The organism is Apilactobacillus intestinapis, assembly GCF_049166695.1.
GTDB classification, from domain to species: Bacteria; Bacillota; Bacilli; order Lactobacillales; family Lactobacillaceae; genus Apilactobacillus; species Apilactobacillus kunkeei_C.
The window spans coordinates 1-94,240 of the sequence record NZ_JBMHFD010000005.1; the positions used below are offsets into that span (position 1 = coordinate 1).

Here is a 94,240-nt window from a genome sequence, read left to right on the forward strand (position 1 = left end):
GATAGTAGTTGAGGGATCGCCCTCTGCAAGGGTAGGACGTTGCCGCGCGTTATTCCGAATTAGCTCAGTTGGTAGAGCACCTGACTGTTAATCAGGTTGTCGTCAGTTCGAGTCTGACATTCGGAGTATATAAAGAGGTGCTAACATTTGTTAGCACCTTTCTTGTATATTAAAATATACATAGTATTTGCCGGCTTAGCTCAGTTGGTAGAGCATCGGTATCGTAAACCGGCGGTCACAGGTTCAAGTCCTGCAGCCGGCATAAATGAACTAGGACTTAGTCGTCCTAGTTTTTTTATTTTCAGATGATTAAATTTTGGTAAAATTGATAAAATTTTAATCAGAGAGTATAATTACCGTTGCTATGATTTTTAATTGTTTGGAGGAGTATTAATTGGATAAAATTGATAATGATAATCAATCAAAGGGTCTAATTTCATTAACATTAACTGAATCACTAGAACGGTTTAGCTATTATGGTATGCAAGCAATCCTTTTGTACTACATGTACTATTCATTAAGCAGGGGTGGCCTTGGCTTTAAGCCTTCCACAGCTGCATCATTGTTTGCAATCTATGGATCACTAAGTTACTTATCTGCTGCTTGTGGAGGTTACATTAGTGATAGAATTCTTGGAGGAAAGAGAACAGTTTCCCTCGGTGCCATCTTAATTATTTTAGGTCAGTTAATTTTAACGATTCCACTCCATAATACAATTTGGTTATTATTTATATCTCTTGTATTTTTAACTGTGGGGACTGGATTGTTAAAGCCAACAATCACAACGATGGTTGGTAACTTATATGATGAACGATATAACACTAGGGCATATCGTTTTACCATTTTTCTTTCAGGGATTAATATTGGTGCTTTCTTAGCGCCAATCATTATCGGTTATATTGGTGTGCATGTTAATTTCCATCTTGGATTCTTAATCGGTGCCATTGCGATGGCAATTGGACTTGCTATCTTTGAAAAACACACCAAGGACTATAATCAAAATAATAGTATTTACACTTTAAATCCAATTGAACCTTACGAAATTAAAAAGCTACTTGATCGAGTTATGTTATTCGTTGTTTCAATCGCATTAGTATTCCTATTAATGTATGTGTTTGATGCATTGAATCTTGATAATGTTATTACTTTACTTAGCGTGATAACAATCGTTATTCCATTCATTTACTTCTTTGTGATTATTAGTAGTAACCATACTACTCAAAAAGAAAGGAAGGGAATGGTAGTTTACGTACTATTATTCATTTGTGCTGCTTTCTTCTGGGGAGTAGAAGAACAAGGACCAATCGTTTTAGCTATGATGGCCAGTGGTAGTACTGACAATGATTTCTATATATGGAAGTATGTCGTATTAGCATTCTTTATCGTTGCTTCATTGATTATTGGTTACTTCGTTCATAAGAATAGCAATAGTGTCTTATTAAAGGCATTTACAGCTGCAATTCTAGTATTCTTTATTCTATTAGGAATTTTGCATAATGGGGACTTCCACGTTCACATTTCAAGAACATGGTACCAAGCAATTAATCCATTATTTATTTTAATTCTTACTCCATTCTTTGCTAAAGTTTGGCATCATAAGGAAAGTAATGCTGTTAAGACATTCCCGCTAGGGGTAATCTTAGCAAGTATAGGATGTTTGATTTTATTTGTTCCAATTAAGTTTTTGGCTGGTAGTGAAGTTAATCCACTATGGATCATCGCTACTGTTGGAATTATCTGTTTAGGTGAAATGTTCATTTCTCCTGTTGGACTTTCAGTAACATACCGTTTAGCGCCAAAAAACTTTGTCTCACAAATGATGGGGGTATGGTATCTATCTGATGCTACCGGCCAAGCTATTAACTCTCAGGTCGTTAAATATTTCTCTGTAGATAATGTTAACTACTTCTTAGTTTTGGGGAGTATTGGATTAGTATTAGCCATTGTGATGGTTATATTATTACACCAGGTCTTACGAGATTTGAACATGCACTAAAAATTTAAAAAAGTATTGAAAAAGTGTTGACTTAAACCGCGATTTTCGATATTATATTATTTGTTGATTGGTTGAGACATACCAATGACATCGCAGTTTTAACACTTGCGATTAGGTAAAAAAGTCATTGACAAGCATCTATGATTTTGATATTATATTTCTTGTTGATTACATTTTATATCTTTTCGGAGGGGTAGCGAAGTCTGGCTAAACGCGGCGGACTGTAAATCCGCTCCTTCGGGTTCGGTGGTTCGAATCCACTCCCCTCCATTTTTATTGGGCTATAGCCAAGTGGTAAGGCAACGGGTTTTGATCCCGTGATGCGCTGGTTCGAACCCAGCTAGCCCAACTACTTTAAATGACTAACTTTTATAGTTAGTCATTTTTTTTATGTTATAATAAACACATCATTTTTTTAAGTTCTGGAGGTTGCTATGAAAATAGGCTTTATTGGTGTCGGAGCAATGGCAAAGGCAATGATTAAAGGATATATCAATTCTGGTCAAGTTAATGCTAGTGATATATATGTACATGCTCCACATAAGGAAAAATATCAAGAATTCGCAAAGACTACAGGGATTAACTGTAGCGACAGTAATCAAGAAGTAGCAGCAAGCAGTGACTTGGTTATCTTGGCAACAGGACCAAAACAAGTTGTTGATGCTTTAAAGGATGTTAGAGAAAACTTAAATGGTAAGATTCTAGCATCAATCGCATGGCAAATTTCATTAGAACGTCTAGAAGAGTTAACTAGCTATGATTTACCAATCATTCGTTTAATTCCAAACGTTAACGTAGAAGTTAATGAAGGAATGTTAATCTACAAGGCTAACGAAAACCTAGTTGACCAAATGTTAGCAGATACTGTTAAGAACCTAGAACTACTAGGCAAGATGATTGAAGTTCCCGAAGACAAATTTGATGTGTCAGGATCATTAATGGGATGTACTCCAGCATACGCTTATTTATTTGCAGACATCTTTAGTAGAAGTGCAGTTAACCATGGTTTAGACAAACAAACAGCAACTCAATTAGCAGCGCAAGCTATTCTAGGATCAATGAAGATGATTGAAAAATCTGACAAGTCACCAAGTGACTTAATTGATGATGTTTGTTCTCCAGCCGGTGGAACTATCAAGGGATTATTAGCATTGAAGAAGAGCGGTTTTGAAAAGGCCGTAATTGATTGTTTCGATGCAACGCAAGAATAGTAATGAAGGGATAGTGAAATAATGGCTTTGCCAATTTATATCCAAATTCATAATGAAATCAAAAAGAATATCGAAGAGGGTAAGTGGAAACTAGGTAGTCGCATTCCGTCAGAACGACAACTATCAACTGAATTTAACGTTAGTCGAATGACTTTAAGACAAGCAATTCAAACGCTTGTTGATGAAGGTATCCTAGATCAACGTGTGGGTTCAGGTACATACGTTTCCAATGAAAAGGTTCAAGAAAAGATGTCTGGGGTGACTAGCTTCACCGACATCATGTTAGCGCAAGGAAAACTTCCTGCCAGCAAGACCATTTCATATCACACACTAGAGCCTTCACTAAGTGAAATCGAAAAGTTAAACATCTCTCAAAACGACAAGGTATTGAGAATGGAAAGAATTCGTTACGGTGATGGTGTGCCCATTTGTTTTGAAATCGCCACAGTTCCTGAAAAGATTATCGATGGTTTAAGTAAAGATGATGTGACCGATTCATTCTATGCATCATTGAAGGAAAAGAAGAACCTAGTACCGAAAGTATCAAGACAAAACGTTTCAGCAACACTTGCTTCCGAAAGAATTGCTGAATACCTAGATATTAAAAAGGGGGATGCTATCCTGTTATTAAGACAGGTGACATCACTACAAAACGGTCAACCGTTTGAATACGTTCGTACTCAATACGTGGGCGAAAGATTTGAATTTTATTTAGATAGTAAAAAAAGTACATTCGACTAATGTCGATGTACTTTTTTATTTTGCTTCATTTTTCTTTTGTTTCTTTACTAAACGGATGAACTTTGGCAATGCCAACATACGTTTGAAACGGGTAGGTTCCCTGATTAAACGGTATAACCATTCAATGTGGTGGTTGATCCAAAATTGTGGTGCACGTTGAACGTGACCTGATAAAACATCAAAGCTACCACCTAAACCAATCCATAGACCATCGTTTACATGACGATATTTTTCGATGAAGTATTCTTGCTTAGGGAAACCTAGGGCAACAAATACCATATCAGGCTGATTTTGCTTGATTTCAGCGGCAATTTCATCGCTATCAGTAAAATACCCATCATGATATCCGGAAACGGTTAAATCCGGGTATTTTTGCGGAATAATCTTCTTTAAATCAGCGATTACTTCTGGTTTGGCACCCAAAAAGTATGCTGATTTATGATTTTGATTACCCCAGTTTAATAGGTCTAATAGGATGTCGTATCCGGTAATTCTTTCACTCATATCTGAACCTAAGATATTGGCACCCATAACGATACCAATTCCATCGGCAACTAGGTAGTCAGATTTTTTAATTGTATCGGTGTATTTTTGATCGTTTAAAGCATGCACAACGATTTCGGGATTAGCGGTGACGACAAAAGTATTTTCACGTTTATCGATTCTTTGCTTGGTGTTTTCCATGAAATCATTGAATGAACTGTTTAAAAAATCAAAACCTAAAATATTAACAGTTTTATTTTCCATTGCAATACCTTCAAATAAATTATTATGATTATTTCTTTAATTAATGATAAAATAAAAGACAATAAAATGCGACAAGTATTAGGAGGATTTCATAAAAAATGTCAAATGAATTTGATAATTTAACATTACATACTGATGCATATGAAATCAATATGATGCAAACTTACTTTCAAGCTGGTTTGCAAAATCGTCGAGCTGTATTCGAAGTTTACTTTAGAAAGATGCCATTCGAAAATGGTTTTGCCATTTTTGCTGGATTGGAAAAAGTAATTAACTATATTAAAGATATCAACTTTACTGATGATGATATTGAGTTCTTACGTTCTCAAAACGAATATACCGAAGAATTTTTAGAATATCTTCGTAATTTTAAGTTTACTGGATCAATTCGTTCTTTGGTCGAAGGTGAATTGGTATTCAATAACGAACCAATGCTTCAAGTTGAAGGAAACGTTTGCGAATGCCAACTAGTTGAAACAGCAATCTTAAACATCGTTAACTATCAAACATTGATTGCAACTAAGGCTGCTAGAATTAGAATGGCGGCAGGGGATGACCCACTACTTGAATTTGGTAGTCGTCGTGCTCAAGAAACTGCTGCGGCCATCTGGGGAACCAGAGCTGCCTACATTGGTGGATTCAACGCCACATCAAATGTTTTAGCAGGTAAAAACTTTAATATTCCAATTAGTGGAACTCATGCCCACTCATTAGTGGAACTATTCCAAGATGACTACAAAGCATTCAAGGCTTACGCACAAAGTCATCGAGAATGTGTATTCCTAGTTGATACTTTTGATACCTTAAAGAGTGGTGTTCCTAATGCCATCAAGGTTGCCAATGAAATGGGTGACAAGATTCATTTTGCTGGTGTCCGTATCGATTCTGGTGATATGGCATACCTATCAAAACGTGTCCGTGAAATGCTAGATGATGCTGGCTATCCAGATGCTAAGATTTTTGCCTCAAACGACTTGGATGAAAAGACCATCACTAGTTTGAAGATGCAGGATGCTAAGATTGATATTTGGGGAATTGGTACCAAACTAATTACCGCATTCGATCAACCAGCGCTAGGTGCCGTCTACAAGATGGTATCCGTTGAAAATGATAATGGTGAAATGGTCGATACCATTAAGTTATCAAACAACGCTGAAAAGGTATCTACACCAGGTAAGAAGCAAGTATGGAGAATTACTGAACGCAAGGACGGTAAGTCAGAAGGAGATTACATCACATTAGACGATGAAAATCCAAATGATGAAGATAGTCTATACATGTTCCATCCCCAATATACTTACATTAACAAGACATTGACTGATTTTGATGCCAGACCTTTACTAAAGGACATCTACAAAGATGGTGAATTAGTTTATGAACAACCAAAATTGGCCGACATCAAACAATATTCAGAAGATGTATTATCATCACTATGGCCTGAGTACAAACGTGAGTTAAACCCACAAGAATACCCAGTTGATTTATCAACCAAATGTTGGAACAACAAGATGAGCATTATCAAAGATGTTCACGATAAAATCAAAAATAAGCAAGACAAGGGTGAATTGTAATGAGAGAAAAGCAAGCAGAAATCATTGATGCATTAAAGGTAAAACCATCAATTGATCCAAAAGAAGAAATCAGAAACAGTGTTGACTTTTTAAAGACCTACCTAAAGAAAAACACTTTCCTAAAGACTCTAGTTCTAGGAATTTCAGGTGGACAAGATTCTACTTTGACCGGTAAGTTAGCACAAATCGCCATTAAAGAAATGCGCGAAGAAACTAATGACGATGAATACAAGTTTATCGCCGTTAGATTACCTTATGGAACTCAAGCTGATGAATCAGATGCAATGGATTCAATTGCTTTCATCGAAGCTGACAAGACTATCAGAGTAGATATCAAACCAGCTGCAGATGCTGCCGTTGCTTCTGTTGAAGCTGATGGAATGGAAATTTCTGACTTCAACAAGGGAAACATCAAGGCAAGACAAAGAATGATTGCTCAATACGCGATTGCTGGTCAAACTCACGGTGCCGTTTTAGGAACCGACCATGCCGCTGAAGCCGTAACTGGTTTTTACACTAAGTTTGGTGATGGTGCTGCCGACATTACTCCACTATGGCGTTTAGACAAACGCCAAGGTAAGGCAATGCTAGCCGAATTAGATGCACCAAAGCATTTATACGAAAAGACTCCAACTGCTGACCTAGAAGATAACCGTCCGGCTTTACCTGATGAAGTTGCTTTAGGTGTAACTTACGACGATATCGATAACTACCTAGAAGGCAGAGAAGTTTCAAAAGATGCTGCAGAAAAGATTGAAAACTGGTATATTAAAACAGAACATAAACGTCATCTACCAATTACTATTTACGATGACTTTTGGAAGTAAGAAGGGAATTTTTTAATTATGAAGAAAAACAAGATGGCAATCTATGCCCCATTTTTATCTGATTTAATCACTAACACTAACAAGGTTGGTGAAGAAATGAGTCATGATTACGATCCGTTGGAAGAAGCCGTTGCTAACAACGATTACTCATCAATCGATTTAGCAAGCACAAAGGATACTTTCCAAAAGGGTACTGATAAGTACAAAGAATTCTTATCACAACTTGATAACGTACAAGTACCTGCCAAGGAACTAGGTCGTCACTCAATCCTAAAGGAAGCTTATGCTGACTACGTTAAGGGATGCCAAGACATGGTAGACAGTATCAAAGCTGATACCATTGAAGCAGATGCTTTTAATGAAGCTGGTAAGCTACAACAAGATAGCATTGAACGAGTATTTAAGACAGCTCAAAAAATTATGATGTCAATGTAATAAAAACAAAAGATAGTTGGTAAATATTACCAACTATTTTTTTATCTAAAAATGCAATGATATAATTAAAGACAAACTCAAATAAGAAATGAGATGAACGATTTGGATCAATCAATCATTAAAAAAATCAGAAAAGAATTAGGCAGCTATTCTGAAAAACAAATCTCTGCTGTTATTTCTATGCTAGAAGATGGGAATACCGTTCCTTTTATCGCCAGATACCGTAAGGAACGCACAGGTAGTTTGGATGAAGTGCAAATTAGAGAAATTGCCGATGCCAACACTAAAATTACTAACTTAGAAAGCCGTAAAGAAGAAGTTCTTCGTTTAATCGAAGAACAAGGTAAACTAACTGACGAACTAAAATCAGACATTGAAAAAGCCGAATCAATGCAAAGAGTCGAAGACTTGTATCTACCATACAAGAAAAAGAAGAAGACCAAGGCCATGATTGCCAGAGAACAAGGTTTAGAACCATTGGCTAAACTAGTTTTAACAAATGATGATTCCTTTGTGAATAAGGCAAAAGAATATGTGAATGCAGAAAAGGAACTAAACAACGTTGAAGATGTCTTGAACGGTGTTCATGAAATCCTAGCAGAAGATATCGGAAACGACGCCCATCTAAGAGAATGGATTCGAGAAGATACCAAGAAGCATGGTCAAATTGCCAGCAAGGCCAAAAAAGATGCCGATGAAAAAGACGAAAAGCACGTCTATGAAGATTACTATGACTTTTCACAACCAATTAACCAATTGAAGAACCACCGTGTCCTAGCGTTAAATCGTGGTGAAAAGGAAAAAGTATTGACGGTCAGCATTGATGTTAATAACAACGTTATCTACAAGTTCTTACAAGCAGAAACTAACCGTAAACGTAACGGCAAGTCAGCTGAATTTGTAAAGAATGCTTATGAAGATGCATACGCTCGTTTTATGAAACCAGCCATTGATCGTGAAATCAGAAATGAATTAACCGAAGAAGCCGATGAACACGCCATTAACATATTTGGTAGAAACTTGTATAACTTATTGATGCAAGCACCAATCAAGGGCAAGGTAGTGATTGGTTTCGATCCAGCTTACCGTACCGGATGTAAGTTAGCCGCAATTGACGATAATGGGAAGTTCTTGGATAAGTTAGTGATTTATCCACATAAACCAGCAAGTGATGCCAAACGCCAACAAGCTAAAAAGCAACTGGTTGATTTCATTAAGAAGAACCATGCCGAAATGATTGCAATCGGAAATGGAACAGCTAGTCGTGAATCAGAACAATTTGTTTCCGAACTAATTAAAGAAAATAATCTACCGGTATATTACGTAATTGTTAATGAAGCCGGAGCTTCTGTATACTCTGCAAGTCAAAATGCGCGTGATGAATTTCCTGACTTTCACGTTGAAGAACGTTCTGCAGTAAGTATAGGAAGACGTCTTCAAGACCCATTAGCTGAATTGATTAAGATTGATCCTAAGTCAGTAGGGGTTGGTCAATATCAACATGATTTACCGGCTAAACAATTAGACGCCCAATTGGATCGAGTTGTGGAAACAGCTGTTAATAAAGTGGGAGTTAACGTTAATACCGCTAGTCCAGAGTTATTAACCCATATTTCAGGGATGACTAAGACTACCGCCAAAAACGTGGTTAAGTTTAGAAACGAAAACGGTGAATATAAGACTCGTCAATCCCTATCAAAGGTACCTAGATTGGGACAAAAGACTTATGAACAATCCATTGGTTTCTTAAGAATCCTAGACGGTAGTAATCCACTTGATAATACCGACATTCATCCGGAAAGTTACAAGATTGCTAACCAAATTGTGGATGAATTGAACTTAAGTCTGGATTCATTGGGAACAACTGAAATTAACCAAGCGTTATCCACATTCGATGTTGATAAGTTTATTAACGAAAATGGCTATGGAAAACAAACTGTATTAGACATCATCGATGGATTAAAACGACCTGGTAGAGACTTCCGTGATAACATGCCAACTCCAGTCCTAAAGCAAGATGTATTGAAGATTGAGGACTTAAGAGAAGGGATGCAACTACAAGGAACAGTTAGAAACGTAATCGACTTTGGTGCATTCGTTGATGTGGGTGTAAAACAAGATGGACTTGTGCACATCTCACAAATGAGTGATCAATTTATTTCTGACCCAAGTAGCGTTGTTTCCGTTGGGGACATTGTCGACGTATGGGTATTATCTGTTGATATTAAACGAAATCGAATTCAACTAACGATGATTAACCCGGAGAAGTGATAAAATTTAAATGAATGATCAAGAATTACAAACATTGGTGGAAAAGATTTCACAAGAATCATTCGCCAAACCATTTAAGCACCGTGCTTACTTTAATAGTCGTTTAAGAACCACTGGTGGAAGATACCATGTGGCCAGCCATGATATTGATATTAATCCTAAGATGCTAACCGAACATTCAATGGAAATATTGGTAGGGGTGATTAAACATGAGCTTTGCCATTACCATCTGCATTTGGCTGGGTATTCTGGAAAGCATAATACGTTAGCGTTTAAACGATTATTGAAGACGGTGGGGGGATCAAGATTTGCGCCAGCACCTGTGGACAAGCGTCCATTCAAATATGTTTGTACACATTGTGGACAAACTTACCGTCGTAAGCGTAGAATTGACACTCACAAGTATGTATGTGGAAAATGTCGTGGAAAACTAAAATTAGACACTGGAGATGATTAGTTTGGATAAAAAAATAATTATTCGAGTACCTGCTACATCAACAGGAATCGGAGCCGGAATTAATTCAATTGGAATTGCTTTTGGCTTATACTACACAGTTATCGTTGAAGAAGAAATGCAACACTGGCAAGTTAACCATGCATTGGGAGATGACGTGCCAAACGACGAAAACAACATTATCGTTCAAACCATCCTAAAGGTTGATCCAACCATCAAACCTCACCAATTGACTGTTATGTCAGATGTGCCAATTGGAAGAGGACTTGGCTCAAGTACTACAGCAATTGTTGCGGGAATCAAGATTGCTAATGCGTTAGGGGAATTAGACCTTTCATTAGACGATGAAATTAACATCGGTAGTAAGATTGAAGGCCACGCTGACGGTGTCGCATCTGCATTACTAGGTGACATTACCGTTTCTTACTTTAATGGAGAAATGGCTACAACAGTTAAGACCCAAATTCCAGAGGTAATTAACGCGTTAGTATACCTAACCAAGGATGACGGTAGTGACAAGGCTATCTATAAGAACCAAGTTAGCTCTGTAGACGCCGTAAAAGCCAGCAGTGCCACAAATGTACTAGTGGCCTCACTAATGAGCAATGAATGGACTAAAGCCACTGAAATGATGGAAAATGACGCTATTTACACCGATAACATCTATGAAGTAGTGCCAGAACTAGAAACCATCAGAAAACAAGCACATGAACTAGGTATTTACGGTACGTTCTTAAACCAATCACACCGTTGTGTAATTACATTTGGTACCGAATCAGAACTAAATCAATTACGTGACAGATTAAACGTCGGTAAACTAGACGGAGTCATGAGATTGATTAAGGTCGATCATAGTGGTGCCACTGTACGCGGTGAATAAAAAAATTTAAAACACCTATTGCAAAGTAGGGAAAAATCACATATAATAATATTTGTGATTTTTTATTGCGGCCATGGCGGAATTGGCAGACGCGCAAGATTAAGGATCTTGTCGGGATTATTCCCGGTGGAAGTTCGAGTCTTCTTGGCCGCATTAATGAGAAATCATTATCACATATAATAATATGGCGGTAGTGGTGAAGTGGTTAACACATCGGATTGTGGTTCCGACACGCGTGGGTTCGATTCCCACCTACCGCCCTTTTATTGGGCTATAGCCAAGTGGTAAGGCAACGGGTTTTGATCCCGTGATGCGCTGGTTCGAACCCAGCTAGCCCAACTACTTAAAAAGGAGACATCCATTTGGATGTCTCCTTTTTCTTTGTCTTCGTTGATGTAAAAGTAGGGGATATAAAAAAGGTTCTGGTATTAACCAGAACCTTTTATTTTTTTAGTTATCAGTTGAGTAATTGATTTGAGTGGATGAACTACTCATTACGCTGGATCCAACACTGTAGTCACTTGTTTGACTTTGTGTTTGGTTTAATGAAGTAAGTTTGCTTAATCCAAGGCTTTGTCTAATTGAGTTTGAAATGTTTAGAAGAGTTTCTTGGGTTGGTACTTCATAATCAATACCATCAACAACAGCAGTTTCACCTTGAAGAGTTTGTGACTTGATGTGGTGAGTTGCGTTTCCGTATCTTTCACGTAAAGCAACCATATCATCAAACTTCATGTCAGTCTTAAGGTTACCTGAGATTGAACTTAGGATTGATTTGTATCTTGGTAATGAAGAAATGTTCATACCTTTTAGAACAAGTTTTTGTAGCACTTGTCTTTGTCGTACTTGACGACCGTAGTCACCAGCAGGATCTTGGTGTCTCATTCTTGAGTAAGCAAGAGCTTCAGCACCATTTAATGTAACTGTTTGACCCTTAACAACATTCGCAGAATCATAATGGAAAGTTAAAGGAGGAGTAACGGTAACACCACCAACAGCGTTAACCATCTTTTCTAGACCACCCATGTTAATGATTGCATAGAAGTCAATTGGAACGTTTAACAAGTTTTGTACGGTTTGTACGGCACTTGAAGCACCACCAATAGTATATGCAGCATTAATCTTTTCATAAGGTTGTGAATCGCCAGGAACAGTAACCTTAGTATCACGAGGGATACTTGTTAGGTAAATTGTTTCCTTCTTAGGATTGATAGTAGCTAGAATCATAGTATCAGTTCTACCTGTGTCATGACGTCCTAGGGCACCAGTATCGGTACCTAGAAGTAAGATTGAAACAGGTTTGTTCTGAGCAATGACGCTAGATACGTTTCTTTCTTTTGTGGATAAACCTGGTTGATAAGCCTTATCCGCAGCATTCTTCATGTTGACATAAACACCATGAGCAATGATTAATCCAGTAACTACTAGAACTAAAAAGACAATAAGTGAGATCCAAGCACCCTTATGGCTCTTCTTCTTCTTGAAGTGAGGTTGGTTTCCTCTAGTTCTGGAAGCTCTATCGATGTTTTGATTATTGTTTTGCATAAATCAAAAATAGCTCCTTTATTCTGAATTTCCCCATTATACTACCTATAATCAAGATACGTAAATATAAATAATATTATAAACTTATTTTTTTGAAAATAATAATACTTATGAAATATGTAATAAATTGTAATATTTCTGTTACATTTTTAATAAGGCCGGGGGATATGATATAATTCTGATGTTAATATAAAAAACTTCACAACATGAACTTTAAGCTTGTAGTGTATCAAGTTTTTTATAATTTGTAAATTTAAAGGAGCGCGTTTAAAGTTGAAAAAGACTTTTCTGTATGTTTTAATTTCCACGTTTATGTTTAGTTCAATGGAAATTGCACTAAAAAGTGTCCAAGGAGTTTTTAGTCCAATCCAATTGAACTTAATTCGATTCTTTATCGGGGGATTGGTTTTAATCCCGGTTGTCATGAAGAATGGAAAGCAAACATTATTGACGAGTAAATGGAAAAGTTTAGGTGTCTTCTTATTAACTGGATTTTTATGTGTCGTAGTCAGCATGACGCTATTCCAATTAGCCATCATGTACGATGAAGCATCAACAGTAGCTGTGCTATTTAGTTGTAATCCAGTATTTGCATTACTATTCGCTTTCTTTATTCTAAGAGAAAAGATTAGTCGACTAGGGTTTATTTCCTTAATTCTTTCTATTATCGGATTACTTGTCATAGTTAATCCGGCCAACCTTACAAACCCATTGGGAATTTCATTAGCATTGGGTTCAGCACTAACATTTGGTCTTTACAGCATTGTATCCAGATGGGGTTCACAAGTAACTGGTCAAAATGGACTAGCAACTACTTGCTACACATTTTTAGCCGGTTCTGTTGAACTTTTAATTTTAGTATCAATTACCAATATTTCTGCTGTTGCAAACTACATGAATAAGGTAGAATGGTTAAAACCATTTGCAAACACACCAATAATTCATAATATTTCCATGAATTATTTCTGGATTCTATTATTTATTTGTGTCTGCGTCACAGGTGGTGGATTTGCATTCTACTTCCTTGCTATGGAAAGAGCAGGGGTATCAATTGCCTCAATCGTCTTTTTCATCAAACCAGGATTGGCACCAATTTTGGCAATGATTTTGTTAGGTGAAAAGATTACAATTAATACCTGGATTGGAATTGTGATCATTCTAATCGGTTCTGTGATTACATTTATTGGTAGTCAAATGGAACAAAAGAATGCTGCATTAGAAGAATAAAAAGAGATGATAATATGTCGTATTTAGTAATCATGCGTCATGGTCAAAGTGTTGCCAATCAAAAGAATGTTTTTACTGGCTGGAGCGATGTAGCCCTAACAGAAAAGGGGATTCAACAAGCTCACGATGCTGGTAAAAAGATTAATCAATTGGAAATCGATTTTGATCATGCTCATACTTCGTTTTTAAAACGCGCAATTGAAACGTTGCATATTGTGTTAAGTGAAATTAACCAACAATATATTCAAGAGACAAAGTCATGGCGACTAAATGAACGTCATTATGGGGCGTTGCGCGGTCGTAAAAAAGATGACGTTAAGTTACAATATGGACCTGAAAAGTTTGCTGAATTTAGACGCAGCTACACGACGGTCCCACCATTGTTAGATCAACCCGATGAAGAACATAAGTATGAAAAAATCGGTGTGATTGAACCACGTGGTGAAAGTCTAAAGATGGCCTATGAAAGATTGAGGCCATACTGGCAAGACTCGATTGCACCTAAGTTATTGGATGGGCAAAACGAGTTAGTTGTCGCCCATGGTTCAACTCTAAGGGCTTTAATTAAGTATTTAGATAATATTAGTGATGATGACATTGATCGAGTGGAAGTACCAAATGGAAAGCCAATCGTTTATCATTTCGATGATAAGTTGAATGTAATTAGTAAAAAGACAATATAAAAAGAGCTGATAATTTATCAGCTCTTTTTTTGTATGTTATTTTTCGTTAAATGCAAGAGTTCCCATTGGATCCCATGGATCTAATACAACTGGGTCTTGTTCTTGGTTCTTCTTATCTTCTTCAGATAGGTACTTCTTGTTGATAACAACTTGGTAAGTGAAACGTCTGAACCATGATTCACTCATTACGAAGTAACCCTTTGAACCGACTTGGTTACCCCAAGAGTTTTCAACCTTCCACTTAGTAGGTTGACCATCGACGATATCAACACCTGTGATAACCATAGCGTGGTTCATAACACTTTGGTGGTAATCTAATTGTTCATCTTTACTCATTAATAAATCAATGTCGAATAATTCATCCTTTGAGTAAAGGTTGTCGTCCATGATTCCTTTTTTACGATCTGATTCCTTTGAAACATCGCTTCCGAACCAAACACTTTCACCATTCTTTAGTTGGGTGATGGTTAGTTCTTCTAGACGGTCCATTTCAAGGTTTAAATGCTTAACTTGACGACCATCGATAACGTTACCTAACATATCAACGGTGTAAGTCTTTTCGTATGGTTTGTCCAATGTAGGGGAGTTAATGATTGAAACGTAATCTTCTAGGTTTAAGTTTACGTATTTATCAAAGAACTTCTTTGGAGTTAAATTAGTATCGATATGGTATTCGTTCTTTTCATCACGGTATTCAAAGTTGAATTCTGAAACGGGTTCACCGAATGAGTAAACTAGGACACGGTAAATTTCACTTAGCATTTCGTCCTTTACCTTTTCGATATCTGAACTGTTTTGTGAAGCTAGTTCACGTAGTTGAATGGCATCCATTCTTAGTTTTTGGTTTAATACAGCGTTTAATTCTGAAGTATCGTTACTTACGGCAGTTTCAACCATTGCTGATTGAGGAACAACACCGTACTTTTCGATTACCGCACATAACATGTCCCATTGACCACCATCTTGTTGTGGTGAATCTAATAGCCATGAAACACGGCGTGAGGTTAATGGTTCATCGGCGGTCTTGATAATGTTTTCTAAGAACCAGTTACATTTTTCAAACTTATCCCAGAAGGTAGTGTAGATTTGTGATAATTCAAAATCACCAGATAAGTTAAAGTTTTTAGCTAGGTTATGACGCATAGTATTTAGTGCTGCGAAAATCCAGCAACGGCCACTATGTTTTTGGTTGGCAACTTCGCCAGTATCGATTTCAATTGAAAAGTTTGGCTTCATGTTACCTTCCGCTTCGAAGTTGGCAGCTGAAGAGTTGATACCATTATGGCTTACGGCTCTTTGCATTACCTTAGCTTCTTTACGATCTAATAAATCGTTATGATACTTTTGGATATTTTCATTACTAATACTTTTTGACATCATGATTCCTCCTTGCTTTTATAATATTATATCACTCAGGTCAAATGCCTTTAAAACACAAAAAACCGTGATAATAAGATGTTCTTACTATCACGGTTTAGATTAATTATTTTCTTTTAGCGTCGAATGTTTCTGAATGATCTTCATATCCGACAATTACCATGTCAACAACGTCTAGGAATAGCCCATGTTCAACGATTCCAGTCATGTTGTTTAGGATGGTTTCAAGTTCGTGGGGATGTTCAATGTAACCTAAGTTTAAATCGATAATGTAGTTATCAGCGTGAGTTAACACGTGACCACCCTTAGCGTTAGTTCTAAAAGTAGGATGGTAACCCATATCGTCTAAACGTTTGAATAGGTGAGTACTTCCGTATGGAGTAACTTCCAAAGGAAGGGGAAAAGAGCCAAGGTTTTTGGCCATCTTTGTTGCATCGACAATCCAGATGTTTCGATCTGAGTTGATTGCGACAATTTTTTCACGAAGGTGGGCAACACCGCCACCCTTGATACCTTGGAAATTTTCATCGATTTGGTCAGCACCGTCAATTGTTAAGTCAATATGGTCAACGTCATCGATACTTTTAACATCAATTCCCAAGTCACGAGCACGCTTTGCTGAGCGGTTGGAAGTTGGAACACCAATAATACGTAATCCTTCTTTGGCTACTCGTTCTCCCAATGCATCCAACAAGTATTTCACGGTTGAACCTGTACCAAGACCGACAGTCATACCGTCTTTGATATATTTGACAGCTTCTTGGCCGGCAACTTTTTTCATTAATTCTTTATCCATAATCCTTTTCCCCTCTAAAATATTCGGTAAAACGACGTTAAATCGACTTTGAATGCTTATACATTCAGACGAAAGGTTTCGAACAAAGGTATTAAATATACCTCAATAATACTATATTAATTTTCTATGGTTATCGTGAGTTTGTCAAATAAAATATTTGTATTTAATTGTTAACAGTTTTCATATAAAATACGTAGTATAATAATACTAATAAATTAACAGGATGTGTAGATATGAAAAGAGGATTTGAAGTAGTTACAAAGTACAAGGATAAAGGCATCAATCTACCTTATCGTTCTACTAAACAAGCAGCAGGTTATGACATCGAAGCCGGTGTCGATTTTGTATTACCTTCAATTTGGAAATTAGGATTTTTAAAAGTTCTTTGGGCAATTAAGCATGAAAAAGACGTATCTGAAGATGAGATGCAACGTGCAAAGGATATCTTACGTCCATTATTAGTTCCAACCGGAATTAAGGCTTACATGCAACCAGATGAAATGTTAGTAATTGCTAATCGTTCAAGTGGACCATTAAAGAGAGGCATGGTTTTACCAAACGGAATTGGTATTGTTGATGCCGATTATTATGGTAACGAAAGCAACGAAGGTGAGTTGTTTGTTCAAATGACTAACTTCGGACTACTAGACAGAAAGATTAAGAAAGGTGATCGTATCGCTCAAGGTATCTTTGTACCTTTCTTAACAACTGATGATGACTCCAACAAGGGGACTAAACGAATTGGTGGTTTTGGTTCATCAGGCGAATAAAAAACGAATTAAAGAAAGGAAATTAATGTGGCTAAAGTAAAGACCCAATTTGTTTGCGAAGAATGTGGATACATTTCACCAAAGTACCTGGGACATTGTCCTAACTGTGGAAAATGGAACACGTTTGAAGAACAAACCCTTCAAAAAGAAACATCGAGTTTGAAATCGACTCACCGAATGGATTTCAATGGTCAGCAAACAAAACCACAACTAATCAAAGACGTTAAGTTCGAAAAGGAATCACGTTTTGAAACTGAATCCCAAGAGTTTAACCGTGTATTAGGTGGCGGAATTGTTCCGGGCTCATTAATTTTAATTGGTGGGGATCCTGGTATCGGGAAATCCACACTATTACTTCAAATTTCTGGCCAATTAGGTGCTAAGGACCAACGTGTTCTATATGTATCTGGGGAAGAAAGTGCCAGTCAAATTAAGCTAAGAGCGGAACGTTTATCCGTGAATGGCTCCAACATGTATCTATATCCAGAAACTGATATGGGTGCCATCAAGTCTGCCATTGATGAGATTAAACCAGATGCAGTCGTAATTGACTCTGTTCAAACCATTTCTGAACCAGAGGTTGATTCCGCAATTGGGTCCGTATCACAGGTAAGAGCAATTACCGCTGATTTAATGTCCATTGCAAAGACCAATGGAATTACAATCTTTGTGGTTGGCCACGTTACCAAGGGTGGATCAATTGCCGGACCTAAGACTTTGGAACACATGGTTGATACTGTTTTATACTTTGAAGGAGACATGCATCATTCATACCGTATCTTAAGAGCCGTGAAGAACCGTTTTGGTTCAACCGACGAGTTAGGGATTTTTGATATGCAAGAATCCGGATTACGAGAAGTTGCTAATCCATCAGAGGTCTTCTTGGAAGAACGTTTGAAGGACGCTAATGGATCTGCAATCGTTGTTTCGATTGAAGGAACTAGACCAATATTAGTCGAAATTCAGGCACTGGTAACACCTTCCGTATTTGGGAACGCCCAAAGAACAGCTACCGGGATTGACCGTAACCGTGTAGCCGTTTTAATGGCGGTTCTTGAAAAGAGAGCGGGACTAATGCTACAAAACCAAGATGCCTTCTTAAAGGCTGCTGGTGGAGTTAAGTTAAACGAACCAGCAATCGATTTAGCGGTAGCCATTAGTGTGGCATCAAGTTACAAGAACAGGGGAACCGACCCTAGTGAATGTTACATTGGTGAAATTGGTTTAACTGGTGAAATTAGACGAGTTAACCGCATTGAACAACGTGTTTTAGAAGCGCAAAAGTTGGGCTTTAAGCGCGTATTAATACCAAAACATAATATGTCAGGATGGACTGCTCCAGACGGAATTGAAGTCGTTGGTGTATCCACACTGGCTCAAGCGATTAAAATCGCACTTAACTAACACATACTGAGGAAGATAATAATGAAAAAAATTGATCGATTTACGGTTATCCAATTTATATTTGTCATTTTAGGAGCAACGTTAGGGGTAATTTATTTACCCGTTATTTGGCATGCATTGTGGGAAAACCCTTCAATTTTATTAAATAATGCACTAGTTGATTCAGTAATTGGCGCCATTGTTTTCTATATTCTTTCATTGTTTGTTGTTAAACGAATCATGAATGCAATGAGTCAGGTTGAAAAACAATTATCACAAAAGAATCCATTCTATATTTTGATGGGGACTTTAGGGATGATTATTGGATTGATTTTAGCGACTTTAATTTCAATCGTTTTATTTAGAACGCCTTATTTAATCACTAACTTAATCTTGCCAGCTTTATTGATGATTACTTTTGGATACCTGGGTTTTCTATTGGGAACTACTAAGTTAAATGATTGGCGCAAGATTTTTAGGGTTAGCTTGAAAAAGGGCGGAAATGCTTTGACTAACTCTGCAAACCGTAACAGTAGTAAATCAATTAAGATTTTGGATACCAACATTTTGATTGATGGTCGTATCTATGAGGTGGCAAAGACTGGATTTATCGAAGGGACATTACTTGTTCCTAAGTTTGTCTTGTATGAATTGCAATACATTGCAGATTCAGCCGATAGTCAAAAGCGTATTCGTGGTCGTCGTGGTTTAGATATTTTAAATAAACTACAAACTGAAAAGATTATGCCAATTGAAATTACTGATCAAGACTATGACAACATCAAAGAAGTCGATAGCAAGCTAATCAGACTAGCTAAGGATTTCAATGGTTCAATCATTACTAACGATTACAACTTAAACAAGGTTATCCAATTCCAAAAGGTTAACGTTTTAAACATTAACGAATTGGCTAACTCACTAAAACCAAGATTTGTTCCCGGAGAACATCTTGAAGTTATGATTTTGAAAAAGGGAACTGAAAGAAGCCAAGGAGTCGCGTTCTTGGACGACGGAACCATGGTGGTTGTTGAAGATGGTAAGAATCATCTAAACGAACGACTATCTGTTGAGGTTACCAGTTCAATTCAAACAGATGCAGGTAAAATGATTTTCGCTAGAATTGATGATAAATAAAAGGTTATAGATACCTTTAGATTTTTACTGAACACTTTATTTTTATCGCTAATAATTGTAAAATTAGAATGTTATTCTAAGAATTTATAAAAAAGAGGAGAAAATATCATTGGCTAATAAGAAAATTCGTGTTAGATATGCACCAAGTCCAACAGGACATTTACACATTGGTAATGCTAGAACAGCAATTTTTAATTACCTATTTGCTAGACATAATAAAGGTAAGTTTATTATCCGTATCGAAGATACTGATACTAAGCGAAACGTAGCTGATGGTGAGAAAAGTCAGTTAGACAACTTAAAATGGCTTGGCTTAGATTGGGATGAAGGTCCAGACAAACCTGGTAAGTTTGGTCCTTACAGACAATCAGAAAGACGTTCAATCTACGATCCATTGATCCAACAACTATTGGATGAAGACAAGGCTTACTACTCATACAGAACAGAAGAAGAACTAGAAGCTGATCGTGAAGAACAACGCGCAAAGGGCATCATGCCTCATTATGAATATGAATACGCTGGTATGTCAGAAGAAGAAATTCAAAAATCAATGGCTGAATCAGAAGCTAAAGGTTTGAAACCAGTTATTCGTTTCAGAGTACCAAAGAACAAGACTTACGCATGGGACGATGTTGTTAAGGGTCATGTTGAATTTAACTCTGATACTATTGGTGGGGACTTCGTTATCGTAAAGCGTGACGGAATGCCTACTTACAACTTCGCGGTTATTATTGATGACCATGAAATGCAAATTTCACACGTATTCAGAGGTGACGACCACGTTGCTAATACACCAAAACAATTAATGATGTACGAAGCATTTGGTTGGGAAGCTCCTGTATTCGGTCACATGAGTTTAATTACTAGTGCCGACACTGGTAAGAAACTAAGTAAACGTGATGAATCAATCATTCAATTTATCGAACAATACAGAGACCTAGGATACCTACCAGAAGCAATGTTTAACTTCATTACTCTATTAGGTTGGTCTCCAAAGGGTGAAGATGAAATCTTCTCACAACGTGATTTCATCAAGATGTACGACGAAAACCGTCTAAGCAAGTCACCAGCTAACTTCGATAACAAGAAACTAGAATGGATCAACAACCAATACGTTAAGGCTGCTGATGAAGACGTTGTTATGGACTTAGCATTACGTCAATTAATCGCCAAGGGTAACATTCCTGAAAACCCAGATGCTTTAACTATTGAATGGGCTCGTAAGTTAATCAATACTTACAAGCAACAAATGAGCTACATGGCTCAAATCAACTCAATGGCTGACGTATTCTTTAACGAACCAGCTAAGGTTTCTGGTGAAGCTCTTGAAGAAATTCAAAATGAAACTGCACCAGTTGTTCTAAAGGCCTTTGCTGAAAAGATTAAGGATGTTCCAGTTTTCGATAAGATTGAAATCCTAAAGACAATTAAGGAAATTCAAAAGGAAACTAAGATCAAGGGACGTCAACTATGGATGCCAATCAGAATTGCCGTTACTCATGAAAGTCACGGTCCTGAACTACCTGAATCAATCGAATTGATTGGTAGAGAAAAGGCTCTAAAACACATTGATGAAACTTTAAAGCAAATCAATCAATAATAAATAAGGCTCGCTAAAGCATGCTTTGGCGGGCTTTTTTATTTGAATTTATCCTAATATAGTGACTATTATTATGATAGAATGAAGTAAGTATAAAAAATAGGAATAGGGGTGCCATTAATGCTAAGGATCTATAATACATTAACTCAAGAAAAAGACGTATTTAAGCCAATTAAGTCAAGAACAGTTGGTATGTATGTCTGTGGTCCAACAGTATATAACTATATTCATATTGGAAACGCGCGTAGTATCGTTGCATTTGATACTATTCGTCGTTACTTTGAATATTGTGGTTACCAAGTGAATTACATTTCTAATTTTACGGATGTTGATGATAAATTAATTAATGAAGCTAAAGAAGAAAACAGTACAGTAATGGATATTGCTAACAAGTACATTGAAGCTTACAAAGAAGATGTGGCTGCATTGAACGTTGAACCAGCAACTGTTAATCCAAGAGCTACTGATAATATTGATGGAATTATTCAATTCGTAAAAGAATTGGTTGATGATGGTTATGCATATGCTGTTGACGGCGATGTTTACTATCGAGCAAGAAAGTTCAATGATTACGGTCATTTATCACACCAAAGTGTAGATGACTTGGAATCAGGAGCTAGCCAACATGTGTCAGAAGAAGAACTTTCCAAGAAAGAAGATCCAATCGATTTTGTTTTATGGAAAGCTGCTAAGCCAGGTGAAATCTCATGGGATTCACCATGGGGTAAAGGTCGTCCGGGCTGGCACATTGAATGTTCAGTAATGTCTACCAAGTACTTGGGTAACACAATTGATATCCATGGTGGTGGGGAAGACTTGAAGTTCCCTCACCATGAAAACGAACGTGCACAAAGTGAAGCCAAGACTGGTGAAAAGTTTGTTAACTATTGGATGCACAATGGCTTTGTTACCGTCGGTGATGAAAACGAAAAGATGAGTAAGTCACTAGGCAACTTTGTGACTGTTCACGATATTGTTAAAAAGGTTGATCCTCAAGTAGTAAGATTCTTGATGTCAACTACACAATACCGTCGTCCAATTCAATACAACGAAACTAATTTACAGGCCGCTGAAAACAACCTAAACAAGTTAAGAAATGCATACAATAACTTGAAATATCGTTTAAGCGATGCGACAGATATTATTGATATGAAACTAGAACAAGAAATCAGACAAATTCAAGCAGATTTCCAAGATGCGATGGATGATGATTTCAATGCACAAAACGGAATTGATTGTGTATACGAACTAGCTAAACTTGGTAATATGTATGCCCAAAGACCTGAAGTAGGTAAGGATACTGTTAACCTAATCATTGCAAAGCTAGAAAAGATGGCTTCTATTTTTGGTGTTGTCTTCAAGGAAGAAACACTAGATGACGATTCAGTTCAAGCGTTGATTGATGAACGTAACGAAGCTAGAAAGAACAAGGACTTCGCAAGAAGTGATGAAATTAGAGATCAACTACGAGACCAAGGAATTATCCTAGAAGATACTGCTCAAGGTACTCGTTTCAGAAGGGAATAAATGATGGAAAACCAGAACGTGGATTATAAACAGTTAAATGGAATTGCATTAGCATATCTTGGCGATTCAGTTTACGAAGTGTTCGTAAGAAAACACCTTTTAAACTTAGGTATTACTAAACCCAACCGCCTACAAAAGACAGCTAGAAAGTACGTGTCAGCAAAGGCTCAAGCAGCATTAATCGATTTGATGATTGAAGACGACATCCTAACAGACGAAGAGGATGCAGTGTTCAAGAGAGGTCGTAATGCTAAGAGTTACACACATGCTAAGAACACTAGCGTTTTGACTTACCGCCATTCAACTGGTTTTGAAGCCATGATGGGGTATCTTTCATTAAGCAAACAAGATGACCGTTTAGAAGAACTATCTAACTGGTGTATTGAACAAGTCGATGCTGGGAGGCCAAAATATGAAGACTAACGACCAAAGCGAATTTATAATCGGACGCCATCCGGTTGTTTCCGCATTAAGAGGAAAGCAAGAAATCAACAAGGTTTTCCTACAAAACGGAATCAAAAAAGACGAAAAAAGTGTTGAAGAAATCATCAAGCTAGCTAAGCAAAAGCACCTAGTAATCTCAACTGTGCCAAAGCAAAAGTTAGACTTACTTTCAGATAATCAAAATCACCAAGGGGTGGTTTTATCAATCTCACCATACAAGTATGCAACCATTGATGAATTGTTTGAAAACTCAGCAAAACAAGATGTACCACCATTCTTTTTAATTCTTGATAACATTGAAGATCCTCACAACTTGGGTTCAATTATCAGAACAGCCGATGCTGCCGGTGTTACTGGTGTGATTATTCCAAAGCACCGTGCCGTTGGTTTAACATCAACGGTTGCTAAGACATCTGCTGGTGCCATTGAAAGAATTCCAGTTGCTAGAGTGACTAACCTAGTTAACACTGTTAACGATTTAAAACAACAAGGTGTCTGGGTATTTGGTACTGACGTTAAAGGTGCAGATTACCGTCGTTGGGATGCCAAAGGACCAGTTGCCGTAATCATTGGAAATGAAGGTAAGGGAATTTCACCACTTCTAAAGAAGAACGTAGACGAAATGTTAACCATTCCAATGGTCGGTCAATTACAAAGTTTAAATGCCAGTGTGGCTGCTAGTTTATTAATGTATCAAGCTTATAATTCAAGAAATCCACTATAAGAAGGATTAAGCCAATGAAAAAACAACTATTATTAATCGATGGATATAACGTCATCGGAAATTGGCCTGAATTGAATAAGTTAAAGCTGGATAATCGTTTGGCAGATGCCAGGGATGAATTGATTAATATCATTTCCGAATATAAAAAATACCGTGACTTAGATATGAAGATTATCTTCGATGCGATGTATGTTCCTGGTTTATCAAAGAAAGATAAGAAGCATAACTTAGACATTGTTTGGACTAACAAAGATGAAACAGCTGATAGTTATATCGAAGCATATGCTAGACAAAAGCAATCTAGATTTGTTCAGGTCGTCGTAGTAACATCTGATCAAGCTGAACAATGGACTGTTTTTTCAGCAGGGGCCTTGAGAATATCAGCACGAGAATTGCTTCGTGATGTTGAACGTTCAAAACGTGAGATTAAGACGCAAGTTCGTAGTTATACCAATCAGTTAACTGGTCGTCGAACTCCTTGGTCTAATGATCAGTTGTTGAGACTTGAAAAGCTAAGAGATAATTTAACAAATGATTAAAAGATATATATATTTATACCGATTTGTTGAAATATAAATGAACAAATATTCGCTTGTTTATGATTATGTAACTATATAAATTATTTTATGTAATTATAATCAGAGGTGAATAGGTAATGAGCTTTGACCAAAATAATATTGATATAGAATTAATTCTTGATTTTAAAGAAACCGGCAATGAAGAGTCATTGCAAAAGCTGTTTGATAAATACAAGCCGTTGGTTAATAAAGTGTGGCGTAATTATTACTTGCACGATATGGACATCGATGACTGGTATCAAGAATCAATGCTGGTAATGGTAAAAAATATTCGTAATTATGATATAAACCATAAAGCGACGTTTGGGACGTTATACCAAATTAGTTTAAAGAATCATTTATATGACATCTTAAGAAAAAGAAAAGCTAAGAAGCGGATGCCGGTTGATAAAATGGTTTCATATAATGCTAACGAGTTATACTTTCAAAACAGCTTGAAGGATAGAATCTTTTTAACACCAGATCAGTCAATGAATATCAAGATTTGTTACGAAGAGTTGATTGCTAGACTATCACCTCTGGAATCGGAAATCGCCTTTTGCTATTTAGAAGATTTGATTAATGAAAATAATTTTTCAATCGATAAATTAAAGCTGGCTTTAGCAAGGCATCCAGAGAACGCTACTAATATAGTTGATAATTGTATTGCTAGGGTCAAAAACAAGTTAAAGAAGATTGTAAAAAAGGTCTATGACTAGCCATCAGCATAAATTGACTATCAAAAATATAAATGCTATTATGAATTTATTCAAAAGGGGGATGTATACGATGTCACAGAATAAAGTTGCTTTACAATGTGAAGTCTGCGGATCCCGTAATTACACAACCTCGGTTGGTAATAACCATGAAGATCGATTAGAAGTAAAAAAATACTGTAAACATTGTGGCAAGGCTACGATGCATAAAGAAACACGTTAGTGGAGGAAAACTATGAAATTATTTAAGTTCTTTAAAAGTGTTGGTACTGAAATGAAACTAGTTGTTTGGCCTAATGGTCACCAAACTAGAATTGACACTACCATCGTAGTATCAATGTCAATTATCTTTGCAATCTTCTTTGCAATTGTTGACTGGGCAATTCAATCAGGATTACTATACCTATAATTTACTGTTTTAAATTATAGTAAATAGTGATATTATAATAGGTAGTTTGAAACTTCGTGAGTGCGGAGTTTTTTTATTTTGCAAAAAAATCATAGAGGGAGCTAATTTTAATGGAATCAGCAGAAAAGCAATGGTATGTTATTCATACTTACTCAGGATACGAAAACAAAGTTAAGGCTAACCTTGATTCACGTAAAGAATCAATGGGTATGTCAAACTTTATCTTTAGAGTAGTTGTTCCAGAAACAGAAGAACACGAAGTTAAAGATGGTGTAGACAAGGCTAAGATGGAAAAGACTTTCCCTGGTTATGTTCTAGTAGAAATGGTTATGACTGACGAAGCATGGTACATCGTTAGAAATACACCAGGTGTTACTGGATTTATCGGATCACATGGTCAAGGAAGTAAGCCAACTCCATTGCTACCAGATGAAGTAGAACTAGTTCTAAGTCGTCTTGGCGTTTCTCAAGAAAAGCAAGAATTGGATGCTGAAGTGGGAGACACAATTACTATTATTGACGGTGCCTTTGCTGATCTTTCAGGTAAGGTTATCGAAAAAGATGACGAAAAAGGTAAGTTGAAGGTTAATATTGATATGTTCGGTCGTGCAACTACTGCTGAATTAAACTTTAACCAAGTACAACCAATTAGATAGAAAATTTGGGTTGTTAAAAATATTTAAACGTGATATATTATTTGTTGTATGTTTACGCATACTTAAGTGGGAGGAGAAATCTCATCTCCAATTTTTACCACACACGGACTTAAGGAGGTATGTCTCGTGGCTAAAAAAGTAGCTAACGTAGTTAAATTGCAAATTCCTGCGGGTAAAGCAACACCTGCTCCTCCAGTTGGACCTGCATTGGGTCAAGCTGGTATTAACATTATGGGATTCACTAAGGAATTCAACGCTCGTACTGCTGATCAAGCAGGATACTTGATTCCAGTTGTGATTTCTGTATATGAAGATCGTTCATTCGATTTCATTACTAAGACACCACCTGCTTCAATTCTATTGAAGAAGGCTGCTGGTGTTGAACATGGTTCCGGTGAACCAAACACTAACAAGGTTGCTAGTGTAACTAAGGACCAAGTTAAGGAAATCGCCGAAACTAAGATGAAAGATCTAAACGCAGCTGATGTTGAAGCCGCAATGCGTATGATCGAAGGTACTGCACGTAGTATGGGATTCACTGTTGAAGGTTAATTCAACAATTATTTCTATACTGTAGTACCATAACACCTATTATTTAGGTGTTATGTGGGAGGTTTATCCGTTACAACCACAATTGCAAGGAGGAAAACACAGATGGCTCAAAAAAGAGGTAAAAAGTATCAAGATGCTTTAAAACAAGTAGACCGTAACAAGGCTTACTCAGTTGAAGAAGCTGTTGATCTTGTAAAGAAAATTGATTTTGCTAAGTTCGATTCAACTGTTGAAGTTGTATTTAACTTAAATGTTGACACTAAACAAGCTGATCAACAATTACGTGGTGCTGTTGTCTTACCAAACGGTACAGGTAAAGACCAAAAAGTTGTTGTATTTGCTAAGGGTGACAAGGCTAAGGAAGCTGAAGAAGCCGGCGCTGACTTTGTTGGTGAAGCAGACCTAGCTGAAAAAATCCAAAACGGTTGGTTAGACTTTGATGTTGCTATCGCAACACCAGACATGATGGCTCAAGTTGGTCGTCTAGGTCGTGTTCTTGGACCAAAGAACTTAATGCCAAACCCTAAGACTGGTACAGTTACTATGGATGTTAAGAAGGCCGTATCTGATTCTAAATCAGGTAAGGTTACTTACCGTACTGACCGTGACGGAAACGTTGCTGTTATCATCGGTAAGTCATCATTCGATGCTGACAAGCTAGTTGGTAACTTCAAGGCTATTGAAGACTTGATCGTTAAGAACCGTCCAGCTTCAGTTCGTGGTACTTACATCAGTAACCTATCAGTTTCAACAACCTTTGGACCTGGTGTAAAGGTTGATCTAGAATCATTCTAAAGTTAAGTAATTAATTTGGAATTTGAAAATCCCTATTGACCAAAGTTTATATATATAGTAAACTACTATTTGTTATAAAAATTGATATCTACCTAAGACTTGGGTGGTACTTGTACCTTAATATCCCAACGAGGACACTTAAAACGGTTTCTCTATGTCTAGGTGGCATAGGGATTTTTTATTAAATCCCAAAAAATATTGGGAGGTGAAACAATGCCAAAGAAAGAAGTAATCGACGCTAAAGCTAAACGTGTAGAAGCTGTTACAGAACAATTCAACAATGCTACTACTGCTATTGTTGTTAACTACCGTGGTTTAAACGTTGCTGAAGTAACTGACCTACGTAAGCAATTACGTGATGCAGGTGTTTCATTCAGTGTTATCAAGAATAACATTGCTGTACGTGCATCTAAGGAAGCAGGTTACGAAGAATTAGGTGACTTATTCAAGGGTCCTACTGCCGTAGCATTCTCTGATGAAGATCCTATTGCTCCAGCTAAGGTATTAAAGCATTTTGCTGATAACACTGACGCTGTTGAAATCAAGGGTGGTATTCTTGAAAACAAGATTGCTACTCTACAAGAAATTGACGAATTCGCTTCATTACCAAGTCGCGACGAATCAATCTCTATCCTTGCAAGCATGTTACAATCACCTGTTCGCAAGTTTGCTATTGCTGTTAAGGCAGTTGCAGAAAAGGGCGATGGCGACGCAGCCTAAGCTCATAATATAAAATTATAACTATCCAAATTGGAGGAAATTAAAATGGCTTTTGATAAAGATAACATTATTGAACAAATTAAAGAAGCTTCAATCTCTGACCTAAACGACTTAGTTAAGGCAATTGAAGAAGAATTCGACGTTACTGCTGCTGCAGCTGTTGCTCCAGCTGCTGGTGGTGCTGATGGTGCTGCTAAGGACTCATTCACTGTAGAACTAACTTCTGCTGGTAGCCAAAAGGTTAAAGCAATCAAGGTTGTACGTGAAATCACTGGTCTAGGTCTAAAGGACTCAAAGGACTTAGTTGATGGTGCTCCTTCAGTAATTAAAGAAGACGCTAAAGAAGACGAAGCTAACGACATCAAGGCAAAACTTGAAGAAGTTGGTGCAGAAGTTACTCTTAAGTAATTTCCCTTTAAAGGAACGTGTGATTTATCACACGTTCTTTTTTTGTACATATTTTGATATAAAGCCTTGTGCCAACAATTATTAATTGAGATAATAGTAGTAATAAGATTTATGGAGGAAACGTAATTGAAAGCTTTATTTAAGAAATGTGGAGACTGGATCAATCGACATATGACTTTAGTAAAAGTCCTATTCGTGGTATTCGTTTTAGCTGTTGTTGTTCACGTTATCTTTTCTGTTTCAAAGGAAATTAGTGGAAGACAAATGGCTGAAAGTTTTTCAAGACTATCACCAGTGTCGATTGTTATCATGATAATTTTGGGATTTATCGCAGTTTCACCGATGTTAATATATGATTTTACAATCGTTGATTTTCTACCGGGTAAGTTTAAAAAATCATATATTGTAAAGACAGGGTGGATTACCAATACACTTACTAACATTGCTGGTTTCGGTGGTGTGTTAGGTGCAAGTATGCGTTCTAGTTTTTACAGTGAAAACGCAACTAAAAAACAAATATTATATGCAATCTCTAAGATTGTTATTTTCTTATTAGCCGGACTATCCACATACTGTTGGGTAGCCATTATCATGATGTTTAGTTTCGGTTTTGGAACTAATAGTCATGACTGGTGGTGGTGGATTGTACTAGTTCTTGGTGGACTATACTTCCCAATTTTGTTTATCATCACACGCTTAAATGATTCTGATTATTTCAAAGACTTAACCGCTAAACTAGAAATCCAATTAATCGTTGGATCATGTCTTGAATGGTTAGGTTGTGCTGGATTATTCATGGCAATTGGTGCATTCATGCATCAACCAATTAACCTACTAGCCGTATTTCCAGTATTCGTCGTTGCAAACGTAGTAGGGGTCGCTTCATTAGTTCCCGGTGGACTTGGAAGTTTTGAAGGAACCATGCTAGTTGGATTGATGTTCATTGGTGTTAGACCAAGTGACGCAGCGGTTTGGTTAATCCTATACCGTGCGTTCTACTACATTTTCCCAGTATTCTTGGGAATTATCTTCCTAGTAGTAGACGTATTCCAACGTTTCAACAACTTTTTAGACGGTATTCCAAAGCTAATTCTACAAAGATTAGCTCACATGTTTATTACTATTTTTATGTACTTCTCAGGAATCATGATGCTACTACTAGCCGTTATTCCTAACCTAGTATTAGTTAATAGATTCTATATTTCACTAGAACCATATTCGTTCTACTTCTTGGATCAACTAAGTACAGTCATCGTTGCATTCCTATTAATTGGTTTTGCGCGTGGATTTGGTTCAAAGGTGAAGAAGGCATTCTGGCCAACAGCGGTCATTTTAGTAATCGCCTTATGGAACACACTTTGGAAGGAAGACTTCCCAACCAACATGGTAGTTATGTCCGTAATCCTACTTGGCTGCCTATGGCTAAGTTACAAGGTATTATACAGACAAAAGTTCACATACTCATGGGGACATGCGTTAATTGATTTACTAATATTCGTTAGTGCGTTTGTTGTATACCTAATCATTGGTTTACTAACAAACTTCAAGTTTGCAGTATTCCACTGGACTAACTCATACCTATTACCATCACCTCAAGTATGGTTTGCTGGTCTTTTAGGATTGATTTTAGCCTTCCTAATCTTAGTTCTAACATTCCGTTTCTTATCATACTCAAAGGTCGATTGGTTAAAACAACCATTTGATGGCGATAGAGTATCTAACGTTATTAATGAATTTGGTGGAAACGAAGTAAGTCACTTAGCTTATGTTCGCGACAAGAGCATCTACTTCTATCAAGAAGATGGTAAAGACCAACTATTCTTCATGTACAAATGTCGTGCTAACAAGATTATGATCATGGGTGAACCAATCGGTAACATGGATAAACTTGAAAACGCGATTGATAAGTTCATCGAAGATAGTGACAACATTGGTTACTCACTTGTTTTCTATGAAATCGGTGAAGAACTAACAATGTTACTTCACGAAAAAGGATTTAGTTTTACCAAGGCAGGGGAAGAAGGTCACGTGGCCTTAGATACATTCTCAATTGCCGGTAAGAAGCATCGTGGTGAAAGAGCCTTGATGAATAAATTCGACCGTGACGAATACAAATTTGAAATTATTCAACCTCCTTTCTCAACATCATTCATTGATGAATTAAGAGAGGTATCTGATAACTGGTTGAAGGGTAAACCAGAAAAGGGATTCTCATTAGGATACTTTGACAGTTACTACCTAAACCAAGCACCAATTGCTGTAATGAAGGATAAGGACAACAAGGTTGTTGCCTTTGCTAACATCATGCCAACTGGTGACCATGAAATGACATCAATTGATTTGATGAGATCAAGCGAAGATGCACCATCAGGAATAATGGATGGAATCTTCATTAACTTGTTCAACTATGTAAAGGATGAAGGTTACAAGTACTTCAACCTTGGAATGGCTCCATTATCAAACGTTGGTGAATCTAGATATAGTTTCATTGACGAAAAGATTTCTAACTTAATCTACAAGTACGGAACTGCATTCTACAGTTTCCAAGGATTAAGATCTTACAAGGAAAAATACGTTAGTGAATGGACACCTAAGTACATCTCATACCGTCGTGGAAATTCACTAGTATTCACCATGCTTCAATTACTTGTATTGGTAAATGAACATGTTGATGATACACCATGTGAAAAGAAATCAATTTGGAAGAGATTATTCAAAAAATAGGTCTTTTTAGCCAACTTAAATTGAGTAAATAAAAATACCCGATATAGATATTAATAATTCTGTATCGGGTATTTTTTTGCGTCTAACGGAATAAAAAAAGAGGGTGAAGTAATTAAACTTCGTCCTCTTTTTATTTATGATTATTTGTTATCTTTTGGATACCAAATCTTGTAATCGTCATCCTTCATAGCTTCAACTTCACCTAGACGGTAACCGTTACCGACTTGTGAGAAGAAGTCATGGTTAGCTGTTGATGTTGAGATACCATTCATAACGATTGGATCAACGTCTTCAGCGTTATCAGGGAATAGTGGATCTTGACCTAAGTTCATTAGTGCCTTGTTGGCATTGTATCTGATGAACTTCAATACATCGTCAGTCCAACCAACTTGATCATATAGAATGTGAGTGTACTTTTCTTCGTTTTCGTATAAGTCATACAAGAAGTTGTACATCCAATCTTTTAGGTCTTGTTGTTCGTTTCCACCTAATTGGTTGAAACCAAGTTGGAACTTGTACCCAATGTAAGTTCCGTGAACAGATTCATCACGAAGAATTAACTTAATGATTTCAGCAACGTTAGGTAACTTGTTGTGACCTAAGTACCATAGTGGGGTGTAGAAACCAGAGTAGAATAAGAAGGTTTCTAGGAATACACTCGAAATCTTTTTCTTCAATGGGTTTGAATCATCATGATATAAGTCATAAATCTTCTTAGCCTTGTTTTGAAGGAATTCTTCTGAATCACTCCAGTCAAAAATTTCTGAGATTTCATCAGGAGTATTTAAGGTAGAAAAGATTGATGAGTAACTCTTAGCATGGACAGATTCCATGAATTGAATGTTGTTTAAAACAGCAGTTTCGTGTTGAGTGGCAACATCTTTTCTAAGTGCGGCCATACCGTCTTGTGATTGTAGTGTATCAAGTAAAGTTAGACCACCAAAGACATGACCAACTAGCCATTTGTGATCGTCATCTAACGTTCTCCAATCAGCTAAATCGTTAGATAAAGGGATTCTAGTATCTAACCAGAATTGCTCGGTTAGTTTTTCCCATGTCGCTTTATCAATTTGGTCGCTTACAGCATTCCAGTTGATAGCTTTGTAATTATCCATTGTATAAATTCTCCTAACTAATTAGATTGAACAACTTTCACATTCGTTAACACCGACTTCTTGGTTATCATCAGTGTAAGTTCTGACATAGTATAGTGACTTAATGCCTTTAGCGTGAGCGTAGTTACGTAGGATAGTTAAATCACGAGTAGTCATTTTATCAGTTCTACCGTTCTTCCATTCGTATAGACCTTCAGGAATTGTTGAACGCATGAATAGAGTAAGACTCATACTTTGATCAACATGCTTTTGAGCAGCAGCATAAGTATCAATAACTTTTCTCATGTCAATGTCATAAGCTGACTTGTAGTACTTAAGAGTTTCGTTTGATAGGTATGGAGCTGGGTAGTAAATCTTACCAGTCTTTGATTCATATCTTTCTTCGATACGACTAATGATAGGGTGCAAACTAGCAGTTGAATCATTAATGTATGAGATTGAACCGTTTGGTGCAACAGCCATTCTGTTTTGGTGGTATAAACCATCCTTCATAACAGCTTGTTTTAGTTCTTCCCAATCACTTTGGTTTGGAACAAAAATGCCATCGAATAGTTCTTTTACGCGGTCAGATTTTGGACCCCAGTCTTCGGTAGTGTATCTATCAAAGTATGAACCATCAGCATATTTACTCTTATCAAAGTTGTGGAAAGTTTCGTTTCTTTCAGCAGCAATCTTGTTTGATGCAACTAAAGTCCAGTAGTTTAATAGCATAAAGTAAACACCAGTGAATTCGATTGCTTCGTCAGAACCGTATTCGATTTGGTTTTTAGCTAAGAAACTGTGAAGACCCATTCCACCAAGACCAATACTGTGTGATAGGGCGTTACCACGTTGGATTGATGGAACAACGTTGATGTCTGAATGATCAGTAACGAAAGTTAAGGCACGAACCATTGCGTCAACTGACTTACCAAAGTCAGGGCTTGCCATTAAGTTAACGATATTAGTTGAACCTAAGTTACATGATACATCAGTACCAAGTTTTTCATAGTGTTGTTCGTTATCAACAGTAGAAGGTTCTTGTACTTGCATGATTTCTGAACATAGGTTACTCATAACAATCTTACCGTCAATAGGGTTTTCCTTGTTAACAGTATCAATGTTAATGATGTAAGGGTAACCTGATTCTTGTTGTAATTTACTAATTTCAGTTTCTAGTTCACGAGCGTTAATCTTAGTCTTCTTGATTTCATCGTTTGCGACCATGTTGTCGTATTCTTTGGTGATATCAACGTATGAGAATGGAACGCCGTAAATTCTTTCAACATCGTATGGACTGAATAGGTACATTTCATCATCGTTTTGAGCAAGTTCATAGAACTTGTCAGGAACAGTAACAGCAAGTGAAAGAGTTTTAACACGAATCTTTTCATCGGCGTTTTCTTTCTTAGCTGATAGGAATGAGATGATGTCTGGATGGAATACGTTTAGGTAAACGGCCCCGGCACCTTGTCTTTGTCCTAGTTGGTTTGAGTATGAAAAACTGTCTTCTAGAAGTTTCATAACTGGAACAACACCAGAAGCAGCACCTTCGATATGCTTGATTGGATCACCTGCAGCACGTAGGTTAGAAAGGTTAATTCCAACACCACCACCAATACGTGATAGTTGTAAGGCAGAGTTGATAGTTCTACCAATAGTGTTCATATCGTCAGTAGGTTGAATTAAGAAACATGATACAAATTCACCACGACGTTTTCTTCCGGCATTTAGGAAAGAAGGGGTGGCTGGTTGGTATCTTTGGTGAACAATTTCATCTGCTAAGTTCATAGCAAGTTCTTCATCACCATCAGCGAAGTATAGTGCGTTGATAGCAACACGATCGATGAATTGTTCTAGGTAGTAGTTACCATCATCAGTCTTTAGGGCGTATTGAGCATAGAATTTGTATGCGGCCATAAAAGATTTGAACTTAAAGTTTTGACTTTCCAAGTAGTCGTAGATTTTTTCAATAAATGAAAAGTCATATTTGTTGATGAATTCTTCTTCAAGGTAATCGTTATCGATTAGAAAATCGAATTTTTCTTTTAGAGAACCAAACTTTTTAAGGTTAGGTTCAACATTTTCTTTGATGAAGGCTTCAAGCGCTTCTTTATCTTTATTTAATTGAATCTTATCATCCTTAGGGATGTTAATTTCATTATTTAGGTCGTAATAGGTTACGTCCTTCAAATCTTTCAACGACATGCTTAAACCACTCTTTCATAAGTAAAATTAAACTTGAGAAAAAACAAGGCGAGACCATTAGCGGTTTCGCCAAAAACAACATTTTATATTATAATGAATAATACGTAATTTGAAATTAAGCTAGTTGGCTTAATTGATCTGGTCTAAATCCGGAAATTGAGTCAATACCATCTGCTTCCACAACTGGTAGTGACATGAATCCTTTTGATTTTAAGTATGAAACATATTCGGGTTCTTCGTTAATGTTTCTTTCAATAAAATCAATATCGTGTTCGCTTAAAAAGCGCTTAGTCATTTTGCATTGCATGCAATTATTCTTTGAGTATACAGTTACTTGTGCCATGGTATTGCTCCCTTTCTTTTGACGAAATATGTATTACATTTCAATCGAAATATGTAAGATATTTCCCTTTAATTTATATATAAAAGTTTACACCAGAACAGAAAAAAATCAAATAAAAAACACCATATTTAGTGGTCGAAACGTTCCTAATCTACTAGATACAGTGTCTTAGCGAATTTAAAAAATTTTTTACGAGGATCTGATTTGAAATGAACGAATTTTATTATACACCTAATCCACATGTTGTACACGAACTTCATACATGGAATTTTGATTTATTAAACAACACATTGACCTTTACCACTGATAACGGGGTTTTCTCAAAAAGAACTGTTGATTTTGGTTCAAAAACTTTAGTTGAAAGTGTTAATTTTGATAAAATTCCAGACGGAAATGTCCTAGATTTAGGATGTGGATATGGCCCAATGGCAATTGCTTTAGCCAAGCATCATCCTGACAGAACGTTTGAAATGGTAGACGTTAATAACCTAGCATTAGAACTAGCCGTGAAGAATGCTGAACAAAATCACGTTTCAAATGTTAAAATTCATAATTCTGACGTTTATGAAAATGTTACCGATAAGTTTGCCGCAATTATTACCAACCCACCTGTAAGAGCAGGGAAGGATGTTGTTGATGGAATGATTTCTGGTGCAGTTGATCATTTATTATCAAAGGGAACACTAACTGTGGTATTACAAAAGAAACAAGGGGCACCATCTGCTAAGAAGTTAATGCAATCATTATTTGGTAATTGTGAAATTATCAAGAAGAACAAAGGTTACTATATATTGGAAAGTGTATTTAATGGATAAGACAAACGAATACTATATGAAAGAAGCTTTATTCGAAGCGAAAAAAGCATACATGATAAACGAGGTACCGATTGGGGCAATCGTTGTTAAAGATGGTGAGATTATCGGTAGGGGTCATAACCTCCGTGAGTTAAGCAACAATGCTTTGGATCATGCCGAAGTAGTGGCCATTGATGAAGCATGTCGTCTTTTGCATAGTTGGCGATTGGAAGATTGTGATTTATATGTAACGATTGAACCATGTTTAATGTGTGCAGGAGCAATCATCAATTCCAGAATCAAGAATGTCTACTATGGAGCTAACGATATTAAGGCGGGTGCCGCCGAAAGTCTATATCATGTGTTAGAGGATAGTCGATTGAATCATCAGGTTAATGTATCTGGTGGATTACTGGCTGATGATGCTAAGCATTTAATGAAGTCTTTTTTCAAAGCAGCACGCAAAAGAAGCAAAGAAGCTAAGAAAAAAAGAAATAAGCTTGAAAAATAATCCTGAATAAGTTAATATAATTATTGCCGCAAGGCCTTGAAGCAAAGTTGTGTTTACGAACCGTGTCAGATCCGAGAGGAAGCAGCACTAAGTATTCTACGCTTGTGCTTCTTGTTTTTTATACAAATAAACTCCTAGTCAAATGCTGGCTAGGAGATTTTTTTATCTACGATGTAAAAACGATAATGGAATAATTATTGAATAGAATATATAATGTAAGTAACTAGTTTTTTGAAAGGAAGTTTTCCATGAGTTACCAAGCTTTATACCGTGTATGGAGACCGCAACGTTTTGACGATGTGATTGGTCAAGATGTTATTACCACCACATTGAAAAATGCGATTGTCACCAATCAATTGAGTCATGCTTATTTATTTGCAGGTCCTAGGGGAACTGGAAAAACTTCCGCTGCGAAAATTTTGGCAAAGGCAATTAACTGTCCAAACCAAAAAGATGGGGAACCCTGCAACGAATGTGAAATTTGTGAAAGCATTACAAATGGAACACTAAATGATGTTATCGAAATTGATGCGGCCTCAAACAATGGGGTTGAAGAAATTAGGGATGTTAGAGATAAGGCCAAGTATGCGCCAACTCAAGCAACCTACAAGGTATACATTATTGATGAAGTTCATATGTTATCAACAGGGGCTTTCAATGCATTGTTAAAGACATTGGAAGAACCACCTGCACACGTTATCTTCATTCTAGCCACAACCGAACCACAAAAGATTCCGGCTACAATCATTTCACGTGTTCAACGTTTTGATTTTAAACGTATCACCGCAAATGACATCTTAGGCAGAATGGAATTCATTTTAAACGATAAAAAGATTGATTATGATGACAAGGCGCTAAAGGTAATCGCCAAAGCCGCAGAAGGTGGGATGCGTGATGCCCTAAGTATCCTAGATCAAGTATTGTCATTTGGCTTTGATAAGGTTACTTACGAAAATGCATTGCAAGTAACTGGTAGTGTGACTAAGTCACTACTATCAAAATACCTAACCAATGTTGTGAACCACGATGTTAAGGATGCGCTATCAGATGTTAGACAAATGCTAGAATCTGGTAAAGATGCAGCAAGATTTGTCGAAGACTTAATTAAGTACTGCCAAGACATCTTGTTATACCAACAATCACCTGAAATGGTCGAAGAATCCGAACTAGGTGTGATTGATGAAGAGTTCAAACAACTCACATCAATTGTGGATGCGAAGAGAGTTTACCGTATGATTGTTGACTTAAACGACATTCAAAACCAAATGAGATACACAATGCATCCAGACGTTTATCTAGATGTATTGACCGTTAAGCTATCAACCGACAACCAACAAGCTGCTAGCCAAGCACCAGCACAACCACAGCCAGCTGTGCAAACTGCCAGTGCTTCAAATGTTGATAACCAATTGGTTCAACAATTGAAGGATCAAGTAGCTAGTTTACAAAAACAAGTCGAAGAACTAACCAAGAATGGTGTTGCTGCCAATAAAGGTGGGAATGCTGCTAGCGAACCTGCCAGAAGACCTGCTGCTAAGAAACCATCAGGTAGTTCAAGTAATGCTAGGGTTAACCTAACCAAGATTTATCCAGTTTTGGACAACGCCACTCGTCAAGATTTAACCAACATTCAAAACATTTGGGATGAATTATTAAGTGGACTAGACGTAACCAAGCGAGCATTGATGAATGTTTCTAAGCCAGTTGCTGCCAGTCATGACGGTGTGGTTGTTTCATTCGAATATCCATTCCTATTCCAAAAGGCAAGTACTGACGAAGAACTACAAGATGCCTTAGGTAATGGATTGGATCGTATTTTAAGTTACGTTCCAGACTTTGTCTTTATCCCGGCTGAACAATGGCCAGAAATCAGAAAGGGTTACATCGTTGCCCAAAAGAATAGTGGTAAAGATGTTCGAGAAGAATCTGAAAATTCAAGTGTTGAAAATTCAGACCAAAACGATGATAATAATAATGAAAAACAAGACAATGAACCCAAAATAGTTAAACAAGCAACACAACTTTTTGGTGAAGATATAATAGATGTAAAAGATGATTAAGGAGCTGTTATAGTTATGATGAACGGAATGAACATGGGAAAGATGATGAAACAAGTTAAGCAACTACAAAAACAAATGGGTGCTGAACAAGAACAAATCAACAACACTGAATTTGTTGGAAAAGCCCCTGAAGACATGGTAGTTGTTACTTTCTCAGGTGACCGCAAGATGAAGGACATGAAGATTAAACCAGAAGCATTGGATCCAGAAGACCCAGATATGACTTCAGATTTAGTAATCAGTGCCGTAAACGATGCACTTGCACAAATCGAAAAGACTACTCAAGACTCAATGGGTAAGTACACTAAGGGAATGGGAATTCCAGGAATGTAATTTAAATAAAGAAGGTTAATTATGCAATATCCTGAACCAATTGCTAAGTTGATCGACAGTTTTATGCGTCTACCAGGGATTGGGCATAAGACAGCGATTAGACTGGCATATTTCGTAGTTGATATGAACAAAGACGACGTTGCCAAGTTCTCTTCAGCTTTGAAGGAAACCAAGGACAAGTTGATGTATTGTTCAATCTGCGGAAATTTAACTGATGAAGATCCATGTGTTATCTGTCGAGACAAGACGAGAGATCAATCGACTGTTTTGGTTGTCGAACAACCAAGAGACATCATGGTAATGGAAAAAATGAAAGATTATCATGGTTTATATCATGTATTAAATGGTGTCTTATCTCCAATCGAGGGAAAAGGACCAGAAGATTTAAATATTAAAAGCCTAATTAAACGTTTGCAAAGCGACGAAGCAATCAAAGAAATTATCATTGCCACAAACGCTACTCCTGAAGGGGAAGCAACTGCAATGTATCTATCACGTTTAGTTAAGCCAGCCGGAATTAAAGTAACTAGATTAGCGCATGGGTTATCAGTTGGTAGTGATATCGAATATGCTGATGAAATGACGCTTTCTAGAGCCGTTTCTGGTCGAACTGAAATGTAGGAGTGAATACTGATGTTAGGATTTTCAAGATTTTCACACAACGTAGGAAAACAATATGATGAATTTCTATTGGATTCTATCGATCGTGCTAAGTACCAATGGGACCAAGCTACTGAAACCCAAGAAGCCATTTATGAAGTTGACGGGGAAATCGTTGCCCAAACTCGTTTAGCTCGTGAAAAATATTTATTTTTATATCGAGAAGCAAGAGAAAGAAAAGTTTCCAACAATCGTATTCAATCTTCTGTTATTGATTACTAAAGGTGTCTTTATTCTTTGGAATAAGACACTTTTTGTTTGTTGTTCATTTGTTGAAACGCATAAATTAAAGTACAATGAGATAGAAAGATGAAAGTAGGGGTATAGTATATGGCTGGAAAATTTATCACATTTGAAGGCACGGATGGTGCTGGTAAAACAACCATCCTGAACATGGTATTAGATTATTTAAAAGAAGAAATGGGCGACAAGTTAGTTACCAGTAGAGAACCTGGTGGTAACCCAATCGCTGAAAGTATTCGTGAAGTAATTCTAGACCGCAAAAATGTTGATATGGACAAGCGAACCGAAGCGTTATTATATGCAGCGGCTCGTCGCCAAAACATTGAACAAACAGTGAAACCAGCGATTGCTGACAACAAGTTAGTTATCTGTGATCGTTACCTTGATAGCTCAATTGCATATCAAGGTGGAGGTAGAGAAATTGGTGAAGATGCAATCAATGAAATGAACCAATTTGCTACCGAAGGCTTTTTACCAGACCTTACTATCTACTTTAATCTTCCAGTAGAAGAAGGATTAAAGCGTATTGCTAAGAATAGGGCGGAAGATGAAGTCGACAGATTGGATGTTGAAACAATCGATTTCCATAACCGAGTTCATGCAGCCTACCAACGTTTAGCAAAGGCTAATCCTCAACGTATCAAGTCAGTTGATGCTACTCAATCAATTGATGCGGTATACCAAAATGTTTTAGAAATTTTGCAACCATATTTAAATGAATTTAAAAAATAGGGACGTGATTTTGAATGAAACTTTTAATTGTAATTGTGCAAAATAAAGATGCTAACAAACTACAAAACGCATTTGCTAAGAATAATGTTCATCAAACCAAGTTATCAACTACCGGTGGTTTTCTAAAGTCAGGAAACACTACCTTTATGATTGGGATAGAAGATGAACGTGTTAATGATGTTTTAGACATCATTAAAAAGGTTTCAAGTAAGCGTGAACAATACATGACACCTCCAGTTAATTTGGATGGTGGAGTTTCAGACTCATCATATCCAGTTAAGATTGAAGTAGGTGGCGCTACTGTAATGGAAATGCCAATGGATAATTTTTATCGATTCTAATGGGGGAAGAACATGACCGAAAATCAAGTGATTGCAGAGACTGAGAAAAAGCAAAAGCCACTGATGGACAAATTTTTACAAGTGGTGAACAATCACGAATTATCCCATTCTTACCTATTTAACGGTGAAGAAGGGGTCGGAAAGTTATCATTAGCGTTGTTTATAACAATGAGAATGTTTTGTAAAAACGTTTCCGATGATTCAATGCCCTGTGGACATTGTGATGAATGTCGTAGAATCGCAGAACAACAACATCCAGATGTTGTCATCATCAAACCAGATGGATTAAGTATCAAGGTTGATCAAATCAGATACCTAAAATCTGAATTTTCCAAAAGTGGTTTGGAAGGAAACCAGAAGTTCTTTATCGTTTGTGATGCGGAAAAGATGACTACCGGAGCCGCAAACAGCTTATTAAAGTTTATCGAAGAACCGGGTGCTAATATAGTTTCGTTTCTACTAACGACCAATAAGAATTTAATACTACCAACCATTATCTCTAGAACCCAAGTGGTTGATTTAAATCCGTTAAACACAAAAGCGTTTAACGAAGAATTGGCCAACATGGGTGTAATTCCCAGTCAATTTAAAATCATTAAACGACTAACCAACCAAATGTCGACTGTCCAAGCATGGCAGGAAGACGAATGGCTAACCAAGATTATTTCTGCGATTAGTCAATGGTTTAGTATGCTGGTCCAAAGAGATAAAACTTCATTTGTTTTGGTACAAAGTAATATCATGCCGTTAGTTAGTGATAATAGTAAACGCCAAGTAGTGATTGATATGCTGCTATCAATATTTGAAGATGTTTTAGATGCTAAGTATACTGGGAGTAGGGATTATAACTTTCCAAAACAAGCCCAAAACATTGAACAACTAAGCGAAAGTATCAATGAGGCCAAACTAATTCAAATTATGGAAGTAATCTTAAACTGCAACAACCAAATGGCAGTCAATGTTAGTTTCCAAAATATATTAGAGGCTACTACATTAAAAATTATGAAAATACTAAATAGTTAAATGGGGTGAAATTGTTTGGAGAAACGTGAATTATATGATGGAATCAAGGATTTAGAATCACAAACTGAATTAATGTTGAGTCAATTTGCTGAAGTGCGAAAAGCATTAACCGAAGTAATGGAAGAAAATGCCGAACTAAGAATTGAAAACCAACATCTACATGATTTCATCAATGAACAAAAAGAAAATGTGGAAAACGATAACAAGAAGAGCAGACCACGTTCATCTAAATCTCGTGAAAACTTGGAACACTTATTTAATGAAGGGTTCCATGTCTGCATCGAGTTTTATGGATCACATCGTGAAAACGATGAAAGCTGTATTTTCTGTAATGAAATCTTAAATCGTTAATCTGGAGGAGTCCAAGTGCAAGAACAACATAGCTTTACCGCTAACCAAGATAAAGGAATATTATATCTAGTTCCAACACCAATCGGGAACCTAGATGACATGACTTTTCGAGCAATTAAGACACTTAAAGAAGTTGATTTAATTGCCGCTGAAAACCCAAGTCACACTCAACAATTATTGAATCATTTTGAGATTGATACCAAGAAAATCAGTTTTAGAGAAGATAACAAAGACTACCGAATCGATGAATTGGTACAAACTTTAAATGACGGTCAAAATGTTGCTCAAGTTAGTGACGCAGGGATGCCATCAATTAGTGATCCAGGTCAAGAACTAGTGAAAGCATGTGTTGATAATAATATTAATGTTGTCCCACTTCCTGGAGCAAACGCTGGATTAACAGCACTAATTGCTTCCGGACTGGTTCCACAACCATTTTATTTCTTTGGATTTTTAAATCGAAAGAATAGTGACCAGATTAGCGAATTAGAGGAACTTAACCAACATAGTGAAACACTGATTTTCTATGAAGCTCCTCATCGTTTAAACAAAACTCTTAAGAATATGCAAAAGGTATTTGGTGCCGACCGACAGGCGGTATTGTGCAGGGAACTAACCAAGAAGTTCGAAGAATTCGACCGCGGTAGTATTTCTGAACTAATCGAATGGACCGAAGCAAATCAAGTTCGTGGTGAGTTCGTGGTAATTGTTGATGGTAATAAGAACGCCACCCAAGAAAACCAGGAACAAGATGAGTTGGCTGGATTATCTATCCAAGAACAAGTTGACTTGTTTATTGGTAAGGGCATGAAGACCAATGCAGCAATCAAAGAGGTTGCTAAGCTACACAAAGTAAAAAAACAAGAGATTTACAATATCTATCACGAAATCTAGGAGTGAATAATAATGGAAAACCAACCAACTGTTTTTAGTGAAAAACATCGAGTTACCTACTATGAAGCTGACTTTACCCGTCGTATGACCATTGCGATGATGCTAGATGTCATTATCCTAGCATCAGAAGATCATAGTGATAAGCTTGGTGTCGGCGCTGAATTTGTCCGCCAGTTCGGAGTTACCTGGGTTGTTATTCAATACGATGTGCATATTAACCGTATGCCAGTGGTTGATGAAAATATCACCATTAACACTAAGTCAAAGTCATACAACAAGTACTTTGCTTACCGTGAGTTCACTATCGAAAGTGAATCTGGTGAAGTGTTAATGCACATGACCGGTTTATGGGCAGCTATGAACTACAAGGAAAGAAAGATTGCTTCCATTCCAAAGGAAACAGTAGAACCATTTGGTGCTGAAAAGGTGAACCAAGTTCCTAAGATGCCTAAACCACAAAAGGTTCAATACAACGAAGAAACTAAACAAAGCTTCCGCGTAAGATATACAGATATTGATTCAAACCAACACGTAAACAATGCTCATTACATGGATTGGATGGTAAACGTCTTACCTGCCGACTTCCTAACCAACCATACCCCAACTCATTTCCTATTAAGATACGAAAATGAAGTTAAATATGGATCAACCGTAGAAAGTTACTACGACATGGAAGAACAAGAAGACGGTTCAATTCTAACTAAGCATGAAATCATGAGTGGCGACAGTCATTCTGCAATTGCCAATATTACTTGGCGCAAAAATGATTAAATATTTTCGGGTGTGTTCATTTTTATTATGGAGACACCTATTTTTTTGTTATAATTTGTTTTAGAATTATTACGTATATTAATAAAGTTATTAGGGAGACGGAAAAACAGGATGAAAGTATTGTCTTTAGATACATCCAATCGACAACTAACTGTTGCTATTTTGGATGATGATCAAATATTAGCGACAGAAACAACTACTGTTCATCAAAAGCATGCGGAATATTTACTTCCAATTATTGATGAATTAATGACAAAGGTGGACTTAACACCATCGGACTTACAAAGAGTTGTTGTGGCAGACGGTCCAGGATCATACACTGGAATTAGAATTGCGACTGCCACAGCTAAAACTTTGGCATACACACTAGGAATTGAACTAGTTGGTGTATCAAGTTTGCAAACCTTAGCGCTTAATATTAAGCAAGAGGGCAGTCTTGTAATGCCAATTTTTGATGCTAGAAACAATAACGTCTTTTCTGGACTTTATGAAATTAAAAATGGCGTTCCAGAAAGTGTCTTAGAAGACTGTCATACTGACTTTGATAAGTGGTTAGACAGAATTGATAGCAAAGACAAAGCAGTCTATGCTGTTGGTACCGACGCACCACATTTTGAAGATGCATTAAAGAAGAAGTTTGGCGATAAAGTTATTTTTACTGATAGTTTTGATAACTTGCCACAAGCAGCTAGGTTAGGTTTATATGGACAAACCTTATCACCTGTTGAAGACATTCATGCATTTGTACCAAGATATTTACGTTTGACTAAAGCTGAAGCAGATTGGAAACAAAATCATCCCGGGGAAGAAGTTACTTCATATGTTGAAAAAGTTAATTAATTGGTATCAGAAAAAATTTGTGAATACCGAGCACCTAATGAAAAAGGAACACCTAAATATCAAGAATCACATCGTAAAGATTAATGGCGATAAGTTTTACTTGGCCAAGGCAATGGTTACCGATATTCCTGAAATGGTTAATATCGAACGTGACGTCTACGATGGTAAGGCACCATGGACCGACGAAGCGTTTTTACCTGAGCTAAAACCACGTCTAGATCGCTTTTATTTACTATTGCGCCAAGAAGATGAACTAGTTGCTTTTATCGGTAGTTCTTTAAACGATAAACAAGGTGACTGTCATATCTCAAACGTTGCTGTAAAACCAGAATACCAAGAACGTGGATTAGGTTACTTCTTAATCGCTAAGATTATCAAAAAGGCCCGTCAATTGAACTACAAGACGGTTTCTTTGGAAGTTAGAATTAGTAACGTAAAGGCCCAAAGATTATATTCCGACTTAGGTTTCAAACAAGTTGGTGTGAAAAAGGACTATTACGACGGGGATCATGAAGATGCCGTCGATATGGTTTTAGATTTAAGTCTATACGAAACTATTCCAAATAACTTTGGAATTTAATGAAACGAGGTTTTTTTGTGCAACCACATATAATTATGTCTTTTGAATCTAGTTGTGATGAAACTAGTGTGGCCATTATCGAAGATGGCGAAAAAATATTATCAAACGTTGTTGCAACGCAAATCAATAGTCACAAGCGATTCGGTGGAGTCGTTCCAGAAGTCGCAAGTAGACATCATATTGAACAAATCACTATCTGTGTTGAAGATGCAATGAAGCAAGCCGATGTTTCATACGATGACATCGACGCAATCGCTGTGACATATGGTCCCGGTCTAGTGGGGGCGCTATTAATCGGTGTTACTGCTGCAAAGACCATTGCATGGGCACACAATATCCCATTGATTCCGGTTAACCATATTGCCGGACACATCTTGGCCAGTCGATTCGTTACCAAGATTAACTATCCAGCATTGGCATTGGTGGTTTCCGGTGGTCATACTGAATTAGTCCTAATGAAAGAAGAGGGCGACTTCAAAATTATCGGTGAAACTAGGGATGACGCCGCCGGAGAAGCATACGACAAGGTTGGTCGAGTATTGGGAATTAATTACCCAGCTGGTCCTAAGGTTGATGCAATGGCTGCAGAAGGTAAGGATACCTTTAACTTCCCACGTGCGATGGAAAAAGAAGATAACTTTGATTTCTCATTCAGTGGTTTAAAGAGTGCGTTTCTAAACACCACTCACCATGCTGATCAAATTCATGAAGAATTGGATAAGAACGATTTAGCTGCTAGTTTCCAAAGTGCCGTCGTTGATGTTTTAGTTGATAAGACCACTAGAGCATTACAAGAATATCCTGTTTCTCAATTGATTTTAGCCGGTGGGGTTGCCGCTAATAAGGGCCTTCGCAGTGCTTTAGAAGAAGCAATCGATAAGATTGATACAACAGAATTAATCAAGGTACCAAACAAACTTTGTGGTGACAATGCCGCAATGATTGGTGCAGCCGGATACGTCATGGCAAAGAAGAATGTCTTTGCTGGCGTTAACTTGAATGCTGACCCAAGTTTGGAATTCGACCTTTTGGAAGATGAAGAATAAAAAAAGATGAATCCGTTTTGGATTCATCTTTTTTGTTTATTCAAGTTCCATCATTGCGTTTTCCCAATTGGTTTCAATCTCTTCTATCTTAGAGTTAATATCGGTTAGTTTAGCTTGCAAATCATTAAGCTTTTCAATGTCATTTAAGTTTTCTGGTTTAACCATTTCAGCTTCAATTGCTGATTTATCTTTTTGAGCGGAGTCTAGTTGTTCTTCTAGGTCTTCCACCTGACGTTTTAGCTTACGTTGCTTCTTTTGTAACTCTTTGTTAGCAATGAATTCTTTTTGATTTTGTGACTTTGGTTTTGTATCTTCAACATCTTCGGTCTTGGCTTGTTCTTCTTTTTTGTGTTCCTCAATGGCAGCTTGTTCTTCCTTCTTTTCTACATAATAGTTGTAGTTACCAAGGAATAGTTCGCTACCATCAGGGGATAGTTCAACAATTTGAGTGGCTAACTTATTGATGAAGTATCTATCATGGGATACAAACAAAATAGTTCCATCGAAATTGATCAATGCGTTTTCCAACACTTCTCTACTATCGATATCCAAATGGTTGGTAGGTTCATCTAGGATTAAGAAGTTATCGTGATTCATGGATAGCTTAGTTAAAACTAGGCGGGCCTTTTCACCACCAGAAAGGTTACCAACTACTTTTTCAACGTCTTCACCAGAGAACAAGAAACTACCTAGAATTGAACGAATGCGTTGTTCCGGGTAAGTAGGGTAGTCGTCCCAGATTTCGTTTAAGACGGTCTTGTTGGGGTGTAGGTTATCTTGGTGTTGGTCGTAGTAACCAATTTGAACGCCGGTACCACGTTCGATTTCACCAGATTGGAGTGGTAATTGCTTCATGATAGTCTTTAGCAATGTTGACTTACCAATTCCGTTTGGCCCAATCAATGCTACCGCTTGATTACGTTTAACATCAATATTGATGTTTTTAGATAGAATTTTATCATCGTATCCGATTGCGGCATCACGGACGTTTAAAACGACGTTTCCACTTTGTTTTTCAGGAGTGAATGAAAGACGAGCGGATTTATCATCACGGGTTGGTGCCGCAATTTTTTCCATCTTTTCCAATTGAGTTCTTCTTGATTGAGCCCGTTTAGTAGTGGATGCACGAACAATGTTTTTATCAACGAAGTCTTGCATCTCTTTGATTTTCTTTTGTTGCTTTTCGTATTCCTTTAGTTGATGTTGGTAATTAAGTTTCTTTTGCTCAACATAACTGGAGTAGTTCCCGACATAATGAGTCATGTGACCTTGTGATAGGTCGTAGACTTGATCGACAATCTTATCCATGAAGAAACGGTCATGGGAGATAATTAGAAGGGCACCATGATAACTCTTTAGATAATCTTCCAACCAACTAATGGTCTTAACATCAATATGGTTAGTAGGTTCGTCTAGAATCAATAGGTCCTTCTTTTGTAGAAGCAACTTGGCCATTGCTAGTTGGGTTTGTTGACCACCTGATAGCTCACTAATTTTATGGTCGTACATTTCTTCACCGAAGCCAAATCCGTTTAACACGGCCTTAATTTCGGCTTGATAAGAAAAACCGTTCTTGGCGGTAAACTCAGCTTGAAGTTGGTCATAAGTTTGTGAAACCTCAGCCAGCTTTTCTGGATCCGAGTTGATGTTTGGATCAGCCATCTTGTTTTCGTATTCGTGAATTTTATTTTCTAAATCGATTAAATCAGCAAAGACATTGGTCATTTCTTCGATGATGGTGGCATCAGAAGTTAGACCAGTATTTTGGGCTAAGTATCCAATGGTGATACCTTTTTTGGTGGTGACTTCACCTTCATCAATTGGTTCATCGCCCAAAATCATTTTCACTAAGGTTGACTTACCAGCACCGTTTCGACCAACCAAGGCGACCTTGCTGTTTTCTTCGATACTCAAGTTAACGCTTGTGAAAAGATCTTGCCCACCAAATCGTTTTGTCATTTTATTTGCTTGTAAAATAATCATAAAATTCACCTCCTAATTCTCTTGTTTTATCAGTAATAATGACTATTTTAGCATATTTCCCCCGATAAATTAAAATGTTCAATCCTTTTTAGTAGATGATAATATTTTCACAAACTTTGTTTTTATGATAGAATACATAAATGTTATGAAAGATTCGGGAGGGAAGATTTTGGATATTAAAATTCCTAGGGCAACGGCTAAAAGATTGCCTATGTATTATCGATATCTTAGCGGTTTACACGACGCGAAAATAAAGAGAATATCCTCTAGTACTTTTGCTGAAGCAGTTCAAGTTGATTCAGCAACCATTAGAAGAGATTTATCCTATTTTGGAGCTCTTGGAAAACGTGGATATGGATACGAGGTTGATAATTTATTAGACTTCTTCAAGAAGATTCTAAATCAAGATCACTTAACAAATGTTGCATTAGTCGGTTTAGGTAATTTGGGTCAAGCCTTACTACACTTTAATTTTCACAAAGATAGTAACGTAAGAATCTCAGCTGCCTTTGATATTCATGACGACATGATCAACACTGTTCAAAGTGGTGTACCAGTATACGATGTTAAAGACTTACAAGAACAATTAAGAGATCAACAAATTGAAGTAGTTATTTTTACTGTTCCAGCAACCGTAGTTCAAGACCTATGTGATGAAGCCGTAAAGGGTGGAGCAAAGGGTATCATGAACTTTACTTCAAAACGTTTATCAGTTCCCAAAAATGTCAGAGTGCAAAACGTTGATTTAACCAACGAATTACAAACATTAATTTACTTCATTGAACACTATGAAGGTGAATAAGAAAGATGAGCCATTGGCCCATCTTTTTTTGTAGGATTATATCGTGTAGGGTTTAAAATTCTTGCATATGAATCTAAAAAATAATATATTATTTATAGTGATTAGCACTTATAATAAATGACTGCTAACACTGATAAAACAGATAAAAAAACAAAGTGAGGTCAAGCAAAATGTTAAAACCATTGGGTGATCGTGTAATTATTGAAGCACAAGAAGCTAAAGAAGAAACAGTTGGAGGCATTGTGTTAGCAAATAATGCTAAAGAAAAACCACAAACTGGAAAAGTTGTTGCCGTAGGAAACGGTAGAGTTTTAGACAATGGCCAAACTGTTACACCAGAAGTTAAGAAGGGTGACGAAGTTGTTTACGACAAGTACTCAGGTACTTCAGTAGACTACGATGGTCAAAAATATTTAGTACTAAAAGAAAGCGACATTTTAGCTGTCGTTGAATAATAAATAAAACGAAATTATTAATGAGGTGAATAAAAATGGCTAAGGAAGTTAAATTTTCAGAAGACGCAAGACGTTCAATGCTAAGAGGTGTTGATAAACTTGCAAACACTGTTAAGACTACATTAGGACCAAAGGGTAGAAACGTTGTTGTTGAACAATCAACAGGTACACCAAACATTACTAATGATGGTGTTACAATCGCTAAGTCAATCGAACTACCAAATCATTTTGAAAACATGGGTGCTAAGTTAGTATCAGAAGTTGCATCAAAGACTGACGACATTGCCGGTGATGGTACTACTACTGCTACTGTATTAACTCAAGCAATCGTAAACGAAGGAATGAAGAACGTTACTGCCGGTGCCAACCCAGTTGGTGTTCGTCGCGGTATCGAAAAGGCAACCGAAGTAGCCGTTGAAAAGCTACACAAGATGTCAAACGAAATTAAGAGCAAGAATGATATTGCTCAAATCGCTTCCATTTCAGCTGCTAACCCAGAAGTTGGTGAATTAATCGCCGATGCTATGGAAAAGGTTGGAAACGATGGTGTTATCACTGTTGAAGATTCACGTGGTGTTAACACAACTATGGACGTTGTAGAAGGTATGCAATTCGATCGTGGTTACATGTCACAATACATGGTTACCGACAACGACAAGATGCAAGCTGACTTAGACAACCCATACATCTTGGTTACTGACAAGAAGATTAACAACATTCAAGAAATCCTACCAGTTTTACAATCAGTTGTTGAACAAGGTCGTTCACTTCTAATCATTGCTGATGATATTGGTGGTGAAGCACTACCAACATTGGTACTAAACAAGATGCGTGGTACTTTCAACGTTGTTGCTGTTAAGGCTCCTGGTTTTGGTGACCGTCGTAAGGCTCAACTACAAGATATTTCAGTTCTTACAGGCGCTACTTTAATCACTGACGACTTAGGATTAAACCTAAAGGATGTAACCATTGATCAATTAGGTCAAGCTAACAAGGTTAACGTTACTAAGGATGACACTACAATCGTTCAAGGTGCCGGTGACAAGGACCAATTAGCTGCACGTGTTGCAGAAATCAAGAACCAACTAGAAACTACTACATCAGAATTCGACAAAGAAAAGCTACGTGAACGTTTAGCTAAGTTAGCCGGTGGTGTTGCTGTTATCCGTGTTGGTGCAGCTACCGAAACTGAACTAAAAGAACGTAAGTACAGAATTGAAGATGCTTTGAACTCAACTAGAGCCGCTGTTGAAGAAGGCTTCGTTCCTGGTGGTGGAACTGCATTCATCAATATTCTAAAGGATCTAGAAGAAATCCCTGCTGAAGGTGACGAAAAGACTGGTGTAAACATTGTTTTACGTGCTCTAGAAGCTCCAGTTAGACAAATTGCCCACAACGCCGGAATTGATGGTTCAATCGTTGTTGAACATCTAAAGGGCAAGGAAATGGGTATTGGTTTCAATGCCGCTACTGGTGAATACGAAGATATGATTAAGGCCGGAGTTGTTGATCCAACCAAGGTATCAAGATCAGCTCTTCAAAACGCCGCATCTGTTTCAGCATTACTATTAACTACTGAAGCTGTTGTTGCTAACTTACCAGAAGAAAAGAAAGATTCAATGAACCCTTCAATGGGACCAATGATGTAATAAAAAAGGATTCCTTTGGGAATCCTTTTTTTGTTTAACCTTGTTTTTAATCTGTTACATTTGTATAATTTATTAATAGTATTATAAAACGAAAGGATAACGATTATGCTAAAATTCGAAATTATCGTTTCCCTTTTCGCGACAATGTTAATTTCTGCTGTGGTAACGCCGTTTATCAGAAAGTTAGCATTTCGCTGGGGAGCTATCGATAGTCCAAATAAGCGAAGAATGAATAAAATTCCGATGCCGACATTAGGAGGATTGGCAATCTTTGTGTCATACACAATTGCCACGATGTTCCTATTAAGGTCGCAAATGCCAACCCATCAACTTTATGGGATGTTTGCGGGCCAAGTAGTCATCATTATTACAGGGGTAATTGATGACATCATTGTATTAAAACCACGTCAAAAAGTATTTGGAATTAGTTTAGCAGCAATCATTGTCTTTTTCTTCGGAAATATTCAAATGAGTAACATATCATTACCATTCATTGGAACATTTAGTTTAGGATGGTTAAGTTTACCAATTACTCTAATTTGGATTTTAGCAATCACCAACGCCGTTAACTTAATTGACGGTCTTGATGGATTAGCAACGGGGGTCGCAGTTATTGCTTTGACCACCATGGGAATTACTGGGTTCTTCTTCCTAAACGTTGGAAACGTCTACGTTTCAATCATGATTTTTGCACTTGTTGCAGCATGTTTAGGATTTTTACCTTACAACTTCTTCCCAGCTAGAATCTATCTAGGGGACACCGGATCATTGTTCATCGGTTTTATGATTTCAATTTTCTCATTGAACGGATTGAAAAATGCCACGTTCATTACCGTTATTATTCCGGTAATTATCCTGGGTGTGCCAATCACCGATACCATTTACGCAATCTTACGTAGAATGTTAAACAAGCAACCAATCATGCATGCTGACAAACGACACTTACATCACCGTTTGATGCAAATCGGATTGACTCATCGTCAAACCGTATTGGTAATCTATGGAATTGCTTTGATTTTCTCATTCATTTCATTGCTATACCCAATCTCAACAATTTGGGGTTCCATTCTACTAACGACTGCAACGTTAATCGGGTTGGAACTATTCGTTGAATCAATCGGTTTAGCTGGTAAGGATAGACAACCATTACTAAACGCAATTAAAAAAGTCGTTAAAGAAAACACAAGTAAAGATAACCACTAAAAAAAGAATGACCATTTGGTCATTCTTTTTTGTATGGATCATAATCAACTTCAAAGTACTTTTCATCGCCATCGTGCATTTCAACACGACCGTTTAGTAAATCAATCACTTTTTGTTTAAACTCTTCCACCTTAGGATTATCGATGGCAACAATTACGGATACCTTGTCGGTATATTGAGTATCGATAATGTTAATTCCATTTTCCTCTAGGTGGTAATTTAATTGATCAAACAGGTTATAGGCAACGTCGATGGTGATTTCAGTTTGTAAAATCTTTTTGACAATCCCAACATGTTCGATGGCTTTGGTGGTGGCGTTGCTATATGCACGAATTAAACCACCGGCACCTAACTTAATGCCACCGAAGTATCTAGTTACAACGGCAGCAGTGTTGTGCACACCAATGTTTTTTAATGCTTCTAGGATAGGAACACCAGCAGTTCCTGATGGTTCACCGTTATCACTAGCGCGTTGAATGGAATCGTCTTGACCAATTACATAGGCATGACAGTTATGAGTAGCTTTTTTATGTTCTTCTTTGACGCTATTAACGAAAGCAGTTGCTTCTTCTTCGTTTGACACTCTGGCAATTGAACAGATGAATTGTGATTTTTTGATATCAATCTCGTTGACACCATTTTCTTTAATTGTGAGATAATCTTTTTCCATTTAGATGTTTTCACCTCAAAATTTAGCTTTTTTGCGTACTTAATTATGGTGATAATTATGATTAAAGATGTTTCTGAATTATACGGTAGACAAGTCAACGCCACGATGGTGGATTCGAGTCTCCTCAATAACTCAATTGTTCATAAATACGTTCCAATTAAGGTTAACAGTAACAATATCTATTGTAAACGATGTCGCCAAAAAACGCCCGTAAACAGGTGTAATTTGCCAAATAATAACTACTATTGTCCAGTCTGCATTAATTTGGATCGAGTAACGAAAAGTATTCCATTGGTGTATGCCGATGAACCAAATGATTTTGAAATTAAGCAGCCGGTTTTAACGTGGCAGGGCCAATTGACTAACGAGCAAAAGAAGTGTTCTAAGGATATTATCGAAGTCTTCGAAAACAACAAGACCCACTTGTTATGGGCAGTTACCGGAGCGGGGAAGACTGAAATGTTGTTTCAGGGAATCGAAAAAGCATTAACTGAGGGCAAACGCGTTTGTATTGCGTCGCCACGTGTGGATGTTTGTGTCGAACTATATCCGAGAATTAAGGAGGCGTTTGCCAACACATCGATGATTCTTCTACACGGTCGTAATCCACAATCGTATCACTATGCGCAGCTGACGATTTGCACCACCCATCAATTGTTACGGTTCTATCATGCGTTTGATGTCTTGATTATCGATGAGGTCGATTCCTTTCCGTTTGTAAATAACGACGGATTACACTTTGCGGTCGAAAATGCGACGAAACAAAGTAGTGCCAAGTTGTTTTTAACGGCGACACCGACCAATGAAATGACGAAGAAAATCAGGTCCAACAAGCTGTCAGCTAGCTACTTACCGATTCGATTTCATCGTCATTTATTACCGGAAATTAAATTAAAGTACACAAAGAAGTGGCGCGAGAATTTAAAGAAACAAAAGTTGCCAAAGTTACTACTACATAAGATTGACGAAAAGATTAAATCTAACCAACGCTTCTTGTTGTTTGTGCCACGCATTGCCGATTTAAAACCAATTAGTGATATTTTGGCAAAACAGTTTGATACCAGTAAATGGGAGACCGTCTTTTCTAGTGATGATAAACGAATGGAGAAGGTATCCGACATGCGTGAACAACGCAAACTGTTCTTGATTACGACCACCATTTTGGAAAGAGGAGTGACCTTTCCGGGAATTGACGTGATTGTCTTTGGGGCGGAAGACGAGGTCTTTTCGACTTCATCATTGGTCCAAATAGCTGGAAGAGTGGGTAGAAAACTCGATCGACCGACTGGGGAAGTATTGTTTCTAGCTGAAGAAAACACGCTGGCCATTAAGAGTGCGATTAATCAAATCAAGTATATGAATAAGAAGGCGAAAAAATTAAATGGATAGCTGCCTATTGTGCAATAAAGTGATGGTATATGACATGTCACTTTCTTTTTTGTTGAGTTTTAAAAGATTACCGAAACGATACGTTTGTGCGGAGTGCATGAATCAGTTTGCCCGTATCGATGAAACGAGAATATGTAAGGCTTGTGGTCGCCAAATGGATAAGTCCGGAACATGTATCGATTGTCAGAAGTGGCAGAAATTAGGGGATGCTTTCGTGAATGAATCCATCTTTCAGTATAACGATGCGATGAAGAATTTTATGCACCGCTACAAGTTTGTCGGTGACTACCAGTTACGGATGATTTTTCAAAAAGAGATTAGAAAAAAGATTAGAAAAGATTTGCTGGTAGTGCCAATTCCAGTTAGTGCTGAAACTCAGATTAATCGAGGCTTCAATCAGGTCATTGGGCTTCTGGGAGATACTGCATATGTTGACGCTTTAATGGTGAAGGAAAAACGCAAGGTGAGACAGTCTGAACTAAACCGTCAACAGCGTATTCACAATAAACAGGTTTTCACAATTAATCCTAAACATGCGTCTCAAATTATCGATCAAAGAATACTATTGGTCGACGATATTTATACTACCGGAACCACGATTAGACATGCGGCAGAGGTACTGAGAAATAACGGTGCCAAGCAAGTTTTAGGACTAACTTTATGTCGATAAGGGATGTTTTATATATATAAAGGATATTTTTTTAGAAGAATTAGATAATCTGTTTTTAAAAATGATAATTAAATGTTAGAATAAGAAAGATAGAATTTATATAAAGCGAATAAAACATTAAAAACTAATTCACGGAAGGAAAATAAACAAATGGCTAACATTTTAAGAAAATGGGTCGAAAGCGATAAGCGTGAAGTTAAAAGACTTAGCAAGCTAGCTGATAAGGTTGAAGCATATGCCGATGAAATCAGCCAACTAAGTGATGACGAACTAAAAGCTAAAACCCAAGAATTTCAACAACGTTATCAAGATGGGGAAACTCTTGATGACTTACTACCAGAAGCATTTGCAGTTGCCAGAGAAGGTGCTACTCGTGTATTAGGTTTAACTCCTTTCCATGTTCAAATCATGGGTGGAATTGTGCTACATGAAGGTAACATTTCAGAAATGAAGACTGGTGAAGGTAAGACCTTGACTGCTACAATGCCAGTTTACTTAAACGCATTAGCTGGTAAGGGTGTTCACGTTATTACTGTTAACGAATACCTATCACAACGTGATGCTGAACAAATGGGTGAACTATACAACTGGTTAGGCCTATCAGTAGGTGTTAACTTAACTGAAAAGAGCCCAGAAGAAAAACGTGAAGCTTACAATGCTGATATCACATACTCAACTAACAGTGAAATCGGTTTTGATTACTTACGTGATAACATGGTTGTCTACAAAGAAGACATGGTTCAAAGACCATTGAACTTTGCCATTGTCGATGAAGTTGACTCCATCTTAATTGATGAAGCCAGAACTCCATTGATTATTTCAGGACAAGCCAAAGGTTCTTCAGAACTATACATGCAAGCTGACCAATTTGCTAAGACATTAAAGGAAAAAGATGACTTCAAGATTGACTTGGAATCAAAGACTGTTTCTTTAAATGATCAAGGTATTGAAAAGGCTGAAAAGTACTTCAACTTAAAGAACCTATACGACACTGATAACACTGCATTGACTCACCACATTGATGAAGCATTGCGTGCTAACTTCATTATGATTAAGGATAAGGATTACGTTGTTTCAGACGACGAAGTACTTATCGTTGATTCATTTACTGGTCGTATCATGGATGGTCGTCGTTTTTCTGATGGATTACACCAAGCTATCGAAGCTAAAGAAGGAGTAACCATTCAAGAAGAAAGTAAGACAATGGCCAACATTACTTACCAAAACTTATTCAGAATGTACAGCAAGCTTGCCGGTATGACTGGTACTGCTAAGACTGAAGCAGACGAATTTAGAGAAATCTATAACATGGACGTTATCTCCATTCCAACCAACAGACCGGTTGCCAGAGTGGACGAACCTGACTTGTTATACCCAACTCTACAATCAAAATTCGATGCTGTAGTTGATGAAATCAAAGAATTACACGCCAAGGGTCAACCAATTCTAATTGGTACTGTTGCCGTTGAAACTTCAGAATACATTTCAAAACGTTTAGATGATGCTGGTATCAAACACGAAGTGCTAAATGCCAAGAACCATGCTAAAGAAGCTGAAATTGTTGCAAACGCTGGTCAAAAGGGTGCGGTAACTATCGCTACCAACATGGCTGGTCGTGGTACTGATATTAAATTAGGACCCGGTGTTGTTGAATTAGGTGGACTTGCCGTTATTGGTACTGAAAGACACGAATCAAGACGTATTGATAACCAATTACGTGGACGTTCAGGACGTCAAGGTGATCCAGGTCTATCACAATTCTACCTATCACTAGAAGATGACTTAATGCGTCGTTTCGGTTCTGATAAGATTAAGAACTTCTTGGAAAGAATGAAGGTTGATGGTGACTCAGCTGTTATCAAGAGTCGTTTAATCACCAAGCAAGTTGAATCAGCACAAAAACGTGTTGAAGGTAACAACTACGATTCAAGAAAACAAGTTCTACAATACGATGACGTTATGAGACAACAACGTAGCGTTATTTACAACGAAAGATACCAAGTAATCACTGAAGATAAGTCATTAGATTGGGTTATGAAACCAATGGTTAAGAGAACAATCAACCGCATTGTTAACTTACACACTCAAGGTGACAAGAAGGACTGGGACCTAAGTACAATCCTAGACTTTGCCATTAGTGCACTTGTTAGCCCTGATATGATTAGCCTATCTGACTTAGAAGATAAGTCAGCTGATGAAATCAAGGACTTCTTGGTTGAATTATCTGAAAAAGTTTACAAAGAAAAGAAAGAACAACTATACGACCCAGAACAAATGCTAGAATTTGAAAAGGTTGTTGTATTAAGAGTTGTTGATTCTCACTGGACTGATCATATTGATGAAATGGATCAATTGAGACAATCAATTGGTTTAAGAGGTTATGGTCAATTGAACCCATTAGTTGAATACCAACGTGAAGGTTATCAAATGTTTGAAGAAATGGTCTCAGATATTGATTACGATGCCACAAGATTGTTCATGAAAGCTGAAATCAGACAAAACATCGAAAGATAATAATAAAGCGAAGATGAACAGAAGTTCACTTCGCTTTTTTGGTAAGGAGAGTAAGAATGGAACTAGCTGATGCTAAAAATGAAATAAGTCAAATCAAAAAAGCCATCCAGGGCTTTAGGGGGTCTCTTTGACTTAGATTCCCTTCAAGAAAGTATCGAAATTAATGAAGCCAAGATGGCCGAACCTGGATTCTGGGATAATCCAGAAACTGCCCAAAGCTTCATTAATGAAAATAATCGTTTAAAGAAAAAATACGATAATTTTAATGAACTAAATGAAGAGGCTGAAGATCTAGAAGTGAACCTAGAATTAATTGAAGAAGAAAACGATGATTCAATGATGGAAGAATTCGAAGAGTCTTTAGCACAAACTAAGTCACATCTTGAAAAGTACAGATTAGGGATGTTACTAAATGGTAAGTATGATGCCAATAATGCCATTCTGGAAATTCATCCAGGAGCGGGTGGAACCGAATCACATGATTGGGGCATGATGCTATTTAGAATGTATACCAGATGGGCTGATCAAAATGGTTTCAAACTAGAAACATTGAACTACCAAGCAGGAGAAGTGGCCGGAATCGATACTGCCACCATCATGGTTAGTGGTGAAAATGCATATGGATACCTAAAATCAGAAAAGGGTGTTCACCGCTTAGTTAGAATTTCACCATTTGATTCAGCGGGACGTCGTCATACATCATTTGCTTCTGTCGATGTAATGCCAGAACTAGATGATACTGTCGACATCGAGATTAATCCTGCCGACTTACGAGTTGATGTTTATCGTGCCAGTGGTGCCGGTGGACAACATGTTAATAAGACATCTTCAGCAGTTCGTATTACTCATGAACCTACCGGGATTGTTGTGGCCAGTCAAGCTCAACGTTCACAACTACAAAATAGAGAAACTGCCATGAATATGTTGAAGTCCAAACTTTATGAACTAGAAGAAGAAAAGAAGGAACAACAAAAGGCACAACTCGAAGGTGAACAAAAAGAGATTGGTTGGGGTTCACAAATCAGATCTTATGTTTTCCACCCATATTCAATGGTTAAAGACCATCGAACTAATTATGAAACAGCAAAGGCGCAAGACGTTATGGATGGTGACCTAAATCCATTCATTAATGCATACTTGCAATGGAAACTAAGTAAAAGAAATCCAGAATAGGGGAATTTAAATGAATAATTTATGGATGACATTGTTAATATTTATTCAGCCAGTCCTATGGTTGGGAATATTAAGAAATTACATTATCTACCGTAAGCGTATCAAACGTGAAAGAAACGACTTTAACACTTCAATTTCACCAAACGATTTTGAAATGAAACATTTTTGGCTAAGTTTCATCGTTTTAGGAATTATTGGAAGCATCATTTCAATGACACTAGGAATTTATCTATCACTTCCTTGGATCATTATTTATGAAGCTTTGCTACTAATTAACTTGATTATTATCCCGGGTCAATTCTTTACAGTGTTAAATCTAGTAATCGCGACTGCTTTGACATTTGTAACGTATAAATTCGACTTGTTTACGTATATTAATACAGAAGGTATTAACACTTCAGCTACCTCACTATCAAATGCATTATTGCTATTAGTGACAGTATTCTTTGTTTCAGCATTGTACATGAAGAGGTTCTTAGGAAACTATCAATCACCAAAGATTTTTAAAAACCAACGTGGTAACAAGGTTGCCGGTTATTTAAATAAGGAATTTGCGGTCCTACCAATTGCCGTATTAATTCCAGGTGATCAAATTCATGCATTGATTAGCTGGTGGCCAGTATTTTCAATGGGTCAACATGAATTCACAATCTTTATCTTACCGGTATTGATTGGGATTAGATTTACCATTTTCAAATCAATGCCAAAAGAATTTTTCAAAAAGTTATCTAATCGATTGTTATGGTTAACATGTTTGGGTATTATTCTAGTTGTTGCAACTTACCTACTAAATGGTGTCGATAACATTGAATTAATTTCAATGGCTGTGATGACAGTATTATACCTACTTGTTTTAATCAGGACTAAGCGTAAGGATAACAAGAAGGCTAAGTGGTTCGCAGACGCAGTTAACGGTCTAAGAGTAATCGCCGTTAGAAAAGACACTCCGGCTGAAAAGATGGGTGTTGAAATGGGTGATTTAATCGTTGAGGTTAACAACATCAAAGTAAGTACCGAAGACGATTTCTACAAGGCTACTTTGACTTCTCCAACATTTTGTCGATTGAAGGTATTGAACCGTGAAGATCGTATCAAGATTATGGAAAGTGCCATTTATAGTGATTCACCAAATGAACTAGGTGTAGTTGTAATTAAGGAAAAGTAACTTAAGATTGATTTAATAAACATTATTTAAAATGTCATTTAACGAGGAGGCTTTATGATGACTAAAATTTACCGTTCTCAATCAGATCGATTATTAACAGGATTATTAGGTGGAATTGCCGAATACTTCCATATCAACTCACAACTTTTAAGAATTATTTTTGTAGTTCTATCAATTATTCCGGGCCATCTAATTGGCGGACTATTACTTTATGTAATTTGTTTAGTAATTGTTCCGGCTAACCCCAACGTTTATGGTGGTGGACACACTACTAACAAACAAACTCGACGCAATTTAACTGACGTTGATGAATTTAATGATAAATAAGAGGTGACACCATGAGAGTGTTAGGCAGAATATTGATTAACACATTGCTATTCGTTGCAATTGCTGGTTTCTTCCAAGGCAGCTTTTACGTTGCTTCATTTGGAACTGCGATTGTGGCCGCAATTGTTTTAGCGATTCTAAATGCATTGGTAAAACCAGTATTGTTTATCTTATCATTACCAATTAACTTGGTAACGTTAGGATTATTCAGTATTATCCTGAATGGAATTATGTTGGAATTAACATCTTTTGTGGTGGGCAATACTTTCCATTTTGCTTCATTTGGAATGGCAGTGATTGTTGCATTGATTATGTCAATTTGTAACGTCATTTTGTCAGACTACTAAAAATTTTTTAAAAACATCTAATAACATGATAAAATTATCTTATAACGAAGTGGAGGAAAGGCTATGGCATACAGTGTAACGGTCGCAGATCTTGTTGAAAACACTCACCTAGATATTTTCTACGGTGAAGAATACTTAGATCGACCAATTACCACGAGCGATATTTCACGCCCTGGTTTGGAATTAACAGGATACTTTAACTACTACCCATCAAAGAGAATTCAATTACTTGGTATTACTGAAACATCATATGCTAAGGGAATGGATAGTAATGAACTTTTTGATGTAATGAAGAAAATGTGTTTACCAGAAACACCAGCATTTGTTATTTCAACTCAATTAGATCCGCCTGATGAATTAATTCGTGCTGCTAAAAACCAACACATTCCAGTGTTAGGTTCAAAGCTAACAACTTCTCGAGTACTAAGTAACATGACTAACTACTTGGAAGGTAAATTAGCCGAAAGAAAATCAATTCATGGTGTGCTAATTGACGTATATGGTTTAGGGGTACTAATGACAGGGGACTCTGGAATTGGTAAGAGTGAAACTGCCTTAGAACTTGTTAAACGTGGTCATAGATTAATTGCCGATGATCGTGTTGAAGTATACCAACAAGATGAACAAACACTAATTGGTCAAGCACCAATGATTCTAAGACACCTACTAGAAATTAGAGGAATTGGGATTATCGATGTGATGAATCTATTTGGTGCCGGTGCCGTTCGTTCACAGACTAAGGTTGACTTGATTGTTCACCTTGAAAACTGGTCTGATGACACTCCATATGATAGATTGGGTAATGGCGACGAAACCCGTCGTATCTTTGACGTTGACGTGCAAAGAGTAAGCATTCCAGTTAAGACTGGTCGTAACTTAGCTATCATTATTGAAGCGGCAGCCATGAACTACCGTGCTAAGAAGATGGGTTATGATGCTACAAAGGTATTTGATGATAACCTAAACAGTTTAATTAAAGAAAATTCAGGTAACAAAAAATAATCCTCTTTTTAGGAAGTGAAAAAAATGTCAATTGCGTTAAATCAAATTGCGTTTAATCTGGGACCTATCTTAGTTCACTGGTACGGGATTTTTATTGCCACAGCAGTATTAATCGCTGTTTACCTTTCGGTTAAGGAAGGAAGAAAACGCGGGATTCAACCAGATAATATATACGATATGATTCTATGGGCTTTGCCAGTGGCAATCATTTGTGCCCGTATTTATTATGTTGTATTTCAATGGTCATACTACAGCCAACATCTAAACGAGATTGTTAAAATCTGGGATGGGGGAATAGCCATCTATGGTGCCTTGATTGGTGCGTTTGTCGTGGTATTCTTATACTGTAGAAGTAAATTAATTTCAGTTTGGTCAATGCTTGATGTGATTGCACCAACTGTGATTATGGGCCAAGGAATTGGTAGATGGGGAAACTTCATGAACCAAGAAGCTTTTGGTAAGATTACCAGCTTAGCGTTCTTGAAGTCTCTACACTTACCAAATTTCATCATTAACCAAATGTTTATTCAAGGATTTTACCGCCAACCAACTTTCTTGTATGAATCACTATGGGACTTGTTAGGATTTGTTCTATTGATGAATCTTCGCCAAGTCCAAGGATTCTTCAAGCGTGGTGAAGTGGTATTATCTTACGTTATTTGGTACTCATTCGGGCGATTCTTTGTCGAAGGGATGAGAACAGATAGCTTAATGCTATTTGGTGGAATTCGAGTTTCACAATTATTATCGATTATCCTATTCTTGGGAGCAATCGGATTAATGATCTATCGTCGCAAAAATGATTCTGATTTGCCTTACTACCTAGATGGTAGCAAGTTACAATAATTTTAAGGAGCTATATTTATTATGGTAGAAAAAATTGCAGTGTTAGGAGCAGGCTCATGGGGCAGCATGCTTGCTAATATTTTAGTTGAAAATGGTAATGAAGTGCGTTTATGGTCATACAAACAATCACAAGTTGATGAACTAAACAACAAGCACACAAACGAAAAATACATCAAAGATTTTACATATCCAAAAGAACTAGTTGCTTACGCTGATATGAAGGAAGCAATTAGAGGTGTTGATGATATTTTATTTGTTGTTCCAGCACAAGTTACAAGAAGTACTGCAAAACAAGTAAACGAAATCCTAGAAGAACTAGACATGAAGGTAAACATTATTCATGGTAGTAAAGGGATTGAACAAAAGACATACAAACGTATGTCAGAAGTTCTGGCTGATGAAATCGATGAAAGTCATCGTAAGTCAATCTCAGTTATTTCAGGTCCTAGTCAAGCAGAATCAGTTGCTAAACACGATATTACTTTAGTAACTACTGCTTCAGAAAACATCAAAGATGCTGAACATATCCAATCATTATTCATTAATGATTACTTCAGAGTTTATACTAATGACGACATCATCGGTGTTGAAATTGGTGCAGCTCTAAAGAACATCATTGCTATTGGTGCCGGTGCACTTTATGGTCTAGGCTACGCTGACAATGCTAAAGCAGCATTGATGACACGTGGACTTGCCGAAATTTCTCGTTTGGGAACTTCATTCGGTGCTAACCCATTAACATTCACTGGACTATCAGGTTTCGGTGATGTGATTGTTACTGCAACAAGTAGTGACTCACGTAACTGGCGTGCAGGGTATCAACTAGGTAAAGGAGAGACCTTAGATGATATCGTTAAGAACATGGGAATGGTTATTGAAGGTATCGCAACTGCAGAAGCTGCATACGAACTAGCCAACCAACGTGGCATTGATATGCCAATTACTTCAGCAATCTACAAGGTATTACACAAGGAAATTACAATTGATGATGCAATTTCTCAACTAATGCACCGTAAGGGTAGAGCTGAATTAGATTAATATTTAAGAAATAGGAAAATACGATAAAATAGGAGTTTATATTCATGAAGAAAATCAGAAAAGCAATTATCCCAGCAGCAGGTTTAGGAACTAGATTCCTACCAGAAACTAAGGCAATGCCAAAGGAAATGCTACCAGTAGTTGATAAGCCAGCTATTCAATTAATCGTTGAAGAAGCTATCGCATCAGGAATTACTGACATTTTAATTATTATTGGTAAGGGTAAACGTGCTATTGAAGATCATTTCGATTCAAACACTGAACTTGAATTGAACCTTGAATCAAAGGGTAAGGATGAAATGCTAAAAGCTGTTAAAGAAACTAACGGTTTGAACATTTACTTTAAGCGTCAAGAACATCCAAATGGTCTAGGTGATGCTGTTCATACTGCTAAGAGTTTCGTTGGTGAAGATCCATTTGTTATCATGCTAGGTGATGATTTGATGACAGATGAAACTCCATTGACTGAGCAATTAATTGACAGTTATGAAGAAACAGGTTCATCAACACTTGCTGTTATGAAGGTTCCTCATGAAGATACATCAAAATATGGTGTTATCAACCCAGCTAAGGAAGTTAGCGACGGTTTATACGATGTTACTAATTTCGTTGAAAAGCCAAACCCAGAAGATGCTCCAAGTGATCTAGCAATTATTGGTCGTTACCTATTAACTGCTGACATCTTTGACATCTTAGAAAACACTAAACCTGGTAAGGGTAACGAAATTCAATTAACTGATGCCATCGATACTCTAAACAAAAAGGGTAAGGTATACGCCCACGAATTCAAGGGTGACAGATACGACACCGGTAACAAGTTTGGTTGGTTACAAACTAACATCGAATTTGGTCTAAAACACCCAGAAGTTTCTGATGAATTAAAACAATACATCAAGGACTTAGCTAAGAAGTTAGATTAAAATTAGTTTGTGTGCAAATTAATGGACAAATGTTTTATATGATAGTAAAGTATCATATATTAATTCAATGAAAGGGGGAGCTTAATTATGGAAAAGTATGACGTAATTATTATTGGTGCAGGGCCTGGTGGAATGACATCTGCACTATATGCTTCTCGTGCAAATTTATCAGTAATGATGATTGACCGTGGTATCTACGGTGGTCAAATGAACAACACTGCTGAAATCGAAAACTACCCAGGATTCAAGTCAATCCTAGGTCCAGATTTAGCAAAAGAAATGTATGAAAGTTCCACAAACTTCGGTGCCAAGTACGAATATGGAACAGTTGAATCAATCGAAGACAAAGGTGATTCTAAGATTGTTAAGACTGACCAAGGTAGCTACGAAGCAGGTGCCGTTATCATTGGTACTGGTTCACAATACAGAAAGCTAGGCGTTCCTGGCGAAGACGAATATGGTGGAAGAGGTGTCTCATACTGTGCCGTATGTGATGGGGCATTCTTCAAGAACCGTGAAGTTGTCGTTGTCGGTGGTGGAGATTCAGCTATCTCTGAAGCACTATACCTTGCAGGTTTAGCTTCAAAGGTTACCGTTATTCACCGCCGTGATCAATTACGTGCACAAAAGGTTATCCAAGACCGTGCATTTGCTAACGACAAGATTGAATTTGTTTGGGACACTAACGTAACCGAAGTTGTCGGTGACAACATGAAGGTTACTGGTGTTAAGACTATCAACAACAAGACAAACGAAGAAGGCGAAATTGCTGCTTCAGGTGTCTTCATCTATGTTGGTAACAACCCAATGACTGAACCTTTCAGTAACTTAAACATTACTGACGAAAAAGGTTGGATTAAGACAAACGAACGTATGGAAACTTCAGTAAAGGGTATCTTTGCTATTGGTGACGTACGTGAAAAAGAATTAAGACAAGTAACTACAGCTGTTGGTGACGGTGGTATTGCTGGTCAAAACGCATTCGAATACGTATCTTCATTACACTAAAAGGTGTGATTAAAAAGACTGGTCTATTGGCCAGTCTTTTTTGTGCCTACAAGGAGAACATTAGTTTTAGAAAGTTTGTTCGTATGTTAGAATATTATTAAACTACAGTGAATGAGCCTAGAGCTCCGAGTTAAAAACAAAGGAGGACTTTGTTTGGAAATAAAACGTGAAGAGAACAATAAATTTGACTTAGTTTCAAAATACAAACCTACTGGTGACCAACCCGAAGCGATTAGTAAGTTAACTAAGGGTGTTTTGGATGGTCAAAAGAACCAAATCTTATTAGGTGCCACTGGGACTGGTAAGACCTTTACAATTTCTAATGTGATTAAAAACGTTAATAAGCCTACATTGATTTTGTCACATAATAAGACACTTGCTGGACAACTATACAGTGAATTTAAGGAATTCTTCCCTAACAATGCGGTTGAATACTTCGTTAGTTATTATGATTACTACCAACCGGAAGCTTATGTTCCATCAAGTGATACCTACATTGAAAAGGATTCTTCAATCAATGATGAAATTGATAAACTTCGTCATGCGGCCACTAACTCATTGCTTACCAGAAATGATGTCATTATCGTCGCATCCGTTTCATCAATCTTTGGATTAGGTAGTCCTAAGGAATACTACAAACACACCATTCCATTGAGTGTTGGCCAACAAATTGAAAGAGACGAGCTACTTAGAAAGTTAGTCGAAATTCAATTTGATAGAAATGATATCGACTTCCAACGTGGTCGTTTCAGAGTGCACGGGGATGTTGTCGACATTTTCCCAGCTTCTGGGGATCAACATGCATACCGAGTTGAATTCTTCGGTGATGAAATTGATTCAATCAAAGAAATCGATACATTGACCGGTGAATTCATTGGTAAGAAAGACGATATCATCATCTTCCCAGCGACCCACTTCTTGACCGATGATCAAAACATGGATCACGCTTTGAAGGGTATCAAGGAAGAAATGAAGGAACAAGTTGCCGAATTTGAAAAAGAGGGTAAGCTACTAGAAGCCCAACGTTTGAAGCAACGTACCACTTATGATATCGAAATGATGGCCGAAATGGGTTACACCAACGGAATTGAAAATTATTCCAGATACATGGACAACAGAAAACCGGGTGAAGCTCCTTACACATTACTAGATTTCTTCCCCGATGATTACTTATTAGTTGTCGATGAATCCCATCAAACATTGCCACAAGTAGGTGGAATGTACAATGGTGATAAGGCCAGAAAAGAACGTCTAATCGAATATGGATTCAGACTTCCAAGTGCTTTGGACAACCGTCCATTGAAGATGCCTGAATTCAAAGAACGTGTTAACCAAGTAATCTACATGTCAGCCACCCCTGGTCCACGTGAACTAGAAGAAACCGCTGAAAAGAATATCGTTCAACAAATCATTCGTCCAACCGGACTATTGGATCCAACTGTTGAAGTGCGTCCAATCATGGGTCAAATGGATGATTTGGTTGGTGAAATCAATGAAAGAATTGCCAAGAATGAAAGAACGTTTGTAACCACCTTGACCAAGAAGATGTCCGAAGATTTAACCGACTATTTAAAGGACTTAGGAATCAAGGTTGCATACCTACACTCTGACGTTAAGACACTAGAACGTACCAAGATTATTCGTGATCTTCGTTTAGGTAAATACGATGTATTGGTTGGAATTAACCTTCTAAGAGAAGGAATTGATGTTCCTGAAGTATCCTTGGTTGCCATCTTGGATGCTGATAAGGAAGGTTTCCTAAGAAATGAACGTTCATTAATTCAAACCATTGGTCGTGCCGCCAGAAATGAAAATGGTGCGGTTATTATGTACGCCGATAACATGACCGATTCAATGCAAAAGGCGATTGATGAAACCGCTAGAAGAAGAAGTATTCAAAAGAAATACAACGAAGACCATGGTATTACACCACATACCATTAAGAAGCCAATTAGGGACCTTATTAGCTACGACAATAATAAGAACGATGATTCTTCAGAAGATCACTCATTTGTTGAATCTGACTTCCAAAAGCTATCTAAGAAGGATCAAAAGCAAATGATTGAAACATTGACCAAGGAAATGAAGCATGCAGCTGCTAAACTTGATTTCGAAAAAGCAGCAGCTTTGCGTGATACTGTCATGGAATTAAAGGGTCAAATGTAAGGGGGCAAAAACTTGCAAAACGATAAAATTGTCATTAAAGGTGCTAGAGCACATAACTTAAAAGATATCAGTGTTGAAATTCCTAAGAACAAATTGACTGTTATGACCGGTTTATCAGGTTCAGGAAAGAGTTCATTAGCATTCGATACGCTATATGCTGAAGGACAACGTCGATACGTTGAAAGTTTGTCTTCATACGCACGTCAATTCTTGGGTCAAATGGACAAACCAGACGTTGATTCAATCGAAGGATTAAGTCCAGCGATTGCGATTGACCAAAAGACCACTTCCAAGAATCCACGTTCAACAGTTGGAACTGTTACTGAAATTAACGACTACTTTAGATTGCTATGGGCACGTGTTGGAACACCAATCTGTCCAAACGATGGAACCAAGATTACTAGACAATCAATTGATCAAATGATTGATGAAGTCCTTTCTCTTCCAGAAAGAACCAAGCTTCAAATCTTATCACCAGTGGTTAGACAACAAAGAGGTCAACACAAGAAAGTTATCGATAAGATTAAGCGTGAAGGTTTCGTTAGATACCGTGCTGACGGAGAAGTTCACGAAATTGAAGATGACGTTCAACTAGACAAGAACAAGTATCACGACATTGAAATCGTGGTTGATAGAATCATCGTTAAAGATGGTATCAAATCTCGTTTATCAGACTCACTTGAAACCGCATTGAGACTAAGTGACGGTTATGCCGTTGCCGACTTGATGGGTAGGGGTGACAACTTAATTTTTTCCGAACACTACGCATGTCCACTTTGTGGATTTACAGTTAGTGAATTGGAACCACGTCTATTCTCATTTAACTCACCAATTGGCGCTTGTCCAAGCTGTGATGGTTTAGGGATGAAACTAGAAGTAGACGAAAGTTTGGTTGTTCCTGACAAGGATAAAACGTTAAACGAAGGGGCAATCGAACCCTGGAATCCAATTAGTTCCAAGTTCTATCCAAGCTTGCTAGAACAAGCCTGTGAAGCATTTGGTATCGATATGGATACTCCGTTTAAAAAGCTTCCTAAGAAGCAACGTGACCTAATTTTATACGGTTCCAACGGAAAAGAATTCCACTTCCACTTCAACAGTAACTTCGGTGGAATTAGAGACACCGATGCACCTTTTGAAGGGGTTATTAACAACATTGACCGTCGTTACAAGGAAACTAACAGTGATTTCACCAGAGACCAAATGCGTCTATATATGACTGAATTAACATGTCAAACTTGTCACGGTTTCCGTTTAAACAGAGAAGCACTAAGTGTGAAGGTTGACGGATTAAACATCAGTGAAGCAACCGACCTAGACGTTGTTAAAGAACTAAACTTCTTCTCTCAATTGAAGTTCGGTGAAAAGGATAGTGTTGTCGCTAAACCAATCCTAAAGGAAATCATTGATCGACTAACTTTCCTAAAGAACGTGGGATTGGATTACCTAACACTTTCTAGAACTGCCGGAACACTATCTGGTGGTGAATCACAACGTATTCGTTTAGCTACTCAAATCGGTTCAAACCTATCAGGAGTGCTATACGTATTGGATGAACCATCAATTGGGTTACATCAACGCGATAACGACCGTTTGATTTCTTCACTAAAATCGATGCGTGACTTGGGTAATACCCTAGTTGTCGTAGAACACGGTGAAGACACTCAACGTTCTGCCGACTACATTGTTGATATCGGACCAGGTGCCGGAACCAACGGTGGTAAGGTAATGGCCGTTGGAACTCCCGACGAAGTGGCTCAAAACGACAACTCATTGACTGGTCAATACCTATCAGGTAAGAAGTTCATTCCAGTCCCATTGAAACGTCGTAAGGGTAACGGTAAGAAGATTAAGGTTACTGGCGCTTCTGAAAACAACTTGAAGAACGTTACTGCCGAAATTCCATTAGGTGAGTTTAACGTCGTAACTGGTGTTTCTGGTTCAGGTAAATCAACATTGATTAACCGCATTGTTAAACGTGCGATTGCCCAAAAGCTAAACCATAACTCCGAAAAGCCAGGTAAGTACAAGTCAATCTCTGGATATAAGAATATAGATAAGCTAATTAACATCGACCAAAATCCAATCGGAAGAACGCCTCGTAGTAATCCTGCTACCTATACTGGAGTGTTTGACGACATTAGAACATTGTTTGCTGAAACAAACGAAGCTAAACTTCGTGGTTACCAAAAGGGTCGTTTCAGTTTTAATGTTAAGGGTGGTCGTTGTGAAACCTGTCATGGGGATGGAATTCTAAAGATTGAAATGAACTTCCTACCAGATGTTTACGTACCTTGTGAAGTTTGCCATGGTAAACGTTACAACGCCGAAACACTGGAAGTTGAATACAAGGGCAAGAACATTTCTGATGTCTTGGACATGACTGTGGATCAAGCACTTGATTTCTTCTCATCAATTCCAAAAATTACTAGAAAACTAGAAACCATTGATGAAGTAGGACTTGGCTATGTTCAACTTGGCCAATCAGCAACTACCTTGTCTGGTGGGGAAGCGCAAAGAATGAAGTTAGCTTCTGAACTATACAAAAAGTCAGCTGGAAACAACTTATACATCTTAGATGAACCAACCATTGGTTTACACACCGATGACATTAACCGCTTGTTAGTTGTCCTACATGAACTAGTCGAACAAGGCAACACTGTTTTAATTATCGAACATAACCTAGACGTGATTAAGACAGCCGATCACATTATCGACCTAGGACCTGAAGGAGGAGATGGTGGTGGTGAAATCATCGCTACTGGAACTCCTGAAGAAATCGTCAAGGTGAAGGAAAGCTATACTGGTCAATATTTAAAACCAGTCCTAGAACGTGATACCAAACGAACTAAAGAAGCAAGAAAATAAAAAAGCGTGATGACACGCTTTTTTATTTGTGTTTGAAATGACACGCCCGGGTATGTGTGTTATACTTTCTTAGTTGAAAAAATTGAAAGGAGGAAACGATTTGATGAAGGACAATCAGGCGAGAAAAAGCGTTGTCGTCATTGGTGGCGGAACTGGTTTACCAGTTATTTTAAATAATCTAAAGAACGAAAATATTGACATCACTGCGATTGTGAACATCTCAGATGATGGTGGATCGTCAGGTCGTTTGCGCAATGAAATTAATATTGTTCCTCCTGGAGATATCAGAAATGTCTTGGTATCATTATCTAATTTGTCAAAGGACAAGCTAGACTTGTTTCAATACCGTTTTAAAAAGGGCGATCATTTCTTGTCTGAACATTCGTTAGGTAACTTAATCATTGCCGCAATGACAGAAATGAAGGGTGATGTGAACGTCGCCGTTGAAGCACTAAGTCAGATGATGGAAATCACTGGTAAGATTTATCCAGCCACCAACGAAAAACTACAGCTTTGCGCCGAGTTCGATGATGGTTCAACCATGACCGGTGAATACGAAATCACCTATGCGGATAAAAAGATTAACCGTGTTTGGGTAGAATCCAGTGACAATCAAGACGAAATTCCGCATGCCAATCAAAAGGTCATTGATGCCATTTTGGCCGCCGACCAAATTGTTTTAGGTCCTGGCAGTCTGTTTACCAGCATCTTGCCAAACCTAATGATTAAGAACCTAGGAAAGGCCGTTTTAGCGTCTAAAGCACAGGTGGTATACATTTGTAATATCATGACACAAAAGGGTGAAACAGACCATTTTTCAGACGCTCAACACGTTGAAGTTTTAAACCGTCATATGAAGTCCAACTTCATTGACGTCGTAATCGTAAACAAACAACCAGTTAATACTGATCTAATTAATCGAGAAGTGTTTAACGAGATTGAAAATCCGGTTAAACACGATGAAAAAGCAATTCAGGCAATGGGATGTGAATGCATCTACGATGACTTCTTAATGTTAAGTCACCAAGGGGCATTCCATGATGGAAAAAAGGTTGCCGATACATTATTCAAACTGGTTTCAAAAAGATAGGATGATTAAAAATGTCATACGCAAGTGACGTAAAAAAGGAACTAACGACTCTAGAAGTTCATAAGGAAAATGCCAAGGCAGAACTAATGGCATTAATTCGAATGAACGGATCAATTTCGTTAGCCAATCGTAAAATTATTTTAAATATTCAAACCGAAAATCCAGCCATCGCTCGTCGTATCTATAAGTTGATTTTAGAATTCTACGAAGTGGAAAGTAAGCTTGTTGTTAGAAAGAAAATGAAGTTAAACAAGAACAATGTCTACGTCGTAAGAATCGCTAACCAAGCGCAAGCAATCCTAGATGACTTAGGGATTTTTGATAACTACCAAATCGTGGAAAGAGTGCCAATTGAATTACTGAAGGATGATTCCCAAGTGAGATCATATCTAAGAGGGGCCTTTTTAGCTGGGGGTTCTGTGAACAACCCAGAAACTTCCAGATACCATCTAGAAATCTACTCATTGTACGAAGAACACAACGACATGATTTCAGAAATGATGAACAAATACGAATTGAATTCCAGAACTACCGATCGAAGAAGTGGATACATCACATACTTGAAAGAAGCAGAAAAGATTGCTAACTTCTTGCAATTAATTGGTGCAACCAATGCGATGTTGAAATTCGAAGATGTCAGAATCATGCGTGATATGAGAAATTCTGTGAATAGATTAGTAAACTGTGAAAATGCTAATATGAACAAGGTTGCTAATGCTTCAACCAAGCAAATTTCTAATATTCAATTCATTGATGACACCGTCGGATTGGATAAGTTACCTGAAAAACTATACGAAGTTGCCATCACCAGAATGAAGATGCCAGAAGTTAGTTTAAAGGAATTAAGTGAATCATTGCCAAGTGGGGCGATTTCTAAGTCAGGAATCAATCACCGTTTGAGAAAGATTAATGAATTCGCTGATAAAATCAGAGAAGAAGCCGTTTCATAAAAGGACACAAAAAAAGACGTTAACCAAAGTTAACGTCTTTTTTATTATCTAATTATTTTCTTTCAGAACTGTTAGTCATGATGCTATCAATCAATCCGTAGTCGACAGCCTCTTGAGCGCTTAAGTACTTATCACGTTCAGTATCTAGGTTAACCTTTTCAATTGATTGACCTGAGTTTTGAGCTAAGATTTCGTTGATCATCTTTCTAGTCTTTAAGATTGATTCGGCAGCAATAGCAATTTCAGTTTGTTGACCTTGAGCACCACCAGAAGGTTGGTGAATCAATACTTCAGAGTGAGGTAGAGCAAAACGCTTACCCTTAGTACCTGAAGAAGCCAAGACACTGGCCATTGATGCAGCCATACCCATAACGATAGTTTGAACATCAGCCTTGATGAATTGCATAGTGTCGTAGATTGCCATACCGGCTGTTACAACACCACCCGGTGAGTTGATGTATAAGTAGATGTCTTTTTCAGAATCTTGTGCATCTAGGAATAATAATTGAGCAATGATGGTGTTTGCCATGTTGTCTTCAATTGGACCAGATAACATAATAATTCTGTCTTTTAATAATCTTGAGTAAATGTCATATGCGCGTTCACCGTTTGATGATTGTTCAATGACAGTTGGGACTAAATTCATAATTTTATCCTCCCTTGCTTTCAATTCAATTTGAATTATATTAATTTTATATCAATGGTCAATTAAGGTCAAATGATTTTATCTGACTTAATCACCAATGCATCTGGAGGGAATCGAACCCCCATCGAAAGAACCGGAATCTTTAGTGCTATCCATTACACTACAGATGCATTTCAACACGTTAAACTATAAATGAAAAGGGGGTTAAATTCAAGAAACACACTGAGTTAATTGATTTGCAAACTAAAATTAGCACTGATATACTTAGAGTGTAAGGATTTGATACAGAAAATAACTGTTACAAATTAGTACTGGTTATTTTTTTAAAATTACTGAGCATGTATTATAGACTGATCGGTAAAAAAGTAGTAGTATTTAATCCGTACGTAGTACTCAAATTTATTTCTCTAGGAGGAAAACAGTTATGACTGTAAAAATTGGTATTAACGGTTTTGGTCGTATTGGTCGTTTGGCTTTCAAACGTATCCACGAACTAAACTCAGACGAAATTGAAGTTGCTGCTATTAATGATTTAACAACTCCTTCAATGCTTGCATACTTATTAAAATATGATTCAACACATGGTAAATTCCCAGGTGAAGTTACTTCAACTGATAACGGAATCGTTGTTGACGGTAAGGAAGTTCCAGTTTACGCTGAACGCAATGCCGCTGACCTACCATGGGTTAAAAATGATGGTGTTGACTTTGTACTAGAATGTACTGGTTTCTACACTTCAGAAGAAAAATCACAAGCTCACTTAGACGCTGGTGCAAAGCGTGTTCTAATCTCTGCACCTGCAGGTCAAATCAAGACTGTTGTTCCTGGTGTTAACTTGGATACTCTAACTGCTGACGACAAGATCGTTTCAGCTGGTTCATGTACTACAAGTAGTATCGCTCCTACAGCATACTTCTTAAACAAAGACTTTGGTATCAAAGTTGGTACTATGACTACTATCCACGCATTCACTTCAACTCAAGCTATCCTAGATGGCCCTCGTGGTAAGAAGTTCAGAAACAACCGTACTGCTTCAACTAACACTATTCCTCACTCAACTGGTGCTGCTAAGGCCTTAGGTCTTGTTGTTCCAGAACTTGACGGTAAGTTAAACGGTGTGGCTCAACGTGTTGGTATCGTTGACGGTTCATTAACTGAATTAACTGCTATCGTTGACAAGAAGAACGTTACTGCTGACGAAGTTAACGCTAAGATGAAAGAACACACTGAAGGTAACGAAGCATTTGGTTACAATGACGAACCAATCGTTTCAAGTGATATCATTGGTGATACTCACGGATCAGTATTTGATGCTACTCAAACTGATGTTACTACTTTTGGTGATGACCAACTTGTTAAGGTATGGTCATGGTACGATAACGAATGGGGCTTCACTTGCAACATGGTTCGTACTTTACTACACTTCGCTCAACTATAATCTAAATTATAATTTAGCAAGGCATAAGGTGGAGGAGGCAATTGCCTCCTCCATTTTTTATAACAATTACTTTCTGCTTAAAAATTCTTTGAAATAAAGAAATAAATGAAGTATATTGAAATTGTTACATCAATTTTAAATAATTTTTGGGAGGTAATCTAGATTGGCTAAGACAGTTGTTTCTGATTTAGATTTAAAAGGCAAAAAAGTTTTAATGCGTGTCGACTTCAACGTTCCTATTAAAGACGGTGTTGTTGGTGACACAAGTCGTATCGTTGGTGCTATTCCAACAATCAAATACGTAATCGAACATGGTGGAAAGGCAGTTCTATTCTCTCACCTTGGTCGTATCAAGACTGAAGATGACAAGAAAGAACTATCATTACGTCCAGTTGCTGCAAAGCTTTCTGAACTAATTGACAAACCTGTTACTTTCGTTCCCGAAACTGAAGGTCCAAAGCTTGAAGAAGCTATCAACAACATGAATGATGGTGACATCGTTGTTGTTGAAAACACTCGTTTTGAAGATGTTGTAAATGGTGAAAACGTAAAACGTGAATCTGGTAACGATCCTAAGTTAGGTCAATACTGGGCTTCACTAGGTGATTGCTTCGTAAACGATGCATTCGGTACTGCTCACCGTGAACATGCTTCAAACGTTGGTATTGCACGTGCAATGGAAGCAGAAAACAAGCCAGTTGCCGCTGGTTTCCTAATGGAAAAAGAAATTAAGTTTATCGGTGGTGCCGTAAACAATCCTAAACGTCCATTTGTTGCCATCTTAGGTGGTGCAAAGGTTTCAGATAAGATTGGTGTTATCGATAACCTATTAGACAAAGCAGACCACATCATCATTGGTGGTGGTATGACTTACACATTCTACGCTGCTAAAGGCTTCACTATTGGTAACTCATTAGTTGAAAAGGACAAGATTGACACTGCTAAGGAAATCCTAGCAAAGGGTGGCGACAAGATCGTTCTACCTGTTGACTCAGTTGTTGCTCCAGAATTCAACAATGATGCACCTACTCAAGTAGTTGGTGAAAACATTCCTGATGGCCAAATGGCACTAGACATTGGTCCTAAGAGTATCGAACTATTCGAAAACGTTCTAAGAGACGCTAAGACTGTAGTTTGGAATGGACCTATGGGTGTATTTGAAATGAGTAACTTTGCTAAGGGTACTCTAGCTATTGGTAAGTTCTTAGGTGACTTAACTGACGCTACTACTGTTGTTGGTGGTGGTGACTCAACTGCTGCATGTAACGAACTAGGTGTAGCTGACAAGCTATCACACGTTTCAACCGGTGGTGGTGCTTCACTAGAATACATGGAAGGTAAGACTCTTCCAGGTATCGCCGCTATTACTGATAAATAAGAATAATATCTTTTTAAGATTCGATGTATAACATCGGGTCTTTTTTTTGTATAATAAAAGGAGTGAAATTTTTATTAAAACAGATGCGCAATTTGTTAATATCAATTGTTTAGTGATATCATTGATATATAGCGATTTTTAATAATCTGTTTAAAAGAATAGGAGGTAAAAAATGAGAACTCCTTTTATCGTTGGAAATTGGAAAATGAATTTAACATTACATGAAGTTGAAGAATTCTTAGATGCAGTCAAAGGAAACCTACCAGATCCTAAAGACGTTGAATGCGCAATTGCTGCATCATCAATTTACATGGATGTATTAACTAGATTTTGTAAAGAAGAAACAAATCTAAAAGCTGCCGCTCAAAACTGTTTCTATAAAGATTCAGGTGCATATACCGGTGAAGTAAGTCCGATGGCACTTGTCGATATGGGTGTTAATTACGTCATGTTAGGTCATTCAGAACGTCGCAAATACTTTGACGAAACCAATAAGATGATTAACAAAAAGGTTAAGGCCGTTTTAGCTAACAACATGGTGCCAATTATTTGTTGTGACGAAACAATGGCTAAGAGAAAGACATACGATGAAATGAACTGGGTGGTAAATCCAGTCATTGAAGCATTAAAGGGAATTTCAGAAGACGATGCTAAAAACGTTGTCATTGGTTATGAACCAAGTTGGGCAATCGGTACTGGAAAGTCAGCCAGTGGTGCTGAAATTCAAGAAGCATGTTTTCTAATTCGTGAAACATTAAAAGATTTATATGGTGATGACATCGCAAACCAAATCCGAATCGTTTACGGGGGAAGCGTTAACGCCAAAAATGTTTCAGAAATTATGAGTCAAGATGATGTTGATGGAGTCTTACCTGGAAAGAGTAGTTTAAAGGCCAAAGAATTCATCAAAATTGTCAATTACCAAAATAATTAACAGATTGAACAGTTTTTTATTGAAACTTGGTCTGTAAAATAATAAAATGAAGATAGCCTTGATTCCGAGGTAACAACTTTCATTAAGGAGAGAATAAAATGTCAATTATTTCAGATATTTATGCTCGAGAAGTACTAGATTCTCGTGGAAATCCTACAGTTGAAGTAGAACTATATACTGAAGCAGGTGCAATGGGACGCGGTATCGTTCCTTCAGGTGCATCTACTGGTGAACACGAAGCCGTTGAATTACGTGACGGTGATAAAAACCGTTTCATGGGTAAAGGTGTTACTAAGGCTGTTAACAACGTTAATAACATTATCGCTAAGGAAATCGTAGGTTACGATGTAACTGATCAAGTTGCTATTGATGAAGCTATGATTAAATTAGATGGTACTCCTAACAAAGGTAAGTTAGGTGCCAACGCTATTTTAGGTGTTTCATTAGCTGCTGCACGTGCTGCTGCTGACGAACTAGGTGTTCCTTTATACAACTACTTAGGTGGTTTCAATGGACACGTATTACCAACACCAATGATGAACGTTATCAATGGTGGTAAGCATGCCAACAACAAAGTTGACTTCCAAGAATTCATGATCATGCCTGTTGGTGCGGAAACTGTTAAAGAAGCCGTTCGTATGGGTTCAGAAACTTTCCACAACCTAAAAGCTATCTTGAACGAAAAGGGTTACTCAACTGCCGTAGGTGACGAAGGTGGTTTTGCTCCTGACTTGAAGAACAACGAAGAACCATTCGAAATCTTAGTAGAAGCTATCCAACGTGCTGGTTACAAGCCAGGTAAAGACGTTTCAATCGCCTTTGACTGTGCTGCTTCAGAATTCTACGATGCAGAAACTAAGAAGTACAACTTAGTAGGTGATGGTAAGTCATACTCTGCTGATGAATTTGTTACATTACTAGAACAATTAGTTGACAAGTACCCAATTATCTCAATCGAAGATCCATTGGATGAAAACGAATGGGCAGATTGGCAAATGGCTACTGAACGTCTAGGTAAGAAAGTTCAAATCGTTGGTGACGATTTATTCGTAACTAACACTGATTACCTACAAAAGGGTATTAAGATGGGTGTTGCTAACGCAATCCTTATCAAGCTAAACCAAATTGGTACTTTAACAGAAACTGTAAACGCTGTTGAAATGGCTAAAGAAGCTAACTACACAGCTATCATCTCACACCGTTCAGGTGAAACTGAAGATACTACAATTTCTGACTTAGTTGTTGCTCTAAACGCTGGTCAAATTAAGACTGGTTCAATGAGTCGTGGCGAACGTATCGCTAAGTACAACCAACTAATGAGAATTGAAGATCAATTAGCTTCAGTTGCAGAATACAAGGGTATTAACTCATTCTACAACCTAACTGAAGAAGCTCGTAACAACGTTATTAACAAATAATAACTAACTGTTACTAAAAAAAGCATTGAATTATTTCAATGCTTTTTTTGTACATAAAATTATATGGTATGATTGATATACCAATAAAAAGAAGGCGAACATATTGCAAAGTGATAATTTAAGACGATTTAAATCAGTGCTGTACGGTTTATTAATTGGACTGGCAGTCGGAATGGTGGTTAGTCTATTTCGAATATCGATTGAAGGACTATCGGATCAATTTTTAAAACTAGCGAAGCTAGCGCGAACTAATATATTCGTACTGATTACGCTAATCATCTTGAATTTGCTAATCGCATTTTTCGTATATTACTTAGTAAAACGAGATAAAAACATCAAGGGATCTGGGATTCCACAGGTCGAAGGTCAGTTAAACGGTGAACTAGATTATTCATGGTTCTCTGTATTAAGCAAGAAGTTCATTGGTGGGGTGATTGCCATTTCCAGTGGGCTATTTTTAGGCCGTGAAGGGCCTTCCATCCAATTGGGTGCTGCTACTGCTCAAGGACTAGCAGATACCTTTAAACAAACAAAACAAGCACGTAAAACGATTATCTCTGGTGGGGCAGCCGCGGGGTTATCCGCTGCTTTTAACGCTCCAATCGCCAGTACGTTGTTTGTGCTAGAAGAAATCTATCATAACTTTTCAACATCGGTCTGGTTAACTTCACTTTCAGCTGCAATTAGTGCGAACTTTGTTTCAACTGCGGTCTTTGGGAAAGTGCCGGTATTACACATGAGTTATTCACACGTGATTCCGCTACATATCTACCCATACTTAATCGGATTGGGAATCGTAATTGGAATCGGTGGATTAATTTATGAGTATGCGACACTTCACGTAAACGACTGGTACGCTAAGTTAGATTGGGTGCCCAACATTGTCTGGGTATTAATCCCATTTATCTTAGTCATTCCGTTTGAAATGTACTTACCCACAATCGTAGGTGGGGGAAGCACAATGGTATTAATGATTGCCAAGGCTGCACCAACGATTACGGTATTGCTTTGGTTCTTGTTGATTCGTTTCGTAATGTCGATACTATCATATTCAACCGGCTTACCTGGTGGCATCTTCCTACCAATGCTTTCATTAGGAGCATTGATAGGGGCGATTTATGCAGAGGTTTTGATTCAATTAGGCGTATTACCACAAAGTTATTTTGTTAACTTCATCATCATTTCAATGAGTGGATTTTTCGCCTGTGTCGGAAAAGCACCATTTACTGCCATCTTATTGATTACCGAAATGGTTGGATCATTGCAAAACCTAATGTCATTAGCCTTTGTCACATTGGTGGCATACGAAGTTACCGACTTATTAGGTGGTAGTCCAATCTACAATGAAATGTTGCAAAAGATGTTGAGCCCGCAAAAGTTGTCAACAAGTGGACAACTAACCAACCTATATTTCTCAGTTCAATTGGGATCAGATATGGATGGTAAGGCTGTTAAATCAATCAATTGGCCAGATGGTTGTTTGATTAGTTCCATCAAACGAAATGAACAATACATTATCCCCGATGGAGATACAATCCTAAAGGCTGGGGATAACATTGAAATATCCACAAACTACGATAACCGTGGTTATGTATATACACATGTGGAAAAACTAACATTAGATAATTAAAATTTTGATTAATTGGCATGTTAGAAAGTATTATGATAAACTAAACAGTAAAGATAAAGTTAAAGATGAAACCTATGTATTTTAGGTAGGAGGCAACGAATTGTATAATTTCTTAATGAATATAATTTGGATTGACAGTGTATTAATTATCATCGCTGTCTTGATGCAACCAGCAAAGACTAACAACGATGCAATGTCTTCTTTAACCGGTGGTGCTGATGATTTGTTTGCCAACTCTAAGCCACGTGGTTTTGAAGCCTTTATGCAAAAAGTAACAGTTGTATTATTGATTATTTTCTTTGCATCAGCATTAGGATTAGTTTGGTTATCATCACACTAGTTGATAAGACTCCTGTAATTTTTACAGGAGCTTTTTTTATGTGAAACCGAAAAAACCGTTTAGGATAGACGGTATAAAAATGTTAGAATACTAGATATGAGTTATCGAATTTGATTTAAGATCGAAAATTTAAAACTTAAGGAGTAAATCGTGGAAGATAATAGTTTAAAACAAGAAATTCATGCTGTTCTTCAAAAGTTCCCAAATCGCGAATTTTCAGTAGAAGAACTAGCCGATGAATTAGGATACCATGGTGCAAATGCATTTAAACTAATTGTCCAATCATTAGCTGTTCTAGAACGTGAAAAGACAGTTATGGTTACTGAAACAGGCAATTTTAAGTTAAACGTGCAAGGTGAAACAATCGAAGGCACTTTTCATGCAAATCCAAAGGGGTTCGGATTTGTTAACTATGACGAAAACCTAGAAGATGCATTCATCGCACCTGACAACACACTACAAGCAATGAACGGTGATACTGTTCAAATTGAAATTGTAAGACGTGCCGACCAAAACTCTGGTAAGGGTCCAGAAGGTAAGGTTGTAAACATCGTTGAAAGAAACTACGAACAAGTAGTTGGTGAATTCACCCGTACTGACGACGATCATGGCTACGTTGGTCAAGTTAAGTTAAAAGAAAAGAAGCTTATTAACTACAAGTTTTACGTTACAGGTGTTGGTCTAAAACCTACACCAGGTGAAGTAATTACTGCCGAAATTACTGAATACCCAAATGCTGACCACCCAGACTACATGGTTGGTATAGCTAAGGAAGTAATCGGAAGCGTTGATGACCCAGGAATCGACATCCTACAAATCGTCTACGCTCACGATATTCCAGCTCAATTCCCAGAAGACGTATTGCAAGAAGCAGATGCGATTCCAGAAGAAATTAGTGAAGAAGAAAAGCAAGGTCGAGAAGACATTACTGATCAAACACTAGTTACTATTGATGGGGAATCATCAAAGGACTTGGATGACGCCGTTACTGTATGGAAATTACCAAATGGTAACTACCACTTAGGTGTTCACATCGCCGATGTTTCTCATTACGTAAAACCAGGTAGTCTCTTAGACGAAGAAGCATACAAGCGTGGTACTTCTGTTTACCTAACAGATAGAGTTATACCAATGCTTCCAAGAAGATTATCAAACGGAATTTGTTCATTGAACGAAGGTGAACTTCGTCTATGTATGAGTTGTGATATGGAAATCAACCCAGCCGGAAACGTTGTTGACCATCGTATTCACCCAAGTGTGATGAGATCTAAGGCTCGAATGACTTACAAGGCTGTAAATGACATCCTAGAAGCACATGATGAAAACACTATGGAACGTTACAAAGACTTAGTTCCTATGTTTGAAGAAATGGGCGAACTACACAAGATCCTATACAAACAACGTCGCCGTCGTGGTGCCATTGACTTCGATGATAACGAATCAGAAATCATCGTTGATGAAACTGGTCACCCAATCGACATTAAGCTAAGAGTGCGTGGTACCGCTGAAAGAATGATCGAATCATTCATGTTAGCTGCCAACGAAACTGTTGCTGAACATTACTGTAAAGCACACGCACCATTCATCTACCGTGTTCACGAAACACCAGATGGAGAACGTGTGAAGAACTTCTTCGAATTCTTAACTGCATTCGGTGTAGAAGTTAAGGGTGATCCAGATCACTTGAAGCCAAAGGTATTACAAAACGTATTGAAGAAGGTTGCTGGTAAGCCAGAAGAACCTGCCGTATCAGTTATGATGCTTAGAAGTTTGAAGCAAGCTAGATATACTGACCAACCACTTGGTCACTTTGGTCTAGGTGCTGAATTCTACACTCATTTCACTTCTCCAATCAGAAGATATCCAGATACAACTGTTCACCGTTTAATTCACCACTACGAAGATAACGGTATCAATAAGGAATCAAAGGCCAAATACGCCGGATTACTTGAAGAAATTTCAGATCATTCATCAAAGGCAGAACGTCGCTCAATCGATGCAGAACGTGATACTGATGCAATGAAGAAGGCTGAATACATGGCAGACCACATCGGAGAAGAATTCGATGCAACTGTTAGTTCAGTGCTTAAGTTTGGTATGTTTATCGAACTTGAAAATACTGTTGAAGGATTAGTTCACATTAGTCGTATGAAAGATGACTACTATGAATATATTGAAAAGTATCTAGCACTTGTTGGTAGAAATACTCACCGTACCTACAGAATTGGTCAACCAGTTCGTGTTAAGGTGGTTAACGTCGACGTTGACCAAAGTGCTGTCGATTTTGATATTGTTAATCCAGAAGATACACCAATGTCTAAACTAAAACCTGAAAGTCACAGTAATGGTGCTCACGGTCGTGGTGGAAGAAACAACGGTGGTCGTCGTAACAATAACAGAAGAAATGACAACAAGAATGGTAAGTTTGGTAGAAACAACAATAACCGCCATTCAAGAAACAACAACCGTAATGGTCGTAATCATTCCAATTCAAAACATTAATTGGTTGAGAGGTGATTGATAATGGTTAAGAAGAAACCAACTAATAAAGACGATAACTTGGTTGCGCAAAATCGCAAAGCTCGTCATGATTACCGTGTTTTACAAACCTATGAAGCAGGAATTGCATTGACCGGGACTGAAATCAAGTCTGTTCGTGCAAGTCGTGTCAATCTAAAGGATGGGTTCGCCCAAATTAGAGATGGCCAAGCTACATTGATGAATGTTCACATTAGTGAATATGAACAAGGTAATCAGTTCAATCATGATCCACTTAGAAATCGTAAATTGCTTTTACACAAGCAAGAAATCAAGCGACTAGCAAAGGAAACAGACAAAAAGGGAGTTACAATCGTTCCCTTGAAGATGTACCTTAAGAAAGGTTTTGCTAAGGTCTTGATTGGTGTTGCCGAAGGTAAGCATGAATACGATAAACGTGAAACAATGAAGAAACGTGATCAAGAACGTGAAATCTCACGTGTATTAAAACACTACTAAAAAAAGCGTCCCGGAATGGGGCGCTTTTTTGCGATGTGAATTTATTGTATATATGATAAAATTATATATAGAGGTGTTATAAATGAAACCTTTTATTCACAATGACTGGTGGGATGTATTGAAGCCAGAATTTGAAAAAGAGTATTACCAAGATTTACGCAAATTTTTAGTTGAAGAATATGAAAATCATGAAATCCATCCAAACGCTAATCAAATCTATGAAGCATTTGAATGGACACCATTCTCAAAAGTAAAAGTAGTTATTTTAGGCCAAGACCCATACCATGAACCCAATCAAGCACATGGTTTGAGTTTCTCAGTCCTACCAGGAGTGAAGGTGCCACCTTCGCTTCGAAATATTTACAAGGAATTAGAAAGTGATTTAGGCATCAAACCGGTTAATCATGGCTACCTTGAAAAGTGGGCCAAACAAGGTGTTCTATTATTGAACTCAGTATTGACCGTAAGAGATGGAATTGCATTTTCCCACAAATCAAAGGGATGGGAGAAATTAACCGATACTGCAATTGAAAAGTTATCACAACGTCCTGAACCAGTCGTATTTATCCTTTGGGGGAGAGCGGCTAGAGACAAGGTGAAGTTGATTAATACCAAGACCAATATTGTGATTGAATCAGCTCATCCAAGTCCATTGTCAGCACACCGTGGTTTCTTCGGATCCAAACCATTTTCAAAGACTAATATTGCCCTAGAATCATTGGGCGAGAAGCCAATTGATTGGCAACTACCAGAACACGTTACAATCCATTAGGAGGAAGAAATATGAGTTTACTAGATGAATTAAAAGAAAAGATTAGTGGTTTAAACAAGAAAATCGTTTTCCCAGAAGGAGACGACATTAGAATTATCGAAGCAGCTAGTCGTTTAGCTGACGAAAACCTAATCCACCCAGTACTATTAGGTGACCCAGCAGAAATCAAACAAAACGCCGGTGACTTCAACCTATCAAACGTTGAAATTGTCGACATTAACAACTACCCAGAAAAAGACTTCGAAGAAATGCTAGATGCATTAGAAGAACGTCGTAACGGTAAGAACACCCGTGAACAATTAGCTGAATGGCTAAAGGATGCTAACTACTTCGGTACTATGTTAGTTTACATGGACAAGGCTGACGGAATGGTATCAGGTGCAGCTCATGCTACCGGTGATACTGTTAGACCTGCTCTTCAAATCATCAAGACCCAAGAAGGCATGCGTCGTATCTCAGGTTCATTCTTGATGCAAAAAGGTGACACTAGATACATCTTTGCCGACTGTGCTATTAACATCGAACTAGATGCTAAAGGCATGGTTGAAGTAGCTAAGCAAAGTGTTATCACTGCTAAACAATTCAACATCGATCCAAAGGTTGCCTTTCTAAGTTTCTCAACTAAGGGATCAGCTAAGGGTGACATGGTAACCAAGGTGCAAGAAGCAGCTGCAATGGCCAAAGACGAACTAGATGTTCCTTCAGATGGTGAACTACAATTTGATGCCGCACTAGTACCAGAAGTTGCTAACAAGAAAGCACCTGGTTCAGAAGTTGCTGGACAAGCTAACGTTTTCGTATTCCCTGAACTACAATCAGGAAACATTGGTTACAAGATTGCTCAACGTCTAGGTGGCTTTGAAGCATTTGGTCCACTACTACAAGGTTTGGCAAAACCAGTTTCAGATCTTTCACGTGGATGTGTCGCTGAAGATGTTTACAACGTTGCAATCATTAACGCAATCCAATCTCTATAAGCAAAAGGAGGGATGATTCTTGGTTAAAGTTAACGTAGAATCACCTGATGAAACAAAACAATATGGTGAACAATTGGCACCATTATTAAAGGCTAAAGACGTCATCTTGTTGGATGGTGATCTAGGTGCGGGTAAGACAACTTTCACCAAGGGATTAGCTAAGGGCTTGGGTATTAAACGTAATATCAAGAGTCCGACATTTACCATTATCCGTGAGTATCAAGGTGGCAGATTGCCACTTTACCACATGGATATCTATCGTTTAGACGATGGTAGCGGGGATGAACTAGGACTAGAAGAATACTTCAATGGTGACGGTGTTAACGTTATCGAATGGTCCGAATTCATTGCCGATGAACTACCTGCCGATTACTTGAAGATTGTTTTCCGTCGTGATGATGAAAAGGGTGAAGACTTTAGAACCATTTCATTTGAACCAAGCGGCAAACGCTTTGAAGACATCGTTAAGCAAATTTTTCCACAGGTGGAAAAATAGCGATGTGTAATTTAGAGGTGCGTTGTGCACAACCAGACGATGCAGATAAGTTAATCGAATTGATTGCACAATTAAAACAGGAATCAGACCAATACACGATTGATCCAAATATTGGGAATTTATCCGTTGATGATCAAGCTCAACAAATAATGCTGGTTAATCAAACCCGTAGTTTTATCATTGGTTTAGCATTTTTGGGTGATCAACCGGTAGGGATGATTCAGGTCCAAGAACTACAAGATTCCGGAATCGGTGAGCTTGGCATTGCCGTCTTGAATCAATATAGTCACCAAGGAATTGGTGGCCAGTTAATGGATTTTGTAATTGATTGGGCAACCTATGACAGTAACTTATCCACATTGGCACTGGTTGTGAAAAAGACCAACGAACACGCAATTCACTTATACGCAAAAAGTGGATTTACCGTCGTAAAGAAAAGGGTAATTAATGCACTTGGAAGTGTATTATCCACACAAGAAATGCAATATAACCTAAAAAAATAAGCACCCAGTTGGATGCTTATTTTTTTACCTTGATGAATGACTTGATCACGTCATCATCAAAGTGTTCTTGTTGATAAATTAAAATATTAGCGCAAGCTAAGCTATCATCTAACGCATTATGATGATGGTGAAGTCTGATTCCTAAGTTGGCACAAACCGTATTTAGTTTGTGATTCTTAAACTCTGGGAAAAGATATTTACAAGTCTTAACCGTATCTAATGTTTTATAAATTGGAACGGTTAGTCCATAACGCATTAAGGTACGTGCCAATACACTATTATCAAATGAGTTGTTGTGGGCAATTACTAATTGATCCTTGGTAAAAAATTGCTTGATTACCGGCCAGATTTCAGGGAAGGTAGGCGCGTCAGCAACATCGCTTTCGTGAATACCGTGAATATCGACGTTTCGATAATTAAAATCGGTTTCAGGATTAATTAGAGTATAGAATTCATCAACAACCTTGTTATCGCGGACAACGGTTAATGCTAATGAACAGGCACTAGCTCGTTGATTATTGGCAGTTTCAAAATCAATTGCAACGAAGTTCATTAATAACGTCCTTTCGTTTTATTCTTTCAACATTATAACATGGTCTTACTATGTGATATCGTGGTAAAATTAAAAATGTATTAATACGAGTTAACTCGTTGTAAATATTAAAAGTATGTGTTTTCTACGAATAAACTCGTATAAATTATGATAATTAAGGAAAATGATTAAAATGGAAAAAATTAAGCTTTTAAAAAATGAACCATTATCAAAATATACATTCACAGAAACTGGTGGACCTGCTGACCTGGTTGCCTTTCCTAAAAATACAGACGAAGTCAGAGAATTACTATCAATGGCAAAACGTGATGATCTACCAATCACCATTTTAGGAAATGCCAGTAATTTAATCATCAAGGATGGTGGAATTAGGGGATTAGTCATCATCTTAACTGAGATGAATGAAATTACATCTCACGATGATTTAGTAATTGCTCAAGCGGGTGCTAGATACATCGATACTACCATTGTTGCCCAACAACACGGTTTAACCGGAATGGAATTTGCTGCCGGAATTCCGGGTAGTATCGGAGGAGCAGTCTTCATGAATGCTGGTGCATACGGTGGCGAAACCGCCGAAGTGATTGAATCAGTCACTGTTTTAACACCAGAAAATGAAATCAAGACACTATCAAATAGTGAATTAGATTTTGGTTACAGACATAGCGCTGTGCAAGACCAAGACGACATCGTTTTGGAAGCAACATTTAAGTTATCCGCTGGGGATAAAGATGAAATCCAAGCAGAAATGGATCGTTTAAATGCATTACGTGAATCAAAACAACCACTTGATCTACCGTCTTGTGGAAGTGTGTTCAAGAGACCAGAGGGTTACTTTGCTGGTAAGTTAATTCACGATGCCGGTCTTCAAGGATACCAATCAGGGGGTGCCCAAGTATCTAAGAAACATGCTGGGTTCATTGTGAACATTGATAACGCCACTGCTACCGATTACTTAGACGTAATCAAGCATGTGCAAGAAACTGTTTACGCTAAAAACAAAGTACATCTAGAAACGGAAGTAAGAATTATCGGACAAGACAAATAGGGGGATAATCCATGCAGCTTATTGAAATTATTTTATTTTTAACATTACTACTGCTTCTATCAACAATCATTAATCACTATGTTAAGGCCATTCCAGTTAGTTTAATCCAGGTCGTATTCGGATGTGGATTAGCATTGATTGGTAACTTCAGCATTAACCTAAGTACAGACTGGTTTTTACTATTATTCATTGCACCGTTGCTATTTAACGACGGGCGTCGTTTTCCCAAGGATGAACTTTGGGAATTGAGATGGCCCATCTTCGCAAACGCAATCATCTTAGTATTTATCACCATGTTCTTTGGTGGTTTGTTAATTTATAAATTAATTCCATCAATGCCACTTCCAGTAGCATTCTCATTAGCTGCAATTTTATCACCAACTGATCCAATTGCCGTTGAATCAATCGCCAAAAAGGTGCGCTTACCAAAGAACATTTTGCACTTGGTAAACGGAGAAAGTTTAATCAATGATGCCAGTGGTTTGATTGGTTTTAAGTATGCCATTGCCGCAACTGTTTATGGTGCCTTTTCATTAAAAAATGCCGTAGGGGACTTCTTCTACATCAGTATTGTTGGTGCCATCATTGGGGTAGTTACAATGCTAGTTATCTCATTGGTACGTAAATGGTTATACAAGAACGGTTTAACGAACTTAGTATTTAACGTAGTTCTACAAATTGTTTCACCATTCGTGATCTACATGTTATCTGAAGATGTTTTCCATGCTTCAGGGGTAATTGCGGTTGTAACAGCCGGAATTGTGTACCATGTGAATAACACATCCACACAATCATCATCAGCTGAGTTACAACTAATTAGCGAACAAGCTTGGAACATTATCGTTTACCTACTAAACGGAATCGTGTTCTTGATTCTAGGAATTGAACTACCATTTGCGATGGAAGCCGTTATTAACGACATGAAGTTCAACACATTCCAATCCATTGGTTACGCCGTTGTAACCTGGTTGATTATTCTAATCATTCGAATTGTGTGGATTATTCTATACGAAATCTGTCACAACCTAATTACCACTAAGAAGGTTGGACCAATCGATATCAGAACTGCAAACATTGTTGGGTTCTCAGGTGTTCGTGGTGCCATTACTATGGCCGGGATTCTTTCGATTCCATTGATTACCGTACAAAACGAGGCATTCCCTGATCGTGAATTGGTACTATTTATCGCATCAATCGTAATTATACTAAGCTTACTTGCTGCGGTAATTGTGTTGCCATTAATTTCTAAAAACGATCCGGTCGTTTCTTACAATAATGATAACCATTGGAGTGAAGAAAAGGCGCGTATCTACGTTCTAAACTACGTGATTGATGACATCAAACAAATGGACCGTCCTGATAAACACATTTGCAATATTTTAATCGATCAATGTGAATTGATGATTAGACAACTATCTTCAATCAAACCAGATGATTTAGAAAAGAGTATTCGTTCATTGGCTGTTGAATATGAACACCAAGCGGTTAAGAAATTAGTCGCAGACAAGATTGTTACTAGCAAGGAAGCCAATGCGATTAACTATCAAATTAACCATCGTGAATTGAAGAACCTAGTTGCATTTAATGATTTCAACTTAAAACTAGAATTCATGTCAGCCGTTCAAACAACCAAGTTATGGCTATTCAAACAACGTTCTGACAAGGAACAAAAACTAAAGATTCAAAAAGCTTTGATTATGGTCAATGACTATACCGTTCAAAAGCTAAAAGAACATGGTGATTCAAAAGTAATTAATTCCATTGTGGATGAATACACCAACCTTAGTTTAGCTTTAAGAACTCGTTCATTGGATTACGAAAAGTACTACCGTATCGCTAAGGAACGCGAACTAGAAGCTTACCGTAAAGGAATTCAAGAATTATTGATAAACGATAAGATTAGCTTAAAACTTGCTTCTAAATTAAGACAAGAAGTTAACTACGTTGAAAATAACGAATTAAGCACAGACTAAAAAAAGACAGCCAATAAGGCTGTCTTTTTATTATTCTTTTGAATCTTTCACATCTTTTAGGATTAGGTATAAAATCCAGTAGATAAAGCATTGAACAACTGTCATGATGAAGACAAATACTAACATTTTTAATGTCCACATCTCAGTTAATTGTTTGATCACCAAACGAGGTGAGAATAACAAGTAGATGGTGTGGAATCTAAGGAATCTACCAACGTAAATTCCGATTGATGAAACAACGTTTAAAGCAAAGATTAGCAATACTTTTGCCACTTTGGAATGAATTGAGAAGAATGCGAAGCAACGGTTTACGATTTGGAATAATCCGTAGAAACCAAGCATTGAGCATCCTAAAGCACTAATCATTAAGAATGAGTAGTTCATCCACATGTGAGCAGATAATCTTAGTAGTCCGTTTGTTCCATAGGGTTGAAGTAGTGATAAGTGGAATAGATCGGTCAATAGGTAGGGTGCATTTGGATAAAAGATTAACCAAAGTGCAAAGATTGGCCAAAAAATCCATGACTTTTCAACGTACTTATTTGTTAGTTCCAAACTCAGTTCAATGGGGATGTAACCCAAGAAGGTGTTTAATACTAAAAATTCAAACGGTGGCTTTGCGACCACGAATAAAAATATTATCCACAAAATGAAAAATAGGCGTACTTGCCAACGTGCGTTTTTAAACATGATTTGGACCCCTCAAAATATTATTAACCCTATTTTAACCCTTAAATGGCAAATATTGAATGATTATTACTTAAAAATTCTATCAAAAATGATAATGCTAAAAATAAACGAAAATGAGTGATATAATATAAAATATGAATGAAATTATGGAGGAATAGGTATGGGGATAAATTGGAGTAACATCTTAACACTAAGTAACCTTTTAGATATCTTAGTTGTTTGGTTCATTATCTATGAGGTAATTATCTTACTTAAGGGCACAAAAGCTGTCCAATTATTCCGTGGTGTTTTAGTAATTGCCATCGTGAAAATTATCAGTGTAATCTTCGGATTCACAACTGTATCATACTTAACTGACCAAGTTATTAACTGGGGAGTTATCGCGATTATTGTTATTTTCCAACCTGAAATCAGACGTGGCCTAGAACATTTAGGTCGTGGCTCAATTATTAAACACGCACAAAACCAAAACGTTGAAAATGAAAAGATGATTTTGGAACTTGATAAAGCCATCCAATATATGTCCAAGCGTAGAATTGGTGCTTTAATGACTATTCAAATGGATACCGGATTGGAAGACTACATCGAAACTGGAATTAAGCTAGATGCTGATATTACCGGTGAACTTTTGATTAATACATTTATTCCAAACACACCATTACATGATGGTGCAGTTATCATCAGTAATAATCGTGTTGCCGTGGCAGCTGCATACCTACCATTGTCACAAAGTAACCTAATTCCAAAGGAATTGGGAACTAGACACCGTGCAGCCGTTGGTATATCTGAAGTAACTGATGCCTTAACAATTGTTATCTCTGAAGAAACAGGGGAAGTATCAATTACCAAGAACAACGAGTTATTACGTGGAATGAATAAGGACGACTATATGAAGTTCTTACGTGATCAATTGATTACTAAGCAAGATTCAATGAATAAAAACTTATTTACAACCATCTTTAATTGGTTCGACAAGATCAAGCAATCAACAGGGGGGCAAAAGTAATGAAGAAGTTTAATAGCCCATGGTACCTAAGATTATTGGCATTGATTTTTGCCATCTTATTATTTGCTTATGTTAACCAGTCAAAACTTTTTGGTTCAGGCAGTAACTATGGTAGCTCTGAAGACATTACTCAATTGACTTCTAACAAGTCAGCCAACATCTCAGTGCCACTACAATTAAATGTCGATAACAGCAAGTATTTTGTTACCGGATATCCTGAAAAGGTATCAGTTAAGATTGTAGGACCTACAGCGTTAGTTACTACCACAGTCAACACACAAAACTTTAAGGTGTATGCTGATCTTTCCAGACTAGGTGTTGGAACTCATAAGGTTCGTTTGTATCAAGATGGTTTAAACAACGAATTAAGATACTACATCAACCCAAGTTATATCTACGTTAATATTCAACCTAGAAAGACAGTGGAATTCCCAGTCAAAGCCGAATACGAATCAGCTAACATTGCTGATGGTTATTCAGCTGGCAAACCAGTTCTTGGTACTAACAAGGTGAAGGTGACTGGAGCAGCCAACGAAATTGCTAAGATTAAGCAAGTTGTTGCTAAGCTAAGCATTCCACAAAACACCAAGAAATCAATGAGCTCTTCAGCTGTTTTAGAAGCATTAGACTCAAAGGGTAGAATTGTTAACATCATCTTGACGCCATCAACAACATCTGTTAACTTGCCAATTAGTAGTGGAAATAATAAAAACGTTCCACTAAAATTAAAGGTTGAAAATGGCTCAAGTAATCAAAAATACGAACTAACATCAGACACTGATAAGGTGAAGGTTTTTGGAACGAAAAAAGAGCTAGAATCAATTGATAAAGTAGTCGCTTATGTTGATGTTTCTGGAATTACATCAAAGAAAGTGATCAATGTGGAACTAGATAAGAATCTAAATAACGTTACTGGTTTCGATCCTGAAAACATCAAAGTAACAGTTATTCCACAATAGATTTTAAAGAATCGAATGATGAATGGAGATAAAATTATGAAGTATTTTGGAACAGACGGAGTTAGAGGGGTAGCTAACAAAGATTTAAGCCCTGAACTAGCTTTCAAATGTGGACGTGCCGGTGGTTACATTTTAACCAAGCACAGCCAAGCTGAAGGACAACCCCAAGTATTAGTTGCTAGAGATACAAGAATTTCTGGTCAAATGTTAGAAAGTGCTTTAATTGCCGGATTGCTATCAGTCGGAATTGAAGTTCTTCAACTAGGTGTCGTTACAACTCCGGGTGTTGCTTACCTTGTTAGAACTCAAGGAGCAGCTGCCGGTGTTATGATTACCGCTTCACATAACCCAGCTGAATACAACGGTATTAAGTTCTTTGGTTCAGATGGTTACAAGCTATCAGATGAATTAGAAGAAGAAATCGAAGCAATTCTAGAAGCTGACCAAGATGATTTACCACGTCCATCAGCTAAGGGTCTAGGTAGTGTTGATGATTACTCAGAAGGTAGTCAAAAATACATTCGTTTCCTAGAACAAACTGTTCCTGATGACTTATCAGGTATGAAGATTTGCGTTGATTCAGCAAACGGTGCAACAAGTAACCTAGTTTCACGTTTATACGCTGACTTAGGTATCGAATTTGAAACCATGGCAACTATGCCAAATGGAATCAACATTAACGACCAAGTTGGTTCAACTCACCCAGAACAACTACAAAAGATGGTTGTAGAACAAGGTGCTGAAATTGGATTAGCATTTGATGGTGACGGTGACCGTTGTTTAGCTGTTGATGAAAACGGTGAACTAGTTGATGGTGACAAGATTATGTACATTTGTGGTAAGTACATGTCAGATCACGGTCGTCTAAAACAAGATACTGTGGTAACTACTGTTATGAGTAACCTAGGTATGTACAAGGCAATGGAAGCAAATGGTATGCATAACGTTCAAACCAAGGTTGGTGACAGATATGTTGTTGAAGAAATGAACAAATCTGGTTACAACCTAGGTGGAGAACAATCAGGACATATCGTCTTCCTAGATTTCAACACTACCGGTGATGGCCTACTAACCAGTTTACAATTACTACATGTAATGAAGGACACTGGTAAGAAATTATCAGAACTTGCTGGTGAAGTAACTAAGTACCCACAACAACTAATCAACGTTAAGGTTAGCGATAAAGATGGTGCCCAAGCTGATGATCAAGTGAAGGCAGTTATCGCTGAAGTTGAAAAAGAAATGAACGGTGATGGTCGTGTCCTAGTTCGTCCTAGTGGTACTGAACCACTTCTACGTGTGATGGCAGAAGCCCCAACACAAGAATTAGTAGATGGCTACACTAAACGTATTGCAGACGTTGTTCAAGAACGTTTTGGAATTGAATAAAAAATTAAAAGCAATCTAATTAGATTGTGACCTGAACCCCTAAAATTGGAAGATGGTTATGCTATTTTCTGGGAGGAATTGATCCGGTATTCAACCGGTGACATTCCTCCCAGTTTTTGTTTTATACGATAATTGTTGTAATAAGATATATATT

The 94,240-nt window shown here is 37.5% G+C and carries 93 protein-coding genes, 8 tRNA genes, 1 other RNA gene and 1 other annotated feature; of the genes, 88 read left to right on the forward strand and 14 right to left on the reverse strand.

Annotation, left to right across the window (positions count from 1 at the left end; genetic code table 11):
• Window positions 1-53 precede the first annotated feature (53 nt).
• The 7 genes from ACOMA7_RS04335 to ACOMA7_RS04365 all read left to right on the forward strand — a co-directional run bounded on the left by ACOMA7_RS04335 (window position 54) and on the right by ACOMA7_RS04365 (window position 3,948).
• Window positions 54-126, forward strand: a tRNA-Asn gene (locus ACOMA7_RS04335).
• Window positions 127-189: 63 nt separating this feature from the next.
• Window positions 190-262, forward strand: a tRNA-Thr gene (locus ACOMA7_RS04340).
• Window positions 263-394: 132 nt separating this feature from the next.
• Window positions 395-1,996 (forward strand): peptide MFS transporter, encoded by a 1,602-nt coding sequence (locus ACOMA7_RS04345; protein ID WP_421392217.1) that lies wholly within the window; start codon window positions 395-397, stop codon window positions 1,994-1,996.
• Between the two features lie 187 nt (window positions 1,997-2,183).
• A tRNA-Tyr gene (locus ACOMA7_RS04350) sits at window positions 2,184-2,266 on the forward strand.
• 7 nt (window positions 2,267-2,273) lie between these two features.
• Window positions 2,274-2,345 (forward strand) — tRNA-Gln (locus tag ACOMA7_RS04355).
• A gap of 85 nt (window positions 2,346-2,430) precedes the next feature.
• On the forward strand, window positions 2,431-3,207 hold the full coding sequence (gene proC, locus ACOMA7_RS04360; RefSeq protein WP_041152496.1) for a pyrroline-5-carboxylate reductase: 777 nt from the start codon (window positions 2,431-2,433) through the stop codon (window positions 3,205-3,207).
• 21 nt (window positions 3,208-3,228) lie between these two features.
• Window positions 3,229-3,948 (forward strand): GntR family transcriptional regulator, encoded by a 720-nt coding sequence (locus ACOMA7_RS04365; protein WP_034531866.1) that lies wholly within the window; start codon window positions 3,229-3,231, stop codon window positions 3,946-3,948.
• 15 nt (window positions 3,949-3,963) lie between these two features.
• Here ACOMA7_RS04365 and ACOMA7_RS04370 read toward each other — a convergent pair whose 3' ends face one another.
• Window positions 3,964-4,701 (reverse strand): WecB/TagA/CpsF family glycosyltransferase, encoded by a 738-nt coding sequence (locus tag ACOMA7_RS04370; RefSeq protein WP_421392322.1) that lies wholly within the window; start codon window positions 4,699-4,701, stop codon window positions 3,964-3,966.
• Between the two features lie 92 nt (window positions 4,702-4,793).
• Between ACOMA7_RS04370 and ACOMA7_RS04375 the strand changes: the two genes are divergently transcribed.
• The 9 genes from ACOMA7_RS04375 (at window position 4,794) to ACOMA7_RS04415 (ending at window position 11,472) form a co-directional block, all read left to right on the forward strand.
• On the forward strand, window positions 4,794-6,266 hold the full coding sequence (locus ACOMA7_RS04375) for a nicotinate phosphoribosyltransferase (protein WP_421392221.1): 1,473 nt from the start codon (window positions 4,794-4,796) through the stop codon (window positions 6,264-6,266).
• Window positions 6,266-7,093 (forward strand): ammonia-dependent NAD(+) synthetase, encoded by an 828-nt coding sequence (nadE, locus tag ACOMA7_RS04380; RefSeq protein ID WP_421392224.1) that lies wholly within the window; start codon window positions 6,266-6,268, stop codon window positions 7,091-7,093. The genes ACOMA7_RS04375 and nadE overlap by 1 nt, the downstream gene beginning before the upstream one ends.
• 18 nt (window positions 7,094-7,111) lie before the next feature.
• Complete coding sequence (locus ACOMA7_RS04385; RefSeq protein ID WP_041152501.1) at window positions 7,112-7,528, forward strand: hypothetical protein; 417 nt, start codon at window positions 7,112-7,114, stop codon at window positions 7,526-7,528.
• Window positions 7,529-7,630: 102 nt separating this feature from the next.
• Entirely contained in the window at window positions 7,631-9,799 is a 2,169-nt protein-coding gene (locus ACOMA7_RS04390) for a Tex family protein (protein ID WP_421392227.1), read from the forward strand.
• 10 nt (window positions 9,800-9,809) lie between these two features.
• Window positions 9,810-10,256 carry a SprT family protein gene (locus tag ACOMA7_RS04395; RefSeq protein ID WP_053791529.1) on the forward strand — a complete coding sequence of 149 codons (447 nt, stop codon included), beginning with the start codon at window positions 9,810-9,812 and terminating at the stop codon, window positions 10,254-10,256.
• A gap of 1 nt (window position 10,257) precedes the next feature.
• Window positions 10,258-11,133 carry a homoserine kinase gene (locus tag ACOMA7_RS04400; RefSeq protein ID WP_225349247.1) on the forward strand — a complete coding sequence of 292 codons (876 nt, stop codon included), beginning with the start codon at window positions 10,258-10,260 and terminating at the stop codon, window positions 11,131-11,133.
• Between the two features lie 67 nt (window positions 11,134-11,200).
• Window positions 11,201-11,286 (forward strand) — tRNA-Leu (locus tag ACOMA7_RS04405).
• Between the two features lie 34 nt (window positions 11,287-11,320).
• Window positions 11,321-11,393 (forward strand) — tRNA-His (locus ACOMA7_RS04410).
• 7 nt (window positions 11,394-11,400) lie between these two features.
• Window positions 11,401-11,472 (forward strand) — tRNA-Gln (locus ACOMA7_RS04415).
• 111 nt (window positions 11,473-11,583) lie between these two features.
• Here the strand turns inward: ACOMA7_RS04415 and ACOMA7_RS04420 are convergent.
• A complete protein-coding gene (locus ACOMA7_RS04420) occupies window positions 11,584-12,678 on the reverse strand; it encodes an LCP family glycopolymer transferase (RefSeq protein WP_301945640.1) in 1,095 nt (364 codons plus the stop codon).
• 273 nt (window positions 12,679-12,951) lie between these two features.
• Between ACOMA7_RS04420 and ACOMA7_RS04425 the strand changes: the two genes are divergently transcribed.
• Together ACOMA7_RS04425 and ACOMA7_RS04430 are read left to right on the forward strand one after the other, a co-directional pair.
• Window positions 12,952-13,905 carry a DMT family transporter gene (locus ACOMA7_RS04425; protein ID WP_301945639.1) on the forward strand — a complete coding sequence of 318 codons (954 nt, stop codon included), beginning with the start codon at window positions 12,952-12,954 and terminating at the stop codon, window positions 13,903-13,905.
• A 14-nt stretch (window positions 13,906-13,919) separates the two neighbouring features.
• The gene (locus ACOMA7_RS04430; RefSeq protein WP_421392232.1) at window positions 13,920-14,588 is read left to right on the forward strand and encodes a 2,3-bisphosphoglycerate-dependent phosphoglycerate mutase; all 669 of its coding nucleotides are present in this window, start codon (window positions 13,920-13,922) and stop codon (window positions 14,586-14,588) included.
• Window positions 14,589-14,624: 36 nt separating this feature from the next.
• On the opposite strand, the gene ACOMA7_RS04435 is transcribed toward ACOMA7_RS04430, so the two are convergent.
• Both ACOMA7_RS04435 and rpiA read right to left on the reverse strand, forming a co-directional pair.
• Window positions 14,625-15,965: a C1 family peptidase gene (locus ACOMA7_RS04435; protein ID WP_301945637.1), complete on the reverse strand. Its 1,341-nt coding sequence runs from the start codon at window positions 15,963-15,965 to the stop codon at window positions 14,625-14,627.
• 106 nt (window positions 15,966-16,071) lie between these two features.
• Complete coding sequence (rpiA, locus tag ACOMA7_RS04440) at window positions 16,072-16,761, reverse strand: ribose-5-phosphate isomerase RpiA (RefSeq protein ID WP_034531888.1); 690 nt, start codon at window positions 16,759-16,761, stop codon at window positions 16,072-16,074.
• Between the two features lie 233 nt (window positions 16,762-16,994).
• Here rpiA and ACOMA7_RS04445 point away from each other — a divergent pair, with 233 nt between their 5' ends.
• From ACOMA7_RS04445 to mprF, 17 genes are all read left to right on the forward strand, one after another.
• The gene (locus tag ACOMA7_RS04445; RefSeq protein ID WP_053791532.1) at window positions 16,995-17,531 is read left to right on the forward strand and encodes a dCTP deaminase/dUTPase family protein; all 537 of its coding nucleotides are present in this window, start codon (window positions 16,995-16,997) and stop codon (window positions 17,529-17,531) included.
• 27 nt (window positions 17,532-17,558) lie between these two features.
• Window positions 17,559-18,935, forward strand: a complete 1,377-nt coding sequence (gene radA, locus ACOMA7_RS04450) for a DNA repair protein RadA (protein WP_421392236.1) — start codon at window positions 17,559-17,561, stop codon at window positions 18,933-18,935.
• 21 nt (window positions 18,936-18,956) lie between these two features.
• The gene (locus ACOMA7_RS04455; RefSeq protein ID WP_301945635.1) at window positions 18,957-20,048 is read left to right on the forward strand and encodes a PIN/TRAM domain-containing protein; all 1,092 of its coding nucleotides are present in this window, start codon (window positions 18,957-18,959) and stop codon (window positions 20,046-20,048) included.
• 109 nt (window positions 20,049-20,157) lie between these two features.
• A complete protein-coding gene (gene gltX / locus ACOMA7_RS04460) occupies window positions 20,158-21,648 on the forward strand; it encodes a glutamate--tRNA ligase (protein ID WP_054605405.1) in 1,491 nt (496 codons plus the stop codon).
• Between the two features lie 120 nt (window positions 21,649-21,768).
• A complete protein-coding gene (gene cysS / locus ACOMA7_RS04465; RefSeq protein WP_054607949.1) occupies window positions 21,769-23,175 on the forward strand; it encodes a cysteine--tRNA ligase in 1,407 nt (468 codons plus the stop codon).
• Window positions 23,176-23,598 carry a Mini-ribonuclease 3 gene (locus tag ACOMA7_RS04470; protein WP_034534704.1) on the forward strand — a complete coding sequence of 141 codons (423 nt, stop codon included), beginning with the start codon at window positions 23,176-23,178 and terminating at the stop codon, window positions 23,596-23,598.
• Window positions 23,588-24,343: a 23S rRNA (guanosine(2251)-2'-O)-methyltransferase RlmB gene (gene rlmB / locus ACOMA7_RS04475; RefSeq protein ID WP_034531897.1), complete on the forward strand. Its 756-nt coding sequence runs from the start codon at window positions 23,588-23,590 to the stop codon at window positions 24,341-24,343. Before ACOMA7_RS04470 ends, rlmB begins: the two co-directional genes overlap by 11 nt.
• A gap of 14 nt (window positions 24,344-24,357) precedes the next feature.
• Window positions 24,358-24,882 carry an NYN domain-containing protein gene (locus ACOMA7_RS04480; protein WP_053791535.1) on the forward strand — a complete coding sequence of 175 codons (525 nt, stop codon included), beginning with the start codon at window positions 24,358-24,360 and terminating at the stop codon, window positions 24,880-24,882.
• 116 nt (window positions 24,883-24,998) lie between these two features.
• Window positions 24,999-25,619 carry an RNA polymerase sigma factor gene (locus ACOMA7_RS04485; protein WP_301945634.1) on the forward strand — a complete coding sequence of 207 codons (621 nt, stop codon included), beginning with the start codon at window positions 24,999-25,001 and terminating at the stop codon, window positions 25,617-25,619.
• Between the two features lie 70 nt (window positions 25,620-25,689).
• The gene (gene rpmG / locus ACOMA7_RS04490; RefSeq protein WP_034531899.1) at window positions 25,690-25,839 is read left to right on the forward strand and encodes a 50S ribosomal protein L33; all 150 of its coding nucleotides are present in this window, start codon (window positions 25,690-25,692) and stop codon (window positions 25,837-25,839) included.
• A gap of 12 nt (window positions 25,840-25,851) precedes the next feature.
• Window positions 25,852-26,025 carry a preprotein translocase subunit SecE gene (gene secE, locus ACOMA7_RS04495; protein ID WP_034531900.1) on the forward strand — a complete coding sequence of 58 codons (174 nt, stop codon included), beginning with the start codon at window positions 25,852-25,854 and terminating at the stop codon, window positions 26,023-26,025.
• A gap of 110 nt (window positions 26,026-26,135) precedes the next feature.
• Entirely contained in the window at window positions 26,136-26,681 is a 546-nt protein-coding gene (gene nusG / locus ACOMA7_RS04500) for a transcription termination/antitermination protein NusG (RefSeq protein ID WP_034531901.1), read from the forward strand.
• Window positions 26,682-26,807: 126 nt separating this feature from the next.
• Window positions 26,808-27,233 (forward strand): 50S ribosomal protein L11, encoded by a 426-nt coding sequence (gene rplK, locus ACOMA7_RS04505; RefSeq protein WP_034531902.1) that lies wholly within the window; start codon window positions 26,808-26,810, stop codon window positions 27,231-27,233.
• A 102-nt stretch (window positions 27,234-27,335) separates the two neighbouring features.
• Entirely contained in the window at window positions 27,336-28,028 is a 693-nt protein-coding gene (gene rplA / locus ACOMA7_RS04510) for a 50S ribosomal protein L1 (protein WP_034531903.1), read from the forward strand.
• 73 nt (window positions 28,029-28,101) lie between these two features.
• Window positions 28,102-28,217, forward strand: a sequence feature (ribosomal protein L10 leader region).
• A 24-nt stretch (window positions 28,218-28,241) separates the two neighbouring features.
• Window positions 28,242-28,748 carry a 50S ribosomal protein L10 gene (rplJ, locus tag ACOMA7_RS04515; RefSeq protein WP_034531904.1) on the forward strand — a complete coding sequence of 169 codons (507 nt, stop codon included), beginning with the start codon at window positions 28,242-28,244 and terminating at the stop codon, window positions 28,746-28,748.
• Window positions 28,749-28,793: 45 nt separating this feature from the next.
• A complete protein-coding gene (gene rplL, locus ACOMA7_RS04520) occupies window positions 28,794-29,156 on the forward strand; it encodes a 50S ribosomal protein L7/L12 (RefSeq protein ID WP_034534701.1) in 363 nt (120 codons plus the stop codon).
• Window positions 29,157-29,282: 126 nt separating this feature from the next.
• Window positions 29,283-31,880, forward strand: coding sequence for a bifunctional lysylphosphatidylglycerol flippase/synthetase MprF (gene mprF, locus ACOMA7_RS04525; protein WP_421392247.1), 2,598 nt, complete (start codon window positions 29,283-29,285; stop codon window positions 31,878-31,880).
• Between the two features lie 140 nt (window positions 31,881-32,020).
• Here mprF and nrdF read toward each other — a convergent pair whose 3' ends face one another.
• The 3 genes from nrdF to ACOMA7_RS04540 all read right to left on the reverse strand — a co-directional run bounded on the left by nrdF (window position 32,021) and on the right by ACOMA7_RS04540 (window position 35,525).
• A complete protein-coding gene (gene nrdF / locus ACOMA7_RS04530) occupies window positions 32,021-32,995 on the reverse strand; it encodes a class 1b ribonucleoside-diphosphate reductase subunit beta (RefSeq protein WP_041152513.1) in 975 nt (324 codons plus the stop codon).
• A 21-nt stretch (window positions 32,996-33,016) separates the two neighbouring features.
• A complete protein-coding gene (gene nrdE / locus ACOMA7_RS04535) occupies window positions 33,017-35,182 on the reverse strand; it encodes a class 1b ribonucleoside-diphosphate reductase subunit alpha (RefSeq protein WP_054449742.1) in 2,166 nt (721 codons plus the stop codon).
• A 115-nt stretch (window positions 35,183-35,297) separates the two neighbouring features.
• Entirely contained in the window at window positions 35,298-35,525 is a 228-nt protein-coding gene (locus ACOMA7_RS04540; protein ID WP_034531908.1) for a redoxin NrdH, read from the reverse strand.
• 209 nt (window positions 35,526-35,734) lie between these two features.
• Here ACOMA7_RS04540 and ACOMA7_RS04545 point away from each other — a divergent pair, with 209 nt between their 5' ends.
• The 16 genes from ACOMA7_RS04545 (at window position 35,735) to tsaD (ending at window position 46,704) form a co-directional block, all read left to right on the forward strand.
• A complete protein-coding gene (locus tag ACOMA7_RS04545; RefSeq protein ID WP_301945632.1) occupies window positions 35,735-36,340 on the forward strand; it encodes a class I SAM-dependent methyltransferase in 606 nt (201 codons plus the stop codon).
• Entirely contained in the window at window positions 36,333-36,830 is a 498-nt protein-coding gene (gene tadA, locus ACOMA7_RS04550; protein ID WP_054607954.1) for a tRNA adenosine(34) deaminase TadA, read from the forward strand. Before ACOMA7_RS04545 ends, tadA begins: the two co-directional genes overlap by 8 nt.
• A 27-nt stretch (window positions 36,831-36,857) precedes the next feature.
• Window positions 36,858-36,954: signal recognition particle sRNA small type (gene ffs, locus ACOMA7_RS04555), an RNA gene on the forward strand.
• Between the two features lie 124 nt (window positions 36,955-37,078).
• On the forward strand, window positions 37,079-38,890 hold the full coding sequence (dnaX, locus tag ACOMA7_RS04560; RefSeq protein ID WP_301945630.1) for a DNA polymerase III subunit gamma/tau: 1,812 nt from the start codon (window positions 37,079-37,081) through the stop codon (window positions 38,888-38,890).
• 15 nt (window positions 38,891-38,905) lie between these two features.
• Window positions 38,906-39,223 (forward strand): YbaB/EbfC family nucleoid-associated protein, encoded by a 318-nt coding sequence (locus ACOMA7_RS04565; protein ID WP_034531912.1) that lies wholly within the window; start codon window positions 38,906-38,908, stop codon window positions 39,221-39,223.
• A 21-nt stretch (window positions 39,224-39,244) separates the two neighbouring features.
• A complete protein-coding gene (gene recR / locus ACOMA7_RS04570) occupies window positions 39,245-39,844 on the forward strand; it encodes a recombination mediator RecR (RefSeq protein ID WP_034531913.1) in 600 nt (199 codons plus the stop codon).
• A gap of 12 nt (window positions 39,845-39,856) precedes the next feature.
• Window positions 39,857-40,105, forward strand: a complete 249-nt coding sequence (locus ACOMA7_RS04575; RefSeq protein ID WP_034531914.1) for a YaaL family protein — start codon at window positions 39,857-39,859, stop codon at window positions 40,103-40,105.
• Window positions 40,106-40,213: 108 nt separating this feature from the next.
• Window positions 40,214-40,858 carry a dTMP kinase gene (gene tmk, locus ACOMA7_RS04580; RefSeq protein WP_054607957.1) on the forward strand — a complete coding sequence of 215 codons (645 nt, stop codon included), beginning with the start codon at window positions 40,214-40,216 and terminating at the stop codon, window positions 40,856-40,858.
• Window positions 40,859-40,872: 14 nt separating this feature from the next.
• Window positions 40,873-41,199: a cyclic-di-AMP receptor gene (locus ACOMA7_RS04585; protein WP_034531916.1), complete on the forward strand. Its 327-nt coding sequence runs from the start codon at window positions 40,873-40,875 to the stop codon at window positions 41,197-41,199.
• 12 nt (window positions 41,200-41,211) lie between these two features.
• A complete protein-coding gene (holB, locus tag ACOMA7_RS04590) occupies window positions 41,212-42,222 on the forward strand; it encodes a DNA polymerase III subunit delta' (RefSeq protein ID WP_421392257.1) in 1,011 nt (336 codons plus the stop codon).
• A gap of 15 nt (window positions 42,223-42,237) precedes the next feature.
• Window positions 42,238-42,573 carry a DNA replication initiation control protein YabA gene (locus ACOMA7_RS04595; RefSeq protein WP_053791544.1) on the forward strand — a complete coding sequence of 112 codons (336 nt, stop codon included), beginning with the start codon at window positions 42,238-42,240 and terminating at the stop codon, window positions 42,571-42,573.
• Between the two features lie 15 nt (window positions 42,574-42,588).
• Window positions 42,589-43,467 (forward strand): 16S rRNA (cytidine(1402)-2'-O)-methyltransferase, encoded by an 879-nt coding sequence (gene rsmI / locus ACOMA7_RS04600; protein ID WP_054607959.1) that lies wholly within the window; start codon window positions 42,589-42,591, stop codon window positions 43,465-43,467.
• Window positions 43,468-43,479: 12 nt separating this feature from the next.
• A complete protein-coding gene (locus ACOMA7_RS04605) occupies window positions 43,480-44,238 on the forward strand; it encodes an acyl-[acyl-carrier-protein] thioesterase (protein ID WP_053791546.1) in 759 nt (252 codons plus the stop codon).
• Window positions 44,239-44,349: 111 nt separating this feature from the next.
• Window positions 44,350-45,078 carry a tRNA (adenosine(37)-N6)-threonylcarbamoyltransferase complex dimerization subunit type 1 TsaB gene (gene tsaB, locus ACOMA7_RS04610; protein WP_054607960.1) on the forward strand — a complete coding sequence of 243 codons (729 nt, stop codon included), beginning with the start codon at window positions 44,350-44,352 and terminating at the stop codon, window positions 45,076-45,078.
• Window positions 45,059-45,658, forward strand: a complete 600-nt coding sequence (rimI, locus tag ACOMA7_RS04615; RefSeq protein WP_421392262.1) for a ribosomal protein S18-alanine N-acetyltransferase — start codon at window positions 45,059-45,061, stop codon at window positions 45,656-45,658. Before tsaB ends, rimI begins: the two co-directional genes overlap by 20 nt.
• On the forward strand, window positions 45,658-46,704 hold the full coding sequence (gene tsaD / locus ACOMA7_RS04620) for a tRNA (adenosine(37)-N6)-threonylcarbamoyltransferase complex transferase subunit TsaD (protein WP_421392264.1): 1,047 nt from the start codon (window positions 45,658-45,660) through the stop codon (window positions 46,702-46,704). Before rimI ends, tsaD begins: the two co-directional genes overlap by 1 nt.
• Before the next feature lie 36 nt (window positions 46,705-46,740).
• On the opposite strand, the gene ACOMA7_RS04625 is transcribed toward tsaD, so the two are convergent.
• Window positions 46,741-48,687, reverse strand: a complete 1,947-nt coding sequence (locus tag ACOMA7_RS04625; protein WP_301945628.1) for an ABC-F family ATP-binding cassette domain-containing protein — start codon at window positions 48,685-48,687, stop codon at window positions 46,741-46,743.
• 166 nt (window positions 48,688-48,853) lie between these two features.
• On the opposite strand from ACOMA7_RS04625, the gene ACOMA7_RS04630 reads away from it, so the two are divergent.
• The 4 genes from ACOMA7_RS04630 to ACOMA7_RS04645 all read left to right on the forward strand — a co-directional run bounded on the left by ACOMA7_RS04630 (window position 48,854) and on the right by ACOMA7_RS04645 (window position 52,796).
• Complete coding sequence (locus tag ACOMA7_RS04630) at window positions 48,854-49,489, forward strand: redox-sensing transcriptional repressor Rex (RefSeq protein ID WP_034532012.1); 636 nt, start codon at window positions 48,854-48,856, stop codon at window positions 49,487-49,489.
• A gap of 170 nt (window positions 49,490-49,659) precedes the next feature.
• Window positions 49,660-49,944: a co-chaperone GroES gene (groES, locus tag ACOMA7_RS04635; RefSeq protein WP_034531925.1), complete on the forward strand. Its 285-nt coding sequence runs from the start codon at window positions 49,660-49,662 to the stop codon at window positions 49,942-49,944.
• A gap of 35 nt (window positions 49,945-49,979) precedes the next feature.
• Window positions 49,980-51,593: a chaperonin GroEL gene (groL, locus tag ACOMA7_RS04640; RefSeq protein ID WP_053791550.1), complete on the forward strand. Its 1,614-nt coding sequence runs from the start codon at window positions 49,980-49,982 to the stop codon at window positions 51,591-51,593.
• 105 nt (window positions 51,594-51,698) lie between these two features.
• Window positions 51,699-52,796 (forward strand): glycosyltransferase family 4 protein, encoded by a 1,098-nt coding sequence (locus ACOMA7_RS04645; RefSeq protein WP_421392268.1) that lies wholly within the window; start codon window positions 51,699-51,701, stop codon window positions 52,794-52,796.
• Window positions 52,797-52,815: 19 nt separating this feature from the next.
• Here ACOMA7_RS04645 and ACOMA7_RS04650 read toward each other — a convergent pair whose 3' ends face one another.
• Window positions 52,816-53,466, reverse strand: coding sequence for a YigZ family protein (locus ACOMA7_RS04650; protein ID WP_054607967.1), 651 nt, complete (start codon window positions 53,464-53,466; stop codon window positions 52,816-52,818).
• 357 nt (window positions 53,467-53,823) lie between these two features.
• Here ACOMA7_RS04650 and ACOMA7_RS04655 point away from each other — a divergent pair, with 357 nt between their 5' ends.
• The 16 genes from ACOMA7_RS04655 (at window position 53,824) to whiA (ending at window position 72,939) form a co-directional block, all read left to right on the forward strand.
• Window positions 53,824-54,855, forward strand: a complete 1,032-nt coding sequence (locus tag ACOMA7_RS04655; protein WP_421392272.1) for a DEAD/DEAH box helicase family protein — start codon at window positions 53,824-53,826, stop codon at window positions 54,853-54,855.
• A gap of 97 nt (window positions 54,856-54,952) precedes the next feature.
• Complete coding sequence (locus ACOMA7_RS04660; RefSeq protein ID WP_421392274.1) at window positions 54,953-55,525, forward strand: ComF family protein; 573 nt, start codon at window positions 54,953-54,955, stop codon at window positions 55,523-55,525.
• Window positions 55,526-55,675: 150 nt separating this feature from the next.
• The gene (gene secA, locus ACOMA7_RS04665) at window positions 55,676-58,039 is read left to right on the forward strand and encodes a preprotein translocase subunit SecA (RefSeq protein WP_421392277.1); all 2,364 of its coding nucleotides are present in this window, start codon (window positions 55,676-55,678) and stop codon (window positions 58,037-58,039) included.
• A 56-nt stretch (window positions 58,040-58,095) separates the two neighbouring features.
• Window positions 58,096-59,212, forward strand: a protein-coding gene (prfB, locus tag ACOMA7_RS04670; RefSeq protein WP_140968020.1) for a peptide chain release factor 2 whose coding sequence is annotated in 2 segments (ribosomal slippage) — window positions 58,096-58,167 and window positions 58,169-59,212 — 1,116 coding nt in all. Because the reading frame shifts where the segments join, the coding sequence is not laid out codon by codon here.
• A gap of 10 nt (window positions 59,213-59,222) precedes the next feature.
• Entirely contained in the window at window positions 59,223-60,377 is a 1,155-nt protein-coding gene (locus tag ACOMA7_RS04675; RefSeq protein WP_421392282.1) for a PDZ domain-containing protein, read from the forward strand.
• A 57-nt stretch (window positions 60,378-60,434) separates the two neighbouring features.
• Window positions 60,435-60,704: a PspC domain-containing protein gene (locus tag ACOMA7_RS04680; protein ID WP_053792511.1), complete on the forward strand. Its 270-nt coding sequence runs from the start codon at window positions 60,435-60,437 to the stop codon at window positions 60,702-60,704.
• An 11-nt stretch (window positions 60,705-60,715) separates the two neighbouring features.
• The gene (locus ACOMA7_RS04685) at window positions 60,716-61,051 is read left to right on the forward strand and encodes a phage holin family protein (protein WP_053791557.1); all 336 of its coding nucleotides are present in this window, start codon (window positions 60,716-60,718) and stop codon (window positions 61,049-61,051) included.
• Window positions 61,052-61,114: 63 nt separating this feature from the next.
• Complete coding sequence (gene hprK / locus ACOMA7_RS04690) at window positions 61,115-62,053, forward strand: HPr(Ser) kinase/phosphatase (RefSeq protein ID WP_041152536.1); 939 nt, start codon at window positions 61,115-61,117, stop codon at window positions 62,051-62,053.
• Window positions 62,054-62,077: 24 nt separating this feature from the next.
• Window positions 62,078-62,899: a prolipoprotein diacylglyceryl transferase gene (gene lgt / locus ACOMA7_RS04695; RefSeq protein ID WP_421392286.1), complete on the forward strand. Its 822-nt coding sequence runs from the start codon at window positions 62,078-62,080 to the stop codon at window positions 62,897-62,899.
• A 21-nt stretch (window positions 62,900-62,920) separates the two neighbouring features.
• The gene (locus tag ACOMA7_RS04700) at window positions 62,921-63,937 is read left to right on the forward strand and encodes an NAD(P)H-dependent glycerol-3-phosphate dehydrogenase (protein WP_034531940.1); all 1,017 of its coding nucleotides are present in this window, start codon (window positions 62,921-62,923) and stop codon (window positions 63,935-63,937) included.
• A gap of 44 nt (window positions 63,938-63,981) precedes the next feature.
• Window positions 63,982-64,857 carry a UTP--glucose-1-phosphate uridylyltransferase GalU gene (gene galU / locus ACOMA7_RS04705; protein ID WP_421392290.1) on the forward strand — a complete coding sequence of 292 codons (876 nt, stop codon included), beginning with the start codon at window positions 63,982-63,984 and terminating at the stop codon, window positions 64,855-64,857.
• 84 nt (window positions 64,858-64,941) lie between these two features.
• Window positions 64,942-65,865 (forward strand): thioredoxin-disulfide reductase, encoded by a 924-nt coding sequence (trxB, locus tag ACOMA7_RS04710; protein WP_034531944.1) that lies wholly within the window; start codon window positions 64,942-64,944, stop codon window positions 65,863-65,865.
• A gap of 153 nt (window positions 65,866-66,018) precedes the next feature.
• Complete coding sequence (gene uvrB / locus ACOMA7_RS04715) at window positions 66,019-68,031, forward strand: excinuclease ABC subunit UvrB (RefSeq protein WP_421392292.1); 2,013 nt, start codon at window positions 66,019-66,021, stop codon at window positions 68,029-68,031.
• A gap of 12 nt (window positions 68,032-68,043) precedes the next feature.
• Window positions 68,044-70,899, forward strand: a complete 2,856-nt coding sequence (gene uvrA, locus ACOMA7_RS04720; RefSeq protein WP_421392295.1) for an excinuclease ABC subunit UvrA — start codon at window positions 68,044-68,046, stop codon at window positions 70,897-70,899.
• 103 nt (window positions 70,900-71,002) lie between these two features.
• On the forward strand, window positions 71,003-71,989 hold the full coding sequence (locus ACOMA7_RS04725) for a gluconeogenesis factor YvcK family protein (RefSeq protein ID WP_414827358.1): 987 nt from the start codon (window positions 71,003-71,005) through the stop codon (window positions 71,987-71,989).
• Window positions 71,990-72,000: 11 nt separating this feature from the next.
• On the forward strand, window positions 72,001-72,939 hold the full coding sequence (gene whiA, locus ACOMA7_RS04730) for a DNA-binding protein WhiA (protein ID WP_034534634.1): 939 nt from the start codon (window positions 72,001-72,003) through the stop codon (window positions 72,937-72,939).
• Between the two features lie 52 nt (window positions 72,940-72,991).
• Here whiA and clpP read toward each other — a convergent pair whose 3' ends face one another.
• The gene (clpP, locus tag ACOMA7_RS04735) at window positions 72,992-73,585 is read right to left on the reverse strand and encodes an ATP-dependent Clp endopeptidase proteolytic subunit ClpP (RefSeq protein WP_034531950.1); all 594 of its coding nucleotides are present in this window, start codon (window positions 73,583-73,585) and stop codon (window positions 72,992-72,994) included.
• 98 nt (window positions 73,586-73,683) lie between these two features.
• Window positions 73,684-73,755, reverse strand: a tRNA-Arg gene (locus tag ACOMA7_RS04740).
• 254 nt (window positions 73,756-74,009) lie between these two features.
• On the opposite strand from ACOMA7_RS04740, the gene gap reads away from it, so the two are divergent.
• The 12 genes from gap to ACOMA7_RS04800 all read left to right on the forward strand — a co-directional run bounded on the left by gap (window position 74,010) and on the right by ACOMA7_RS04800 (window position 86,468).
• Window positions 74,010-75,023: a type I glyceraldehyde-3-phosphate dehydrogenase gene (gene gap / locus ACOMA7_RS04745; RefSeq protein ID WP_054604631.1), complete on the forward strand. Its 1,014-nt coding sequence runs from the start codon at window positions 74,010-74,012 to the stop codon at window positions 75,021-75,023.
• Window positions 75,024-75,186: 163 nt separating this feature from the next.
• Window positions 75,187-76,401: a phosphoglycerate kinase gene (locus ACOMA7_RS04750; protein ID WP_041152543.1), complete on the forward strand. Its 1,215-nt coding sequence runs from the start codon at window positions 75,187-75,189 to the stop codon at window positions 76,399-76,401.
• Window positions 76,402-76,573: 172 nt separating this feature from the next.
• The gene (gene tpiA / locus ACOMA7_RS04755) at window positions 76,574-77,335 is read left to right on the forward strand and encodes a triose-phosphate isomerase (protein ID WP_421392300.1); all 762 of its coding nucleotides are present in this window, start codon (window positions 76,574-76,576) and stop codon (window positions 77,333-77,335) included.
• Window positions 77,336-77,433: 98 nt separating this feature from the next.
• A complete protein-coding gene (gene eno / locus ACOMA7_RS04760) occupies window positions 77,434-78,753 on the forward strand; it encodes a phosphopyruvate hydratase (RefSeq protein ID WP_034531957.1) in 1,320 nt (439 codons plus the stop codon).
• A gap of 103 nt (window positions 78,754-78,856) precedes the next feature.
• Window positions 78,857-80,383: a ClC family H(+)/Cl(-) exchange transporter gene (locus tag ACOMA7_RS04765; RefSeq protein ID WP_421392303.1), complete on the forward strand. Its 1,527-nt coding sequence runs from the start codon at window positions 78,857-78,859 to the stop codon at window positions 80,381-80,383.
• A 100-nt stretch (window positions 80,384-80,483) separates the two neighbouring features.
• Window positions 80,484-80,723, forward strand: a complete 240-nt coding sequence (gene secG / locus ACOMA7_RS04770) for a preprotein translocase subunit SecG (protein ID WP_034531960.1) — start codon at window positions 80,484-80,486, stop codon at window positions 80,721-80,723.
• A gap of 150 nt (window positions 80,724-80,873) precedes the next feature.
• Window positions 80,874-83,225 (forward strand): ribonuclease R, encoded by a 2,352-nt coding sequence (gene rnr, locus ACOMA7_RS04775; RefSeq protein ID WP_034531962.1) that lies wholly within the window; start codon window positions 80,874-80,876, stop codon window positions 83,223-83,225.
• A gap of 21 nt (window positions 83,226-83,246) precedes the next feature.
• Window positions 83,247-83,720 (forward strand): SsrA-binding protein SmpB, encoded by a 474-nt coding sequence (gene smpB / locus ACOMA7_RS04780; protein WP_041152547.1) that lies wholly within the window; start codon window positions 83,247-83,249, stop codon window positions 83,718-83,720.
• An 82-nt stretch (window positions 83,721-83,802) separates the two neighbouring features.
• On the forward strand, window positions 83,803-84,492 hold the full coding sequence (locus ACOMA7_RS04785; RefSeq protein WP_041152548.1) for a uracil-DNA glycosylase: 690 nt from the start codon (window positions 83,803-83,805) through the stop codon (window positions 84,490-84,492).
• An 11-nt stretch (window positions 84,493-84,503) separates the two neighbouring features.
• Window positions 84,504-85,469, forward strand: a complete 966-nt coding sequence (gene pta, locus ACOMA7_RS04790) for a phosphate acetyltransferase (protein ID WP_053795232.1) — start codon at window positions 84,504-84,506, stop codon at window positions 85,467-85,469.
• 19 nt (window positions 85,470-85,488) lie between these two features.
• The gene (tsaE, locus tag ACOMA7_RS04795; protein ID WP_421392309.1) at window positions 85,489-85,965 is read left to right on the forward strand and encodes a tRNA (adenosine(37)-N6)-threonylcarbamoyltransferase complex ATPase subunit type 1 TsaE; all 477 of its coding nucleotides are present in this window, start codon (window positions 85,489-85,491) and stop codon (window positions 85,963-85,965) included.
• Window positions 85,966-85,967: 2 nt separating this feature from the next.
• The gene (locus ACOMA7_RS04800) at window positions 85,968-86,468 is read left to right on the forward strand and encodes a GNAT family N-acetyltransferase (protein WP_421392311.1); all 501 of its coding nucleotides are present in this window, start codon (window positions 85,968-85,970) and stop codon (window positions 86,466-86,468) included.
• A gap of 16 nt (window positions 86,469-86,484) precedes the next feature.
• Here the strand turns inward: ACOMA7_RS04800 and ACOMA7_RS04805 are convergent, their stop codons facing one another.
• Window positions 86,485-87,021 (reverse strand): 3'-5' exonuclease, encoded by a 537-nt coding sequence (locus ACOMA7_RS04805; protein ID WP_054607982.1) that lies wholly within the window; start codon window positions 87,019-87,021, stop codon window positions 86,485-86,487.
• Between the two features lie 163 nt (window positions 87,022-87,184).
• Between ACOMA7_RS04805 and murB the strand changes: the two genes are divergently transcribed.
• The gene (murB, locus tag ACOMA7_RS04810; RefSeq protein WP_054607983.1) at window positions 87,185-88,069 is read left to right on the forward strand and encodes a UDP-N-acetylmuramate dehydrogenase; all 885 of its coding nucleotides are present in this window, start codon (window positions 87,185-87,187) and stop codon (window positions 88,067-88,069) included.
• An 11-nt stretch (window positions 88,070-88,080) separates the two neighbouring features.
• On the forward strand, window positions 88,081-90,042 hold the full coding sequence (locus ACOMA7_RS04815; protein ID WP_421392315.1) for a cation:proton antiporter: 1,962 nt from the start codon (window positions 88,081-88,083) through the stop codon (window positions 90,040-90,042).
• 30 nt (window positions 90,043-90,072) lie between these two features.
• Here ACOMA7_RS04815 and ACOMA7_RS04820 read toward each other — a convergent pair whose 3' ends face one another.
• Window positions 90,073-90,732, reverse strand: coding sequence for a DUF1361 domain-containing protein (locus tag ACOMA7_RS04820; RefSeq protein ID WP_054607985.1), 660 nt, complete (start codon window positions 90,730-90,732; stop codon window positions 90,073-90,075).
• A 160-nt stretch (window positions 90,733-90,892) separates the two neighbouring features.
• Between ACOMA7_RS04820 and cdaA the strand changes: the two genes are divergently transcribed.
• The 3 genes from cdaA to glmM are packed head-to-tail and all read left to right on the forward strand — an operon-like array spanning window position 90,893 to window position 94,086.
• A complete protein-coding gene (gene cdaA / locus ACOMA7_RS04825) occupies window positions 90,893-91,738 on the forward strand; it encodes a diadenylate cyclase CdaA (RefSeq protein ID WP_053791576.1) in 846 nt (281 codons plus the stop codon).
• Window positions 91,738-92,697 (forward strand): CdaR family protein, encoded by a 960-nt coding sequence (locus ACOMA7_RS04830; RefSeq protein ID WP_421392319.1) that lies wholly within the window; start codon window positions 91,738-91,740, stop codon window positions 92,695-92,697. The genes cdaA and ACOMA7_RS04830 overlap by 1 nt, the downstream gene beginning before the upstream one ends.
• Window positions 92,698-92,733: 36 nt before the next feature.
• A complete protein-coding gene (glmM, locus tag ACOMA7_RS04835) occupies window positions 92,734-94,086 on the forward strand; it encodes a phosphoglucosamine mutase (protein WP_054607987.1) in 1,353 nt (450 codons plus the stop codon).
• A gap of 56 nt (window positions 94,087-94,142) precedes the next feature.
• On the opposite strand, the gene ACOMA7_RS04840 is transcribed toward glmM, so the two are convergent.
• Window positions 94,143-94,235, reverse strand: coding sequence for an IS3 family transposase (locus ACOMA7_RS04840; protein WP_080719905.1), 93 nt, complete (start codon window positions 94,233-94,235; stop codon window positions 94,143-94,145).
• Between the last annotated feature and the right edge of the window lie 5 nt (window positions 94,236-94,240).

Excerpts from the sequence above, each read along its gene's own strand:
- proC (WP_041152496.1), top strand. The coding sequence starts at position 2,431 with ATGAAAATAGGCTTTATTGGTGTCGGAGCAATGGCAAAGGCAATGATT.
- ACOMA7_RS04365 (WP_034531866.1), top strand. The coding sequence starts at position 3,229 with ATGGCTTTGCCAATTTATATCCAAATTCATAATGAAATCAAAAAGAAT.
- ACOMA7_RS04375 (WP_421392221.1), top strand. The coding sequence starts at position 4,794 with ATGTCAAATGAATTTGATAATTTAACATTACATACTGATGCATATGAA.
- nadE (WP_421392224.1), top strand. The coding sequence starts at position 6,266 with ATGAGAGAAAAGCAAGCAGAAATCATTGATGCATTAAAGGTAAAACCA.
- ACOMA7_RS04385 (WP_041152501.1), top strand. The coding sequence starts at position 7,112 with ATGAAGAAAAACAAGATGGCAATCTATGCCCCATTTTTATCTGATTTA.
- ACOMA7_RS04395 (WP_053791529.1), top strand. The coding sequence starts at position 9,810 with ATGAATGATCAAGAATTACAAACATTGGTGGAAAAGATTTCACAAGAA.
- ACOMA7_RS04420 (WP_301945640.1), bottom strand. The coding sequence starts at position 12,678 with ATGCAAAACAATAATCAAAACATCGATAGAGCTTCCAGAACTAGAGGA.
- ACOMA7_RS04430 (WP_421392232.1), top strand. The coding sequence starts at position 13,920 with ATGTCGTATTTAGTAATCATGCGTCATGGTCAAAGTGTTGCCAATCAA.
- ACOMA7_RS04435 (WP_301945637.1), bottom strand. The coding sequence starts at position 15,965 with ATGTCAAAAAGTATTAGTAATGAAAATATCCAAAAGTATCATAACGAT.
- rpiA (WP_034531888.1), bottom strand. The coding sequence starts at position 16,761 with ATGGATAAAGAATTAATGAAAAAAGTTGCCGGCCAAGAAGCTGTCAAA.
- ACOMA7_RS04445 (WP_053791532.1), top strand. The coding sequence starts at position 16,995 with ATGAAAAGAGGATTTGAAGTAGTTACAAAGTACAAGGATAAAGGCATC.
- ACOMA7_RS04455 (WP_301945635.1), top strand. The coding sequence starts at position 18,957 with ATGAAAAAAATTGATCGATTTACGGTTATCCAATTTATATTTGTCATT.
- cysS (WP_054607949.1), top strand. The coding sequence starts at position 21,769 with ATGCTAAGGATCTATAATACATTAACTCAAGAAAAAGACGTATTTAAG.
- ACOMA7_RS04470 (WP_034534704.1), top strand. The coding sequence starts at position 23,176 with ATGATGGAAAACCAGAACGTGGATTATAAACAGTTAAATGGAATTGCA.
- rlmB (WP_034531897.1), top strand. The coding sequence starts at position 23,588 with ATGAAGACTAACGACCAAAGCGAATTTATAATCGGACGCCATCCGGTT.
- ACOMA7_RS04480 (WP_053791535.1), top strand. The coding sequence starts at position 24,358 with ATGAAAAAACAACTATTATTAATCGATGGATATAACGTCATCGGAAAT.
- ACOMA7_RS04485 (WP_301945634.1), top strand. The coding sequence starts at position 24,999 with ATGAGCTTTGACCAAAATAATATTGATATAGAATTAATTCTTGATTTT.
- rpmG (WP_034531899.1), top strand. The coding sequence starts at position 25,690 with ATGTCACAGAATAAAGTTGCTTTACAATGTGAAGTCTGCGGATCCCGT.
- secE (WP_034531900.1), top strand. The coding sequence starts at position 25,852 with ATGAAATTATTTAAGTTCTTTAAAAGTGTTGGTACTGAAATGAAACTA.
- nusG (WP_034531901.1), top strand. The coding sequence starts at position 26,136 with ATGGAATCAGCAGAAAAGCAATGGTATGTTATTCATACTTACTCAGGA.
- rplA (WP_034531903.1), top strand. The coding sequence starts at position 27,336 with ATGGCTCAAAAAAGAGGTAAAAAGTATCAAGATGCTTTAAAACAAGTA.
- rplJ (WP_034531904.1), top strand. The coding sequence starts at position 28,242 with ATGCCAAAGAAAGAAGTAATCGACGCTAAAGCTAAACGTGTAGAAGCT.
- rplL (WP_034534701.1), top strand. The coding sequence starts at position 28,794 with ATGGCTTTTGATAAAGATAACATTATTGAACAAATTAAAGAAGCTTCA.
- nrdF (WP_041152513.1), bottom strand. The coding sequence starts at position 32,995 with ATGGATAATTACAAAGCTATCAACTGGAATGCTGTAAGCGACCAAATT.
- nrdE (WP_054449742.1), bottom strand. The coding sequence starts at position 35,182 with ATGTCGTTGAAAGATTTGAAGGACGTAACCTATTACGACCTAAATAAT.
- ACOMA7_RS04540 (WP_034531908.1), bottom strand. The coding sequence starts at position 35,525 with ATGGCACAAGTAACTGTATACTCAAAGAATAATTGCATGCAATGCAAA.
- ACOMA7_RS04545 (WP_301945632.1), top strand. The coding sequence starts at position 35,735 with ATGAACGAATTTTATTATACACCTAATCCACATGTTGTACACGAACTT.
- tadA (WP_054607954.1), top strand. The coding sequence starts at position 36,333 with ATGGATAAGACAAACGAATACTATATGAAAGAAGCTTTATTCGAAGCG.
- dnaX (WP_301945630.1), top strand. The coding sequence starts at position 37,079 with ATGAGTTACCAAGCTTTATACCGTGTATGGAGACCGCAACGTTTTGAC.
- ACOMA7_RS04565 (WP_034531912.1), top strand. The coding sequence starts at position 38,906 with ATGATGAACGGAATGAACATGGGAAAGATGATGAAACAAGTTAAGCAA.
- recR (WP_034531913.1), top strand. The coding sequence starts at position 39,245 with ATGCAATATCCTGAACCAATTGCTAAGTTGATCGACAGTTTTATGCGT.
- ACOMA7_RS04575 (WP_034531914.1), top strand. The coding sequence starts at position 39,857 with ATGTTAGGATTTTCAAGATTTTCACACAACGTAGGAAAACAATATGAT.
- tmk (WP_054607957.1), top strand. The coding sequence starts at position 40,214 with ATGGCTGGAAAATTTATCACATTTGAAGGCACGGATGGTGCTGGTAAA.
- ACOMA7_RS04585 (WP_034531916.1), top strand. The coding sequence starts at position 40,873 with ATGAAACTTTTAATTGTAATTGTGCAAAATAAAGATGCTAACAAACTA.
- holB (WP_421392257.1), top strand. The coding sequence starts at position 41,212 with ATGACCGAAAATCAAGTGATTGCAGAGACTGAGAAAAAGCAAAAGCCA.
- ACOMA7_RS04605 (WP_053791546.1), top strand. The coding sequence starts at position 43,480 with ATGGAAAACCAACCAACTGTTTTTAGTGAAAAACATCGAGTTACCTAC.
- tsaB (WP_054607960.1), top strand. The coding sequence starts at position 44,350 with ATGAAAGTATTGTCTTTAGATACATCCAATCGACAACTAACTGTTGCT.
- rimI (WP_421392262.1), top strand. The coding sequence starts at position 45,059 with ATGTTGAAAAAGTTAATTAATTGGTATCAGAAAAAATTTGTGAATACC.
- tsaD (WP_421392264.1), top strand. The coding sequence starts at position 45,658 with ATGAAACGAGGTTTTTTTGTGCAACCACATATAATTATGTCTTTTGAA.
- ACOMA7_RS04625 (WP_301945628.1), bottom strand. The coding sequence starts at position 48,687 with ATGATTATTTTACAAGCAAATAAAATGACAAAACGATTTGGTGGGCAA.
- groES (WP_034531925.1), top strand. The coding sequence starts at position 49,660 with ATGTTAAAACCATTGGGTGATCGTGTAATTATTGAAGCACAAGAAGCT.
- groL (WP_053791550.1), top strand. The coding sequence starts at position 49,980 with ATGGCTAAGGAAGTTAAATTTTCAGAAGACGCAAGACGTTCAATGCTA.
- ACOMA7_RS04645 (WP_421392268.1), top strand. The coding sequence starts at position 51,699 with ATGCTAAAATTCGAAATTATCGTTTCCCTTTTCGCGACAATGTTAATT.
- ACOMA7_RS04650 (WP_054607967.1), bottom strand. The coding sequence starts at position 53,466 with ATGGAAAAAGATTATCTCACAATTAAAGAAAATGGTGTCAACGAGATT.
- ACOMA7_RS04660 (WP_421392274.1), top strand. The coding sequence starts at position 54,953 with ATGAATCAGTTTGCCCGTATCGATGAAACGAGAATATGTAAGGCTTGT.
- secA (WP_421392277.1), top strand. The coding sequence starts at position 55,676 with ATGGCTAACATTTTAAGAAAATGGGTCGAAAGCGATAAGCGTGAAGTT.
- ACOMA7_RS04675 (WP_421392282.1), top strand. The coding sequence starts at position 59,223 with ATGAATAATTTATGGATGACATTGTTAATATTTATTCAGCCAGTCCTA.
- ACOMA7_RS04680 (WP_053792511.1), top strand. The coding sequence starts at position 60,435 with ATGACTAAAATTTACCGTTCTCAATCAGATCGATTATTAACAGGATTA.
- ACOMA7_RS04685 (WP_053791557.1), top strand. The coding sequence starts at position 60,716 with ATGAGAGTGTTAGGCAGAATATTGATTAACACATTGCTATTCGTTGCA.
- hprK (WP_041152536.1), top strand. The coding sequence starts at position 61,115 with ATGGCATACAGTGTAACGGTCGCAGATCTTGTTGAAAACACTCACCTA.
- lgt (WP_421392286.1), top strand. The coding sequence starts at position 62,078 with ATGTCAATTGCGTTAAATCAAATTGCGTTTAATCTGGGACCTATCTTA.
- ACOMA7_RS04700 (WP_034531940.1), top strand. The coding sequence starts at position 62,921 with ATGGTAGAAAAAATTGCAGTGTTAGGAGCAGGCTCATGGGGCAGCATG.
- galU (WP_421392290.1), top strand. The coding sequence starts at position 63,982 with ATGAAGAAAATCAGAAAAGCAATTATCCCAGCAGCAGGTTTAGGAACT.
- ACOMA7_RS04725 (WP_414827358.1), top strand. The coding sequence starts at position 71,003 with ATGAAGGACAATCAGGCGAGAAAAAGCGTTGTCGTCATTGGTGGCGGA.
- whiA (WP_034534634.1), top strand. The coding sequence starts at position 72,001 with ATGTCATACGCAAGTGACGTAAAAAAGGAACTAACGACTCTAGAAGTT.
- clpP (WP_034531950.1), bottom strand. The coding sequence starts at position 73,585 with ATGAATTTAGTCCCAACTGTCATTGAACAATCATCAAACGGTGAACGC.
- gap (WP_054604631.1), top strand. The coding sequence starts at position 74,010 with ATGACTGTAAAAATTGGTATTAACGGTTTTGGTCGTATTGGTCGTTTG.
- tpiA (WP_421392300.1), top strand. The coding sequence starts at position 76,574 with ATGAGAACTCCTTTTATCGTTGGAAATTGGAAAATGAATTTAACATTA.
- eno (WP_034531957.1), top strand. The coding sequence starts at position 77,434 with ATGTCAATTATTTCAGATATTTATGCTCGAGAAGTACTAGATTCTCGT.
- smpB (WP_041152547.1), top strand. The coding sequence starts at position 83,247 with ATGGTTAAGAAGAAACCAACTAATAAAGACGATAACTTGGTTGCGCAA.
- ACOMA7_RS04785 (WP_041152548.1), top strand. The coding sequence starts at position 83,803 with ATGAAACCTTTTATTCACAATGACTGGTGGGATGTATTGAAGCCAGAA.
- pta (WP_053795232.1), top strand. The coding sequence starts at position 84,504 with ATGAGTTTACTAGATGAATTAAAAGAAAAGATTAGTGGTTTAAACAAG.
- ACOMA7_RS04800 (WP_421392311.1), top strand. The coding sequence starts at position 85,968 with ATGTGTAATTTAGAGGTGCGTTGTGCACAACCAGACGATGCAGATAAG.
- ACOMA7_RS04805 (WP_054607982.1), bottom strand. The coding sequence starts at position 87,021 with ATGAACTTCGTTGCAATTGATTTTGAAACTGCCAATAATCAACGAGCT.
- murB (WP_054607983.1), top strand. The coding sequence starts at position 87,185 with ATGATTAAAATGGAAAAAATTAAGCTTTTAAAAAATGAACCATTATCA.
- ACOMA7_RS04815 (WP_421392315.1), top strand. The coding sequence starts at position 88,081 with ATGCAGCTTATTGAAATTATTTTATTTTTAACATTACTACTGCTTCTA.
- ACOMA7_RS04820 (WP_054607985.1), bottom strand. The coding sequence starts at position 90,732 with ATGTTTAAAAACGCACGTTGGCAAGTACGCCTATTTTTCATTTTGTGG.
- cdaA (WP_053791576.1), top strand. The coding sequence starts at position 90,893 with ATGGGGATAAATTGGAGTAACATCTTAACACTAAGTAACCTTTTAGAT.
- ACOMA7_RS04830 (WP_421392319.1), top strand. The coding sequence starts at position 91,738 with ATGAAGAAGTTTAATAGCCCATGGTACCTAAGATTATTGGCATTGATT.
- glmM (WP_054607987.1), top strand. The coding sequence starts at position 92,734 with ATGAAGTATTTTGGAACAGACGGAGTTAGAGGGGTAGCTAACAAAGAT.